95 protein-coding genes, 2 pseudogenes and 1 riboswitch (1 of these 98 cut by a window edge) are annotated in these 115,343 nt (G+C 59.9%); of the genes and pseudogenes, 41 read left to right on the plus strand and 56 right to left on the minus strand.

Annotated elements, in window-relative coordinates:
- Positions 1–269: 269 nt before the first annotated feature.
- Both AC1ROI_RS08115 and AC1ROI_RS08120 read left to right on the plus strand, forming a co-directional pair.
- A complete protein-coding gene (locus AC1ROI_RS08115; protein WP_102594717.1) occupies positions 270–1,589 on the plus strand; it encodes an MFS transporter in 1,320 nt (439 codons plus the stop codon).
- 153 nt (positions 1,590–1,742) lie between these two features.
- Positions 1,743–2,372, plus strand: a complete 630-nt coding sequence (locus AC1ROI_RS08120) for a flavin reductase family protein (protein ID WP_010457564.1) — start codon at positions 1,743–1,745, stop codon at positions 2,370–2,372.
- Here the strand turns inward: AC1ROI_RS08120 and AC1ROI_RS08125 are convergent, their stop codons facing one another.
- Both AC1ROI_RS08125 and AC1ROI_RS08130 read right to left on the minus strand, forming a co-directional pair.
- A complete protein-coding gene (locus AC1ROI_RS08125) occupies positions 2,373–2,606 on the minus strand; it encodes a hypothetical protein (RefSeq protein ID WP_010457565.1) in 234 nt (77 codons plus the stop codon). It abuts the gene before it with no gap.
- Positions 2,607–2,647: 41 nt separating this feature from the next.
- Entirely contained in the window at positions 2,648–3,001 is a 354-nt protein-coding gene (locus AC1ROI_RS08130) for a putative quinol monooxygenase (protein ID WP_010457568.1), read from the minus strand.
- A 335-nt stretch (positions 3,002–3,336) separates the two neighbouring features.
- Here AC1ROI_RS08130 and AC1ROI_RS08135 point away from each other — a divergent pair, with 335 nt between their 5' ends.
- The gene (locus tag AC1ROI_RS08135) at positions 3,337–4,266 is read left to right on the plus strand and encodes an AraC family transcriptional regulator (protein WP_010457570.1); all 930 of its coding nucleotides are present in this window, start codon (positions 3,337–3,339) and stop codon (positions 4,264–4,266) included.
- Positions 4,267–4,419: 153 nt separating this feature from the next.
- Here AC1ROI_RS08135 and AC1ROI_RS08140 read toward each other — a convergent pair whose 3' ends face one another.
- From AC1ROI_RS08140 to AC1ROI_RS08165, 6 genes are all read right to left on the minus strand, one after another.
- A complete protein-coding gene (locus tag AC1ROI_RS08140; RefSeq protein ID WP_010457573.1) occupies positions 4,420–5,475 on the minus strand; it encodes an ABC transporter ATP-binding protein in 1,056 nt (351 codons plus the stop codon).
- A gap of 15 nt (positions 5,476–5,490) precedes the next feature.
- Entirely contained in the window at positions 5,491–6,339 is an 849-nt protein-coding gene (locus AC1ROI_RS08145; protein WP_010457574.1) for an ABC transporter permease, read from the minus strand.
- Positions 6,336–7,244, minus strand: coding sequence for an ABC transporter permease (locus tag AC1ROI_RS08150; RefSeq protein ID WP_010457577.1), 909 nt, complete (start codon positions 7,242–7,244; stop codon positions 6,336–6,338). The genes AC1ROI_RS08145 and AC1ROI_RS08150 overlap by 4 nt, the downstream gene beginning before the upstream one ends.
- Positions 7,245–7,438: 194 nt before the next feature.
- Positions 7,439–8,542 carry an extracellular solute-binding protein gene (locus tag AC1ROI_RS08155; protein WP_010457579.1) on the minus strand — a complete coding sequence of 368 codons (1,104 nt, stop codon included), beginning with the start codon at positions 8,540–8,542 and terminating at the stop codon, positions 7,439–7,441.
- A gap of 217 nt (positions 8,543–8,759) precedes the next feature.
- The gene (locus AC1ROI_RS08160) at positions 8,760–10,208 is read right to left on the minus strand and encodes an aldehyde dehydrogenase family protein (protein ID WP_102594716.1); all 1,449 of its coding nucleotides are present in this window, start codon (positions 10,206–10,208) and stop codon (positions 8,760–8,762) included.
- A complete protein-coding gene (locus AC1ROI_RS08165) occupies positions 10,205–11,842 on the minus strand; it encodes a 5-guanidino-2-oxopentanoate decarboxylase (RefSeq protein ID WP_077750445.1) in 1,638 nt (545 codons plus the stop codon). The genes AC1ROI_RS08160 and AC1ROI_RS08165 overlap by 4 nt, the downstream gene beginning before the upstream one ends.
- A 159-nt stretch (positions 11,843–12,001) precedes the next feature.
- Here AC1ROI_RS08165 and AC1ROI_RS08170 point away from each other — a divergent pair, with 159 nt between their 5' ends.
- A complete protein-coding gene (locus AC1ROI_RS08170) occupies positions 12,002–12,883 on the plus strand; it encodes a LysR substrate-binding domain-containing protein (protein WP_010457585.1) in 882 nt (293 codons plus the stop codon).
- Positions 12,884–13,012: 129 nt separating this feature from the next.
- On the opposite strand, the gene AC1ROI_RS08175 is transcribed toward AC1ROI_RS08170, so the two are convergent.
- Together AC1ROI_RS08175 and AC1ROI_RS08180 are read right to left on the minus strand one after the other, a co-directional pair.
- Positions 13,013–13,627 carry an NAD(P)-dependent oxidoreductase gene (locus AC1ROI_RS08175; protein ID WP_102594715.1) on the minus strand — a complete coding sequence of 205 codons (615 nt, stop codon included), beginning with the start codon at positions 13,625–13,627 and terminating at the stop codon, positions 13,013–13,015.
- A 212-nt stretch (positions 13,628–13,839) separates the two neighbouring features.
- Positions 13,840–14,727 carry an MBL fold metallo-hydrolase gene (locus tag AC1ROI_RS08180; RefSeq protein WP_083375869.1) on the minus strand — a complete coding sequence of 296 codons (888 nt, stop codon included), beginning with the start codon at positions 14,725–14,727 and terminating at the stop codon, positions 13,840–13,842.
- 115 nt (positions 14,728–14,842) lie between these two features.
- On the opposite strand from AC1ROI_RS08180, the gene AC1ROI_RS08185 reads away from it, so the two are divergent.
- Together AC1ROI_RS08185 and AC1ROI_RS08190 are read left to right on the plus strand one after the other, a co-directional pair.
- Positions 14,843–15,748: a LysR family transcriptional regulator gene (locus AC1ROI_RS08185; protein ID WP_010457592.1), complete on the plus strand. Its 906-nt coding sequence runs from the start codon at positions 14,843–14,845 to the stop codon at positions 15,746–15,748.
- 354 nt (positions 15,749–16,102) lie between these two features.
- Positions 16,103–16,279 carry a hypothetical protein gene (locus tag AC1ROI_RS08190; RefSeq protein WP_010457594.1) on the plus strand — a complete coding sequence of 59 codons (177 nt, stop codon included), beginning with the start codon at positions 16,103–16,105 and terminating at the stop codon, positions 16,277–16,279.
- 9 nt (positions 16,280–16,288) lie between these two features.
- Here AC1ROI_RS08190 and AC1ROI_RS08195 read toward each other — a convergent pair whose 3' ends face one another.
- The gene (locus AC1ROI_RS08195) at positions 16,289–17,185 is read right to left on the minus strand and encodes a helix-turn-helix domain-containing protein (protein WP_102595894.1); all 897 of its coding nucleotides are present in this window, start codon (positions 17,183–17,185) and stop codon (positions 16,289–16,291) included.
- A 188-nt stretch (positions 17,186–17,373) separates the two neighbouring features.
- On the opposite strand from AC1ROI_RS08195, the gene pobA reads away from it, so the two are divergent.
- Both pobA and AC1ROI_RS08205 read left to right on the plus strand, forming a co-directional pair.
- Positions 17,374–18,558 (plus strand): 4-hydroxybenzoate 3-monooxygenase, encoded by a 1,185-nt coding sequence (gene pobA / locus AC1ROI_RS08200; RefSeq protein WP_172962138.1) that lies wholly within the window; start codon positions 17,374–17,376, stop codon positions 18,556–18,558.
- A 79-nt stretch (positions 18,559–18,637) separates the two neighbouring features.
- A complete protein-coding gene (locus tag AC1ROI_RS08205; RefSeq protein WP_102595893.1) occupies positions 18,638–20,155 on the plus strand; it encodes an MDR family MFS transporter in 1,518 nt (505 codons plus the stop codon).
- A gap of 107 nt (positions 20,156–20,262) precedes the next feature.
- Here AC1ROI_RS08205 and AC1ROI_RS08210 read toward each other — a convergent pair whose 3' ends face one another.
- The 4 genes from AC1ROI_RS08210 to AC1ROI_RS08225 all read right to left on the minus strand — a co-directional run bounded on the left by AC1ROI_RS08210 (position 20,263) and on the right by AC1ROI_RS08225 (position 24,190).
- Positions 20,263–21,111: a cache domain-containing protein gene (locus tag AC1ROI_RS08210; protein WP_077750482.1), complete on the minus strand. Its 849-nt coding sequence runs from the start codon at positions 21,109–21,111 to the stop codon at positions 20,263–20,265.
- A 93-nt stretch (positions 21,112–21,204) separates the two neighbouring features.
- Positions 21,205–22,080: an ATPase gene (locus AC1ROI_RS08215; RefSeq protein ID WP_010457604.1), complete on the minus strand. Its 876-nt coding sequence runs from the start codon at positions 22,078–22,080 to the stop codon at positions 21,205–21,207.
- A 121-nt stretch (positions 22,081–22,201) separates the two neighbouring features.
- A complete protein-coding gene (locus tag AC1ROI_RS08220) occupies positions 22,202–23,194 on the minus strand; it encodes an NAD-dependent epimerase/dehydratase family protein (RefSeq protein ID WP_010457606.1) in 993 nt (330 codons plus the stop codon).
- Between the two features lie 96 nt (positions 23,195–23,290).
- The gene (locus AC1ROI_RS08225; protein WP_083375865.1) at positions 23,291–24,190 is read right to left on the minus strand and encodes a LysR family transcriptional regulator ArgP; all 900 of its coding nucleotides are present in this window, start codon (positions 24,188–24,190) and stop codon (positions 23,291–23,293) included.
- Positions 24,191–24,285: 95 nt separating this feature from the next.
- On the opposite strand from AC1ROI_RS08225, the gene AC1ROI_RS08230 reads away from it, so the two are divergent.
- The 3 genes from AC1ROI_RS08230 (at position 24,286) to AC1ROI_RS08240 (ending at position 26,069) form a co-directional block, all read left to right on the plus strand.
- A complete protein-coding gene (locus AC1ROI_RS08230; protein WP_102595851.1) occupies positions 24,286–24,687 on the plus strand; it encodes an ACT domain-containing protein in 402 nt (133 codons plus the stop codon).
- Positions 24,688–24,693: 6 nt separating this feature from the next.
- The gene (locus AC1ROI_RS08235) at positions 24,694–25,296 is read left to right on the plus strand and encodes a LysE/ArgO family amino acid transporter (protein ID WP_010457612.1); all 603 of its coding nucleotides are present in this window, start codon (positions 24,694–24,696) and stop codon (positions 25,294–25,296) included.
- A gap of 176 nt (positions 25,297–25,472) precedes the next feature.
- On the plus strand, positions 25,473–26,069 hold the full coding sequence (locus AC1ROI_RS08240) for a superoxide dismutase (RefSeq protein WP_010457614.1): 597 nt from the start codon (positions 25,473–25,475) through the stop codon (positions 26,067–26,069).
- 216 nt (positions 26,070–26,285) lie between these two features.
- Here AC1ROI_RS08240 and AC1ROI_RS08245 read toward each other — a convergent pair whose 3' ends face one another.
- From AC1ROI_RS08245 to AC1ROI_RS08260, 4 genes are all read right to left on the minus strand, one after another.
- Positions 26,286–26,642 carry a DUF6124 family protein gene (locus tag AC1ROI_RS08245; RefSeq protein WP_010457616.1) on the minus strand — a complete coding sequence of 119 codons (357 nt, stop codon included), beginning with the start codon at positions 26,640–26,642 and terminating at the stop codon, positions 26,286–26,288.
- A gap of 1,003 nt (positions 26,643–27,645) precedes the next feature.
- Positions 27,646–28,461 carry a 3',5'-cyclic-AMP phosphodiesterase gene (gene cpdA, locus AC1ROI_RS08250; RefSeq protein WP_102593661.1) on the minus strand — a complete coding sequence of 272 codons (816 nt, stop codon included), beginning with the start codon at positions 28,459–28,461 and terminating at the stop codon, positions 27,646–27,648.
- 98 nt (positions 28,462–28,559) lie between these two features.
- Positions 28,560–29,012, minus strand: coding sequence for a DUF1249 domain-containing protein (locus AC1ROI_RS08255; RefSeq protein ID WP_008153350.1), 453 nt, complete (start codon positions 29,010–29,012; stop codon positions 28,560–28,562).
- A complete protein-coding gene (locus tag AC1ROI_RS08260; RefSeq protein WP_010464243.1) occupies positions 29,003–29,620 on the minus strand; it encodes an NUDIX domain-containing protein in 618 nt (205 codons plus the stop codon). Before AC1ROI_RS08260 ends, AC1ROI_RS08255 begins: the two co-directional genes overlap by 10 nt.
- A 215-nt stretch (positions 29,621–29,835) precedes the next feature.
- Here AC1ROI_RS08260 and AC1ROI_RS08265 point away from each other — a divergent pair, with 215 nt between their 5' ends.
- The gene (locus AC1ROI_RS08265; protein WP_010464245.1) at positions 29,836–30,582 is read left to right on the plus strand and encodes an RsiV family protein; all 747 of its coding nucleotides are present in this window, start codon (positions 29,836–29,838) and stop codon (positions 30,580–30,582) included.
- Here the strand turns inward: AC1ROI_RS08265 and cytX are convergent.
- On the minus strand, positions 30,551–31,843 hold the full coding sequence (gene cytX / locus AC1ROI_RS08270; protein WP_010464248.1) for a putative hydroxymethylpyrimidine transporter CytX: 1,293 nt from the start codon (positions 31,841–31,843) through the stop codon (positions 30,551–30,553). The two genes, AC1ROI_RS08265 and cytX, sit on opposite strands and share 32 nt — an antisense overlap.
- Positions 31,844–31,942: 99 nt before the next feature.
- On the minus strand, positions 31,943–33,832 hold the full coding sequence (gene thiC, locus AC1ROI_RS08275; RefSeq protein WP_010464250.1) for a phosphomethylpyrimidine synthase ThiC: 1,890 nt from the start codon (positions 33,830–33,832) through the stop codon (positions 31,943–31,945).
- A 168-nt stretch (positions 33,833–34,000) separates the two neighbouring features.
- Positions 34,001–34,106, minus strand: a riboswitch (TPP riboswitch).
- A 190-nt stretch (positions 34,107–34,296) separates the two neighbouring features.
- Here thiC and AC1ROI_RS08280 point away from each other — a divergent pair.
- Positions 34,297–35,736 carry a TolC family outer membrane protein gene (locus tag AC1ROI_RS08280; protein WP_083375188.1) on the plus strand — a complete coding sequence of 480 codons (1,440 nt, stop codon included), beginning with the start codon at positions 34,297–34,299 and terminating at the stop codon, positions 35,734–35,736.
- A gap of 147 nt (positions 35,737–35,883) precedes the next feature.
- On the opposite strand, the gene waaA is transcribed toward AC1ROI_RS08280, so the two are convergent.
- Entirely contained in the window at positions 35,884–37,164 is a 1,281-nt protein-coding gene (waaA, locus tag AC1ROI_RS08285) for a lipid IV(A) 3-deoxy-D-manno-octulosonic acid transferase (RefSeq protein ID WP_010464254.1), read from the minus strand.
- Entirely contained in the window at positions 37,157–38,077 is a 921-nt protein-coding gene (locus tag AC1ROI_RS08290) for a LysR family transcriptional regulator (RefSeq protein WP_102593660.1), read from the minus strand. Before AC1ROI_RS08290 ends, waaA begins: the two co-directional genes overlap by 8 nt.
- Positions 38,078–38,180: 103 nt before the next feature.
- Here AC1ROI_RS08290 and AC1ROI_RS08295 point away from each other — a divergent pair, with 103 nt between their 5' ends.
- From AC1ROI_RS08295 to AC1ROI_RS08310, 4 genes are all read left to right on the plus strand, one after another.
- Positions 38,181–38,513 carry a DMT family transporter gene (locus tag AC1ROI_RS08295; RefSeq protein ID WP_010464258.1) on the plus strand — a complete coding sequence of 111 codons (333 nt, stop codon included), beginning with the start codon at positions 38,181–38,183 and terminating at the stop codon, positions 38,511–38,513.
- 241 nt (positions 38,514–38,754) lie between these two features.
- On the plus strand, positions 38,755–39,930 hold the full coding sequence (locus tag AC1ROI_RS08300; RefSeq protein WP_102593659.1) for an NAD(P)/FAD-dependent oxidoreductase: 1,176 nt from the start codon (positions 38,755–38,757) through the stop codon (positions 39,928–39,930).
- Positions 39,927–40,739 (plus strand): aldo/keto reductase, encoded by an 813-nt coding sequence (locus tag AC1ROI_RS08305; RefSeq protein ID WP_083375189.1) that lies wholly within the window; start codon positions 39,927–39,929, stop codon positions 40,737–40,739. The genes AC1ROI_RS08300 and AC1ROI_RS08305 overlap by 4 nt, the downstream gene beginning before the upstream one ends.
- Positions 40,740–40,771: 32 nt before the next feature.
- Positions 40,772–41,737, plus strand: a complete 966-nt coding sequence (locus AC1ROI_RS08310) for a hypothetical protein (RefSeq protein WP_010464265.1) — start codon at positions 40,772–40,774, stop codon at positions 41,735–41,737.
- Positions 41,738–41,897: 160 nt separating this feature from the next.
- On the opposite strand, the gene hldE is transcribed toward AC1ROI_RS08310, so the two are convergent.
- The 3 genes from hldE to AC1ROI_RS08325 all read right to left on the minus strand — a co-directional run bounded on the left by hldE (position 41,898) and on the right by AC1ROI_RS08325 (position 45,577).
- The gene (hldE, locus tag AC1ROI_RS08315) at positions 41,898–43,319 is read right to left on the minus strand and encodes a bifunctional D-glycero-beta-D-manno-heptose-7-phosphate kinase/D-glycero-beta-D-manno-heptose 1-phosphate adenylyltransferase HldE (protein WP_102593658.1); all 1,422 of its coding nucleotides are present in this window, start codon (positions 43,317–43,319) and stop codon (positions 41,898–41,900) included.
- Between the two features lie 173 nt (positions 43,320–43,492).
- Complete coding sequence (gene msbA, locus AC1ROI_RS08320) at positions 43,493–45,295, minus strand: lipid A export permease/ATP-binding protein MsbA (RefSeq protein ID WP_102593657.1); 1,803 nt, start codon at positions 45,293–45,295, stop codon at positions 43,493–43,495.
- Positions 45,296–45,328: 33 nt separating this feature from the next.
- Complete coding sequence (locus AC1ROI_RS08325) at positions 45,329–45,577, minus strand: hypothetical protein (RefSeq protein ID WP_224795494.1); 249 nt, start codon at positions 45,575–45,577, stop codon at positions 45,329–45,331.
- Between the two features lie 51 nt (positions 45,578–45,628).
- Between AC1ROI_RS08325 and AC1ROI_RS08330 the strand changes: the two genes are divergently transcribed.
- The gene (locus tag AC1ROI_RS08330; RefSeq protein WP_256580098.1) at positions 45,629–47,311 is read left to right on the plus strand and encodes a bifunctional O-antigen ligase/aminoglycoside phosphotransferase family protein; all 1,683 of its coding nucleotides are present in this window, start codon (positions 45,629–45,631) and stop codon (positions 47,309–47,311) included.
- The gene (locus AC1ROI_RS08335; protein WP_102593655.1) at positions 47,311–48,528 is read left to right on the plus strand and encodes an acyltransferase family protein; all 1,218 of its coding nucleotides are present in this window, start codon (positions 47,311–47,313) and stop codon (positions 48,526–48,528) included. The genes AC1ROI_RS08330 and AC1ROI_RS08335 overlap by 1 nt, the downstream gene beginning before the upstream one ends.
- A gap of 101 nt (positions 48,529–48,629) precedes the next feature.
- On the opposite strand, the gene AC1ROI_RS08340 is transcribed toward AC1ROI_RS08335, so the two are convergent.
- The 17 genes from AC1ROI_RS08340 to AC1ROI_RS08420 all read right to left on the minus strand — a co-directional run bounded on the left by AC1ROI_RS08340 (position 48,630) and on the right by AC1ROI_RS08420 (position 68,024).
- Positions 48,630–49,514, minus strand: coding sequence for a glycosyltransferase (locus tag AC1ROI_RS08340; protein WP_010464275.1), 885 nt, complete (start codon positions 49,512–49,514; stop codon positions 48,630–48,632).
- Positions 49,511–50,665: a glycosyltransferase family 4 protein gene (locus tag AC1ROI_RS08345; protein WP_102593654.1), complete on the minus strand. Its 1,155-nt coding sequence runs from the start codon at positions 50,663–50,665 to the stop codon at positions 49,511–49,513. The genes AC1ROI_RS08340 and AC1ROI_RS08345 overlap by 4 nt, the downstream gene beginning before the upstream one ends.
- Positions 50,662–51,546, minus strand: a complete 885-nt coding sequence (locus AC1ROI_RS08350; protein ID WP_010464281.1) for a DUF6625 family protein — start codon at positions 51,544–51,546, stop codon at positions 50,662–50,664. The genes AC1ROI_RS08345 and AC1ROI_RS08350 overlap by 4 nt, the downstream gene beginning before the upstream one ends.
- Positions 51,547–51,599: 53 nt before the next feature.
- Positions 51,600–53,033 carry a PIG-L deacetylase family protein gene (locus AC1ROI_RS08355; RefSeq protein ID WP_102593653.1) on the minus strand — a complete coding sequence of 478 codons (1,434 nt, stop codon included), beginning with the start codon at positions 53,031–53,033 and terminating at the stop codon, positions 51,600–51,602.
- A gap of 8 nt (positions 53,034–53,041) precedes the next feature.
- Positions 53,042–53,938, minus strand: a complete 897-nt coding sequence (locus AC1ROI_RS08360; protein ID WP_083375195.1) for an antimicrobial resistance protein Mig-14 — start codon at positions 53,936–53,938, stop codon at positions 53,042–53,044.
- Positions 53,938–55,068, minus strand: coding sequence for a glycosyltransferase (locus AC1ROI_RS08365; RefSeq protein ID WP_077747654.1), 1,131 nt, complete (start codon positions 55,066–55,068; stop codon positions 53,938–53,940). Before AC1ROI_RS08365 ends, AC1ROI_RS08360 begins: the two co-directional genes overlap by 1 nt.
- A complete protein-coding gene (locus tag AC1ROI_RS08370; RefSeq protein ID WP_102593652.1) occupies positions 55,052–56,809 on the minus strand; it encodes a carbamoyltransferase family protein in 1,758 nt (585 codons plus the stop codon). The genes AC1ROI_RS08365 and AC1ROI_RS08370 overlap by 17 nt, the downstream gene beginning before the upstream one ends.
- Positions 56,810–57,122: 313 nt before the next feature.
- Entirely contained in the window at positions 57,123–57,458 is a 336-nt protein-coding gene (locus tag AC1ROI_RS08375; RefSeq protein WP_102593651.1) for a YceK/YidQ family lipoprotein, read from the minus strand.
- Positions 57,459–57,696: 238 nt separating this feature from the next.
- Positions 57,697–59,148 carry a lipopolysaccharide kinase InaA family protein gene (locus tag AC1ROI_RS08380; protein ID WP_102593650.1) on the minus strand — a complete coding sequence of 484 codons (1,452 nt, stop codon included), beginning with the start codon at positions 59,146–59,148 and terminating at the stop codon, positions 57,697–57,699.
- Positions 59,148–59,900, minus strand: a complete 753-nt coding sequence (locus AC1ROI_RS08385; RefSeq protein ID WP_102593649.1) for a lipopolysaccharide kinase InaA family protein — start codon at positions 59,898–59,900, stop codon at positions 59,148–59,150. Before AC1ROI_RS08385 ends, AC1ROI_RS08380 begins: the two co-directional genes overlap by 1 nt.
- Positions 59,897–60,631: a lipopolysaccharide kinase InaA family protein gene (locus AC1ROI_RS08390; protein WP_010464295.1), complete on the minus strand. Its 735-nt coding sequence runs from the start codon at positions 60,629–60,631 to the stop codon at positions 59,897–59,899. The genes AC1ROI_RS08385 and AC1ROI_RS08390 overlap by 4 nt, the downstream gene beginning before the upstream one ends.
- Positions 60,631–61,437: a lipopolysaccharide core heptose(I) kinase RfaP gene (gene rfaP / locus AC1ROI_RS08395; RefSeq protein WP_077747650.1), complete on the minus strand. Its 807-nt coding sequence runs from the start codon at positions 61,435–61,437 to the stop codon at positions 60,631–60,633. The genes AC1ROI_RS08390 and rfaP overlap by 1 nt, the downstream gene beginning before the upstream one ends.
- Entirely contained in the window at positions 61,437–62,558 is a 1,122-nt protein-coding gene (locus AC1ROI_RS08400; protein ID WP_077747649.1) for a glycosyltransferase family 4 protein, read from the minus strand. The genes rfaP and AC1ROI_RS08400 overlap by 1 nt, the downstream gene beginning before the upstream one ends.
- Positions 62,558–63,619 (minus strand): lipopolysaccharide heptosyltransferase I, encoded by a 1,062-nt coding sequence (waaC, locus tag AC1ROI_RS08405; protein WP_077747648.1) that lies wholly within the window; start codon positions 63,617–63,619, stop codon positions 62,558–62,560. The genes AC1ROI_RS08400 and waaC overlap by 1 nt, the downstream gene beginning before the upstream one ends.
- A 1-nt stretch (position 63,620) precedes the next feature.
- Positions 63,621–64,655, minus strand: a complete 1,035-nt coding sequence (waaF, locus tag AC1ROI_RS08410; protein ID WP_010464302.1) for a lipopolysaccharide heptosyltransferase II — start codon at positions 64,653–64,655, stop codon at positions 63,621–63,623.
- A 307-nt stretch (positions 64,656–64,962) separates the two neighbouring features.
- A complete protein-coding gene (gene glnE, locus AC1ROI_RS08415; protein ID WP_077747646.1) occupies positions 64,963–67,902 on the minus strand; it encodes a bifunctional [glutamate--ammonia ligase]-adenylyl-L-tyrosine phosphorylase/[glutamate--ammonia-ligase] adenylyltransferase in 2,940 nt (979 codons plus the stop codon).
- Entirely contained in the window at positions 67,899–68,024 is a 126-nt protein-coding gene (locus AC1ROI_RS08420) for a hypothetical protein (RefSeq protein WP_256580097.1), read from the minus strand. The genes glnE and AC1ROI_RS08420 overlap by 4 nt, the downstream gene beginning before the upstream one ends.
- Before the next feature lie 262 nt (positions 68,025–68,286).
- Here AC1ROI_RS08420 and aceE point away from each other — a divergent pair, with 262 nt between their 5' ends.
- The 5 genes from aceE to msrA all read left to right on the plus strand — a co-directional run bounded on the left by aceE (position 68,287) and on the right by msrA (position 78,316).
- The gene (aceE, locus tag AC1ROI_RS08425; RefSeq protein WP_010464306.1) at positions 68,287–70,932 is read left to right on the plus strand and encodes a pyruvate dehydrogenase (acetyl-transferring), homodimeric type; all 2,646 of its coding nucleotides are present in this window, start codon (positions 68,287–68,289) and stop codon (positions 70,930–70,932) included.
- A gap of 11 nt (positions 70,933–70,943) precedes the next feature.
- Complete coding sequence (aceF, locus tag AC1ROI_RS08430) at positions 70,944–72,908, plus strand: dihydrolipoyllysine-residue acetyltransferase (RefSeq protein WP_102593648.1); 1,965 nt, start codon at positions 70,944–70,946, stop codon at positions 72,906–72,908.
- Positions 72,909–73,178: 270 nt separating this feature from the next.
- The gene (locus tag AC1ROI_RS08435) at positions 73,179–74,573 is read left to right on the plus strand and encodes an alkaline phosphatase D family protein (protein ID WP_102593647.1); all 1,395 of its coding nucleotides are present in this window, start codon (positions 73,179–73,181) and stop codon (positions 74,571–74,573) included.
- A gap of 193 nt (positions 74,574–74,766) precedes the next feature.
- Positions 74,767–77,460, plus strand: coding sequence for a sensor domain-containing phosphodiesterase (locus tag AC1ROI_RS08440; RefSeq protein ID WP_010464311.1), 2,694 nt, complete (start codon positions 74,767–74,769; stop codon positions 77,458–77,460).
- Between the two features lie 208 nt (positions 77,461–77,668).
- Positions 77,669–78,316, plus strand: coding sequence for a peptide-methionine (S)-S-oxide reductase MsrA (msrA, locus tag AC1ROI_RS08445; RefSeq protein WP_077747678.1), 648 nt, complete (start codon positions 77,669–77,671; stop codon positions 78,314–78,316).
- A 149-nt stretch (positions 78,317–78,465) separates the two neighbouring features.
- Here msrA and AC1ROI_RS08450 read toward each other — a convergent pair whose 3' ends face one another.
- A complete protein-coding gene (locus AC1ROI_RS08450) occupies positions 78,466–79,305 on the minus strand; it encodes a 23S rRNA (adenine(2030)-N(6))-methyltransferase RlmJ (RefSeq protein ID WP_010464314.1) in 840 nt (279 codons plus the stop codon).
- Positions 79,306–79,556: 251 nt separating this feature from the next.
- Here AC1ROI_RS08450 and AC1ROI_RS08455 point away from each other — a divergent pair, with 251 nt between their 5' ends.
- Genes AC1ROI_RS08455 through AC1ROI_RS08465 form a run of 3 tightly spaced genes read left to right on the plus strand, consistent with a single transcriptional unit; the run spans position 79,557 to position 81,126 of the window.
- Positions 79,557–80,141: a PAAR domain-containing protein gene (locus AC1ROI_RS08455; protein WP_010464316.1), complete on the plus strand. Its 585-nt coding sequence runs from the start codon at positions 79,557–79,559 to the stop codon at positions 80,139–80,141.
- Positions 80,141–80,713, plus strand: a complete 573-nt coding sequence (locus AC1ROI_RS08460) for a type VI secretion system amidase effector protein Tae4 (RefSeq protein WP_010464318.1) — start codon at positions 80,141–80,143, stop codon at positions 80,711–80,713. Before AC1ROI_RS08455 ends, AC1ROI_RS08460 begins: the two co-directional genes overlap by 1 nt.
- Positions 80,710–81,126, plus strand: a complete 417-nt coding sequence (locus tag AC1ROI_RS08465) for a T6SS amidase immunity protein Tai4 family protein (RefSeq protein ID WP_102593645.1) — start codon at positions 80,710–80,712, stop codon at positions 81,124–81,126. Before AC1ROI_RS08460 ends, AC1ROI_RS08465 begins: the two co-directional genes overlap by 4 nt.
- A gap of 67 nt (positions 81,127–81,193) precedes the next feature.
- Here AC1ROI_RS08465 and AC1ROI_RS08470 read toward each other — a convergent pair whose 3' ends face one another.
- From AC1ROI_RS08470 to putP, 7 genes are all read right to left on the minus strand, one after another.
- Entirely contained in the window at positions 81,194–81,511 is a 318-nt protein-coding gene (locus AC1ROI_RS08470) for a hypothetical protein (RefSeq protein WP_102593644.1), read from the minus strand.
- Positions 81,512–81,954: 443 nt separating this feature from the next.
- The gene (locus AC1ROI_RS08475; RefSeq protein ID WP_186353629.1) at positions 81,955–82,374 is read right to left on the minus strand and encodes an SNARE-associated domain-containing protein; all 420 of its coding nucleotides are present in this window, start codon (positions 82,372–82,374) and stop codon (positions 81,955–81,957) included.
- A gap of 173 nt (positions 82,375–82,547) precedes the next feature.
- A complete protein-coding gene (locus AC1ROI_RS08480) occupies positions 82,548–82,967 on the minus strand; it encodes a hypothetical protein (RefSeq protein WP_049870740.1) in 420 nt (139 codons plus the stop codon).
- Complete coding sequence (locus AC1ROI_RS08485) at positions 82,964–87,757, minus strand: RHS repeat-associated core domain-containing protein (RefSeq protein ID WP_102593642.1); 4,794 nt, start codon at positions 87,755–87,757, stop codon at positions 82,964–82,966. Before AC1ROI_RS08485 ends, AC1ROI_RS08480 begins: the two co-directional genes overlap by 4 nt.
- Positions 87,757–88,494, minus strand: a complete 738-nt coding sequence (locus tag AC1ROI_RS08490; protein ID WP_102593641.1) for a DUF4123 domain-containing protein — start codon at positions 88,492–88,494, stop codon at positions 87,757–87,759. The genes AC1ROI_RS08485 and AC1ROI_RS08490 overlap by 1 nt, the downstream gene beginning before the upstream one ends.
- Positions 88,484–90,502, minus strand: a complete 2,019-nt coding sequence (locus tag AC1ROI_RS08495; RefSeq protein WP_102593640.1) for a type VI secretion system Vgr family protein — start codon at positions 90,500–90,502, stop codon at positions 88,484–88,486. The genes AC1ROI_RS08490 and AC1ROI_RS08495 overlap by 11 nt, the downstream gene beginning before the upstream one ends.
- A gap of 360 nt (positions 90,503–90,862) precedes the next feature.
- Positions 90,863–92,347, minus strand: coding sequence for a sodium/proline symporter PutP (gene putP / locus AC1ROI_RS08500; protein ID WP_010464334.1), 1,485 nt, complete (start codon positions 92,345–92,347; stop codon positions 90,863–90,865).
- Positions 92,348–92,809: 462 nt separating this feature from the next.
- On the opposite strand from putP, the gene putA reads away from it, so the two are divergent.
- Together putA and AC1ROI_RS08510 are read left to right on the plus strand one after the other, a co-directional pair.
- Positions 92,810–96,760: a trifunctional transcriptional regulator/proline dehydrogenase/L-glutamate gamma-semialdehyde dehydrogenase gene (gene putA / locus AC1ROI_RS08505; protein ID WP_010464336.1), complete on the plus strand. Its 3,951-nt coding sequence runs from the start codon at positions 92,810–92,812 to the stop codon at positions 96,758–96,760.
- 258 nt (positions 96,761–97,018) lie between these two features.
- Entirely contained in the window at positions 97,019–98,821 is a 1,803-nt protein-coding gene (locus AC1ROI_RS08510; protein WP_102593639.1) for an acyl-CoA dehydrogenase, read from the plus strand.
- A 125-nt stretch (positions 98,822–98,946) separates the two neighbouring features.
- Here AC1ROI_RS08510 and AC1ROI_RS08515 read toward each other — a convergent pair whose 3' ends face one another.
- The 4 genes and pseudogenes from AC1ROI_RS08515 to AC1ROI_RS08530 all read right to left on the minus strand — a co-directional run bounded on the left by AC1ROI_RS08515 (position 98,947) and on the right by AC1ROI_RS08530 (position 101,514).
- Positions 98,947–99,792, minus strand: coding sequence for a methyl-accepting chemotaxis protein (locus AC1ROI_RS08515; RefSeq protein WP_371857847.1), 846 nt, complete (start codon positions 99,790–99,792; stop codon positions 98,947–98,949).
- An 18-nt stretch (positions 99,793–99,810) separates the two neighbouring features.
- Positions 99,811–100,884 (minus strand): annotated as a pseudogene (locus AC1ROI_RS08520) (HAMP domain-containing protein); the annotation flags it as partial.
- 100 nt (positions 100,885–100,984) lie between these two features.
- A complete protein-coding gene (locus AC1ROI_RS08525) occupies positions 100,985–101,287 on the minus strand; it encodes a cell division protein ZapA (protein ID WP_010464343.1) in 303 nt (100 codons plus the stop codon).
- Positions 101,284–101,514 carry a hypothetical protein gene (locus AC1ROI_RS08530; protein WP_010464345.1) on the minus strand — a complete coding sequence of 77 codons (231 nt, stop codon included), beginning with the start codon at positions 101,512–101,514 and terminating at the stop codon, positions 101,284–101,286. Before AC1ROI_RS08530 ends, AC1ROI_RS08525 begins: the two co-directional genes overlap by 4 nt.
- A gap of 289 nt (positions 101,515–101,803) precedes the next feature.
- Here AC1ROI_RS08530 and AC1ROI_RS08535 point away from each other — a divergent pair.
- From AC1ROI_RS08535 to trxC, 6 genes and pseudogenes are all read left to right on the plus strand, one after another.
- Positions 101,804–102,295 (plus strand): annotated as a pseudogene (locus tag AC1ROI_RS08535) (MCP four helix bundle domain-containing protein); the annotation flags it as partial.
- A 63-nt stretch (positions 102,296–102,358) separates the two neighbouring features.
- Complete coding sequence (locus AC1ROI_RS08540; protein ID WP_425335202.1) at positions 102,359–103,414, plus strand: methyl-accepting chemotaxis protein; 1,056 nt, start codon at positions 102,359–102,361, stop codon at positions 103,412–103,414.
- A 286-nt stretch (positions 103,415–103,700) separates the two neighbouring features.
- Complete coding sequence (locus AC1ROI_RS08545) at positions 103,701–105,443, plus strand: potassium/proton antiporter (protein WP_010464348.1); 1,743 nt, start codon at positions 103,701–103,703, stop codon at positions 105,441–105,443.
- A 34-nt stretch (positions 105,444–105,477) separates the two neighbouring features.
- Positions 105,478–108,828 carry a mechanosensitive channel MscK gene (mscK, locus tag AC1ROI_RS08550; protein ID WP_077747633.1) on the plus strand — a complete coding sequence of 1,117 codons (3,351 nt, stop codon included), beginning with the start codon at positions 105,478–105,480 and terminating at the stop codon, positions 108,826–108,828.
- A 48-nt stretch (positions 108,829–108,876) separates the two neighbouring features.
- The gene (selO, locus tag AC1ROI_RS08555) at positions 108,877–110,340 is read left to right on the plus strand and encodes a protein adenylyltransferase SelO (protein ID WP_102593637.1); all 1,464 of its coding nucleotides are present in this window, start codon (positions 108,877–108,879) and stop codon (positions 110,338–110,340) included.
- Positions 110,341–110,610: 270 nt separating this feature from the next.
- Positions 110,611–111,045: a thioredoxin TrxC gene (gene trxC, locus AC1ROI_RS08560; RefSeq protein ID WP_010464355.1), complete on the plus strand. Its 435-nt coding sequence runs from the start codon at positions 110,611–110,613 to the stop codon at positions 111,043–111,045.
- Between the two features lie 126 nt (positions 111,046–111,171).
- On the opposite strand, the gene AC1ROI_RS08565 is transcribed toward trxC, so the two are convergent.
- Entirely contained in the window at positions 111,172–111,942 is a 771-nt protein-coding gene (locus AC1ROI_RS08565) for a ParA family protein (RefSeq protein WP_010464357.1), read from the minus strand.
- Positions 111,943–112,299: 357 nt separating this feature from the next.
- Here AC1ROI_RS08565 and AC1ROI_RS08570 point away from each other — a divergent pair, with 357 nt between their 5' ends.
- The 6 genes in view from AC1ROI_RS08570 to AC1ROI_RS08595 are tightly spaced (at most 9 nt apart) and all read left to right on the plus strand, a layout consistent with a single transcriptional unit that may run on beyond the window.
- A complete protein-coding gene (locus AC1ROI_RS08570; protein WP_077747631.1) occupies positions 112,300–113,025 on the plus strand; it encodes a beta-ketoacyl synthase chain length factor in 726 nt (241 codons plus the stop codon).
- The gene (locus AC1ROI_RS08575; RefSeq protein ID WP_010464361.1) at positions 113,001–113,810 is read left to right on the plus strand and encodes a lysophospholipid acyltransferase family protein; all 810 of its coding nucleotides are present in this window, start codon (positions 113,001–113,003) and stop codon (positions 113,808–113,810) included. Before AC1ROI_RS08570 ends, AC1ROI_RS08575 begins: the two co-directional genes overlap by 25 nt.
- Positions 113,791–114,051 carry a phosphopantetheine-binding protein gene (locus AC1ROI_RS08580; protein WP_008149626.1) on the plus strand — a complete coding sequence of 87 codons (261 nt, stop codon included), beginning with the start codon at positions 113,791–113,793 and terminating at the stop codon, positions 114,049–114,051. The genes AC1ROI_RS08575 and AC1ROI_RS08580 overlap by 20 nt, the downstream gene beginning before the upstream one ends.
- Positions 114,052–114,060: 9 nt before the next feature.
- Complete coding sequence (locus AC1ROI_RS08585; protein ID WP_007992314.1) at positions 114,061–114,315, plus strand: acyl carrier protein; 255 nt, start codon at positions 114,061–114,063, stop codon at positions 114,313–114,315.
- Complete coding sequence (locus AC1ROI_RS08590) at positions 114,312–114,857, plus strand: COG4648 family protein (RefSeq protein WP_083375213.1); 546 nt, start codon at positions 114,312–114,314, stop codon at positions 114,855–114,857. Before AC1ROI_RS08585 ends, AC1ROI_RS08590 begins: the two co-directional genes overlap by 4 nt.
- A protein-coding gene (locus AC1ROI_RS08595; RefSeq protein ID WP_102593636.1) for an acyl-CoA synthetase family protein crosses the window boundary here: on the plus strand, positions 114,854–115,343 show its beginning. It continues 1,193 nt past the right edge of the window; the window shows 490 of its 1,683 coding nt (coding positions 1–490); its start codon is at positions 114,854–114,856; the stop codon falls past the right edge of the window. The genes AC1ROI_RS08590 and AC1ROI_RS08595 overlap by 4 nt, the downstream gene beginning before the upstream one ends.

The following is a 115,343-nucleotide window of genomic DNA, read 5'->3' on the forward strand; positions in this document are numbered from 1 at the left end:
GGTTTGCGTCGTTTGCAATATTGTCGAGCGACACAAATACCGTAGGAGCGAGGCTTGCCCGCGAAGAGGCCAATGCAAACAACGCACATCCACGAGCCTGATAAGCAATTTTCCGCTCACGCCCAGCCCGGCATAAGCGGATTTCCGCTCACTCAATCCCCGCAACCCCTCTAAACCAGCCCTCCTTGATCTGGCACACCTCCTGCTATAGCCCATGCAGGCTGCGTTTCAACGCGCTCCACAAAAACAATTAAACGAAGGATCCTTCAATGGATAACTCCAACGCCCTGCCCCTTGGGTCGGCTGCCGTGCCCGCCAAAGAAAGAACCACCGCCAGTCGCATCAAGTCGATCTTCAGCGGCTCTGTCGGCAACATGGTCGAGTGGTACGACTGGTACGTCTACGCTGCCTTCTCCCTGTATTTCGCCAAGGCCTTTTTTCCCAAAGGCGACACCACCGCACAACTGCTCAACACCGCCGCGATCTTCGCCGTGGGCTTCCTGATGCGCCCGATCGGTGGGTGGCTGATGGGCCTGTACGCCGACAAGGCCGGTCGCAAGAAAGCATTGATGGCTTCGGTGTACCTGATGTGTTTCGGCTCGTTACTGATTGCCCTGAGCCCCGGATATGAAACCATCGGCATCGGCGCACCGATCCTGCTGATTTTCGCCCGCCTGCTGCAAGGCCTGTCGGTCGGTGGCGAGTACGGCACCTCGGCCACCTACCTCAGCGAGATGGCGACCAAGGATCGTCGCGGCTTCTACTCCAGCTTCCAGTACGTGACCCTGATTTCGGGTCAGCTCATCGCCTTGGCGGTGTTGATCGTGCTGCAACAAGTCCTGACCACCGAAGAGCTGTACGCCTGGGGCTGGCGCATCCCGTTCGCCATCGGCGCGCTGTGTGCCGTGGTCGCGCTGTACCTGCGTCGTGGCATGGAAGAAACCGAGTCGTTCACCAAGAAAGAAAAGGCCAAGGAAAGCGCAATGCGCACCTTGATGCGCCACCCCAAGGAACTGATGACCGTGGTCGGCCTGACCATGGGCGGCACCCTGGCGTTCTACACCTACACCACGTACATGCAGAAATACCTGGTGAACACCGTCGGCATGAGCATCTCCGACTCCACCACCATTTCCGCCGCCACGCTGTTCCTGTTCATGTGCCTGCAACCGATCATCGGCGGCTTGTCGGATAAGATCGGTCGTCGTCCGATCCTGATCGCCTTCGGCGTGCTCGGGACGTTGTTCACCGTGCCGATCCTGACCACCCTGCACACCATTCAATCCTGGTGGGGTGCGTTCTTCCTGATCATGGCGGCGCTGATCATCGTCAGCGGCTACACCTCGATCAACGCGGTGGTGAAGGCCGAACTGTTCCCGACCGAAATCCGTGCACTGGGCGTCGGCCTGCCGTATGCGCTGACCGTATCGATCTTCGGCGGCACCGCTGAATACATCGCACTGTGGTTCAAGAGCATCGGCATGGAAACCGGTTACTACTGGTACGTGACGGCGTGTATTGCCGTGTCGTTGCTGGTGTACATCACCATGAAAGACACCCGCAAGCATTCGCGGATCGAGACGGACTGAGTCAGCCCGCGCAATAAAAACAGGGGCAGACCTTAACGGGTCTGCCCCTTTTGTTTGCAACCGACACAAAACCCGTATTTGAATCTCATCGCTGGAAATTATCCGTTCGTCCTTGCACCATGACTGCCTCCCGAGCCTCCCGGAATATATGCCATGCCCGACGACATCCACTTCTACGAACCCGCCAACGGCCACGGCCTGCCGCATGACCCGTTCAACGCCATCGTCGGCCCGCGCCCTATCGGCTGGATTTCCTCCCAAGACGCCAACGGCCGCTTGAACCTGGCGCCTTACAGCTTCTTCAACGCCTTCAATTACATTCCGCCGATCATCGGGTTTTCCAGCGTCGGCCGTAAAGACAGCCTGAACAACATCGAGCAGACGGGCGAGTTCGCCTGGAACCTGGCCACCCGGCCACTGGCCGAGCAGATGAACCAGAGCTGCGCCATGGTCCCGCCCGAGGTCAACGAGTTCGAGCTGTCTGGCCTGACCCCGGTCGCCTCGAAAGTCATTCAAGTGCCACGGGTCGCCGAAAGCCCGGTGTCCTTCGAGTGCAAGGTCACGCAGATCATTCAGTTGCAGCGGGCGGACGGGAACGTGGTGCCGAGCTGGCTGATTCTGGGCGAAGTGGTCGCCGTGCATATCGCCAAGTGGCTGTTGAAAGACGGGGTGTACGACACCGCCGCGGCAGAACCGATTCTGCGCGGCGGCGGGCCAGCGGATTACTTTCAGCTGGGGCCAGAGGCATTGTTCAAAATGTGGCGCCCGGGGGCGGTCAAGTGATTACCAGAGCAGCCCGCCCTCTTCGTCGACGCCCTTGAGGTGAGTCAACTGCATCGCGGCGGCTTCGTCCGCCGAGGTAGCGGTGGTGAATGTCTGGTCTTCCAATAGTTTGTTGAAGCGCGGCGCACCGGAACCGCCGATGGCTTTGGTGGCTATCGCCGCGAAATAACCGCCACCCTCACGGGGCATTACAGCGGATACAGCTTCGAAGGTTTCAAAGGCTTTACGTGCCATGTCGCGGATCCTGGCTGATTGAGAATGCAGCCATTAAACCCTCAACCCGCCATTTTGTGTACCCACGACCCGGACTGCCCCCGCGCCTGGTCGGCCGACACGTCCTTGAAGGTATGAAAATCCAGGCTGTTGACCACCAACTCCTGCACCAGCTCGGCGAAAATCTCCATCGCCGGGGTGCCGAAATAGGCCGTCATCGCTTGCTGATTCGCCCAGAAACCGGACACCAGCCACAACTCCGGATCGCATTGCGAATGCTGCAGGGAAAAACTCAGGCAACCCGGCGCGCTGCGGGACGGCTCGATCAAGGCGCTCAGGCGCGCACCGAGTTCTGCCGAACGCCCGGCGCGGGCACGAACAAAAGCCATGTGACTGACGGGGATCTGCGTAGACATGTTCAACCCTCCCAGGGAGTCGAGTGGCAGCCGGGGGACGGGCTGCGACAGGATCAAAGGTTAAGCGCGCAGGGGGAAGCGCGGTTAGTCGATTCCTGCCGGCTTGTTGCACAATCCTGCGCGGCGTTTCGATAAACCTGTAACAACCTGTAAAAGCGTTCGTACCAACAAAACTCGGCTTTCAAGCAAGTTTCCCTGAGTTGCAGCAGCCATAGAGGCACCGCTGATCCACTCGATGCAGAATCAGGCAAGCTTGAGGCAGGATGTGTCTACCGCTCTGTCTTGCACAAACTTAAGCTGGCCTCATTACCAACGCCTCAACGAGGATGCCCGGCATGTCGTCGTTCGATCACTTTCAAGCCCCGCTGGATGCCGACATGGAGAAACAGCGCGCTGAACTGGCCACTATCATCCGGCGCAACACCACGGATGATGGCACTTATGCCACTGCCGTCGGCTCGCTGTTCATGTCCAAACACTGCAAGTCCCATGAATTTGCCCCAGTGCTGGCCCAACCCGCGCTGTGCATCATGGCGCAGGGGCGAAAAGAGGTCAGGCTGGCCGACGAATACTTTAATTACGACCCGCTGAATTACCTGGTGGTGTCGGTTTCGATGCCGTTGAGCGGGCGGGTGGTGAACGTTACGTCGCAAGAACCGATTCTCGCGGTGCGACTGGATATTGATCCGGCTGAAATCACCGCGCTGATTGCCGACGCGGGCCCTTTGGGCGTACCGACCCGTCCCACAGGACGCGGCTTATATGTCGAACGGATCGATACGGCGATGCTCGACGCGGTGTTGCGTCTGGCGCGTTTGCTCGATACCCCGAAAGACATCGCCATGCTCGCACCGCTGATTCGCCGGGAGATTCTTTATCGGTTGTTGCGCAGTCAGCAGGGCCATCGGCTGTATGAGATTGCGATTGCCAATAGCCAGAGCCACCGCATCAGCCAGGCGATCAAGTGGCTTAACGGCAACTATGAGCAACCACTGCGCATCGATGATCTGGCGAAGGAAGTGAACCTGAGCGTCTCGACGTTGCATCACCGGTTCAAGGCGATGACGGCGATGAGTCCGCTGCAGTATCAGAAGCAACTGCGCTTGCAGGAAGCGCGGCGGTTGATGCTGGCCGAAGGGCTTGAGGCTTCGGCGGCGGGGTATCGGGTGGGGTATGAAAGCCCGTCGCAATTCAGCCGGGAATATAGCCGGTTGTTTGGGGCACCGCCGTTAAGGGATCTGGCGCGGTTGCGGTTGTCGGTTTGATCTGATTTTTGTGCTGGTTTTGCCGGCCCTATCGCGAGCAGGCTCGCTCCCACATTTGATCTGGGGTGTTCACAAATTCTGTGTTCACAGGAGATCCACTGTAGGAGTGAGCCTGCTCGCGATGGGGCCAGTACAGCCAACCCAATTCTAGTGTCAGGCGCCGAGTACGCGGCACGCCTCAGCCGGCAAGGTCACCGACACCGGGTTGCCAATGCTCAAACCAAACCCCTGACACGGCGTGCTCAGCGCCGTAAATGAAACCCCGGAACACTCCACCGTCGTTTCAATCGTCGCGCCGATATCGCGCACGAACGTCACCGTACCGAGCAACCGATTTCCCGCCGTGGCCTGCGGGTGCGACAGTTGCAGGTCTTCAGGACGAATCAGCATCTTCACCTTCTCCCCCACCACAATGCTGCTGCAAATCGGCACTTCCAGCGCGGCGCCCCCCGGCAACCCGACCTTGCCGTTGCCCAGCGCCGTGGCGGGGAAGATGTTGCCCGAGCCGATAAAGTCGGCGACAAATTCGTTGGCCGGGTGCCGGTAGATTTCAATCGGCGACCCCACCTGCTGCACCCGATGCTCACCCAGCACCACCACGATATCGGCCATGGTCATGGCTTCACGCTGGTCGTGGGTCACCATGATCGTGGTGATGTTCAGGCGTTGCTGTAACTGACGAATTTCCACCTGCATCGATTCGCGCAGCTTGGCGTCGAGCGCCGACAGCGGTTCATCCAGCAGGAGGATTTTCGGGTGGTTGGCAATCGCCCGGGCAATCGCCACGCGCTGGCGTTGACCGCCGGAGAGTTTGGCCACCGGGCGATCAATCATCTCGCTCAGCTGAATTAATTCCAGCAACTCCACCACCCGCGCCTGCTGGTCAGCCTTGCTGACCCCGCGCAGTTTCAGCGGATAGGCGATGTTCTCCCCCACCGTCATGTGCGGGAACAGCGCCAGGGACTGGAACACCATGCCGAAGTTGCGCTGATGCGCCGGGGTGTGGCCGATGTCTTCACCGTCCAGGCGAATTTCGCCGCCGCTCAGGGTCTCAAGCCCGGCGATCATCCGCAGCAGGGTGGTTTTACCACAGCCCGACGGACCGAGGAAACACACCAGTTTGCCTTCCGGCAAATGCAGGTTTACATCCTTTACCGCGCAGGCCGAGCCGTAATGTTTCTCGACGTTTTCCAGAATCAGACCAGACATAAATCACCTCAAGAATCAGAACGAAACGCCACCTTCACCGACCAGCTTCTCCAGCGCCCAGATCAGGACGAAGTCGATCAGCACGATCAGCACGGCAAACGAAAATACGGTGGGGTCGAGCGACGACACGGTGCGGCTGTACATCCAGATCGGCACTGTCATCACATCGATGGTGTAGAGGAAATAGGTCACGGTGAATTCGTTGAACGAGACGATGAACGCCAGCAGCATGCCCGCCAGAATCCCCGACTTCATCAACGGCACCACCACATCGATAATCGCCCGCAGCGGTGAAGCTCCAAGCATTTGCGCGGCCTCTTCGACTTCGCTGCCGATGGAGAGCATCGCGGCGGTACAGTTCTTCACCACGAACGGCAGGGCCAGGATCACGTGGGCAATCACCAGCCGCGAGGTGGTCATCTGGAACGGCAGGCTGTCGAACACCAGCAGCAATGCCAGTCCAAGCACCACCATCGGAAACACCAGCGGCAGCGACATCAGTTGCAGCGCCACGGCCTTGCCACGGAACTCGCAACGGGTCAGCGCGTAAGCCGCCGGCACCGCCACAATGGTGGCGAAGACCATGGTCAGGCACGCCACCATCAGGCTGGTGGTCATGGCTTTGCCCAGGCTCAGCACATCGCTGGCATCGGGCGACACAAAGGTGTGCCAGGCCGCCTTGTACCATTGCAGGCTGTAACTGCTCGGCGGGAAGTCGAGGTTCGATGCGCCGCTGAACGACATGACGATCATGGTCAGGATCGGCAACACCGCCAGCAGCAGGATGAAGCCCGAGAGAATGCCGGCAAACTTGCCGGTCTCACCGGGCAGCAGCCCATAACGTTTCTTGGTCAACGTGCTCATTGGGAAGCCTCCAGCATGCGCCGACGACGGCCAGTGATGAATTCGGACAAGGTCATGATCGCCAGCGTGGTGACAATCAGCACCACACCGGCAGCGGACGCGGCGGGCCAGTTCATCAGCGGGGCGATCTGGTCATGCACCATCACCGCCAGCATCGGCACGCGCCGACCGCCGAGCAACAACGGCACCACAAAACTGCTGGCGTTGTAGGCAAACACCAACGTCGCGCCGGTGATGATCCCCGGCATGCTCATCGGCAGCACCACTTGGCGGAACACCTGGAAGCGACTTGCCCCCAGGGTGGCGGCGGCTTCTTCGTAAGTGCGGGCGACGCCGCGCATGGCGCTGGCAATCGGCAGCACGGCCAACGGGAACGCGGTTTGCACCAGGCCCATCAACACGCCGTTCTGGTTGTAGAGCAGCATGATCGGTCGCTTGATCAGGCCCAGGCCCATCAGTGCCTGATTGAGCATGCCGCCAGGGCCGAGAATCACCAGCCAGCCGTAGCTTTGCAGCAGCAGGTTGACCAGCAACGGCAGCAGCACCGCCGCGAGGAAGATCCGTCGCACGAATGGCGAGGTCAGGCGCGACATGGTGTAGGCCACCGGGATCGCCAGCAACACCGCGATCACCGCGCTGATCAGCGCCAGACGCAGGGTCAGCAGCAAGGATTTGAGGTAATAGGGTTCGAGCAATTGGGCATAACTGGCCAGGCTGAACCCGGTCCACTCTGCGCCTTTGGTGCCCACGCTCATGCGCAGTACCAGCAGGCTGGCGGCAATCAGCACGCCCAGAAACAGCATCGAGGGCGAGAGGAAAAACCACGCACGCGCCGTCGGCGAAACACCCCGATTGGCACGCACGGGAGCGGCGGCGACCGGATGAGTCAGAGGTTGGTGTTCCATAGCAAAGGTCTCGTCAATGGAAAGCAGCTGACAAACACAGCCCTCAAAACCACATCAGCCCCCTGTGGGAGCGAGCCTGCTCGCGAAAGCGATCCATCAGTCGACATCAATGGTGAATGTCAGACCGCATTCGCGAGCAGGCTCACTCCCACAGGGAATCTTCAGTGGTTGAAGATCTTGTGTTCGCCACTCAATCAGGAAGAAAAGATTTCCGTGTAACGACGAATCCATTGGTCATGCACGGAGGCCAGGAAGGCGTTGTCGTGCATGATCGCCTTCTCGGCAATCTGCTCCGGCGTGAGGATGTAAGGGCTCTTGCGCGCTTCGGCGGAGATGATCGCCTTGGCGTTGACCGGGCCGTTGTAGATGTCCTCGGCCATCTTGCCCTGCACCAGCGGGTCCAGAGAGTGGTTGATGAAGGCGTAGGTCAGGTCGGTATCGCCCGGACGGTTCTTCGGCATCACCGAGAGCATCAGGTCGGTGTAGAAACCTTCCTTCATCCCGAACGTAGCGCCCAGGCCATAGGCCGGATCGCGGATCTGTTTCGGGAAGAACGCCGGTGCGTACAGGCCGCCCATGTCCAGGGAACCGGTGCGGAACAATTCGGCGATCTGGTTCGGGTTTTCACCCAGGGTGACCACACGGTCTTTCAGCTCGGCGAGTTTCTTGAAGCCCGGCTCGATGTTGTGCTCGTCACCCCCGGCCAGTTTGGCGGCGATGATGATCAGGTCCATCGCTTCGGTCCAGTTCGGCGGCGGCAGGAAGATGTTCGGCGACAGCTCGGCGTCCCACAGGGCGGCGTAACTGTCCGGTGCTTCCTTGATGGTGCGGGTGCTGTAGACGAGGCTGTTGCACCACAGCAGGTAACCGATGCCGTGACCGTTAGCGCCGGTACGGTATTTCTCCGGTACGTCGACCAGGTTGGGAATGCGGTTGAGGTCTGGTTTTTCCAGCAGATTGGCTGCTGCCAGACCTTCGGCGCCGACGCCGGCCAGGGTGATGATGTCGTACTGCGGACGATCACCGGCGGCCTTGAGTTTGGCGACCATTTCCGAGGTGCTGCCGGTGCGGTCAGCGATGACCTTGCAACCATATTTGTCTTCGAAGGTGGCCGCGATGTTACGCAGTGCAGCCAGGCCGGTGTCGTCGGACCAGGTCAACAGGCGCAGGGTCTTGCCCTGGAAGCGCGTGTCGCTGGCATTGGCCTTGACGAAGGGCAAACTCATGGCCGCCGCGGCTACGGACGCCACGCCCACGGTTTTGATGAATTGACGTCTGTTCAGATCATGTTCGCCCATTACGGACTCCCTTTGTTTTTGTAGGTATAAGGCAGGTCGAAACTGTTGCATCCGCGCAGTCGGATCAGCGTTTTCCCTCGTATTTTCGGGGGTTTGGCTGAACCAGTGAGTTCATCCTGAGGTCGTGCAAAACACCTGACTATCGATAAAAACTCATCGAAGCCATGACACCAGTGCATGCCTCGATACGAGGCATGCACTCACCTGTTTCGTGCCTTCAGACGGCGCGAATCACGTGTTTGATTTCCTGGAAAGCCTGCAAGCCCCACGGCCCCAATTCACGGCCGATGCTGCTCTGTTTGTAGCCACCCCAAGCGGTCTGCGGGAAGATCACTTGCGGCGCGTTGATCCACACCAGTCCCGCCTGCAAGGCGTTGGCGACCCGATCCGCGGCTTCGTTGTCGCGAGTTACCACGCTGGCCACCAAACCAAACTGGCTGTCGTTGGCCAGGGCAATCGCTTCGGCTTCGGTGGCGAAACTGCGCACGCAGATCACCGGGCCGAAAATCTCTTCACACCACAACGCACTGCCCTGGGGCACTTCGGTGAAAATCGTCGGCTGCAAAAAATAGCCGCGGGGCAGGTCTGCAGGGCGATTACCGCCGCAAACCAGCTTGGCCCCGGCGCTCAAACCGCGATCGATGTGGCCCAGCACACGCTGGTATTGCGCCTGATTGACCAGCGCGCCCATTTCCACGTTCGGGTCGAACGGGTCGGCGACGCGAATGGCTTCGGCGCGGGCCTTCAATCGGATGAGGAACTCATCTGCCAATTCATCAGCGACCAGCACGCGGCTGGTGGCGGAGCACATTTGCCCGGCGTTGAAGAAACCGCCGCCACAAGCCACTTCAACCGCCAGTTCGATGTCGGCGTCAGCGAGCACCAGCAGCGAAGATTTGCCGCCCAGTTCCAGGCTCACGCCTTTGACGGTTTCCGCCGCACGTTGCATGACCTGCACACCGACCGCATTGCTGCCGGTGAAGGAAATTTTGGCGATGCGCGGGTCGGCCGACAGCGGCGCGCCGACGGCCAGGCCCGTGCCGCAGACCAGGTTGAACACGCCATCCGGCAAGCCGGCCTCAGCGACGATCGCCGCCAGTTCCAGCTCGGGCAACGGCGTGACTTCGGACGGTTTGAGCACCACGCAGCAACCGGCCGCCAGGGCTGGGGCGAGTTTCCAGGCCGTGGTGACCATCGGGAAATTCCACGGCACGATCAGGCCGACCACGCCGCACGGTTCACGGCGCACGCGAGCGCTGAAATCGTCGGTGGGCAGCTCGATGTTGCTGTCTTGTCTGGCATCGAGGCCTTCGGCAAGACCGGCGTAATACTCGAACGTCGCGATCACGTCATCGACGTCAATGGCGGCCTCGAACAGCGGCTTGCCGTTGTTGCTTGACTGCAACTTCATCAAGTGGTCGCGCCCGGCCTGCACGCCGGCGGCGATTCTGCGCAGGATCGCGCCGCGTTCGGCACCGGTGGTTTTCGACCATTCGCCGAACGCCTGGGTGGCGGCGGTGACCGCTTGATCGACGGCTTTTTCATCGCCGCCATTCACGGTGGTCAACAGGGCTTCGGTCGCCGGGTTGATCACACGCAGATGTTCGTTGCCAGCCGACCATTGGCCGTTGATGTACAGGCCGTCCAGAGTGGTAGGGAAACTCATTTCGACACCGCCTTCATCCACTGGGTCTGATCGATTTCAATCAGGGTCGGGCCCTGACGGTCGGCGGCGCTGCGCAAGGCGCTGCGCAGTTGTTCAACACCGTTGACCGCTTCCGCCGCACAGCCCAGCGCCTTGGCCACACCGATGAAGTCCGGGGTGTAGATGTCCACGCCCACCGGTTCGATGGCGCGGTTGACCATGTATTTCTTGATCTCTTCGTAGCCCTGGTTATTCCACAGCAGGACGATCACCGGGGTGCGCGCTTCAACGGCGCTGGCCAGTTCCGGCAGGGTGAATTGCAGGCCGCCGTCACCGATCAGGCATACCACCGGAGGACGCGCACCGTTTTCAAGGCTGCCACCGAGCCAGGCACCGATTGCCGCCGGCAAGGCGTAACCGAGGGTGCCGTAACCGGTGGACGAATTGAACCAGCGACGCGGGCGTTCCGGGTTGAAGGTCAGGTTGCCGGTGTACACCGGTTGGGTCGAATCGCCGACGAACACTGCGTCCGGCAATTCGTGCAACACGGTTTCGAGGAAGCGGGTCTGGGCCAGGGTCGGGGCGTCCCAGGTGGCGGCGAGGTCGTCACGCAGACGTGCCGCGCGGACTTGTCCCCAATCGTTGCGACGCTCGGCCAGCGAGTGCTTGGACAGTTCACTGAGCAAGGCTTGCGCGGCGTTACGCGAGTCCGCCACCAGAGCGACTTTCGGCGGGTAATTGCGCACGGTCTGGTCGGGGTCGATGTCCACGCGCAGCAGCACGCCGGGAATCTCGAAACCGCCGGCAAACGTGACGTCGTAATCGGTCTCGGCCAGTTCGGTGCCGATGGCCAGCACCACGTCGGCCTCGGCGACCAAGGCACGGGTCGCAACCAGGCTCTGGGTCGAACCGATCAGCAGCGGGTGACTGGATTCGAGCATGCCTTTGGCATTGATGGTCAGGGCCACGGGTGCGTCCAGCCGTTCGGCCAACTCGGTCAACTCGGCGGCGGCATCAATGGCACCGCCACCCGCGAGAATCAGTGGGCGCTTGGCGCCGGCCAGCAGCGCGGTCATGCGGCTGATGGCGCTTGGCGAGGCGCCAGCACGGTCGATGTTCACCGGGAGACTGGCGAGCAGGTCATCGGCTTCTTCGACCAGCACGTCCAGCGGAATTTCGATGTGAACCGGGCGTGGACGGCCGGCCTGGAACAGAGCAAAGGCGCGGGCCAATACGCCCGGCAATTCAGCTGCCGACATCAAGGTGTGGGAGAACGCCGCCACGCCGCCGACCAAGGCGCTCTGGTTCGGCAGCTCGTGGAGCTTGCCGCGACCACCGCCCAACTGGCTGCGCGATTGCACGCTGGAAATCACCAGCATCGGGATCGAATCGGCGTAGGCCTGGCCCATGGCGGTGGTGATGTTGGTCATGCCCGGGCCGGTAATGATGAAGCACACACCCGGTTTGCCACTGGTGCGCGCATAACCGTCGGCCATGAAACCGGCGCCCTGTTCGTGACGTGGCGTGACGTGGTTGATGCTCGAACGGGCCAGCCCGCGATACAGCTCCACGGTATGAACCCCGGGAATGCCGAACACCTGCTCGACCCCGTAATCTTCGAGTAACTTGACCAATACTTCGCCGCACGTCGCCATGTCTTTGCCCTTTTTGTTCGTTTGAGACGCCGGGCCTGCGCAGTGTTTATGATGCGTGGGCAGGTCCAGGGATGGCCTCATTGGAACGGGCGACACGTAGCCGCAACAATGGATAAAAAGTCATACTAGCCATGTCCTCACGTCATACCTTGGATCCAAATGAAACGATTGCCTCCCCTGCCGGCGCTGCACACTTTTCTGATTACCGCGCAGTGCTGCAACTTCACTCGGGCCGCCGAACAGCTCTACATCACCCAAGGCGCGGTGAGCCGGCAGATCGCCGGGCTGGAAGAACATCTGGGTTATGAGTTGTTTATCCGCCAGGCCCGGGGCTTGAGCCTGACCGCTGAAGGACGGGAGTGGCTGCCACGGGTGCAGCAGATTTTCGGCTTGATCGACGAGGCGGTGGAACAGATCGGCGAGAAGCGCGAAACCCTGCAACTCAAGGCCCCGACGTGCGTGATGCGCTGGCTGCTGCCGCGCCTGGTGCAGTGGCAAAGGGAGCGCCCGGATGTACCGGTCGAACTGACCACCACGGTGAAACACGGCGTGGATTTTCATCGCGAGCAGTTCGATGCGGCGGTGATCTATGGCGTACCGCCGGAGACATCACTGGCGTCCCATCGGCTGTTCGATGAGCAACTGACGCCAGTCTGCTCCCGGCCGTACCTCGAGGGGCCGGTGCCGTTGCAAGCGCCGGAGGATCTGGAACAACACATGCTATTGCACCCGACCCGCGATGAACGCGACTGGAAAGCCTGGCTGGCCAGCGCCGATATTCGCTTGAGCAATGTCGGCAAGGGCCAGCATTTCGAAACCCTGGACCTGGCGATGTCGATGGCGTCCCAAGGGACTGGCGTGGCGATTGGGGACTGGTCGTTGATTGGCGACGACCTGAGCGCTGGGCGACTGGTCATGCCGTTTGAATTGAAGGTGAAGACAGGGTTGGCGTATTACCTGGTGTTCCCGGAAAAACCCGGGCCTTCGCCGAAGTTGCGCGAGTTGTTGGGGTGGTTGGTGGAGCAGGCTCAGTCACGCTGAGCCCCGAAGACTTGGCGCATAACCCTGTGGGAGCGAGCCTGCTCGCGATAGCAGTGGGTCAGTCGGCATATTTGTTGAATGACCCACCGCTATCGCGAGCAGGCTCGCTCCCACAGGTTTTTCAGTGACTCAGTAACCGACGGTGAACCGCTGACGCGAATGCTTCGGCGCTTCCACTTCATCGATCAGCGCAATCGCGTAATCGGCGAACGAAATCCAGCTCCGCCCTTCGCTGCTCACCAGCAAATCATCCTTGCCCACCCGAAACGCCCCGGTGCGCTCACCTTCGACGAATTCCGCCGACGGGGACAGGAACGTCCAGTCCAGATCCTGTTCCTCACGCAGGTTTTCCAGAAACAAAGCCCCGGCGCTCGCCTCAGCCTTGTACTCCTCAGGAAAGCCCTTGCTGTCGATCACTCGAGTGCCGTCCGGCAGCAACAATGAACCTGCACCGCCCACCACCAGCAGGCGTTTCACCCCGGCCTTTTTCACCGGCCCGATCACCGCGCTGGCGGGAAGGGTCGCGAAGTGCGCCGCGCTGATGACCACGTCATGACCAGCGACGGCCGCCTGCAACGCTGGGGCATCAAGGGCATCGACGTTCCTGGTAACCACACCGGCACGCGGGCTGATCTTCGAGGTGTCGCGGGCAATGGCCGTGACGCTATGACCCCGACGCAGGGCTTCTTCCAGCAATTGGCTGCCGGCACGGCCGGTGGCACCGATGATTGCGATTTTGCTCATGACGTTCTCCAGTTGGCTTGAGTACATGCGTATTCGTTTGGCATCCAACATTGTGGCGAGGGAGCTTGCTCCCGTTCGGCTGCGCAGCAGTCGTAAAACCTGAGAGTGCGCTGTGGCTCAAACACTGCGGGCGAGCGCTTCGCACAGGAGCGCCAGCCCGGTCCAGCGGGAGCAAGCTCCCTCGCCACAGTTAATCCACTCGCCACATAAACTCATTCACCCCACTTCATCTCGCCCTTGGCGACTTTCGCGCTCAGCTCCAGCGAGCTGTCTTCGCCCAAAGTCGGGAAGCGTTTTTTCATGGCGGCGATCAGCGTAGCGGCGTCTTTGGCCTTTGGGGTTTCTTCGTCGAAGGCCTTGATGTAATCGGCAGTAAACTGCACGGCGGCCAGCGAACGGGCGCTCTCACCGAGGTAATGCCCCGGCACGATGGTTTTCGGTTTCAAGGTTTCGATGGCATGTAGCGTAGCCAACCAATCGGTGTGGGATTGCGCAGTCTGGGTGTCGGCCATCCACACGTGGATGTTTTCGGCGACGACCACGCCACCGACCACGGCCTTGATCGACGGGATCCACACAAAGGTCCGGTCCGGCTGCTTGCCGTCCAGGCCCACCACCTGCAACTTCTGCCCTTCAAGCATCAGGCTGTCACCCTTGAGTACGCCCGGCACGATGGTTTTGGCCGGCACGTCGGCGCCCATTTTCGGGCCCCAGAACGCCAGTTTGCCGTCGACGGTGTGCTTGATGTGATCCACGGTCGGCTGCGAGGCCAGCACTTTGGCGTTCGGGAAGGCGGCGGTCAGGGTGTCGAGGCCGAAGTAGTAATCCGGGTCACCGTGGCTGATGTAGATGGTGGTCAGTTGCTTGCCGCTGGCGCGGATTTTCTCGACCACCTGTTCGGCCTGGGACTTGCCGAATTGCGCGTCGACCAGAATCGCTTCTTTCTCACCGCTGACCAGAACCGAGGTCACCGGGAAGATTGCCTTGTCGCCCGGGTTGTACACGTCCAGGGTCAGGGTCGATGCCGCAGCCGCGTGGGCCGCGAAGCCGAGGGTGGCGGTGGCCAGCAAAAAGCGCTTGAGAGAGGTGAAGCCGATCATCTGTTGCTCCGTTGTCCAAATGCCGTGTCTGGCGATGGGGACAGAGCTTAGTTGCATGACTCAGTACAAAAAATGCGATGCTTGAACATAGTTTGTTTCTGAAAGCGGGCAAATCATGGATCGTCTACAAGCAATGCGAGTGTTCGTCTCAGTGGTCGACCTCGGCAGCCAGTCGGCCGCCGCCGATCATCTGGACCTGTCACGGCCGGTGGTATCGCGTTATCTGGCCGAGCTGGAAGACTGGGTCGGCGCGCGTTTGATGCACCGCACCACGCGCAAATTGAGCCTGACTGCCGCCGGCAGCGAGATTCTGCCCCGGTGTCGGCAGATGCTCGACCTGTCCACCGACATGCAAGCCGCTGTCAGCGAGCCGGACGAGGCGCCACGTGGCTTGCTGCGCATCAGCGTCAGCACCTCGTTCGGCCAGGCGCAATTGGCGGATGCCATGGCGGCTTACGTCAAAAGGTACCCCGGTGTCAGCATCGACATGCAGATGCTCGACCGCACGGTGAACCTGGTGGATGAACGCATCGACCTGGCGATCCGCACCAGCAACGACCTTGACCCGAACCTGATCGCCCGGCGGCTGACCGTCTGCCGCTCGGTGATCTGCGCCTCCCCTGCTTACCTGAGCGAACACCCGACACCGCAGCGGGTCGAGGACTTGAGCCAGCACAACTGCCTGACCCACTCCTACTTCGGCAAAAGCCTCTGGCATTTCGAGGAGAACGGCGAGCCGGTGTCGGTGCCCGTGGAGGGCAACATCAGCGCCAACGAAGCCAGCACATTGCTGCGCGCAACCATGGCCGGTGCGGGGGTGGCAATGCTGCCCAGTTATCAGGCGGGTGTGCATATCCACAGCGGCGAGCTGATCCGCCTGCTGCCACACGCCGAGCCCCGGCAGATGAACGTGTACGCGGTGTACGCCTCACGCAAGCACATGCCGGCGGCGCTACGCAGCATGCTGGATTTTCTGGTGCTCAGGTTTCCTGAAGAGCCGGCATGGGATATCGGTCTGTAATCGCATCCCCTTGTGGGAGCGAGCCTGCTCGCGATGACGGTCCGACAGTCAACATCTCTGTTGCCTGGCACTCCGCTATCGCGAGCAGGCTCGCTCCCACAGTTTGATTGGTGATACCGCAGCCTTTGCGCTCGACTCCACTCCCCTTGTGGGAGCGAGCCTGCTCGCGATGACGGTCTGACATCCAACATCTTTGTTGCCTGACACTCCGCTATCGCGAGCAGGCGCACTCCCACAGGGGGTATCAGTGTTCTGAATGTCGGGGTACATACAAAAGCCCTGTCACTGGCAACTCACTCCCGCTGACCTATGCTCAAAGTAATACCGGAGGGTATTCGTTCAGAGGTCAACGCCATGAACACCAAAACAAGAAGATACCTCGCCATTTTCGTCACCTGCGCGGCGACGCTGGCGCTGTATGGCACCGCCGCCTGGCGTGTCGAGCAGTTGCGACAACTGCCCCGCGACTACGCGAGTTGTAACTTCGAGCGCTGCATTCCCCACAACGCGACCCTCAACGCCCTTCGGTAACGAAGGCGGTCAGGCCTCGTTGTCCTGATCGGCCTTCAAGCGGTCGCGAAAAGCCTTGGGCGAGATCCCTACCCGACGCCGGAACAGGCGTGTGAAGTTGGTCGGATCGGAAAACCCCAACACGTCGGACATTTCGTAAATGGTCATGCTGGTGTAGGTCAGCAAGCGCTTGGCTTCCAGCAACTGTCGCTCGTGCATGATCTGCAACGCCGGTTGCCCCGCCAGCTCGCGACAGGTGCCGTTGAGGTGCGACACGGAGATCCCCAGCCGATGCGCCAGGTCCTCGACCTTGACGTGCTGACGGTAGGTCTCTTCCACCAGCTGGATAAAACCGTTGAGGTACTCCCGGGCACGGTGCGGACGCTGACTGGCAGCGCGGCGCGAAATCACCTGGCGGCTGACCCACACCATGATCACGCTGACCAGCGAATGCATGAGCATTTCACGCGCAGGCTGGTGCCCGGTGTATTCCTCTTGCAGCGCTGAAAACAGGCTGTTGAGGTAATCGCTGTCCTTGCCCGCCAGGTAACTTTCGGCTTGGGCCAACGCATTCACCGAGTTGCCCAGTTGCGCCTGAAGATGGGCAATCAATGGCGCGGCCAGGGTCACGACGAACCCTTCGACGTCCTCGGAAAACCGGTAACCATGCACCGATAACGGCGGCAGGATCAGGATCGCCGGTTCGGTCAGCTCCGTGTGTTTGCCTTCGATTTCAAGCTCTGCCTGACCTTTGAATACGAAGAGCAACTGGCACAAATCAGCGTGACGATGGGGTTTGATTTCCCATTGATGTTCGCGGCTGCGTTTGGAAATGGTTTCACAGTGCAGCAAGTCGGGGGTCGGCCAGTCCAGGCTTTCACCGTAGAGCTTGAACACTGGAATCGAAGGTAGGTCAGGCTTGTTCATCACTTCAATCCAGGTCTCAGAGGGTTACGGGCGATAATCGCACCGATTGGCAGAATGTACAGGTATCGGCTCAGTTTTCACCTTCAATTGACAGACCCGCAAGGGAAAAATGCAAGCACTCGATCCATAAAAATCATTCACCGGCCGTGGTCGCGTGAAGCTTGCGAGTCATAAAAACAATGAAAACGCTGAAAACCCAAATCGCCATCATTGGCGCCGGCCCCTCCGGTTTGCTGCTCGGCCAATTGCTGCATAACGCCGGAATCGACACCCTGATCCTTGAACGACAGACCCCCGACTATGTGCTCGGCCGAATCCGCGCCGGTGTCCTCGAACAAGGCATGGTAGAGCTTTTGCGTCAGGCCGGGGTGGGTCAGCGCATGGATGCCGAAGGGCTGGTCCATGGCGGTTTCGAGTTGGCCCTCGACGGACGCCGGGTACACATCGATCTGCAAGCCCTGACCGGTGGCAAAACCGTGATGATCTACGGTCAGACCGAAGTCACCCGGGACCTGATGGCCGCTCGTCGGGAGGCTGGCGCGCAGACGATTTACCAGGCCGGCAACGTCGTACCGCACGCAATGAAAACCGCAGAACCGTTCGTGACGTTTGAGAAGGATGGCGAGACCTGGCGCCTAGATTGCGACTACATCGCCGGGTGCGACGGTTTCCATGGCGTGGCGCGACAGTCGATTCCTGCCGAGTGCCTGAAGGTCTTCGAGCGGGTCTATCCATTCGGCTGGCTCGGGATTCTCGCTGATACGCCGCCGGTCCATGACGAACTGGTCTACGCCCGCCACGAACGCGGTTTTGCCTTGTGCAGCATGCGTTCGGCAACCCGCACGCGTTACTACCTTCAGGTGCCGGCCGACGAGAAGGTCGAGGCCTGGTCGGATGAGCGTTTTTGGGAGGAGCTCAAATCGCGCCTGCCTGCGGCGCTGGCCGATACTCTTGTGACCGGGCCGTCCATCGAAAAGAGCATCGCGCCGCTGCGCAGTTTTGTGGTCGAACCTATGCAGTACGGGCGGATGTTCCTGGTCGGCGACGCGGCGCACATCGTCCCGCCCACTGGCGCCAAAGGCCTGAACCTGGCAGCCAGCGACGTCAGCACCTTGTTCACCATTTTGCAAAAGGTGTACACCGAGGGACGCCTCGATCTGCTGGAGAAATACTCTGAGATCTGCCTGCGCCGGGTCTGGAAAGCCGAACGGTTTTCCTGGTGGATGACGTCGATGCTGCACCGCTTCGATGATCACGACGCCTTCAGCCAGCGCATCTGCGAGTCGGAATTGGATTACTTCGTACACTCCGAGGCCGGTCGAAAAACCATTGCAGAAAATTACGTCGGGCTTCCTTATGAGGCTATCGAATAGCCTCCTACCGACTTACACTGGCGAGCATCCCCGCTCGCCATTGCCTCGTGCGGGACACTCACTGCCCGCAGGTTCCACCGTGACCAATCTCAACCAGCCTGAAACGCCTAAACCGGCTATTCGCAGCGTGTTGATCGCCCTGATGCTGGCGATCTTTCTCGGCGCACTGGACCAGACCATCGTCGCCGTTTCCATGCCGGCCATCTCCGCGCAATTCAAGGACGTCAGCCTGCTGGCCTGGGTGATTTCCGGCTACATGGTGGCGATGACCGTGGCGGTGCCGATCTACGGCAAGCTCGGCGACCTGTACGGCCGACGCAAGTTAATGCTGTTCGGAATGGGGCTGTTCACCCTCGCCTCGCTGTTCTGCGGCATGGCCCAAAGCATGGAACAACTGGTGCTGGCGCGAATCATCCAGGGCATCGGTGCGGGCGGGATGATTTCGGTCAGCCAGGCGATCATCGGGGATATCGTCCCGCCCCGGGAGCGCGGTCGTTATCAGGGTTATTTCAGCAGCATGTACGCCGTGGCGAGTGTTGCCGGCCCGGTGCTCGGCGGTTACATGACCGAATACCTGTCGTGGCGCTGGGTATTTCTGATCAACCTGCCGCTGGGCATCGGGGCCTGGCTGGTGGCCAATCGCACACTGGTGGGTTTGCCCGTGCCACAACGCCAACCGATCATCGATTACCTCGGCACGTTGCTGATGATTATCGGTTTGACCGCCTTGCTGCTGGGCATCACGCAAGTCGGTCAGGGCCACTCATGGCGTAGCGCCGAAGTGCTGGGCCTGCTAGGGGGCGCGGTGCTGGTGCTGGCGCTGTTCGTCTGGCATGAGCGCCGGGCGCGGGAGCCGTTGCTGCCGATGCACCTGTTTGCCAACCGCAACGCGATCCTGTGCTGGTGCACGATTTTCTTCACCAGTTTCCAGGCCATCTCGCTGATCGTGCTGATGCCGCTGCGCTTCCAGAGCGTCACCGGCGCCGGGGCCGACAGCGCCGCGCTGCACCTGTTGCCGCTGGCCATGGGCTTGCCGATCGGGGCTTATTTCGCCGGACGCCGCACCTCGGTAACAGGGCGCTACAAACCGATGATCCTGGCAGGGGCGGTGCTGATGCCGATCTCGATTCTCGGCATGGCTTTCAGTCCGCCCCAGGCGTTCTTGCTCAGCAGTCTGTTTATGTTGCTCAGCGGCATTGCCAGCGGCATGCAATTCCCGACGTCATTGGTCGGCACGCAGAATTCGGTGGAACAGCGGGACATCGGCGTCGCCACCAGCACCACCAACCTGTTCCGCTCGCTGGGCGGCGCGGTGGGGGTGGCATTGATGTCGGCGCTGTTGCTGGCGCTGCTGCAGGATTCGAGCTTCGCCCACCTGGCCGGTTCGTCGATGATTGCCGAGGGCCGTTCAGGGAATGTGTTGCTGGACGGTTTGAACGCTGCACCGGGGGAGGCGCAGAACGCCTTGCGCGCCGAGTTGCTGCTGACGTTCAGGCATTTGCTGATGGTCAGTGCGGCGGTGTCGTTGCTGGGGTTGGCGGCGGCGGTTGCGATGCCGAACAGGGTGTTGCGGGGGCGGGAAGATAAGGTTCGGTGATAGACCGAGTCGCGGCCTTCGCGGGCAAGCCTCGCTCCTACAGGTGAAGCGCAATCCCTGCAGGAGCGAGGCTTGCTCGCGAAGGCGTCCTCACAGACACCGATGAATCAAGGGCTGTAATACCCGACCGCCACCAGAAAATGCCCAACCTTTTTCAGGTAAGCATGCTTGTCTTCAACCTTGCTGGTGACCGGGTTTTTCCAGCGGTATTCGTATTCGCCGTAATCCTGCTTGGCAATCAACGCCAGGATCGGCTCGCCCACCGGTTTGCCTTCCGGGTCCTTGATCTTGCCGAAGTCGGTATTGATCAACCGCAGGTTGGTGCCGTGGGCCACGTAACGCTGGGTGTTGAGGTCAACGACGAACACGTACAGGTCATCCTGCAAGTAGCCGCCCTTGAGGGAGTTGATCGCAGTCAGCGTGCCCTTCTCGTCTTTGGCCAGATCCGTCGCCGCTTTGTTCAGCAAGGCCATCGCCTGTTCCGCCGACGCCCGTGGCAGGTAGTAACCCACGGCCAGAATCCGCTGGCCAACGCGCTGATAGAACACATGCTTGCGCTCGACCTTGCCGTCGGACCAGTTCTGCCAGCGATATTCGGCCTGCTGAATCCCATTGCCCTCCGGCACTTTCAAGGCGTCCTTGAAGGCCTTCTGCAAATCCGGTCCCAGGGTTTCGGTCACATCACGCCCGATCAAGGCCGAAGACGGCCCGCCACTGGCAAGCATCACGCCCTTGGTATCGACCACGAAGACGTAACGATCCTTGTCGACAAACTCGCCCTGACGGCTGAACGCCGCGAACGCCTTGTCGCCGTTGTCGTGGTAGTAGGCCAGGGCTTTTTCCAGCAAGGCTTTGGCCGCCTGGCTGTCATCCTTTTCCGCCGTAGCCGCCTGAACCTGCCCCAGACACAACAACAGCATCCACCCCAGCACGGCCCACTTGTGCAGAACCCCCATAGCGCATCCCCTCGTTCTTGTCGGTGTTTCAAGAGCGTAGACGGCTATGGGATATGTACGAATTTTCAGGCCCCTGTAGCAGCTGCCGAAGGTTTACTGCCTTGCGCGGAGTTGCTGCTGCAGATTCTGGATCTGCGCCTGAAGGGTGTTGATGTTGCGGGTGGTCTGGCCGCGGAAGGCATCGAACTCGGCGGTATTGGTGACGCCTTGCGCTGCTGCCGGGCGGTTGTCCTGCTGGCTTTTGAGCACGATCATGTCTTGTTCCAGTCGCTCGATGGCGGCGCTCGGGTTGCCCTGTTTTTTCAGCGCGACGATGTCGGCGCCGAGGCTTTTGAGCTGGGCGTCGAACTTGCTGGTGTCGTCCGGGGCGCTTTTCAACGCCGCCAACTCGGTACTCAAGGCTTTGACCTGCGCCTGCAATTGCGTGTTGGCGGCCTGGTGTTCGGTGCTCTGGGCGGTCATCTGCGCCAGGCGCTTGTCCAGATCGGCGGTTTGTGCGGTCATTTGTGCAAGACGCTTGTCCAGGTCGCTGGTCTGACCGACCACACCTTGCTGCTGCTTGCTTTGGTCCTGCAACTGGTTTTCCAGCTGCTTGATTTGCAACTTCAGGGCTTCGCTGTCGCTGGTGACGTTGGTCTGGCTGGCGACCACCTTGCCGGAAATGTCCTGCAAGCGTCCCGCCGCATCCTCACTGATCCGCGCGAAACTTTCCTGGGTTGCGACCAATTGCTGTTCCATCAGCGAAATCTGCTGAAAGCTCCACCAGGCAAGGCCGGCGAATGCGAAGAACAAAGCGCCGACCAATGCCCACAGAGGCCCGGTGCTGGCGCTTTTGACTTTGACCACCGGCGCCGTGCGCGAATGCACGGAGGTGCGTTTCGAGGTCGGAAAATCATCGTCATCGGGGACGTCGGCGCGCAGGCTTGGAACATCATCGAAGTCGTCGTTGGCATCGTTACGCATGGACATTGAGTCAACCTTTTTGGAACGCGGTGATGGCTATAGGGGGCGAGTATAAACCCCACGGCCGCAGCGATTGACCCTCAACGCCAAACTCGGTTCAGTGCTGGCAGGTTTGTCACTGCAAAAGTCAGCGAATGTCCTGGGCTTTCCACCAGCCGCAGAATTCATCGAGGGCCGTCCAGAGACTGACTTTCGGATCGTAGTCCAGATAATGCCGGGCGCGGCTGATGTCCAGGGTGAAATTTTTGTTCATCACCTGCATGCCCAGCCGTGACAACGTCGGCTCGGGACGGCCCGGCCACAATTTGCACACCCCTTCGTTGAGCGCGGCAACGCTGTAGGCCAAGCCGTAGGAACGGTAACGCGTCACTTGTGGGACTTCCATCTTGCGCATGACGTAATTGACCACGTCCCACAACGGCACAGGCGTGCCGTTGCTGATGTTGTAGGCCTTGCCCAAGGCCGAGTCGCTGGCCAGCAAGCTGCTGAGCAATGCTTCATTGAGGTTTTGCACACTGGTGAAGTCGACCTTGTTCAGGCCGTTGCCGATGATCGCCAGGCGTCCCTTGCGCTGCATGTTCAGGAGCCGCGGGAAGATACTCATATCACCCGCCCCGGTGACGAAACGCGGGCGCAGGGCCAGGGTTTCGAGACCGAACTCCTGTGCGCCAAAGACCTTTTGCTCGGCGAGGAATTTGGTGGCGGCGTAGGGATGCTTGAAACGTTTAGGCACCTGTTCTTCGGTCAGCCCCAGATGATCACGGCCATCGAAGTAGATCGACGGTGACGACAAATGCACCAGGCGTCGGACCCGCTGTTTCAGGCAGGCCTCGACCACGTTTTCAGTGACCTGCACGTTGCCTTGATGAAAGTCCTGATAACGTCCCCACAAACCGACCGCGCCGGCGCAATGCACCACCGCTTCGACATCGGAACACAGCTCGCGCGCCAGTTCCGGGTCGCTCAAGTCGCCCGGGATAAACTCGGCGCCACGGCGCACCAGGTGTTCGACGCTTTCGGCCCGGCGACCATTGACCCGCACGTCCAGGCCCTGCTCCAGGGCGAAACGCGCAAAGCGTCCGCCAATGAAGCCGCTTGCGCCGGTAACCAGAATTTTCATGTAGAGCTCCAACAAATGCAGCGGTGAGCATCAAGCTACACGCAGCAAGTTAAAAACGGTCCGCAAGCGCTTCACTTGCGGCTTGCAGCTTGACGCTTATGGCTGCTTCCAGGGCACCAGCCATTGCTTCGACGAACGCACCAATTGATCGGTCAGCAACCCCAGCAGCTGACCGCCATTGCGCCAATGATGCCAGTACAGCGGCACATCGATGGGCTTATCTGGCAAAAGCTCCACCAATACACCGCGTTCCAGTTGCTCGCGCACCTGCAATTCGGGCACCAGGCCCCAGCCAAGCCCGGCTTCGGTCAGGCGGATAAAGCCTTCAGACGATGGGCATAAATGGTGTTCGAAACCGCCATCGACCCCGAGGGACGCGAGGTAGCGATGCTGCAGGAAATCGTCCGGGCCGAAGACCAGCGCCGGGGTTTTTGCCAGCAGGTCAGCACGCACGCCTTCAGGAAAATGCCGGGCGATAAACGCCGGGCTGGCCAACGCGCGATAACGCATGGCGCCCAATAACACGCTTCGTGCGCCAGCCACCGGGCGCTCGCTGGCGCAGATGCACGCGGCCACTTCGCCAGCGCGCATGCGTTTGAGGCCGACGGTCTGGTCTTCGACGACCAGGTCCAGCAGCAGGTGTTGCTCGGCGCAGAAATCACTGACGGCTGCGGCCCACCAAGTCGCCAGGCTGTCGGCGTTCAGGGCGATGCGCAGACGTTCCGGCAGACCTTCTTCGTCCAGCGCCGGTACCAGCGTCTGTAGATCCCGTTCCAGCAAACGCACCTGCTGGACATGGTTGAGCAGCCGCCGACCAATCTCGGTAGGCGCCGGCGGCGTGACCCGCACCAACACCGGCTGGCCGACCCGCGCTTCCAGGAGCTTGATGCGCTGGGAGATCGCCGATTGCGACAAGCCCAGCACCTGCGCCGCACGTTCAAACCCGGCCTGCTCGACCACGGCGGCCAGGGCGGACAGCAATTTATAGTCGAACATCAGTTTTCCTAATGAGCGATCAGCATGATTGGTTTTTCTTATACCGTGTTGCACCGGAGAATAGCCAGCAAGCACTCTTGAACAGGATCACCGACATGGCTGGCGAAACTTCATTGGCAACCCTGCTGCGCAGCATGAGCCCGCACCTCAACGAGGGTGAATATGTATTTTGCACCCTGCGCGACGGCCAATTGCCCGCCGGCCTCGCGATCGTCGGCAGCTTTCGCGAGCAGGAGGGGCTGACCGTCATTCTCGAACGCTCCCTCGCCGAGCAGGCCGGTTTCAGCTTCGACTACGTCGCAGCCTGGATCACCTTGAACGTGCACTCAGCCCTCGAAGCCGTCGGCCTCACCGCCGCCTTCGCCACGGCATTGGGTAAGGCTGGCATCAGTTGCAACGTGATTGCCGGTTACTACCACGACCATTTATTCGTCGGTCAGGCCGATGCTCAACGCGCAATGCACGTGTTGCGCAACCTGGCAGCCAACGCGGAGTAAACCCTTATGTGGCAAAGCTATGTGAATGGCCTGCTGGTGGCCGCCGGGCTGATCATGGCGATCGGCACTCAGAACGCGTTTGTGCTGGCGCAGAGCCTTCGACGTGAACATCACCTGCCGGTGGCGGCGCTGTGCGTCACCTGCGACGCCTTGCTGGTGGCCGCCGGGGTATTCGGGCTGGCGACGGTGCTGGCGCAAAACCCGACCTTGTTGGCGGTCGCCCGCTGGGGTGGCGCGGTATTTCTGATTTGGTATGGCAGTCAGGCGCTGCGTCGGGCGTGCTCGAAACAAAGCCTGCAACAAGGTGAAAACCAGACGGTGCGCTCGCTACGTGCGGTGATGCTCAGCGCGTTGGCCGTCACCTTGCTCAACCCGCACGTTTATCTGGATACCGTGTTGTTGATCGGCTCCCTCGGCGCGCAGCAAACCGAGCCCGGCGCTTATGTCGTGGGGGCGGCCAGTGCGTCGTTGTTGTGGTTTTTCACTCTGGCACTCGGCGCGGCATGGTTGGCACCCTGGCTGGCACGGCCCAGCACCTGGCGGATTCTTGATCTGTTGGTGGCGGTGATGATGTTTGCCGTGGCGTTTCAATTAATCGTCGCCAGCTGATTATTCCAAAAGGCTCTGGAACCTCTATCCCACACAGTTGTTGCGTGGTTATGCCGCACCCCCGGTGCTATGATCCGATCCGATGCGCCGCAAAGAGTACAAACTCCCCGGCGCTTGTCTGGCCGCCCGTGATCGGCCTTGCGCTCACCGCAACTGACCTGATTAGGAGAATCATCATGGCTTTCGAATTGCCGCCGCTGCCTTACGCACACGATGCCCTGCAGCCGCACATTTCCAAGGAAACTCTGGAATACCACCACGACAAGCACCACAACACCTACGTCGTGAACCTGAACAACCTGGTGCCAGGCACCGAGTTCGAAGGCAAGACCCTGGAAGAAATCGTCAAGTCTTCCTCGGGCGGCATCTTCAACAACGCCGCTCAAGTCTGGAACCACACTTTCTACTGGAACTGCCTGGCGCCAAACGCCGGCGGTCAACCAACCGGCGCACTGGCTGAAGCCATCAACGCTTCTTTCGGTTCGTTCGACAAGTTCAAAGAAGAATTCAGCAAAACCTCCATCGGCACCTTCGGTTCCGGTTGGGGCTGGCTGGTGAAAAAAGCTGACGGTTCCCTGGCCCTGGCCAGCACCATCGGCGCCGGCAACCCGCTGACCAGCGGCGACACCCCGCTGCTGACCTGCGACGTCTGGGAACACGCTTACTACATCGACTACCGCAACGTTCGTCCGAAATACGTCGAAGCGTTCTGGAACCTGGTCAACTGGAAATTCGTGGCTGAGCAATTTGAAGGCAAAACCTTCAAGGCTTAAGCTCGACGCCAGACAAGAAACCCGGCTTTTATGCCGGGTTTTTTTATGGGCTTTGGAAGTATTCACTGCCGTGTGTCGCTCTAAACATCGAATCAACTACCCGGCCGCCTTCGCGAGCAGGCTCGCTCCACAGTGAACACACCCTTTATAAAACCCGCTCGATCTCCTGTGGGAGCGAGCCTGCTCGCGAAGAACGATGACGCGGTCTCTGGAATGCTATGCCGGATCGACGTTATCAAGCGCCCGGTTCACGGCCAGTTCTGCCAGCATGATGATCTGCTGGATTGCCAGCACGGTGTTGCGCTGCGGGCCGATCAGGTTCGAGGCGAAATCGCTGGCCATGACGCTGGCCGAAGCCAAGGACTCGCAGGCTTGGGCCAGGAGGCTTTCAGTGTCCATGTCGGGGGCGATCATGAACATCGTGCTGGGGCGACGGGGTTTTTCGAGGTATTGGTTTGGCGGGTCGAGGTAGTAGTCGAGGGCGCGTTTTATGGCTTCGTGGTCTTTGAGGAGCGTTTCGGCTTCGGTGGTGGGAGCGATGTTGACGGGTGGGTCGGGGATTAATTTGTCCATTGAATTTCTCCAGCGTTGGAGCCTCCACTTGCCGCTTCTCACACGGCGAAGAGGTGGCAGCTATGTGCGAGGTGAGAAGACCGGTTATGGACACCCGGCCGGACCGAAGTCCGCCCGCACACAGCCGCCATAACGCAAATACTGGCAGCGGATAAGCTGGCGGCGATTATGCGTGTACAGACACTGGATGACCATAAGTTGCCGGGCTCTCACACCCGGTCGCTGAGTTTTCAGCGACAGCCAGAGGTTAGAGAACACGCTTCCTACCCGGCAACCTGAAAAATGCGTGGGAAAACGCTGAGTTTTTTACACATCGTTCAACACACAAAAATGGAACGCGGAGCGTCCCGGGCGACATTCCCACGCGGAGCATGGGAACGATCAATCGGGAGGCATCAGGAAGAGATTGGTTGGCTGTCAGGCTGCCTTCGCGGGCAAGCCTCGCTCCTACAGTGGAATGTGGGTACCTGCAAAGAGATTGGTCGGCTGTCAGGCCGTCTTCGCGGGCAAGCCTCGCTCCTACAGTGGAGTGTGGGTACCTGCAAGAGATTGGTCGGCTGTCAGGCCGCCTTCGCGGGCAAGCCTCGCTCCTACAAGGGGTTCGCTGTACACGCTTCGCTCTTCACCACTCATCAGGCCGAGCGTTAGCTCGCCTGCAGCTCTTGATCTTGATCCACCCGCCCCTTTCGGGAGGCTGAGTGGAGGTGTTCATCCGGGGAGTGGCGCGCAGCGCCGTTCGACGCAGTCGAACACGCTGCATGTAGGTCGTCGCGAAGCAGACCGGAGGGCAGTGTCCCCGGATGGATACCGGAGCGAAGGAACGCCGAGCCTTAGCGAGGGGCCGGACGCTTGGGGCGAGACTTTTTGGTTCCTTTTGTGGCGTTTGACAAAAGGGACTCGCCGTAAGGGCGAAACCGCCAGCCGCCGTTACCACAGGAATGGATATACACCCGGTCAACAGCAACATGGTCGGCTATCAGGCCGCCAAGTCCAAGATGAAAAGTCAGTACCCGTTCGACCCGAAATCAACCTGAAAATCAAACCCGGTGACCCGCTCAACACCCGTTTCAATCTGCCCATCCGGCAACAACCGCAACCAGCGATACCCCGGTGCCTGCTCCCCAACCTTGAAATCATCACTCCCAGGCTCAAACTGAATGCAAGTCGAAGGCGAAGCAATCAACCGCACCCCTTTGCGCACCTGATCAACCTCCTGATGCACATGCCCCCACAAAACAGCACGCACCTGCGGAAAGCGATCCAGCACCGCAAACAAGGCCTCAGGATTACGCAAGCCGATAGGCTCCATCCACAAACAGCCGATCAACACCGGATGATGGTGAAAGCAGACCAGATGATGCCGCTCCGGCGCCTCACTCAACGAACGCGCCAGCAACTGCAACTGCTCATCCTGCAAATAGCCCGGCACCGACCCCGGCACCGCCGAATCCAGCAGAGTCACCCGCCAGTTACCGACATCCACCACCGGCTCCAGCAACGCACTTTGCACCGCCGCCTCGGCCATGATCCGCGGTTCATCATGATTGCCAGGAATCCAGCGCGTCGGTGCATCGAGCTGCCGGGTCAGGTCGCGAAACAGCTGATAAGACTCCAGCGTCCCGTCCTGAGACAGATCACCGCTGGCAACGATCAGGTCAATCTGCGGCTGCTGCAGGCGCACCAGCTCAATGACCTTTTGCAGGCTGTCCCGGGTATTCATGCCCAGCAACTTCCCGTCCGCTTCGGCAAACAGATGACTGTCGGACAGTTGCACCAGCAACGCCGAATCGGCGGTGGTCAATGTGGATACGCTCGGCAAGGCGTTCTCCCAGGCTGAATCACGGGATTGGATGAGTGCCGCAATTATGCTGGGGGACGATCAAAAGAGGAAACCTGTGAATCTGACGCAGTTCACACTCAGCGCACAACGGCGTACTCATGCCCACACGCCAGACAATGGCTCAGCCATTCACCCAGGAACATATTCAACTGGGCCTTTTCATCCGGCTGATGCATTGAGGCATTCGGGTAAGGATAGATGCCGCGAAAGCGTCGTGCATGTTCGGCGCTGACCACTTCGGCCATGCACGCATCGTGGTAGACCTGCACTTCCAGTTGCGGCACCGGCAGCCACGGCAGGCTGTGTTCCTGGCGCACTTGCAGGGTCGTGGTGTACGGACAGACCTGCAGCACTTCGAGAGCCAGTACGCCGAGCATCTGGTCGCCGTGAGTCACGGCAATGCGCCGCGCCTCGGGTTCGTTGCGCATGTCCGGCAGCAGTCGCATGAGGCGCGCGTAGTTGGCCTCGCAGGAGGCTTGCAGCCCCACGAGGTCCACCCTGTAACGATCGCGCAGCTTGTTTACGACCATAGCCCCCTCACTTCAGCGCGGTTCAAGGCCAACCATTGCAAGGCAATGATGCTTGGCGCGTTGGCAATACGTCCGTCGCGGACGGCCTGCAAGGCATCTTCGAACGCCCAGACCGTAACGCGGATATCTTCTGCTTCTTCCTCCAGCCCATGCAGGCCGCCGACTCCGGTGCTGTCGCAACGCCCCAGGTACAAGTGCACAAATTCGTTGCTGCCGCCCGGCGATGGAAAGTATTTGGTCATCGGCCAGAGCGCCCCGAACACAAGCCCAGCTTCCTCCTGCGCCTCGCGGTGAGCAACTTCTTCCGGCACTTCATCCTTGTCGATCAGACCGGCGACCAGCTCGATCAGCCACGGGTTGTCGGTCTTGCCCATGGCGCCCACGCGAAACTGCTCGATCAGCACCACTTCATCGCGCTGCGGATCGTATGGCAACACGCACACGGCATCATGGCGAACAAACACTTCACGATTGATCTCGCGACTCATGCCACCGGCAAACAACTCATGGCGCAAGTGCACACGATCGAGCTTGTAGAAGCCCTCGTAGCACTTTTCGCGCCGAACGATATCAACGGCGGTCGGAATGGCGTTGGCAAAATCAGTCATGACAATCCTCGTTTACTGCAAATCCATGAAGAGGCTCCAACCTCGACTTCGCGCCATCCTAACGCGCCCGCGCCGTTTGATGCAGCCCCTTTCCCGTCAGCGAGATAGACGGTGAGGGCGAAACCAACTCTAATTAGCTTAGTGGCGAACTGACTGCTTCGTTGAGAGTCGAAGCGGATAACTTTTTGCCTTTCCCTGTTTTACGAAGGACGCCCATGTCGCTTTTTAAAATCGCCTCCGTGGCCGCAATCGCCCTGACCCTGGGTGCCTGCCAGAGTTTGTTCCAACCCAACTACCGAGCTCCGCTGGAAACTACCCGCGACGCCACCGAAACACTGAAACCGGGTTGCACGACGCCTGACTGCCCGCTAGTGAACATCGATACGCTGCGCTTCCCGGCCGAGCCTCAGCTTGACGGTATTGTCGAAAAGCGCCTGCTGCAAATGACCCGCACCTCGCCCGAAGCCCCTGCGGCACCGACGCTGGCGGCCTATCGCGATGAGTTTTTGCGCACCGCTGGCCCGCGTAACAGCAGCTACCTGCAAGCCAAGGTACGTGAGCAGCATGACGGCTTGGTGATCGTCGAATTTTCCAGCTACCTGGACACCGGCGGCGCACATGGCACACCAGGCCGCGGCTTCATCAACTATTCGCGCCAGCAGCATAAAGTGCTGACCTTGTCCGACATGTTGGTGCCGGGTCAGGAAGAGGCGTTCTGGAAAGCCGCGCAAGTGGCGCACAACAGCTGGCTGATCAGCACCAAGCTCGATCAGGAACCGGAGTTCGTGAAGCAGTGGCCGTTCCAGAAAACCCAGAATGTGGCGCTGACCTACGGCGGGGTGATCCTCAAGTACGAAGTGAGCACCATCGCGCCTTACGCGCTGGGCCACGTCGAACTGAAGATCCCCTACCCGCGCCTGAACGGCATTCTCAAGCCCGAGCTGTTTCCCGGCCGTAACTGAAGGCCCGGCCCAGCACTAGCTGGAGCAACCCTGCCAGAATCAACGACGGCAGGGTTGCGCCGATGTCCGGATACAGATTGGCCAACAAATGATAGGTGCTCACCCCGCCCAACCAGGCGAGCAGCGCCGGCCAGCGCAACGCGGCTGACGCCACCTGAGCACTGCGTTTGCGCAGAATGAAGTGATCCACCAGCACCACGCCGAACAGCGGCGCAAACACCGAACCGATCAACAGCAGGAAGTTCTGGTACTGCGCCAGTGGCGCCAGGCACGCGATCAGTGTGCAAATCACGCCGATGGCCAACGCCAGATGCTCGACTTTCAAGCGCAACAGAATCCCGCTGGAGACAGCCGCCGAGTGAATGTCGGCGAAGGCGTTTTCCGACTCATCCAGCAGAATCAGCAGCAACGGAATTCCCAGGCCGGCACCCGCCAGCGCCAGCAACAAGGCATTCACTTCACCGCTCGGCGCGAACGCCAGGGTGTAGGCCACGCCGAGGCTCATCAGCCAGAAGTTGCCGATAAAGAAGCCAATCGCTGTACCGCCGAACACATTTTTCGCACGCTTGCCGAAGCGTGAGTAGTCGGCAATCAGCGGCAGCCACGACAGCGGCATCGCAATGGCAATGTCGAAGCCCACGGCGAAGGGCATCGAACCGTCACCGGCCTGTGCCCACAACGCGGTCAGATCGGCCTTGGCAAACAGGTTCCAGGTCAGCCAGATGCACGCGGCCAGCAACAGCCAGATACCCCACTTGCGCAGGATTTGTCGCACGAACGTCAACGGACCGCTGACGGCCAGCAAGGTCGCCAAACCACCAAAAAATACGGTCCAGAGCAGTGGATTCGACAGCAGGCTGCCTTCGCTGAACGCCCGCGCACCCAGCAAACTGGCAGCGTCGCGCATCACGATGATTTCGAACGAACCCCAACCGATCAGTTGCAGCAGGTTCAGCACGGCCGGCAGGCTCGCGCCACGTTTGCCGAGGCTGAGCTTGAGCGCGGCCATCGACGACAGGCCAGTGTCGCTGCCGATCACGCCGACGGCGGCCAGCAGCAGAACGCCGACCAGCGTGCCGAGGAAGATCGCCAGCAACGAGCCGGACAGGCCCAGACCTGGCGCGAGCAAGGCGCCGGTCTGCAGCACCATCAGGCCGATGCCGAGGGAGAACCACAGGGAAAACAGATCGCGACCGCCAAAGACACGTTTGTCCATGGGCACCGCGATGTCGGGGGAATAAGTGCTGGGTTGAATGCTCAAGGGTGTTATCTCAATAAGAGCAGAGACAAGTTTCAAGCTGCAAGCTACAAGTTAGAAGCAAACCGCTTCTTCTTGCAGCTTGTCGCTTGTCGCTCGTGGCTAGATTTTCTTGTACAGCTGACTGCCTTCCTGCTTGAACCGCTCAGCCTGGTCCGCCAATCCCTGGGCGACTTCGGCGTCGACGGTTTCGATCCGTTGGTTAGCCGCGTATTCGCGGACTTCCTGGGTGATCTTCATCGAACAGAATTTCGGCCCGCACATGGAGCAGAAATGCGCGACCTTGGCCGAATCCTTCGGCAAGGTCTCATCGTGATACGAACGAGCGGTGTCGGGATCAAGGCCCAGGTTGAACTGGTCTTCCCAACGGAATTCAAAACGCGCCTTGCTCAAGGCATTGTCGCGGATCTGTGCGCCCGGATGCCCTTTGGCCAGATCGGCGGCATGCGCGGCGATCTTGTAGGTGATAATCCCGGTCTTCACGTCATCCTTGTTCGGCAGGCCCAAGTGCTCCTTCGGCGTCACGTAGCAAAGCATGGCGCAACCGAACCAGCCGATCATCGCCGCACCGATACCCGAGGTGATGTGGTCGTATCCCGGTGCGATGTCCGTGGTCAGCGGACCAAGGGTGTAGAACGGCGCCTCGTCACAGCACTCGAGCTGCTTGTCCATGTTTTCCTTGATCAACTGCATTGGCACGTGGCCAGGGCCTTCGATCATGCATTGCACATCGTGCTTCCAGGCGATCTTGGTCAGCTCGCCGAGGGTTTCCAGCTCACCGAATTGCGCGGCGTCGTTGGCGTCGGCAATCGAGCCCGGACGCAGGCCATCACCCAGCGAGAAGCTGACGTCATAGGCCTTCATGATTTCGCAGATGTCTTCGAAATGGGTGTAGAGGAAGTTCTCTTTGTGGTGTGCCAGGCACCACTTGGCCATGATCGAGCCGCCACGGGAAACGATCCCGGTGACGCGCTTGGCGGTCAGCGGCACGTAGCGCAGCAACACGCCGGCGTGGATGGTGAAGTAGTCGACGCCCTGCTCGGCCTGTTCGATCAGCGTGTCGCGGAACAGCTCCCAGGTCAGGTCTTCGGCGGCGCCGCCGACTTTTTCCAACGCTTGATAGATCGGCACGGTACCGATAGGCACCGGCGAGTTGCGGATGATCCACTCGCGGGTTTCGTGAATGTGCTTGCCGGTGGACAGGTCCATGACCGTGTCCGACCCCCAGCGAATGCCCCAGGTCAGTTTCGCCACTTCTTCTTCGATGGACGAACCCAAGGCGCTGTTGCCGATGTTGCCGTTGATCTTCACCAGGAAGTTACGGCCGATGATCATCGGTTCCAGTTCGGTGTGGTTGATGTTGGCCGGAATGATCGCGCGACCGCGGGCGATCTCGTCACGGACAAATTCAGGGGTGATGATTTTCGGCACGCTGGCACCGAAGCTGTGACCGGCGTGTTGCTGGTCCAGCAGCCCGGCGGCGCGAGCCACTTCGAGCTTCATGTTTTCGCGGATGGCGACGTATTCCATCTCGGCGGTAATGATGCCTTTGCGGGCGTAGTGCATCTGGCTGACGTTGGCCCCGGCCTTGGCGCGGCGCGGGTTGTTCACGTGGGCAAAACGCAGCTTGGTGAGTTCGGCGTCGGCGAGGCGTTCCTGGCCGAAGTTCGAGCTCAGGCCGGGCAGGCGCTCGGTGTCGCCACGGGATTCAATCCAAGGCGAGCGCACATCGGCCAGGCCTTTGCGCACGTCGATGATGACGTTGGGGTCGGTGTACGGGCCCGAGGTGTCGTACACAACGACAGGCGCGTTGATCTCGCCGCCGAAGTCGGTCGGGGTCACGTCGAGGCTGATTTCGCGCATCGGCACGAGGATGTCCGGGCGGGAACCCTGGACATAGATTTTTTGCGAGCGGGTAAACGGCTGAACCGATTGTTGATCGACTTGGGCCGAGTCACTCAGGTTCGTAGTGTTTTTTAGTTTTATCGTCATCACGGGCTCTCCAGACAGCATCCAGGCAGTGGAATTTTGTCGGAGCGAACCTGTAACGAATGGACGCGACCAATCAGCCATAACGAAGCCGTTGGTGCTGTGCTCAGTGCTCGAGGGGTGTTCGATTGTCGAACAACATCCCGGACGAAGCACAAGAGGACTCGCCGGGTGACGAGAAATCTTGTTCCCTACGCAGGCGCTAACCTGATCAGGTTCAACGGGATCCGAAATTATTCGATCTCAGCCTCATAGCAAGGCACCCCGACAAGAACCCGGCCAGTCTAGACATAACTGGCAAAGAACGCCAACACCGCGGTAAACACCATGATGAATGGCGCAATTACCGGATTGTTGCCGTTCTTGGCGACAATTACACTCGCCAAGCCATGCTGCGCCTTGACGCTGTATGGGCCGCGCCGTAGCCTTGGCGCTCAAATTATCAGCGTAATTTTAGGGATGGCCTCATGCTGCGCAACCTATCACTGGCCCTTGCCGTGTCTTGTGCGTCCAATGGAATGGCCTGGGCAGCAGAAGCGCCCTTATCGACCAAAACCGATCTGGTCAGCGTCTACCAGGAAGCGGTGGACAACAACGCCGACCTGGCTGCCGCCCGTGCCCAATACGGTGCCCAGAAAGAAGTGGTGCCCCAGGCCCGCGCCGGGCTGCTGCCCAATCTCTCGGGCGGCGCCGAGCTCGCCAACGTGCGCACCGCGATCGATCAGCCTTCGGCCACCGCCAACCGTAACGCTCATTCCTATCAAGCGACGTTGGCACAACCGCTGTTCCGTGCCGATCGCTGGTTCCAGTTCCAGGCCGCCAAGGACGTCAACGAACAGGCCGCGCTGCAACTCTCGGCAACTGAACAGAACCTGATCCTGCAGACAGCCGAAAGCTACTTCAACGTGCTGCGCACCCAGGACAACCTGGCCTCGACCAAGGCCGAGGAAGCCGCATTCAAACGCCAGCTCGACCAGTCCAACGAGCGCTTCGATGTCGGCCTGTCGGACAAGACCGACGTGCTGCAGTCGCAAGCCAGCTACGACACGGCACGGGCCAACCGGATCCTCGCCCAGCGCCAGGTGGATGATGCGTTCGAAGCGTTGATCACCCTGACCAACCGCCAATACAACTCGATCCAGGGCATTGTCCACACACTGCCGATCCTGCCGCCATCACCGAATGATGCCAAGGCCTGGGTCGATACCGCGGCGAAGCAGAACCTTAATTTGCTGGCCAGCAATTACGCCGTCAGTGCTGCCGAAGAAACACTCAAGCAGCGCAAGGCGGGTCATGCACCGACCCTCGATGCCGTGGCGAAGTACGAAAAAGGTGATAACGACGCCTTGGGCTTCGGCAACCCGAACGCCTTTGGCCAGCCGTATGGCGGCAACGTCGAACAAACGACGGTGGGCCTGCAAGTGAACATCCCGATCTACAGTGGCGGCCTGATCAACTCCCAGGTGCGCCAATCGTATGCGCAACTGGACCAGTCCGAGCAGCAACGTGAATCCCTGCGCCGGCAAATCGTGGAAAGCACCCGCAACCTGCACCGGGCGGTGAACACCGACGTCGAGCAGGTGCAGGCACGCAAACAGTCGATCATCTCCAACCAGAGTGCGGTGGAAGCGACTGAAATCGGTTATCAGGTCGGCACGCGAAATATCGTTGACGTGCTGGATGCCCAGCGTCAGCTGTACACCTCGGTTCGCAACTACAACAACACCCGCTACGACTACATCCTCGACAACCTGCGTTTGAAGCAGGCTGCCGGCACGTTGAACCCGGGGGATTTGCAGGACCTGGCGCGTTATCTCAAGGCCGACTACAACCCGGATAAGGACTTCCTGCCACCGGATCTGGCGAAGGCTGCGGCGGCGCAGTTGAAGGCAAATCCAACGCAGTGAAAACCGGTTCTGTGGCGAGGGAGCTTGCTCCCGCTGGGCTGCGAAGCGGCCCCAACTCCTGCAACTCGCAGTTTCCTGACACACCGAGAAAGCCGGACTGACGACTGCTTCGCAGCCGAACGGGAGCAAGCTCCCTCGCCACAGGTATCACGTCAAGTCGATCAACCGCCCCAACCCATCCAGTAGCCGCTGCAACGCGCCTTGATTGGTGCGCATCACTTTCAACCCAGCCTCCGCCATTCGCTGCGCATCGCGCGGCAATTCGAACAGCCGCTGCACCGCCAGCGCCAGGCCTTCGGCATCCTCCACTTCCTGCAACGCCCCGGCGCTACGCAATTGTGCGGCGATTTCGAGGAAGTTGAACAGGTGCGGGCCGCACAGCACCGGTTTGGCCAGCGCCGCCGGTTCCAGCAGGTTATGCCCGCCGTTCGGCACCAGGCTGCCGCCGACAAACGCGCTGTCCGCCAAGGCATAAAGAAACAGCAACTCACCCATGGTGTCGCCCAGCAACACCGACGTATTAGCCGTGACCGGCTCGCCGGAGGAGCGACGCACCGTGGCGAATCCCTGCTGCTGGCACAAGGCGAACACTGAGTTGAAACGCTCTGGATGACGCGGCACCAGAATCAGCAACGCATCGGGATGATTGGCCAGCAACTGACGATGGGCCGCCAGCACCACTTCGTCTTCACCTTCGTGAGTACTCGCGGCGATCCACACCGGGCGTTCCTGCGCCTGCCATTGCGCGCGCAATTCGGTGGCGCGCAGAAGCAATTGCGGATCGATGGTCAGGTCAAACTTGATCGAGCCGGTCACTTCGACAGTGTCCGCACGCGCACCCAGGTTAAGGAAGCGCTGAGCTTCGGCTTCGGTCTGCACCGCGAACAGGCTCATCTCGGCGAGCATCGGCTGGGTGAGTTTCCGGAAGCGGCCATAACCCTTGGCCGAACGTTCGGACAATCGCGCATTGGCCAACGCCACCGCAATCCCGCGCTTGGCGCACTGATGGATGTGGTTCGGCCAGAGTTCGGTCTCCATGATTACCGCCAGTTTCGGCTGGACCCGATCGAGAAACCGTGCTGCCGCGCACGGCAAGTCGTAAGGCAAATAGCAGTGCTGGATGCGCGGCTCGTTGGCAAACAGGGCATGGATGCGCTCCGAACCGGTCGGGGTCATGCAGGTCACGGTAATCGGCAGCTGTGGATAACGTTGCAGCAGGGCGCGAATCATCGGCGCTGCGGCAATGCTCTCGCCCACGGACACCGCGTGCACCCAGATGCCGCCCGGCTTCATCGTCGGCAGGCCGAGGGAGAAGCGTTCGCCAATGCGTTTGGCATACGCCGGCGCCTTGCGCGAACGCAGCCACAGCCGAATCGCTACCAATGGCAGCCCCAAGTAAAACAGCGCGGTGTAGAGAGTTCTATTCATGGCGGCGGAGTTTATCGGTTTTTTCGCCGATCGCCCGCAAATGCACGGCAAAACGTTCTGCCAGCCAACGAGCCGCCGGGCCGAGGGGTTCATCGCGGCGCCAGACCAGCTCAACAACCAGCGCCGGCGGGGTCCATTCGCTGTCCAGTTCGACCATCAGGTCCTGATACGCCGGGTACTGCACCACGTGCCGTGGCAGCCAGGCCCAGCCGAGGCCGCGCACCAGCCATTCGGCCATCACGTAGAAGCTGTCGGCCCGCCAGACCTGCGGGCTGGCCGGCTCACTGCCGGGATAGACGCTGGACTGGGTGGACATCAGCAGCTGGCGGTGCTGCGCCAGTTGCTGACAATCAACCTGCGCCTGTTTCGCCAATGGATGACCGACGCCGCATACGGTGAGCATTTCGACGCTGCCGAGCACCCGACGCTCAAGCGCTTCGGGGATCTGGTCGTGATAAAACAACAGTCCCAGATCGGCCCGACGCTCGACCAGTTTGCGCGCCACATCACCTTGAGCGGCACTGGTCAGCTGCACTTCAAGGCTGGGAAATTTGTCGGCCAGGGCTGCAAAGCTTTCGATGATCGGCTGATAGGGCATCGCCTCATCCTGAGCCACGCGCAAACGCGCTTCCTGTCCGCGCATCATCGCCAGCGCCCGACCGTTCAGGCGCTCGCACTGACGCAAGACTTCCCGCGCCTCCTCCAGCAAGGCATTGCCGGCCTCGGTGAGTTTCGGCTGCCGGCCGCTGCTGCGGTCGAACAGGCTGACGCCGAGGTCTTCCTCCAGCAGCGCAATCGAACTGCTGACCGCCGACTGCGCCTTGCGCTGAACCCGTGCTACGGCAGAAAACGAACGCTGCTCCGCTACGCTGACAAACAGGCGCAGCTGCTCCAGATTCCATTGCATGCTCATGAGTCAACCCATCTTCAGAACAGATAGGTAATGACTTTACCGCATCTGGAGAATCTCTAGAATGCCGAACTCAGACAGCAACACTTCACACGAGGATGCACCTATGACCGCTTACTACTACCTGGCCATTGCCATCTGCGCCGAAGTGATCGCGACCGTTTCAATGAAAGCCGTCAAAGGCTTCAGCACCCCGCTGCCGCTGATTCTGGTGATTGTCGGTTACGGCATTGCCTTCTGGATGCTGACCCTGGTGGTGCGCAGCGTTCCGGTGGGCGTCGCTTATGCGGTGTGGGCCGGTTTGGGCATCGTGATGGTCAGCATCGCGGCGCTTTTTATCTACGGGCAGAAACTGGATGTACCGGCGATGCTGGGGATGGCGTTGATCGTATTGGGCGTCGTCGTCATCCAGCTCTTCTCCAAAACCGCTGGCCACTGACTGTCACCCCAATCCCCTGTGGCGAGGGAGCTTGCTCCCGCTCGGCTGCGAAGCAGTCGTAAATAGCCTGATGCGGTTTATCTGAATAACCGCATCGTTAGATTTTGGGGCCGCTTCACGACCCAACCGGAGCAAGCTCCCTCGCCACAGGTCCTGCGTATAGCCTCTGTTGATCAGCAATAAAACCTCCAATCTTCGAGTCTGTATACTGCGCCCTCGTCTTGAACACTGAGGTCGCTGCATGCCATCCGTTATTTCCACCGACGTTCTGATTGTCGGCGCTGGTGTCGCCGGCCTCTGGCTGAATGCGCGTCTGCGCCGCCAGGGTTTTTCGACCGTGCTGGTGGAAAGCGCCAGCCTCGGCGGCGGGCAGAGTGTGAAGTCCCAGGGCATCATCCACGGCGGCGCCAAGTACGCGCTGCATGGCGCCCTGACCGGTGCCTCGGAAGCCATCGCCGACATGCCACGCCGCTGGCGTGAAGCCCTTGCCGGCGACGGCGAGCTGGATCTGACCGGCGTGCGCCTGCTGTCCGAAGCCCATTACCTCTGGTCCCCTGGCACCCTCGCTGGCAACCTCACCAGTTTCTTCGCCAGCAAAGCCGTGCGTGGCCGTGTCGATCAGGTCAAGGGCGACCAACTGCCGCCGGCCCTGCAAGACAAGCGCTTCAAGGGCAAGGTTTACCGATTGGCGGAACTGGTCATCGACGTGCCAAGCCTGATTCAGCGCCTGGCCGACTTGGCCGGTGATGGCCTGCTCGCCGGTCAGAGGATCGAACCGTTGCTGGAGGCCGGGGTTCTGGTGGGCCTGAAGGTCGACGGACGTGAGATCCGCGCCCAGCGCATCGTGCTCAGCGCCGGTGCCGGCACCGCGACGCTGCTCGACGCCCTGGGGCTGAGCCAGCCCGCCATGCAGCGCCGGCCGTTGCACATGATCATCGCCAAAGGCCCGAGCCTCAAACCGCTGTATGCCCACTGCCTGGGCGGCGGCACCAAACCGCGCCTGACCGTGACCACCCATCCTGCCGCCGATGGCCAATGGGTCTGGTACATGGGCGGCGATATCGCTGAAGCCGAAGGGGTTGCCCGTGAACCCGCCGAGCAAATCGCCACAGCGCAGAAAGAACTCGGCCAGTTGCTGCCATGGATCGACCTGAGCACCGCGCAATGGGCCACCTTGCGTGTGGATCGCGCCGAACCGCTGCAATCGGGACTGACGCGCCCGGACAATGCCTTCCTTGCCGAAGAAGGCCGGCTGCTGGTCGGTTGGCCGACCAAACTGGCACTGGCGCCGGACTTCGCCGACCGGGTCATCGCGTCCTTGCAGCGTGACGGCATCCAGCCAAGCCATACAGCGCCGCTGCCCGACTTGCCAAAACCACCGATTTGCGTTCCAGCCTGGGAGCAACTGCTGCCATGAGCATAAAGACCCTGCACGACCTGCACCGCCCCCTGGGCAGCACTGGCCTGATGGTTTCGCCCCTGGGCCTGGGCACGGTAAAACTGGGCCGCGACCAAGGCGTGAAATACCCCAACGGTTTCCAGATTCCCGGCGATGACGAAGCGCGCATGCTGCTCAAACTCGCGCGCGATATGGGCATCAACCTGATCGACACCGCCCCGGCTTATGGCTGCAGTGAAGAGCGCCTCGGCCCGCTGTTGCGTGGTCAGCGTGAGGACTGGGTAATCGTCAGCAAGGTCGGCGAAGAATTTGCCGACGGCCAGTCGAGTCACGACTTCAGCGCCGCCCATACTCGACGTTCAGTGGAGCGCAGCCTGCAACGCCTGGAAACAGATGTTATCGATCTGGTGCTGGTGCACTCCGACGGCAACGACCTGGCAATTCTCAATGACAGCGAGGTCTACGCGACCCTCGCCGCGCTCAAGGCCGAAGGCAAGATTCGCGGCTTCGGTTTTTCCGGCAAAACCGTCGAAGGGGGTTTGAAGGCTCTGGAACAGGGTGATTGCGCCATGGTCACCTACAATCTGAACGAACAGAGCGAGAAGCCGGTCATTGACTATGCTGCTGCTCACGGCAAAGCCATTCTGGTCAAAAAAGCCCTCGCCAGCGGTCACGTCTGCCTGAGTCCGGGCGTGGACCCGGTGCGCGCCAGCTTCGAGTTGTTGTTTGAACATCCGGGTGTTGCCAGTGCTATTGTCGGGACCATCAATCCGCTGCACCTCGCCCACAACGTCGCGACCGTTGCCCAGGTCCTACGTAGAAACTGATGCCGCCCACGCGGCCTTAAGCAGGAGCCGACATGCCGCGCACGCTCATAAGAAAGAACCCGAGCAACTTCAAGACCCTGCCGTTGTACGTCGAAGCGACTCCCGAAGGCTTGAGCTATCAGAGCGTCGGGATGCCGCTCAATTTCTCCCAGACCCTGCAACGTCGCCGCCCTGTGACGGTGCCCGACACTGAGCGCTTCTCGCTGGAACTGGCCAACCTTGGGGTCTCGGTGCGCCTGACCCTGCATTGGCAGAATCGCGATTACTGGGTCTTGGTGCGTCAACGCCGGCAAGACCGCGGCGATGTGGTGCTCAAGTTAATCTCCGGTTACGTGCCAGCCCACGAGCTGAACCTGCCACTGCATACGGCGATCCAGGAGATCGCCGAAGAGTGCCTGCTGGAAACCCCGGAAGGCTGGCTTGGCGGACGCTTCAATGACACCTGGCTGCCGGCGCCCTACTCCTCGGCGCTGCATTATCGCGAGGCATTACCCTTTCGCCTGACGCCGTTGTCCGGCTCCGCACGGCCTGTGCGTTGCGCCAAGATGCAGTTGATCGAACGTCCGCGGGCTTACGTGCATTTGCCGACGGCTTCGCTGCAATTGATTTATGACTTGCGCCTGGACGTACCCAAGGAAGCCAAGTCCCTGAGCCTGTTTCATGTCGATGAGCGACTGGAGGGCGATCAGCTGGTGGCCCGGCTCGATCGCAAGCGCCCCGATTTGTATTTGATGCCGCTGCAGGACGGCCAGCCGATGGCCGAGCTGTATACCTTGAAAAAGGATCAGCTGTACCCGGCGAGTACGCGCGGGCTGTACCTGGCAGAGAGTTTTGCCCAGCAGGAAGGCTGGCTGGTGCGCGATGAGCGGATTCGCTGGAAGGATTGGGTACGGCAGCAGGGATTGAGCCCGCCGGGGAAGGATTCGGGTCTGGCCCGGTTACGCGGGAAGGCGAAGCAATTGCTGAAGAAGATTGTGCCGCGTAAGGCAGTGCGATAGGAACAAGAGTGCTTGTGTGGCGAGGGAGCTTGCTCCCGCTCGGCTACGCAGTAGCCGCACCGGCTAACGAGTATTCCCTGAAATCACGCGGTGTATGGTTTTGGGGCCGCTTCGCAGCCCAGCGGGAGCAAGCTCCCTCACCACAGTGACCGCGTCGTCTTCAGTTATTGCGGATTTTTTCGACTATTGCGGTAGTCGAACTGTTTGCCACCAGCCCCAGCACTTTCACGGTTCCGCCGTAAGCGGTCACGATGTCCGCGCCGACCACCTGGTCGATCCCGTAATCCCCGCCCTTGACCAACACGTCCGGCTTGACCTCGCACAGCAGGTTTTCAGGGGTGCCTTCAGGGAAGCTGATCACCCAATCCACGGCGCCCAGACCGGCCAGTACGGCCATGCGACGGTCGACGCTATTGATCGGACGACCCGGCCCTTTCAGGCGGCTGACCGAGGCATCGTCGTTGACCGCAACGATCAGACGATCGCCTTGGGCGCGTGCCTGCTCGAGGTAGGTCACGTGGCCGGCGTGCAGGATGTCGAAGCAGCCGTTGGTGAAAACAATCTTCTCTTTATGTGCTCGCGCATCGTCGACCGCCAGCAGCAACTGCTCAAGGCCCAGCACACCGCGCTCGGAACCTTCTTCGCGCTGGATGGCACGACGCAGTTCCGGGGCACTGATCGCCGCCGTACCGAGCTTGCCGACGACGATGCCCGCCGCCAGATTGGCCAGGGCCACCGCATGTGGCAGCTCTTCGCCTGCAGCAATCGCGGCCGCCAGCGTGGAAATCACCGTGTCGCCGGCACCGGTCACGTCGAACACTTCACGCGCACGAGCCGGCAGGTGCAGCGCCGGATGGTCCGGGCGCAACAAGGTCATGCCGTGCTCGCCACGGGTCACCAGCAACGCGCCGAGGTCCAGGTCGTGCATCAACTGCGCGCCCTTGCTGACCAGCTCGTGCTCATCGGCGCAACCGCCGACGATGGTTTCGAATTCGCTGAGGTTCGGCGTGATCAAACTCGCGCCACGGTAGATCGAGAAGTCCTTGCCCTTGGGATCGGCCAACACCGGAATGCCACGGGCCCGGGCGGCCTGGATCAGCACCTGATGGTTTTTCAGTGCGCCTTTGCCGTAGTCGGACAGCACCAGCACCTTGATGCCTTCGAGCAGTTCGTCGACCTGCTCGCCCAGCGCCAGGGCGTCGGTGGCGAAGGGTTCTTCGAAGTCGATACGCAGCAATTGCTGGTGACGGCTCATGACCCGCAGCTTGACGATGGTCGGCTGGTGCGCAATGCGCTGGAATAACGCCCGCACGCCAGCGCCCTTGAGGCTATTGGCCAGGCTGTCGGCAGCTTCATCGTCGCCGGTCACGCCGACCAGAGAGGCCGGTGCGCCGAGGGCGGCAATGTTCAACGCAACGTTGGCGGCACCGCCCGGGCGGTCCTCGATTTGCTCGACCTTGACTACCGGCACCGGCGCCTCAGGGGAAATCCGTGAGGTACCACCATGCCAGTAACGGTCGAGCATGACATCGCCGACCACCAAGACAGGGGCTTGATCGAATCGCGGCATGGACAACTTCATGGAGCAACCCACATACAAAATGAACAGGGGCGCGATATTACCACAGGGTTGGCACTGGCTTGCGCGACGGCTGCAACGGGATGATTCGACAGGTAAATCTGATCAATTATTGAGCAGAAATACTGATAACTGATACAAATCACCGGGCGCATTGCACGCCCGGTGAACAAGGGTCAGGCGATGTCTTCCGCCGGGGCGTCGAGGCCCATGGCATTCAGTCGGGCGTAGTAGCCATTGTGCGCCAGGAGTTCGGCATGGGTGCCGCGCTCGACGATCCGGCCTTGGTCCATGACCAGAATCAGGTCCGCCTTCTCGATGGTCGACAACCGGTGAGCGATCACCAGAGTGGTCCGGCCTTTCATGACCTGGTCCAGCGCCGCCTGAATATGCCGTTCGGACTCGGTATCGAGGGCCGAAGTGGCTTCGTCGAGAATCAGCAACGGAGCGTTCTTCAACAACGCACGGGCAATCGCCAGGCGCTGGCGCTGACCGCCGGACAGCAACACGCCGTTCTCGCCGACCTGAGTGTCCAGGCCTTCGGGCAACTGCGCGATAAAGTCCATCGCATAGGCGTCTCTTGCCGCTTTTTCGATGTCTTCACGGGGCGCCCCCGCCAGATCGCCATAGGCAATGTTGTTGGCCACGGTGTCGCTGAACAGGGTCACGTGCTGGGTCACCTGGGCGATGTGCTTGCGCAGGTTCAGCAATTTGTACTGCTCCACTTCAACGCCATCGATCAGGATCTCGCCTTTGTCGTGGTGATAGAAACGCGGAATCAGGTTGGCCAGGGTCGACTTGCCGCTGCCCGAACGCCCGACCAGTGCCACCATTTGCCCCGGCTCGACCGAGAAACTGATGTCGTCGAGTACCTGACGATCGGTGTCCGGGTAAGTGAAGCTCAAGTGGCGCACGTCCAGACGACCGCTGACGGCATCACGCTCGACCGTGCCGGTATCGATTTCCGGCGCGACGTCCAGCTGCTCGAAGATGCTCTCGGCACCAGCCACACCTTTCTGGATGGTCGAGCTGACTTCGGACAATTGACGGATCGGCTTGGGAAGCAGGCCGGCCAGGGTGATGTAGGCGACCATGTCACCGGCCGACGCATCGCCGCGCAGGTACAGCACCAGGAACATCAGCACCGCCATGGCGCTGTAGATCACCAGTTGCAGCAACGGCGTATAGATGGCGCCGGTACGGGTCATGCGCAGTTGTTTGTCAGTATTGCCCTGGCTGGCCTCGTAAAAGCGCTTTTCTTCGTAGACTTCGCCGCCGAAGCTGCGCACCACGCGATAGCCCTGGATGGTTTCCGAAGCCACGTGCGTCACGTCGCCCATGGCCAACTGGATTTTCTTGCTTTGCTTGCGGAATTTCTTGCTCGCGGTGCGTACCATCAGGGCGATCAACGGCAGGATCGCAACCATCACCAGCGTCAGCTTCCAGTTCATGAACAGCAGCGAGGCGAACAGGAAGATGACCGTCATGCCTTCTCGGATTACGACCTTGATCGCATCTGTGGCCGCCCCGGTGACCATCGTCACGTTGAAGGTGATACGTGAAATCAGATGACCCGAGTTATGCTTGTCGAAATACCGATTGGGCAAAACCAGCAGGTTATTAAACAACTGCACACGTAAATCATGGACCAGCCCGAGGGAAACCTTGGCCAGAAAGTAGTTGCCCAGATAAGATCCCAGCCCCTGCCATGCGGCGATCAGGATGATCAGCAACGGCACCGCCTGCAGCAGTTGCAGGTCTCGCAGGTAAGGCACGGTTGGAAACAGCACTGCCTCGGGGTTGGACAGGCCGTCGACGAAGTACTTGAGGATGTAGCCGAGCATTGGCTGCGTCGAAGCGAAAATCAGAAAACCGACGATGCTGATCAGAAACAGGCTGATATACGGCCGGACATAGCCGAGCAGGCGGAAGTAGATTTTCAAGCTCGAAGGGCTTGCGGAGAGACTGGAGTCGGTCATATCACGCGAATGTCGATAAAAAGGACGCTGACTTTAGCACAGCTTCCTCAGGGTTCTGGCAATCGCATAAAGGCTGTTATTGTTACGCGTCAGATTAAGCATCAAATAGCCATCGCTCCAAAATGGCCGATCAACTTCAGGATTGAATCTCTCAGCATGCAACTCAGCGGTTTCAATAGCGTATCCAATCGAGTCTTCGATTTCATTTGCCTCTGGATTCTTCCGGTCGGCTACTTTTTGCTTTTGTGCGCGCTGTTTTTCCTGCCGGGACGAAGTCTGCATCACAAGCTTTTTTATGGCCTGTTCAGCATTCCAGCGCTGATTGCCCTTTGCTTGCGGCCCCGTGAATTCAAGGAATTGCTGCGCGAACCGATCTTCGTCGCAGTGCTGGTGTTCGCAGCCTGGGCGCTGGTGAGTTTGTGCTGGGGTCCTGAAAACAAAAGCATCGGTCAGTTCAAGCCGCCACTGCATACATTGTTGTTGTTTGCAGGCTGTTACTTGCTGGTGCGTTATCGCAGTGAAATCGTTCAGCCGCTGTTGTTCAGCGCCTCGATGGTCGCCCTGATCGGCACGGCTTACTACTTATGCCTCTTTGCTCGAGTCTACGAGCCCGGGCTGCGGCTGATAGGTGGCGGCGCGTTCGACAATCCTTTGCTCAGTTCTCACATCTTCGGCTTTTTTTGCGCGTACTGGCTGAGTTTGAGCATGACCTGCAAGCGCCAGAAAGTGCTCTGGCTGAGCATCCCGGCGATGGCCATCATGTTCGCTGCGGTGCTTGAAACGGGGTCAAGAACGCCTCTGGTTGCACTGACGTTGGCGTCACTGTGGCTGAGTTTCATTTGTTGGGGTCGCAGGTCCGTGGTCTTGCTCGGCGCGCTGCTCATCAGTGGGGCAACGGTGACCGTACTGTTCTCGCAGATGATCATCGAACGCGGCGACTCCTATCGCTTTGAAATCTGGCAGTTGGCCCTGAACAAAATTGCTGATCACCCGTGGATCGGTCATGGCTATAACGCGGACCTGGCCATCGACCCTGGGGTTGGTACGAATTTTCAGGAGCCTCACAGCTTTGTATTGGGCGTGCTCTATTACGTCGGCATTCTCGGCCTTCTGCCGTGGTTGTTCTTTCAAGCCTGGGGTTTGCTGAACAGCTGGCGCCATCGCGTGCAACCGCTGTTCATCATTGCGTCCACCTGGCTGGTATTCGGCATCGGCGCGGGTTTGACCGAAGGTGGCGGGATCATTTCCCGACCGAAGGAACACTGGTTCCTGCTGTGGATTCCGCTGGCGCTGATCGCTGCGCTGAGCATTAACCAGCGCGCCAAACGTTTATTGGCGATGCCGGTCAAGTCACTGAAATCGACCGTCATGCATACGATGACTGCCAATGCGCAGGTGATTGAAGAAGATGGTCTGGGCCCCAAAGTGCTGCGTCTGGTCGATGGCAGCTTCCTCAAGCTGTTCCGCCGCCGCCGCTGGTACACCTCGGGTAGCTTCAACCCCTATTCCGAACGCTTTGCGGTCAACAGTGAGCAATTGCGCAACCTCGGCATTCCCACCCCGCAAATCCTTGACCTGTATCGGCTCGACGATGGCAGCAGCGCCGTGCACTACTCGCCACTGCCGGGCAATACGTTGCGTCAGGTGCTGCAAGGCATTACCGCACCGGCGGTACGCCAGGCGCTGGTGGAGCGGTTCGGCAAGTTCATGGCGCAACTGCATGAACAGGGCGTCTATTTCCGCTCGCTGCATCTGGGTAACGTGCTGGTGTTGGAAGATGGCGAGTTCGGCCTGATCGATGTCGCCGACATGCGCATCTATCCTTCGTCGCTGAGCCTGTCCCTGCGTCAGCGTAATCTGCGCCATATGCAGCGCTACACGGTGGATAAGCGCTGGTTGTTCGAAGACCATTTCGAAGCACTGCTCCAGGGATACGCCATGATGGCGTCGAAATCCGCTGTCGACAACCTGCACAGGCAAGTGCTGGCCGGGAGTTCCCCGGCTCGGACTCATTGATGACTGAAACCAATCCGTTCATTGCGCTGGCAGCCTACCTGCTGGCCATCGTGACCGCCGCCCTGTTGTTGCGCGCCGTTCCGAAAATCACCCGTCACCTGGAGCATTCCGGCGAAAGCCGCTATGCCAGCATTGACGGACTACGCGGCTATCTGGCGTTTGGTGTGTTCGTGCACCATTCGGTCATCACCTGGATCTTCCTGCGCACCGGCGTTATCGAATTTCCGCCAAGCAACTTCTACTCGCAGCTGGGCCAGGGAAGCGTCGCGCTGTTTTTCATGATCACCGGTTTTCTGTTCTGGAACCGATTGCTCACTCAGGGACGTCAACACGACTGGCTGGCCTTCGCAGTCTCTCGGGTGTTTCGCCTCTACCCGTTGTACCTGCCGTTGATGCTGATTGTATTTGTCACGGTGTTCTATCTGCAGAACTGGGAACTCAAGGACCCCGGCATCCGACTGGCCGGGCAGATACTGGCCTGGCTGACGTTCGACCGGCCGGACGTCAACCAGTACCACCAAACCGGCATGCTGATCTCCAACGTCACCTGGACCCTGGGCTACGAGGTGTTTTTCTATCTGGCGCTGCCATTGGCCGGCATGGTCTTCATTTATCGCGGCAGCTGGCTGCAAGTGGTGCTGTGCCTGATCGGCATTTACGCTCTGTACCAATTGGTCGGGTGGGAGCACTCACTGAAGAAGCACTTTCTGGCGAGTTTCCTGGGCGGCATTGGTGCGGCGTACTGGATACGCCGCCCACACTTGATGGCCTGGGGTCAGACGCGACAGGCGGGGATTATCGCGTTGCTGGCGCTGGCGATTGCCTTTACGGCATTCAACCGCGCGTTCAACCTGCTGCCACTGCTGCTGCTTTCCCTGTTTTTTGTCATCGTGGCCTCTGGAAACACACTGTTCGGCGCTCTCAAGCCGCGCAGCATCCGCTGGCTCGGGGAAATCAGCTACAGCACCTATTTGCTGCACGGGTTCGTGCTTTGGGTGATGGTGCAACGCCTGCCGCTGGTGATGGATCTGGACGCTCGTGACACCTGGACCTATCTGTCGCTGCTGGCCGTATGCACGTGCCTGCTGATTGTCATCAGTAGCCTGACGTTCTTGTACATAGAAAAGCCAGGCATGTCGGCCGGCCGCAAACTCTTGCAGTGGCTGCGCCAAGGCAAAAAGGCCGAAAAGAGCCTAACGGAGAAGGTCGCTCGCTGAAGCGATCAGCCCCCTTTCCAAAGCTGATAACGCATCCTCTGTAGCAGCTGGCACAACCGAACGCAGGTTTCGCCAGCTGCTGCACAGATCGCGATACGACCTTAGTCTTTTTCCAACGGCGAGAAATACAACCGCCCCAGACCGCGCCAGGTCTTCTTGTTCCAGGCCCTGAACGGGATCTGCGCCAGCAGCTCGCGGGCGAGCTTGCGGTCACGGTTGGCGGTCTTGAGGAACATAGAACTGAGGAACTTGTAACGCACCTCGTCGTACAGCGGATGATCGCTGAACAGCGCGTAGGAGCGCAGGATGTTGTCGACCATGAAGCGGTGGTTCTTGTAGGAGTTGGTGGCGTGCTTGCGATAGCGCGCCATCAGCACATTCAGGCCATCGATAAAGTAACCGGCACGGGTCACCTTCAGCTCGATCAGCAAGTCTTCCAGTCGGATGTTCGGATCGAACCCACCCACCTTGTCCAGCGCTTCCCGGCGGATCATCAGGGTTGGCGCGGGCGGATAGGGTTTGCGCTCCAGGAACATGTCATCGAAATCCAGACGACGGAACGGCACATCACGGCGCTGACGCTTCTCGGGATACAGATTGCCGTCGGCGTCGATCAGCTCGATGTTGCCGGCGCAGATACCGACCTCGGGCTTGCCATCCATGTACGCCACCTGAGTCGCGATGCGCTCCGGCAGCATGATGTCGTCGGAACCGAATGGCACGATCAGGCTGCCCTTTGAACGGGCAATGGCGCCATTGAGCGTGTTGGTCAGCCCCTGGTTCTGCTGAACCTGGAAATCGAAACCGTACTGCGCCTGCAACACCTTGATCCGCTCGACGCTGTCATCCTTGGAGCCGTCGTCGACCACCAGCAGCTCGATGTTCTTATAGGTCTGGTTGAGGACGCTGAGAATGCTTTCCTCGATGTAGCGAGCGTGGTTGTACGACGCGATGATGACGGTTACGAGAGGTTGCGCGTCGCTCATGGTTGTTCCTTGCGGGCCTGTTCCAGGCCGGAGTCGATCAGGTTCAGGTATTCCTGGCGGAACACCTCGATGTCATGTTGTTCCTGGAGATAACGGAAGGACTGCTCGCCCTTGACCTTGAGCTCGTCATCCGACAGCCCGAGGTAGTTATCCAGTGCCGTGATCAGGCTCGGCACGTCTTTTGGCGTAATCGCCAACCCGCCGGCACCTTCGATCAACGGCAGCATGGCCGGCACGTTGGAGGCGATCACCGGCAGATGCCCGCTCATGCCTTCGAGCAGCGCCAGTCCCAAGCCTTCAGCCAGGGACGGCATGGTCCAAATGTCGAACGCGCGAATGTACTGCAAGGCGATTTCCTTGAAGCCCAGCAGGTGCGCGCGACCGGTCAGGCCCAGGCTTTCGATTTCGGATTTCAGGCGCGACTCTTCGCGGCCGGCACCGATGATCGCCAACTGGGTATTGGGGTATTTGTCTTTGAGCGCAGCAAACGCCTGCAACAGATAGGTGTGACCCTTGACCGGCACCAGACGACCCAGCGCCCCGATCAAGCGCACCGACGGATCGATGCCCAGCAGTTCACGGGCACGCTCGCGGGTGTGCTGCAAGCCTTCGGCCTGCTCGATGTCGATGGCGTTGGTAATGGCGTAGGTATTCTGGTCGGTGAAACCGCAGTCACAGTCCAACAGGTACTGCTTGACCGCCGGCGACACACCGACGAAACGCCAGTGACGATCGATCAGGCGCTGGGTCTGGCGACGCCGGTAAAACCGGTCGTACTCGCCAAATCCGTGGGAAATGCCGATGCACAGCGGGACCTTCAACCAGCGGTTGAGCGTCAGCATCATGTTTACCGGCTTGAAGCGGTTACAAATCACCACGTCGAATTTTTCTGCGCGGCAAAACTTGTACAGCTGCCACATCGCCCGCAGGCGCATGCCCTTGAGGGACTTGTCGGAAAACTCGAAGTACACCGAACGGTCGGCCCGGCTCACAGCCTCGCCCGGCCCGGGTTTGCCACGCAGGAATGCCGCCGTGACTTCATAGCGATCACTCGGCAGCGCCTTGACGATCTGCTCCGCGAGGTCGGCAAAATCATGGGCTTTGACGTTGTAGTCAGGCTGCAATTGCAGAACCTTTGACCGTTGACTCATAACTCTCCCCGGTGAAAACCTGTCGCATCGATGACCCAGGCCGGTTCGGCGGCAATACGCCTGACCTCGGCTGGATCGGGTGGAGGTAACCGTGACCACTCGTTGCGTTTCCAGCAAACAAAATGGAAGTACGGAAACCGGCGATCGCCATCGCGATCATTACTCAAACAGCCATTACGCCAATACCAGCGTTGCGGAAAATCATCCGTGCCGTCGTGCCACTTGATACAGCCACCCGGCGTGCTGAACGCCTCGGTGAATTCGCTGCGCCGACGCCACGGATTGAACTTGCCCACCAAAGTGAACAAAGGCTCGGGGAAATTCTTGCGCCAGAGAAAGATCCGACTGAATGCGCCCTCGTCCAGCGCATGATGCTCCTGATCGGTGAAGCGCTTTCGCCAGTCCTTCATCTGCATGAACAACTCACGTTTGCGGGCGTTGTTGCGCATCAGGCAGAGATGCCCTGCTACCCGCCGCTCGTGAGTCGAGAACAGGTCATAACCGGCCAGACGATCAGGGGTGAAGTAACTTCGCAGGTCACCATACACCAGATCAATATCGCCGAACCCCCAGAAATCATAGCCTTGCAAGCGGTCGGCATGAATATGCCCCAGCGCCGGCTTGATGTCGCAAAGCTTGTAAGCTGTATCCGGTGCAAAATCGATGCCCAGCCGTTTTGACACCAACCCGCAGTATTCGCTGAACGTCATGAACTCGACGGTGACGTTGGGTGGCAGGTTATCGGGCGTGCCGCAATCGCTGAACAGCAACCAGTCGATATCGGCATTGCGACGACAACTTTCCAGGAAAAACGGCATCCAGAACGGCCATTGGCCGAAATACGGAATCAGAAAAACAATGCGCGGGCGTGGGTTGATCACAGAAGAATCACTGCAGTGGTTTAAGACGCGGCCATGCTAGACAGCGAAGTGCTTCATTTCTGCTGTCGAGATGTTTCATCATGATTCAAAAGCCATAACAATTCATGACGTCTGACCGCCTTGCGAAAAAATTCGTTTTCGCCATAAAGGGGCGGCACTCTAAGGGCCAGCAGACGCTGTATCAACCGACGCAAACGTCGCTTGAACGGCATGGGCGGTTGCAGGTCATGCATCATGCCCAGTGCCATGGCTTTATCACGCTGAAGGTCCAGCGACAGCGGCAGGCAGCAAGGCTGCATCGGTGTGGTCGAGTCGAAGGCCGGCGGCAGCGCGATGCCATGCCCCGCATCGCCCATCGGCCAGCGATCGTTATCGTGCAGATGATTGGCGTAGCCGAGCAAGGTGGTCGGCTGCCATTCCAGGCCTCGCAAGGCTTCAAGGACCGCTTGCTGGGCACAGAGATGATCGGGATGCGGGTCGAGCGCCGGGTGCGGCAGCACGATCACTTCAGGGCGCGCGCGCAGTATCAGTTCACGCAGATCGGCCAGCAGGTTGTTCCAGGTCGGAGCACCGTCGACGTCGCCCGGCAGGGCAAATGGATTCAACTGGCGATACACGCGGGTGTCGCTCAATTCGGCTTCACGGGAACCCATCGGCTTCGCCGGTGCGGCCTGCATCGCAGCCAGTTGCAGGCAGAAATAACCCAGCTGCACGCAATGCGCTTCAGGCACGCCAGCCCAACGCGGCACAGCGATGCTGTCCCAGGCGCGCAAACGGCCCTTGAGCCGCGCCGCCTCGACCTTGTTCAGGCCGATCTGCTGATAATGCTCGGCTTCGATTTCACCGGCGGTGAGGGTCACGATCCAGGCTTCATCGGCCTGGCTGTATAAACCATAGGCGGCCAGTTCGGCGTCATCGGCATGAGGGGCGATCACCATTACGCGCTGGCGGCGGTAATCCGGTTGTTCCAGCGCCCACAGCACAGGCTCACCGAGCAAGCGGCAGAAGCGTCCGTGCAGGCGCAACTCGCCCCGCGACAATACTTGCGCCTGACCACTGAGGTTCAGGTAACGCAGGCCATTCACACCGCGCTCAAAGGTTTGCCGGTCCGGATTGTCGCCACCCAACAACTCGACCACCGGGTCGATAAAGCGCCCCAGCCACGTGCTTTTTACCCGCAGCGCCAACACCAGCGTTGCGTAGTCGACCAGCATCACGCCTTCGTCCAGGCGTAACCGCTCACCGTCCAGATGCACCTTGGGCTGCGGGGTGTAGGGCGGGAAGCTGTATTGGTAATCGTCTTTGGGCGAATAGAACAAATGGTCGGCGAACCATGCCTCGTGGGCAATCCAGCCCAGCACCGCGAGTACCAGCGGCAACCACCACGCCACCAGCACGCCGATGGCAATCAACAGCACCAGCGCGATCAACAGGCCGATGCGTTTGTTGCGCCGATGGCGCTTGAGCAGTTGCTGTTTGCGGCTCATGGGTTCACTCACACGGTGAAGACCGGCACGGGATTGCACCAGCGGTCCTTGTATTCCCGGTCGGCGCGGCCGAAGGAGAACCGCAAGGGTTTACCCAGGGCGCGGGCGTGTTCCCAGGCACTTTGGGTATTGAGAAAACTCAGCACGCTGCCGGGGCTGAACTCGCGCGTTTCGGGATCGACACCGCCATTGATGTACTCGACGCTGATCCACTCCGGCGCCTCGACGCGGTACACCAGTTGAATCGCAATCGGCGCATCGTTGAGGAAAATCACCGAGCCGATCAGCAAGTCCCGCAGCAGCTCGATCACCTCGCCCATGCGCTCGGCGCCGGTGGCCGGGAAGCCCCAGCGACGCTGGAACAGGTCGCAATAGATCGCGCCCAGCTCAGCGCTGGAAAACTCGGCGACCGGCCGCACCACCCCGCCCGCCTCTTCCAGCAGACGCAATTCACGGCGCTGGTTGTAGCGAAACTTCTTCGACAACTCCTCGGGCGTGCGGGCCATCGCCAGTTGCTCAGTCTGCAGCTTGATGCCGGTGAAACGGCCTTCGTTGAGCGCCGACAAATAACGTCCGCGATGGCGCAGCGGCGCCTGCGCATCAGCGGCGGCCGGCAGGATCAACTCGGCATTGCCGAGGTCGAACAGGCCTTTTTTACCACGGCGCTTGAGTACGTCTTTGGACAGCGCCAGGTCACGGCCCCAGGTCGGGATAGCGGCTTTAACTTCACCGTTTTTTTCCCAGGCCAGGTAACGCACCGGGATCCCGGCCAACTGTGCCAGACGTTCAACTACCAGAGGATGGGTCGCGACGCTGCCGCCAAAACGTTGCCAGGCCTGTGCATAAGTCGAGGCGTCGACCACCGCCCAGCCCCGTTCGCGCCAGCCTTGAAATCGGTTAAGCATCAGCCCCTCGGTGCCAGTTCAGTGACGTGCGGCAAATGCCAGAAAGCATCGCGTACCGCGCGGTCGGAGAAACGCTCACGCAGGCGATCGAGCATCAGCTCGGCACACTGGTGACGTTGCTGGTCGTCCATCGCGGCCAGGTGTTGCAGCCCTTGGGCCAGGTGTTCGGCATCGCCCAACGGGAACAGAATGCCGACGCCTTCGACGACTTCCTTGGCCCCACCGCACGCGGTGGCGAGCAACGGTACACCGGCGGCCATGGCTTCGAGCAGCACCATGCCGAACGGTTCGTGATCAGAACTCAGGGCAAACACATCGAAGGCACGGAAGTAACGACGGGCATCCGGCACCTGGCCGAGGAACAGCACGCGGTCGCCGATACCCAGCTCCCGGGCCAGGGCCTTGAGGTCCTCCTCCAGGCGACCACTGCCGAGGATCACCAGTTGACTGTTGCCCGGCAAGCCCGGCAATGCCTCGGCAAATCCGTGCAGCAGCGTGGTCTGGTCTTTGTCTGGGTGCAGCCGTCCGACGTTGCCGACAATCCAGGCATCCGCCGACAGGCCGAGGGTTTCCCGGGCCTCGCGCACCGACACCTGGCTGGTTTGCAACGCCGGCACATCGACACGGTTATACAGCGTCTGAATCCGCCCGGCCGGCCATTTCGGCAGACAACGGCGCATGTCGTCACGCACCGCATCGGAGACCCCGAGCAGGCTCAGGCGCTTGCGGAAAATATGCGCGAACAGTTTGCGGGTGCCGCGTTTGTAATCGCCAAACGCGTGATGCACACCAATCACCGGCAGCGAGGTGCCGAGCAAGGCGATGTAGATCGGCTTGAAGCGGTGAGCAATGCAGAAACTGAAATTGCGCGAGGCGGCGATCTTGCGCAGATCGCTGATGGCGCCCAGCTTCAGGCCACGAATGGCCTTGGAGCTGTATTCCATGAACAGCACTTCATCGGAAGCGCAGTTCGCGGCGACTTCGCTATCGGCGGCCCCGGTCAAAAAGACCGTGGTCACCCGATAACCGGTCCCCGCGAACAGGCTGGCGTACTGCCGGGCGCAGTCCAGGAACGGCCCGTCATAGCCGTGGCAGAACTGCAACACATGGCGTTCAGCCGAGCGTGTCATAAGCGTTGGCGCCCTCTTTGACCACCAGGATGTCTTCCATGATCAGATACTGTAGATCGGAACCGAAGAACATGTTCAGCGCGTCGGTCGGCGAGCAGATCATCGGCTCGCCACGACGGTTGAGCGAGGTGTTCAGCGACACGCCGTTGCCGGTCAGCACTTCCAGCGCCTTCATCATGTCGTAATAACGCGGGTTGTATTCGCGCTTGAGCACCTGGGCCCGGGAAGTGCCGTCTTCGTGGACGACTTCCGGCACGCGGGTCTTCCATTCTTCAGCCACTTCGAAAGTGAAGGTCATGAACGGCGCCGGGTGATCGATCTTGATCATCTGCGGGGCCACGGTGTCGAGCATCGACGGGCAGAAAGGCCTCCAGCGCTCGCGGAACTTGATCTGGTGGTTGATGCGGTCAGCCACGCCGACAGCGCTCGGGCAACCGATGATCGAACGACCGCCCAAGGCCCGCGGACCGAACTCCATGCGGCCCTGGAACCAGGCTACCGGGTTACCGTCGACCATGATTTTGGCGATGTTTTCCGGCATGTTTTCGAGTTTGCGCCAGACCGGCGTGCTCGGATGACGGGCGCACGCGGCGACCACGTCTTCGTTGCTGTACGACGGGCCGAGGTAGACGTGTTCCATCTTCTCGACCGGCACGCCACGGGCATTGGACACGTAGGCTGCTGCGCCGACTGCGGTGCCGGCATCGCCGGAAGCAGGCTGTACGAACAGCTCCTTGACGTCGTCACGGGCGATGATTTTCTGGTTGAGCTTGACGTTCAACGCACAGCCACCGGCGTAGGCCAGTTTGCCGGTTTCCTTGAGCACGTCGCCCAGGTAGTAGTCGATCATCTGCAGCGCAATTTTTTCGAACAGCGCCTGAATGCTGGCGGCGTAGTGGATGTACGGCTCGTCGGCGATGTCGCCTTCGCGCTTCGGCCCCAGCCACTCGATCAGCTTCGGCGAGAAGTAGTAACCCTTGCCCTTCTCTTTATAACGGCGCAGGCCGATCACGTTGGCGTAGTCGGTGTTGATCACCAGTTCGCCGTTCTCGAACGAGGCCAGACGCGAGAAATCGTATTTGCTGGCATCGCCGTACGGCGCCATGCCCATGACCTTGAACTCACCGTCCAGCATGTCGAAACCGAGGAACTCGGTGATCGCGCCGTACAGGCCGCCGAGGGAGTCCGGATCAAAGAATTCCTTGATCTTGTGGATCTTGCCGTTTTCGCCATAACCGAAGAAGGTCGTGGCGTACTCGCCCTTGCCGTCGATGCCGAGGATCGCGGTTTTCTCTTTGAAACCCGAGCAGTGATAAGCGCTGGAAGCGTGGGCCAGGTGGTGTTCAACCGGCTCGATCTTGATTTTCTTCGGATCGAAGCCCAGTTGCTCCAGGCACCAGACGATCTTGTTGCGATAGCGCTTGTAGCGACGGTTGCCCATCAGGATCGCGTCGAGTGCGCGGTCCGGGGCGTACCAGTAACGCTTGGCGTACTGCCAGCGAGCCTTGCCGAAAATGCTGATCGGGGCGAACGGAATCGCGACCACGTCAACGTCGGACGGCTTGATGCCTGCCTGCTCCAGGCAGAACTTCGCCGATTCGTAAGGCATGCGGTTCTTTGCATGTTTATCGCGTACGAAGCGCTCTTCCTCAGCCGCCGCGACCAGCTTGCCGTCGATGTACAAGGCTGCTGAAGGATCATGGCTAAGGGCGCCGGACAGGCCAAGAATCGTCAATGCCACAGGGGTCTAGCCTCTTTAGTCTGCATGCAGGCGACAAGCGCCTCAAAAATTGATGTGCCCCTCGCAAGGGGCGAGAGACAGCTAAAGGGCGGGATTATAGCTTAAAAGCGACGGCAAGCCTCTAGCGGGAAGTGGCAAGCAGCAAGCTCACGCGTTGACAGCAGAAAGACGTCGACATAGGCTCCTGCTCAAATGGACTGGGAGATCCCGGTCGGCGCTATAGCCTCGGTGAGTTCATCGGGGCTTTTCGCTTTCTGAAACAGGGAAAACCTGTTTCAGGACTAGACACATCACCCGCCGGATTACAAAAGCGCTACCCGCGGCCTGCTCGCCAGTAAATACTCAGATTGCCGTCGATAGCCTGGCGGTAAATCGCATAGGGCAAGGAAACGGTGTCCATGACCCCTGACAGGGTCAGGTCCAGCAACACAAAGGGGACGAGGAAGCCGGTGGGATCTGGCGGGGCATTCAGGATGCAGAAGTCGTAGGCCAGGCCGCTGTAGATGCGGGGAATGGACTGGCAGTAGGTTTTTTGTTTTCGCAGGCCGCGAGCGGCGTCTTCGTCATCTTGCAGCACCGTCAGCGCGGTCCCGCATCCCGATAAAGCCAGTGAGAATGTAGCGATTGCAACAGCCGTTTTTATGGTCAAGGTTTGCCCTCCGTGAACGTCAGGCGAAACTAGCATCGCGGCTCTTCAGCGCACAGTTCACGGGGTCTGGGGATCATGTAGGACGGTTCACAAGAACTTGTCCTCTTAATCCCGGGTGTCTGTTCTGGCCCCATCGCGAGCAGGCTCGCTCCTACATTTGATCTGCGGTGAACACAGAGCCCCTGTGGGAGCGAGCCGGCTCCGGGCGGCGTTCCGACGATAGCGTCGAAGACCCGATTCAGGCCGCGCCAGAGATGTCTTTGGGCAGACGCTGGTCAATGACCTGATACAGCGCACTGCTCTCGGGCCAGTTACGCATGAACCGCGCCCGGTCCCGCGCATACGCCGGGGCAAAGCTGCTTGTCGAGCCATGCTGACACATCGAATCCAGATCGATCAGCGCCCAGCGATCCTGCTGCCAGAACAGGTTGTGCCCCTTGAAATCACCATGGCTGATGCGCTCGCGGATCAGCTCGGCAAACAAATGATCCAGCGCCACCAATTCAGCCTCGGGCGCATCACCCTTTTCAACGTACGGCGCAAAGCGCTCGATGATGTCCGGCCCCGGCAGATACTCAGTGATCAAGTACGCCCGGCTGCGCAGCCAGAGAAAACGCTTCTCCAGCAACGCCAGCGGTTTGGGCGTGGCGATGCCGAGGAACGCGAGGCGATTGCCTTCGCGCCACGAGTGCCAGGCACGGCTCGGACGCCAGAAGCGTTTGAGCCAGTGGGCAAAGCCTTTGATGTTGTAGCGCTTGATCACCAGCGTCCGACCACCAACCTCGACTTTTCCTACACTCGCTGCACCGCCAGTCTTGTACAGATGGCCCTGATCGAGCAAGGCATCGGCCTGTTCCAGCACCGGCAGCATCGCCGCCTCTTCTTCACGACGAATAGCCCGCAAGCCAAAAGGCCCGCGCTGGACGCTGAACAACGAACATTCGCGCCCCACCTTGATCAGGTAGTCCTTCAAGCGCCAGCTGCGAACCTTGTCGATCTGCTTCTGCAACGCTTCCATCGGCAAGGCGTGTTCGCCGTTACTCAGCAGGTAATACACCAGCAATTCTTCGGTGAACGGTTCCAAAGACTTGGGCAACTGGGCGAAGAACACGCCGAGGTTTTCCAGGACTTTCTGCCGTGACAGCGGCTGGCCCGGGGTCTCAGCACAGACTCCGCCGCCATCGATCAGGTACAGCCGACCGCGCTGACGCAGGAGGTTGTCCAGATGAAGGTCTTCCTGCCAGAGCCCCTTGCGATGCATTTGGCCGATAGCGCCTAACGCCTCGGCCAACACGGCCCCTTGCATATCAGCCAGCACCGGCAAGTGTTCGACTTTTTTCCAGGTATCCCCCAGGCTCTCGGCGCCTTCGAGGAAATCGAACAGTAGCCAGCCGCCCTCGCCCTCTTTCAGGCCGTCCACCAGCAACTGCGGAGTGGTCAGCCCTTGATCGGCGAGCAAACGCACGCCGTCCAGTTCACGCTGAAAATGCCGCGCCGCCTTGCCGCCGACCAACAACTTGGCCAGCACCGGCCGGCCGCGCCACACGCCGGCGCCGACATAACGCTGCCCCGGCAATACGCGCAACAAGCTCAGCAACTGCAACTCGGCGGGACCGGCAGCATCGGCCAGTGAAATGCTCATCGGCAGGCTCGGGCTGCGGCCCGCGCCTTTCAATTCGGACAAACGCATCAGCGCGCCTCCTTGTGACTGCGTCGCGCGGTGAGGCGCGAAACCCAACTGTCCACCAGCGAACTGTCCCGTGGCTGATCCACATAAACCGCCAGCAATTCGCGCAACTGCGCTTCGGTCCACTCCGGCGCGCGGCGCAGCAACGGTTCCAGGTCCTTGACCCGGTCACGCTGGCCGAACAGCAACGGCCGGGTTTTTTCCAGGTCGATCAACTGCGCCTGATAACCCTCACCCGTGGCCTGGAGGAAAATGTGCTTGGGGTAGAAACAGCCGTGAAGCTGGCGCACGCCGTGCAGGCGCCGCGCCAGCTCGCCACAGGCTTTCATGATGGCCGTGTGTTGCGCTTCGCTCAGGTCCGACCAGCGCTGCAACAGCGAATCCAGGTCATCCCAACCGTCCAGCGCCCGGGTCAGAAGAACCGCCCGCACTTCCCCATCGACTTTGCGCTCACCAAAAAACGCCGCTTTCAGCGCCGGAATACCCAGCTTCTGATAACGACTGATGTTACGAAACTCGCGGGCAAAACTCGGTTCGCCGAACGGCGCATGGAAGGTGCGCGTCAGGTAGTTGCTCTGGCGCTTGAGGTAGTAGCCATGACCTTCCAGATCCAGCCGAAACACGCTGCTCCAGCCGCCACCGACGGTGTTGGGCTCATCCACCGCCTCGAGCTGCTTGGCCCACAGTGCGTCAAAAGTGCCGAGGCCATGGCGCTCAAGCAGCGCACGGTCTTCAGCGGCCAGGAAATCAGTCATTCGCGCCCCTCGAAAAATCTCACCACGTGCCGGATGCGTTTTTTGTCGTCGGCATTCAGCCGGTCACGCTGGCGGTATTGCAGGTAAAAGCGCAGGCGCTGGGTGGCCGACAGGTGATATTTCGCCACCTTGTCGAGGCAGGCCAGGTCTTTGGTGATCCGGTATTTGAGCCAGAAGCCGCGCCAGAAATCGCCGTTGGGGCAATCGATCAGGAACAGCTTGGCCTCATCGTCGATCAGCAGATTGCGCCACTTCAAATCGTTATGGGTGAAACGGTTGTCGTGCATGGTCCGGGTGTAACCGGCCAACTGACGGCTGACGGAATCGACCCAGGCGCGGTCCGCCAGCTTGGGATCGTGGCGGTCGGCGAGGGCCGACAAGTCTTCGGTGTTGGGCAGTTCGCGGGTGATCATCGCGCCACGAGCATACGCCGCGCCTCGCCGTTCCAGCCCCCAGGCAACCACTTCAGCGGTCGGAATGCCCCACTTGGCGAAGCGCTTGAGGTTCTGCCATTCGGCCTTGACCCGGGGTTTGCCCAGGTAGCGGCGCAGGCCTTTGCCGGCACCCACGTAGCGCTTGACGTAATAATTGACGCCGTTGCGATTGACGCGGATGACCTCGGACAACGGGTCGCGGGTCAGGCGTTCACCCTGAAGCGCAAACACTGCTTCCAGGCTGCCAAAATCTTCCGTCAGATCGCTGTAAGCAGGTTCCAGCTTCCAACCGGGCATCAGAGCGCATCCCCGTATCGCTGTTTACGGTCGTAAAGTTTGTTGGCTTTGCCTTCAAGCCAGGCGAGCAGCGGCGCTTCTTCAGCCAGAATCTGGCGCAATGGCTGCTGGAAGTAGCCTTTGAGGAATCGCAGTTTGTCGCGTTGGGTCAGACCGATGTCCAGGGCCGAAAAGTACAACGCCGCCAGATCCTTGTTGCGCCAGCGCTGAGTAATGGCCGGGCGGGTCTGGGCGCGGTGCAGGTCGATCACCGAGAGCTTGAAATCTTCAGCCGTCACCGGTTTATCGGTGTGCAGCAGGAAGTGGCAGATGTAGCAGTCGCGGTGGTTGACCCCGGCGCGGTGCATCATGCCGGTCATGCGCGCGACTTCGGCGATCAGCGCGCGCTTGAGTCTGGGCTCGGGCGGGTTCTTTATCCAGTCGATGCTGAAGTCTTCGAGGCTGACGGTGGGCGCCAGTTCTTCGGTGACGATAAACGAGTGTTGATCCGCCGGGTTGCTGCCCTTTTCGCCATAAGCGACGGCGGTCATAGTCGGTACGCCGACTTCTTTGAGGCGCTGAATGGCCTTCCACTCCTGACCCGCGCCGAGCACCGGCAGCTTGGCCGTCAGCAGGTTCTTGAAGATCTCGCCCCAGCCGATGCCACGGTGGATCTTCACGAAAAAGCCATTGCCGTTTACTTCAGTGCGCAAGGTCCGGCGCGCTTCCAGTTCACGGTAAACCTCGCCCTGCAAGCCTTCCACTTCGGTGAACGCATCGCGTCCGGCCCAAAGGCTCTTGAACGGTTCAGCCAGCATCAACTTCATTAAGCGTGCTCCGCCAGAATCACATCGGCCGCGTGCTGCGGCATGCTGTAGAGGTCGGCCGTCTCAGCGAACGCCAGACCGTTGCGGCTCCAGGCCGCCCGTGCTTGAGCGTCGTTCAACATGCCGGTCAGGTACTGGGTCAGCTGCGCCTGATCGAACGGTTCGTCCAACACCAGGCCGGCGTCGGCCTCGGCGATGTAATGGGCGTAACCACAGACCGCGCTCACCAATACCGGCAACCCGGCCACCAGGGCTTCGAGCAACACGGTCCCGGTGTTTTCGTTATACGCCGGATGAATCAGCAGGTCGGCACCCAGCAGGAAACGTGGGATATCGCTGCGCCCCTTGAGGAACGTCACGTTGTCGCCGAGCCCCAAAGTGGCGCTCTGCATCTGGAATAATTTGGGGTCATCCTGGCCAATTACAAACAGCCGGGTGCGTTTCTTCAGATCAGCGGGCAACGCGGCCAGCGCCTTGAGGCTGCGATCCACACCCTTGGTCTTGAACCCGGAGCCGATCTGCACCAGCAGCAGCTCATCGTCCTTGAGGTTGAATTCGCGACGGAAATCGGCTCGGATTTCGGCGGCATTGGCGGGTGCGCGACGGTCCTGGGAGATCCCCGGCGGCAGCAAATGGAAGCGTTCCAGAGGTGTGTCGTAATGCTTGATGAACAGCGGCTGCTGGACTTCGGAAATCATCAGCACTTCCGTCTTGGCGTCCTTGGCGAACACCGCGCGCTCGTACTCGGCGAAGTGCCGGTAGCGGCCCCAACGACGGTACAGCGAGTTGCGCAGGTTCTGCGCCTTGTCTTCAAAGCAACCATCGGCGGCGTAGTAAACGTCCAGGCCCGGCATCTTGTTGAAGCCGATCAGACGGTCCACAGGACGCTTGGCCAGGTCCGCCTCCATCCACTCGCTGAGCTTTTCATTACGGCGATGATTGAAGAACGCCTTGACCGGCGCCACCAGCACTTCGAAACCCGGCGGGACATCGCCTTCCCAGATCAGCGTGTAGACGCGAATCTGATGGCCGCGCTGTTGGCACTCGAGGGCGATGCGCATGAAATCGCGCTGCAACCCCCCGAACGGAAAGTACTTGTACAAGACGAATGCCAATTGCATCAGCGCAGCTCCTCAGCCAGTAACAACGTGCTCAGTCGGGTCGCGACACGCTCGGGATTCAGACGCGTGAAGCACAGGGGCCACTCGCGTTTCAGGTCGAACTGACGGGCATCTTCGGCCGTCGGTTGATACGTACATTTCTTTTGCAGGCACGGCGCGCAGGGGAAATCGCTGGCGATGTGAATCTGCGCCTTGCCGTAGGCGCCGGTCAGGCCCGGGTTGGTCGGACCGAACAGCGACAGGGTCGGTACGTCGAGCGCGGCGGCCAGATGACCGAGGCCGGTGTCCACGGCCACGCAGGCTTGAGCACCAGCCAACACTTTGCCGACACCGGCCAGGTTCAGTTTGGGCAGCACTTCGACATGCCGGAACCCGGCGGCGATGCGTTCGGCCCGGGCCTTCTCGACCGGATTGCCCCACGGCAGCTTCACGGCAACACCGAGATAGCCAACGCGCTCGGCCAGTTCGCGCCAATAGGCTTCCGGCCAGTGCTTGGTGTCCCACGTGGTGCCGTGCAGGAACAGCACATAGGGGTTCTTGCGCGGCAGTTCCACCAGGCGCTCGACGTTCAAGCCGTAATCGCCCAGGCCTTTGGGCAGGTCGTAGCCCAAGGCCAGAGCGAACAATTGACGTACCCGCTCTACCGCGTGTTGTCCACGGCCCACGGCCAGACGACGGGAATAGAAACGTGCGGCGATGGGCTCGCGCGCCGAGTCCTTGTCGAGCCCGGCGACCGGCGCTTTGACATAGCGCGTCAACCAGGCGCTTTTGAGCAGGCCCTGGGCATCAATCACCAGATCGTATCGGGTGGCGCGAACGCTTTGTTTGAAGCGCTTCCACTCGCCACTCTTGAGGGTTTGCCAGAGGTTCTTGCGCCAGCGACGGATCGCCACCGGGATCACCTTGCCCACGGCCGGGTGCCAGGTCGGGATCTCGGCGAAGCCTTCTTCCACCACCCAGTCGAACGTGATGCCGGGGATCGCCCGCGCCGCGTCGGTCAACGCGGGCAACGCGTGAATCACGTCGCCCAGCGAAGATGTCTTGATCAACAGAACGCGCAAGCTATTTGACCTCGACCACAGTGCCCTGCAACCGCTGCAAGGCTTCGTTCACCGCTTGCGGCATGAGCTGGCGCAGGCAGTTGTAATGACCGAAGCGGCAGGTGCGATCGAAGCACGGGCTGCATTCGAGGCCCAGGCGCACAATCTCGACGTGCTCGGCCAAGGGTGGCGTGAAGCCCGGCGATGTCGAACCGTAGACGGCCACCAGCGGGCGGTTGAGCGCAGCGGCGACGTGCATCAGGCCGGAGTCGTTGGACACCACCGAATCGGCGCAGGACATCAGGTCGATGGCTTCGGCCAGGGAGGTGCCGCCGCTGAGGTTGACCGACTCTTCGCGCAGGCCGGGAATCAGCCGTGCGCGGATGTCTTCGCCGACCGCGTGATCGTTTTTCGAACCGAACAGCCAGACTTGCCAGCCTTCGCGGATCTTCGCTTCGGCGACCTTGGCGTAATGCTCGGACGGCCAGCGCTTGGATTCGCCGAACTCTGCACCTGGGCACAGGGCCAACACCGGGCGGTCGAGGGTCAGGCCGAACTTGGCCAGCGCCGCCTCGCGGGTGACCGGGTCGATCTGCAAGCTTGGCCGTGGATACGGTGTCGGCAGTTCGGCACCGCGCTCAAATGCCAGCGCCATGAAGCGCTCGATCATCAGCGGATAACGTTCTTTATCCAGCGTGCGTACGTCATTAAGCAGGCCGTAGCGGAACTCGCCGCGCCAGCCGGTGCGTTTCGGGATGCCGGCGAAGAACGGCACCAGCGCCGACTTCAAGGAGTTTGGCAGCAGGATCGCCTGATCGTACTGGCCGGCCAGGGATTTGCCGATGCGCCGACGCGTCGCCAGCTCCAAGGCGCCATGGCCGAGCGGAAAGCTCAAGGCCTGACGGACTTCGGGCATGCGCTCCAGGATCGGCCGGCTCCATTCGGGGGCCAGGACGTCGATTTCGCATTGCGGGTGGCGTTGCTTGAGACACTGAAACAGTGTCTGCGCCATCACCATGTCACCGACCCAACTGGGCCCAACGATCAGAATTTTCATGTGGTTTCCATAAACGAACCGGGGAGGCATACGCCTCCCCGCCTCGAGAATCACTGCGGGAGCCTGTCGGCTTGCGATGGGTCATCACCTTCAACATTGCTGTCGACTGTCACTCCGCTATCGCGAGCAGGCTCGCTCCCACATTGGGATTTGGTGTGCATCGTTCTGCGATACAAAGCAGATCTACTGTGGGAGCGAGCCTGCTCGCGAAGGGGCCGTCACATCCAGCATCGATGGCGACTGACACCCCGCCTTCGCGAGCAGGCTCGCTCCCACATTTGAATCTTGTTGCTTCAACTCGCGCGTTTCAGCTTAACCCTAGTTCACGCCAGATCCGCAATACCTGCCGACGCTCATCGACAAACTGGTCACCCGGTATCACCCCGGGGTCCTTCTGCAAGGCCTGCCGGTGGGCGGCGGAACGGTAGGCCTTGTAGGCCTCGCGTAGCAGGCTGGCGTCTTCGGCAGGCATCAGCCCTTCGTGTTCCAGCTCTTCCAGAATGCGGATGTTATCCGTCCAGCGCAGCAATGGCGGGTGTGTTTCGGACCACGCCAGGGCCGCGTATTGCACCATAAATTCAATATCGACGATACCTCCGGCGTCCTGCTTGAGATCGAATGGCGCCGTGGCCTCGAAGGCATTTGCCGCCGTGCCGGCTGCGGTGCTCTTGCTACCGAGGTTATCGCGCATCTTGGCGCGCATCTCGCTCACCTCCTGACGCAAGGTCGCCAGGTCCCGGTGTTTGCCCAATATCGTCGCGCGCACCTTCTCGAATGCCTGGCCGACATCCTGGCTGCCCACCAGCACCCGGGCCCGCACCAGTGCCTGATGTTCCCAGGTCCAGGCTTCGTTTTCCTGGTAGCGGGCAAACGCCCCGACCGAACTCACCAGCAACCCCGAGGCGCCGGAAGGTCGCAGGCGCATATCGACTTCATACAGCTGGCCGGAGTTGGTCTGGGTGGTAATCAAATGAATGATCCGCTGCCCCAACCGGGTGAAAAACTGCGCGCCGTCGATAGGTTTCGCTCCGTCGGTTTCCGCCTGCGGATCACCGTCATGGATGAACACCAGGTCAAGGTCCGAACCATGCCCCAATTCCAGTCCGCCGACTTTCCCATAACCGACAATAATGAAGCCCGGATCGCACAACGTGCCGTCGGTGCGCAGTGGCGTGCCATATTTGGCCACGGTCTGGCGCCAGGCCAGGGCTAGTACTTGTGCGAGGATCGCTTCAGCCAGCCAGGTCAGGTAATCGCTGACTTTCATCAACGGCAGGCTGCCGGCGATTTCCGAAGCGGCGACCCGCAAGCGGTGCGCCAGTTTGAAATGGCGCAGGGCTTCCATTTGCTGTTCGAGGTCGTCTTCGGGAATCCGCGTCAGGCGCTCGCGCAACTCGGCGGCCAGTTCCGGCGCCAGGGGGGGCTTGAACAATCGACCTTCATTGAGCAATTCGTCGAGCAGCAGCGGGAAGCGGGTGATCTGCTCGGCGATCCATGGGCTTGCCGCGCACAAGGTCAGCAAACGTCGCAGGGCGCCGGGGTTCTCGGTCAGCAGCACCAGATACGCCGAGCGACGGGCCACCGCTTCAACCAGCGGCAGCACGCGCTCAAGTACCAGATCCGGATTGGCATGCTCGACCGCCTGAGCCAGCAAACGCGGAATAAATGCATCGAGGCGTTCGCGCCCCAGACGCTGCATCGCGCGCAACTGCGGGCTGCTGCGCAAACCGGCCAACGCTTTCAGTGCCTTGGTGGCATCGGCAAAACCGCCCTCTTCCAACTGACGGCAGGCGGCTTCTTCATCCTGGGCCTCTTCCCACAGCGGCAGCCATTCACCGCCGACCACCACTTCGCTTTCGGTGCCTTCCTCTTCATCGGGATCGGCGATCACTTGTCCAAAGTGCCAGGCCACGCGGCCTCGCCAATACATAAGCTGCGCATGGAAAGCCTCCCAGTCAGCGAAGCCCAACATAAAGGCAATGCGCGCCTGATCCTGCGCACCGTCCGGCAGCATCTGGGTCTGGCGGTCGGCAATCGCCTGGATCGCGTGCTCGGTGTACCGCAGGAATTCATAGCCTTCGCGCAGCTCGCTGATCACCGCCGGCGGCAGGTAACCCTGACCTTCCAGGGTGCTCAGTACTTTTAATAGAGGGCGTTGCTGCAGGCTCAGGTCGCGACCGCCGTGGATCAGCTGGAACGCCTGGGCGATAAACTCCACTTCGCGGATGCCGCCCGAGCCAAGCTTGATGTTGTCGGCCATGCCTTTGCGCCGCACTTCCTGCTGGATCAGCTGCTTCATGGTGCGCAGCGCTTCGATCGCCGAGAAGTCGAGGTAACGCCGGTAAACGAACGGGCGCAGCATCTCTTGCAGTTGCGCGCCGGCCACTTGATCGCCAGCCACCACCCGCGACTTGATCATCGCGTAGCGTTCCCAGTCGCGGCCCTGGTCCTGGTAATACTGCTCCAGCGCGTTGAAGCTCAACACCAGGGCACCGGCCGAGCCGTAAGGCCGCAGACGCATGTCGACCCGGAATACAAAACCGTCGACGGTCATCGGGTCCAGCGCCTTGATCAGGCGCTGGCCGAGACGAATGAAGAATTCCTGGTTATCCAGCGAGCGTTTCACGCCGACGGTTTCGCCGCCCTCGGGGTAGGCGAAGATCAGGTCGATGTCCGATGACAGGTTGAGCTCCACTGCGCCGAGCTTGCCCATACCGAGGATGACCATCTGCTGCGGCTCGCCGCTGCGCCGGCCGGTGGGCACGCCGAACTGCTGGCAATGCCGCGAGTACAACCACTGATAGGCCTGATCGATGCTCGCATCGGCCATGTCCGAGAGGTCGCGGCAGGTCTGGACCAGATCAGCCTGACGAGTCAGGTCGCGCCAGATGATCCGCACTTGCTGACGGGTGCGCTGACGGCGCAAGGCGCGACCGAGCTCGTCATCGGTTTCGGCCGCATTCACCGCTGCCGCTATCTGCCCGCACAACTCGCCCGGTGCGAAGCTGCGGTCCAGTTCGCCGGACTGCACCAGCGCCAGCAACATCAAGGGGTCACGCACACTCTGTTCGGTCACGAAATCGCTGGCGGCGGTGACGCGGGCGAATTGCGCCCAGCGCTCAGCTGTCCAGGCAGACAGGCCATGGTCATCTTCCAACTCGGCAACGGCGGTACGGAACGACTGCTCGGCGCGGGTGACAAACGGCAGGAGAATGCCGGGCAGTTCGGCAAGCGGTGGGAGGCTCATGGTCTATCCTTGATCGGCGTGTAGAGGGCGGCATGTAGTGATTTTTCAAAACGCACTACGTGATCGACTGTCGAACAAAGGTTAGAAATAGCTGAAATTTCTTTATTTTTGGCAGGCAGCATCAAGCTTTCACCTTTTTCGGTTGGCAAAAGACCAACCTTAACGATTATTCTCACAACGCAGCCGGAGGCCACAAGCCGCTCATCTGTAGTTTTACTACTCGTATATACATCCAGATAGCTGAAATGCCCGATGATTTGTAGTAAAACTACACGCCGCCGGAACCTACCACTCGGCAATCCAAGAATTTATATCGTCTGCCCACAAGGCCAGTCGCAAACTCAGGCAACCGATTCTGGAAGCCTTTCCGCCCTGGAGCAAGCCATGCAAGACCTCGATCCCGTCGAAACCCAGGAATGGCTGGACGCCCTGGAATCGGTTCTCGACAAAGAAGGCGAAGACCGCGCTCACTATCTGATGACCCGTATGGGCGAACTCGCAACCCGCAGCGGTTCGCAGTTGCCTTACGCCATCACCACGCCATACCGCAACACCATTCCCGTTACCCACGAAGCACGCATGCCTGGCGACCTGTTCATGGAACGCCGCATTCGCTCGCTGGTACGCTGGAACGCGATGGCCATGGTGATGCGCACGAACCTGAAAGATTCGGACCTGGGCGGTCACATCTCCAGCTTCGCCTCCAGCGCCACCCTGTATGACATCGGCTTCAACTATTTCTTCCAGGCCCCGACCGATGAACACGGCGGCGACCTGATCTACTTCCAGGGCCACACCTCGCCAGGCGTTTACGCCCGTGCGTTCATGGAAGGCCGCATCACCGAAGACCAGATGAACAACTTCCGCCAGGAAGTCGATGGTCAAGGCCTGTCTTCCTACCCGCACCCTTGGCTGATGCCTGATTTCTGGCAGTTCCCGACCGTATCCATGGGTCTGGGCCCGATCCAGGCGATCTACCAGGCACGTTTCATGAAGTACCTGGAAGCCCGTGGTTTCATCCCTGAAGGCAAGCAGAAAGTCTGGTGCTTCCTGGGCGACGGCGAGTGCGACGAGCCAGAATCCCTGGGCGCGATCTCGCTGGCTGGCCGCGAGAAGCTCGACAACCTGATCTTCGTCATCAACTGCAACCTGCAGCGCCTCGACGGCCCGGTTCGCGGCAACGGCAAGATCATCCAGGAACTCGAAGGCGTGTTCCGCGGTGCTCAGTGGAACGTGACCAAGGTCATCTGGGGCCGTTTCTGGGACCCACTGCTGGCCAAAGACGTCGACGGTATCCTGCAACGTCGCATGGACGAAGTCATCGACGGCGAGTACCAGAACTACAAAGCCAAAGACGGCGCGTTCGTGCGTGAACACTTCTTCAACTCGCCAGAACTCAAGGCGATGGTTGCTGATCTGTCCGACGACGAGATCTGGAAACTCAACCGTGGCGGCCACGACCCGTACAAGGTCTACGCGGCGTACCACGAAGCGGTCAACCACAAAGAACAACCGACCGTCATCCTCGCCAAGACCATCAAGGGTTATGGCACCGGTGCTGGCGAAGCGAAAAACACCGCGCACAACACCAAGAAGGTTGATGTTGAAAGCCTGAAGCTGTTCCGCGATCGTTTCGACATTCCGGTTCGCGACGAAGAGCTGGAAAACCTGCCGTTCTTCAAGCCAGAGCCAAACAGCGCCGAAGCCCGCTACCTGAGCGAGCGCCGCACTGCACTGGGCGGTTTCGTGCCACAGCGCCGCGCGCAAAGCTTCAGCGTGCCGACGCCGTCACTCGATACCCTCAAGGCGATTCTTGATGGTTCGGGCGACCGTGAAATCTCCACCACCATGGCCTTCGTGCGGATCCTCGCGCAGCTGGTCAAGGACAAGGAAATCGGCCCGCGCATCGTCCCGATCATCCCGGACGAAGCCCGTACCTTCGGTATGGAAGGCATGTTCCGTCAGTTGGGCATCTACTCGTCCGTCGGCCAGCTCTACGAGCCAGTCGATAAAGACCAGGTGATGTTCTACAAGGAAGACAAGAAGGGCCAGATCCTCGAAGAAGGCATCAACGAAGCGGGCGCCATGAGCTCCTTCATTGCAGCCGGTACTTCGTACTCCAGCCACAACCAGCCAATGCTGCCGTTCTACATCTTCTATTCGATGTTCGGCTTCCAGCGCATCGGCGACCTGGCTTGGGCTGCAGGCGACAGCCGTACCCGTGGCTTCCTGATCGGCGGCACCGCCGGCCGGACCACGCTGAACGGCGAAGGCCTGCAACACGAAGACGGTCACAGCCACATCCTGGCTGCCACCATCCCGAACTGCCGCACCTTTGATCCAACCTACGGCTACGAGCTGGCGGTGATCATCCAGGACGGCATGAAGAAGATGACCGAAGAGCAGCAGGACGTTTTCTACTACATCACCGTGATGAACGAGTCCTATCAGCAGCCAGCCATGCCGGCCGGTGTCGAGGAAGGCATCATCAAGGGCATGTACCTGCTCGAAGAAGACACCCGCGAAGCGGCGCACCACGTTCAGCTGATGGGCTCCGGCACCATCCTGCGTGAAGTCCGTGAAGCGGCGAAGATTCTGCGTGAAGAGTTCAACGTTGCCGCCGACGTCTGGAGCGTTACCAGCTTCAACGAACTGCGTCGCGATGGCCTGGCCGTCGAGCGCACCAACCGTCTGCACCCGGGCCAGAAGCCTAAACTGAGCTATGTCGAAGAGTGCCTGAACGGCCGTAAAGGTCCGGTCATCGCGTCTACCGACTACATGAAGCTGTTCGCTGAGCAAATTCGTCAGTGGGTCCCGTCCAAGGAATTCAAAGTCCTGGGCACCGACGGTTTCGGCCGCAGTGACAGCCGCAAGAAGCTGCGTCACTTCTTCGAAGTCGACCGTCATTTCGTGGTGTTGGCAGCCCTGGAAGCCTTGGCTGACCGTGGTGACATCGAACCTAAAGTGGTGGCCGAGGCCATCGCCAAGTTCGGGATCAACCCGGAAAAACGCAACCCACTGGACTGCTGAGGAGACACTCTGTGAGCGAACTCATTCGCGTACCTGACATCGGCAGCGGTGAAGGTGAAGTAATTGAACTGTTTGTGAAGGTCGGCGACCGTATCGAAGCCGAACAGAGCATCCTGACGCTGGAATCGGACAAGGCGAGCATGGAAGTCCCTGCTCCCAAGGCCGGCATCGTCAAAAGTTTGAAAGTGAAGCTGGGCGATCGCCTGAAAGAAGGCGACGAACTGCTGGAGCTGGAAGTCGAAGGTGCCGCTGCTGCGGCCCCTGCGGCTGCCGCTGCGCCGGCTGCAAAAGCTGAAGAGAAACCGGCTGCTGCGCCTGCCGCCGCCGCTGCTCCAGCGCCAGCAGCCGCGCCTGCTGCCGCTTCGGTTCAGCAAGTGCACGTGCCGGATATCGGTTCGGCGGGCAAGGCCCAGATCATCGAGATCCAGGTCAAGGTCGGCGACACCGTCGAGGCTGATCAGTCGCTGATCACCCTGGAATCCGACAAGGCCAGCATGGAAATCCCATCGCCTGCCGCTGGCGTGGTCAAGGCCATCAGCGTCAAGCTCAACGACGAAGTCGGTACGGGTGACCTGATTCTGGATCTGGAAGTGGCGGGTGCTGCGGCCCCTGCTGCTGCCGCGCCAGCCCAGGCTGCTGCGCCTGCTGCCGCTGCTCCGGCGCCAGCCGCTGCAGCCCCGGCCGCACCGGTTGCCGATAGCGTCCAGGACATTCATGTCCCGGACATCGGTTCGTCGGGCAAGGCCAAGATCATCGAAGTACTGGTCAAGGCCGGCGACACCGTCACCGCCGACCAGTCGCTGATCACACTGGAATCCGACAAGGCGAGCATGGAAATTCCATCGCCTGCCGCTGGCGTGGTGGAAAGCGTTTCCATCAAGCTGGATGACGAAGTCGGTACTGGCGACCTGATTCTGAAGCTGAAAGTCAAAGGCGCTGCGCCGGCCGCTGCTCCGGCTCCAGCCGCTGCTGCACCGAGCGCTCCTGCTCCGGCCGCCGCAGCACCTGCTGCTCCGGCACCTGCCGCACCCGCGGCTGCACCGGCCAAGCCGGGCGCCAAGGTTCACGCTGGCCCGGCTGTACGCCAACTGGCCCGTGAATTCGGCGTCGAGCTGAACGCCGTCGGCGCCAGTGGCCCGCACGGTCGCATCCTCAAAGAAGACGTGCAGGTTTACGTCAAAGCGATGATGCAGAAGGCCAAGGAAGCGCCGGCCGCTGCTGCCGGCGCAACTGGCGGCGCGGGCATCCCGCCGATTCCGGTCGTGGACTTCAGCCGCTTCGGTGAAACCGAAGAAGTGCCGATGACTCGCCTGATGCAAATCGGCGCGTCGAGCCTGCATCGCAGCTGGCTGAACATTCCGCACGTGACTCAGTTCGATTCGGCTGATATCACCGACCTGGAAGCGTTCCGCATCGCTCAGAAAGCCGTCGCAGAGAAGGCCGGCGTCAAGCTGACCATCCTGCCGCTGCTGCTCAAGTCGTGCGCGCACCTGCTCAAGGAGCTGCCGGACTTCAACAGTTCGCTGGCGCCAAGCGGCAAGGCGATCATCCGCAAGAAGTATGTGAACATCGGCTTCGCCGTCGACACCCCTGAAGGCCTGCTGGTACCGGTCATCAAGAACGTCGACCAGAAGAGCCTGTTGCAACTGGCAGCCGAAGCCGCTGCGCTGGCCGCCAAAGCCCGCGACAAAAAGCTCACCGCTGACGACATGCAAGGCGCCTGCTTCACCATTTCCAGCCTCGGCCACATTGGCGGCACCGGCTTCACGCCGATCGTCAACGCGCCGGAAGTGGCGATCCTCGGTGTTTCCAAGGCAACCATCCAGCCAGTCTGGGACGGCAAAGCCTTCCAGCCGAAACTGATGCTGCCACTGTCGCTGTCCTACGATCACCGTGTGATCAACGGCGCTGCTGCTGCACGCTTCACCCAGCGTCTGAGCAGCCTGCTGGCGGACATCCGTACCATCCTGCTGTAACACCGGCCGGCCCTCCTTCATCGGAGGGCCCGTCGCGTTCCATGTTTTCCGAGCGCCACGCTCGTACCTCAACCCCGCCAATTTGGCGGGGCTTTTTTTGCCTTGAACAAAGTAATTTCCTACAGCCGTGGCTTACACCGCCCACAACTCATGGCGGCTTTCGCTCGATATTTTTTGCCGTTTAATAACTAGGCTTAGTTCGACAGCATTTTCTTTTAAATACTGAAAACCTCATTTGCTTAGTTAACGTTATTTCGAACGGATTCGAACATGTTTAAACCAACTGTCGGCCCTATTATTGGCCACACTACAACTAACCACGTACGTATTTTTTTGCGCGGAGAACGTCAAGACAACTCGCTGGTATTTGCCGGCATTCGTTATCGGCGCGCGGGGGAAGAGCGTTGGTCGCAAGGTGTCTTTGCCAAACTGTCGATCTTGCGCGATATGTCCGATGTGATTGCACTCAACAACCTCGCCACCGATACCGACTATGAATACCAGTCCGGATGGTTCAGCCCCATGAGCCCGGTGCACACCGTGGAGACCGTTCAGGAACTGCCGCTGCAATGGCCACGGGAGATTTATCGATTTCGCACCCTGTCCAGCAAGGCCAACACACCGAGGGCGTACATCGTCGGCTCATGCCGCTACCTGCGCATGACCGCAGGCATCCCTTCGGCACCTCATCTGGGCGACCGTATTTTTGCCTCGATCACCGAACTTGCGCAGCAGGCCGAGCCGCCCATCAGCGCGATGTTAATGACGGGTGATCAAATTTACGTCGATGATCTGAACGTTATTGCTCCCGACCGGGAATACAAGGAAATACTCAGCAAATATCGCGCGGCGTTTTCCCAACCGAACATCGCCCGATTAATGTCCAACACCTCGACTTATATGATCCTCGACGATCATGAAATAGAAGACAACTGGCCCGCCAACGAAAGCAAGGCCGATGCCTATTTATATAAGAACGCCATGGCAGCCTATGAGATATACCAAGCCAGCCACAGTCCGGCGCATGACTTATTACCCAACGGTCAAGTAAGCCGAAAGTTGGAACAGTATTGGTATCAGTTCGCCGAAGGCGATATTGAATGGTTTGTCACCGACAGCCGAACCCGTCGTAACTTGTCGCCCAATGATCGACGCATCCTCGACGATGAGCAGGAACAGGCGCTGTGCAAATGGCTGATCCACAGCCCGGCCCGGGTCAAGTTCGTGGTCACCAGCGTGATGTTCTACCCCGACCGCAAACTCAACGGCGATGACGCCTGGAAAGCCTTCCCGGAACAACGCCTGCGGTTGCTGGAGACGATTCGCACGCATCGCATCAAGAACGTCATCTTCGTTTCCGGCGATGTCCACGGCTCACTGACCAGCCGCCTGACCCACAGCGAGGATCCGGACTTCGACGTGCACACCATCGTCTCGTCCCCGCTGTGCAACAGCAAATTGCTGCCCTATGCCTCCGAGTCCACCTTCATTCTGAACCAGGCGCTGGCACGTACCGCAGCGGGAGATTATCGACATGAACTGACCAGCAAGGTGGTCAGCGAAGACAACTTTGCTCATCTGGTGGTGGATCGGGAGCAGATTCAGGTCAGTTACCACGACCGGAACGGCCGGCGCCTGCAATCGATCAACATCCCGCTGCACTAAGGAAAATGAAGGCCAAATGCATTAGTTTTCGGCCCTGGCTGGAGAAATCCTCGCCCCTGCCGACATATTCTTATAGCACTTGGCCTTCATGTCTCTTGTCAGTCAGTGTCGCAATGATGCAACCTTGCCGCAGGCAACAGTAAAGAGGGCGAGAGCCCGGCGCGATCAGCACATTCGAAGCGAGTTTCCCTCAATGAAAAGCCAACCTGATGCCGCCAGCCGTATGGTGGCCGAGGTAGTGACGCAATTGCCTGTGCCCTCGCGGCTCGGCATGCTGCGTTTCGAACGGCTGAATGAAGCTAGCTGGGCACTCCTGTTTCTCGATCCCAATTGCGAACGACAATTTGGTCTGCCGGCCGTGGAGCTTTGTGCCTTGGTCGACTCGCCTTATGCCAGCCTGATGGAGCCTGAAGCGCGCTATCAACTGCACGACGCGATTCAGCAGCAACTCAGAGAGAGCCCGCATTACCTGATCCGCTACAACCTGCACACCGCCAAAGGCTCCTTGAGCCTGCTCGAACTGGGCGAAGCCTACCGACAACACAATCGACACCTGCTGCGCGGTTACCTGATGGTCGTGGACGGCTTGTTCGAAGGGGAACCGCTGCTGCCGTCGCTGGACCTGGAAACCCAGAACTCGCGCCTGCAAATCGCCCTGGAACTCAATCAACGCGCCCAGTTGGAACAACTGCAGCATCTGGATCGGGTCCGCGCCCAGCAAGACTTGATCCTGCTGCTGACCCGCCAGCGCTACAGCACCAACAATTCCCTGCAAGAAGCCGCCGAACTGATTACCCGCAGCGCTTGCGACATCTATGAAATCGACTGCGCCAGCCTGTGGAACCTCGAAGGCTCGCTGCTGGTGCCGATCTCGGCCTATCACCGCACCTCCGGGGAATATCAGCTGCCGGAACCGATCGACGTCAGCGGCTTCCCGGATTACCTCGACGCCTTGCACGGCAGCCGCGCCATCGATGCGCACAACGCCATTCGCGATCCGCGTACCCGGGAAATGGCCGAACACCTGCGCCCGCGCGATGTGAACGCCATGCTCGACGCCAGCATTCGCGTCGACGGCCAAGTGGTCGGCGTGCTGTGCCTGGAACAGACTGGCGCGACCCGTGCCTGGCAGTCGGATGAAATCGCCTTCGCCGGCGAGCTGGCCGATCAGTTCGCCCAAGTCATCAACAACCACAACCGCCGCACCGCCACGAGTGCCTTGCACTTGTTCCAGCGGGCGGTCGAGCAAAGCGCCAACGCCTTTTTGCTGGTCAATTGCGATGGCGTGGTGGAATACGTCAACCCGAGCTTCACGGCGATCACCCAGTACAGCACCGAAGAAGTCCACGGCCAGCGGCTGTCGGAACTGCCGGCCCTGGAAAACCTCAGCGAGCTGCTGTTCGACGCGCCCTCGGCGCTGGCCAAGAGCAACAGCTGGCAGGGCGAGTTCAAAAGCCGCCGTAAAAACCTCGAACCCTACTGGGGCCAGTTGTCGATTTCCAAGGTCTATGGCGACAACCGCGAGCTGACGCATTACATCGGCATCTACGAAGACATCACCCAGACCAAGCTCGCCCAGCAGCGCATCGAGCGCCTGGCCTACACCGACAACCTGACCAACCTTGGCAACCGCCCGGCGTTCATCCGCAACCTCGACGAACGCTTCGCCCGGGACAGCGATACGCCGATCAGCCTGCTGCTGGTGGACATCGACAACTTCAAGCGCATCAACGACAGCCTCGGCCACCAGACCGGCGACAAACTGCTGATCAGCCTGGCCCGGCGCCTGCGCAACAGCCTGAGCCCGAGCGGCAGCCTGGCGCGATTCGCCAGTAACGAATTCGCCGTGCTGCTGGACAACACAGACCTCGCAATGGGCCAGCACGTCGCCAACCAATTGCTGGCGACCCTCGACAAGCCGATGTTCGTCGACAACCAGTTGATCAGCGTCACCGGCTCCGTGGGCCTGGCCTGCGCGCCGCTGCACGGTCGCGATCCACAGACATTGATGCGCAACGCCGGCCTGGCGCTGCACAAGGCCAAGGCTAACGGCAAACACCAGGTCCAGGTGTTCACCGAAGCACTGAACGCCGAGGCCAGCTACAAGCTGTTCGTGGAAAACAACCTGCGCCGCGCCCTGACCCAGAATGAGCTGGACGTGTTCTATCAGCCCAAACTGTGCCTGCGCAGTGGTCGCCTGCTGGGCATGGAAGCGCTGCTGCGCTGGAACCATCCAGAAAAAGGCATGATCCGCCCGGACCAGTTCATCAGCGTTGCCGAAGAAACCGGCCTGATCATCCCGATCGGCAAATGGATCGCCCGCCAGGCCTGCCGCATGAGCAAAGACCTGACCGCCGCCGGCCTGGGCAATCTTCAAGTGGCGATCAACTTGTCGCCCAAGCAGTTCTCCGACCCGGACCTGGTGGCGTCCATCGCCAACATCCTCAAGGAAGAAGCGCTGCCGGGGAACCTGCTGGAGCTGGAACTGACCGAAGGCCTGCTGCTGGAAGCCACCGAAGACACCCACTTGCAGCTCGATCAACTCAAGCGCCTGGGCCTGACCCTGGCCATGGACGATTTCGGCACCGGTTACTCGTCGCTCAGCTACCTGAAAAAATTCCCGATCGACATCATTAAGATCGACCGAAGCTTCATCCACGAAATCCCTGACAACCAGGACGACATGGAAATCACCTCCGCGGTGATCGCCATGGCCCACAACCTGAAACTCAAGGTCGTGGCGGAAGGGATCGAGACGGCCGAGCAGCTTGCGTTCTTGCGTCGCCACCGCTGCGATGTCGGCCAGGGCTACCTGTTCGACCGCCCCATCCCCGGCGCCGAGCTGATCGAAAAGCTCAAGCGCTACCCACGCGGGCCGCTCGTCTGACAGCACACCGCAAAATCCCTGTGGAACACCGTAATCCCCGGTGGGAGCGAGCCTGCTCGCGATAGCGGTGTGTCAGTCGTCATCAATGTTTAATGTCCCGCCGCTATCGCAAGCAGGCACGCTCGCACAGGGGTAGTGCGTAACCGGCCGGCATTGGGCAAACTGCGTGTCTGACAATTTAAATTCAACCTGACTGAGGGGACTGATGATGGTCTTGCGCTCGGAAATCCTGGTGAACAAAAACGTGCTCCCTACCAAAGAACAAGCTCTGCCCGGCCGTGAAACCCCGATGACCGTGCCGGAAAAACACTTCGTCCACGACGCCCCACTGCTGGGCCCGTTCGCGATGGACGTGGATTTCGCGATCTTCGGCCTGGGCTGCTTCTGGGGCGCGGAACGCAAGTTCTGGCAACGTGAAGGCGTGGTCAGCACGGCGGTGGGTTATGCCGGCGGTTTTACCCCGAACCCGACCTATGAAGAAGTTTGTTCGGGCCTGACCGGCCACAGCGAAGTGGTGCTGGTGGTCTACGAACCGGCCAAAGTCAGCTACGAAGAACTGCTGAAAATGTTCTGGGAATTGCACAACCCGACGCAAGGCATGCGTCAGGGCAACGACATCGGCACTCAGTACCGCTCGGTGATCTATGCGACCAACCCGACGCAACTGGCCGCCGCCAAGCACAGCAAGGACGTGTTCCAGGCTGAGTTGACCAAGGCCGGGAAAGGCGAAATCACCACTGAAATCGATGAAGCGCCGACGTTCTACTTCGCCGAGGCGTATCACCAGCAGTACCTGGCGAAGAACCCTGAAGGGTATTGCGGGATTGGTGGTACGGGCGTTACCTGCCCGATCTAACTCTCGGGCCCTGAAAAGCTTCGCGGGCAAGCCTCGCTCCTACAGGGATTTATGTCGATCACAAAATTGTGCTGATATCGATCCCTGTAGGAGCGAGGCTTGCCCGCGAAGGCGTCCGATCAGACGCCATCAATCCATCTGATCAGCCATCAACTCTCAGCAATCAACCAATCCATCTGCCACCCGCCCTGGGTCTGCCCAAGCTTCTTGGACAACCACGGCAGCAACTCACGCAATTCCTCTTCCAGGCCCCACGGCGGATTCGCAATTGCCAATCCAGAGCCATTCAAACTGTTCGGCGTATCCAGCGGATGCACCAGCAACTCCACACGCAACAACTTTGGTGCGCCCGTGCCCGCCAGATCCTGATAAAAACGTCGCAACATGCGCTGATCCTTCACCGGGTACCAGATCGCTGCCACCGTCTGCCGCATCCGGCCAATCGCCTCTTTCAGCGACGCCGCGCAACGCTGCATCTCATCGAGCTGCTCGAACGGCGGATCAATCAACATCACCGCCCGCTTCTCCTGCACCGGCAACATCGCACGCGGCACATGCCAGCCTTCGCCCAGATGTACCTTCACCCGACGATCACCGGCCATGTTGTCCTTGAGCAGCAAACCGTCTTCGGGGTGCTTCTCGTTGAGCATCACCCGATCCTGCGGCCGCGTCAGACGCCGCGCCAGCTCCGGCGACCCCGGGTAATAGCGCAACTGGCCATCCGGGTTCATGTCGTGCAGCACTTTCATGTAGTCGGCGGTCAGCGCTGGCAGATCCGGCTGATCCCACAGACGCGCAATACCTTCCAGGTACTCACCGGTACGGCTCGCCTGATCACCCTGCAGGTCATACAGACCAATGCCGGCGTGAGTGTCGAGATAGGCAAACGGCTGCTCCTTGCGCGACATCAGGGCGATGATGCGGGTCAGAGTCAGGTGTTTGAACACATCGGCGTGATTGCCGGCATGGAAGGCGTGACGATAATTCATGATTGCTCCTGCGAAGGCCGGGAAGTTTACCTTGTACCGAGGCGAACGTCAGGGGTTCGCGGCTGAGCGGGCGTTTGGTCCTGCAATCGCAATCATCCCTGCGCGTCGAAGCCCCAAAGGTTGCGATGTTCTGATCTTGCTCATGTGGCGGGCAACATCAAGTCACACTTTGCCAAAGACCTGCCATCGTGGAGCTTACACATGAGTGCGAAGATCGGACCGACCTAGCGCCCGTAAAAATGGAGATTTACATGGGACGGAAAATGATTGGTATCGGTGCGCCTACCTCAACCGGCGGCTCGGTACTGGAAGGGAATGTCGGTATCAACATCGATAGCGCTGTAAGTACCTCTTCCATTGGACACTTGGCAAGTTGCCCAGCCTGCAGCAAAGGAAAAGGCCCCATCATCGCGGTCGGGCCCAGAACCATCACGTTACCGGCCGGATTGGTTGCCCTGGAAGGTGACTACGTTGCCTGCGGCTGCCCTCCACAATCCAACAAGGTGATGTCCGCTCAGTCATCTGTATATGGTGGAGCAGAGCACAACAAAGCAGATTTTTCAGGTATCACTGCCGTGCTCAATCGTCCCAAGTCCATCACCGATATTTCTTTGTCCTATGGCGATGAGCAGATTCCTGTTAAGTCAGTTTCCCGGTTTTACACCGACTTGAATATTCATGTGACAACCTCGGGTTATTTGCCCGGCGAGACGGTTACCGTCAACATTAGCGGCCCCACCGAAAAAGCGCTGACAGGGATAGTCGGGGTCAAGGGCGTAGCCATCATCCCAAATGCATTCGCAAGCGAAATCATTGACATGGAAGGGGAAGCATAATGGCTCAAGTGGTTATCAACGCCGGCGGAGTGTCTTCCAGCATCTCAGTTAAAAGGCCTCGTTTCAGCACGCTATGGAACGCATATGCAGAAGTAGGTAATAAAGGCTCAGTCGAGGTTTACGGACTTGTCGGAGGCGGAGTCGAAGCGGCAAGAGCGGAAAAACCTGATGCTTATGCGAATGCCTGCGCACTGAGGATAAGCAGAGCTTTTAATTACGGCGGATATAAAATCCCCAAAGGCACGATCATACAAAACCAGCCCATCTATCGACTGAGTGGAGCGGACCAGCTTCCCTACATAATGAAGGTGGTCGATTTCCTCGCTTTTCTTAGGCATAACTGGGGCGAGCCCGACCACACGCTGACGCAAACCAATTCAAATTTTATAAATGGAAAAAAGGGCGTCATTGTCATGGAAATCAACGGATGGAGCGACGCGTCAGGCCACGCAACCCTTTGGAACGGGAGCGTTACCGGTGACGACAGTGACTACCACAGGCAAGACAGCCATACCTATGACAATCCAAGGGTAAAGCTGGAAAAAATAAACTTCTGGGAGTTGAAAGGATGACAAGCTCGCGGCTAGTTGTGCTGGCACTGCTACTCGTTTCAGGGCAAGCCTTATCTGCAGAAATCAATATCGATAAGGCGCGAGAAACGCTTAAAGATTATGGATTGGCCAACTGTATTTCCAGCCAGTTCAAGAACGAGTCAGACATCAAATCTGACATTGGACTTGCGATTGGCGCCTACTCGTCGATGGGCAAAGGTCAGCATCTAATCATTCAAAACGAGGACACCCTCGAGGTCACACACGACCCTTACGCAGAAACCGAGAAGTACATGCGTAATGCCTATGCAAAGACCTCGTCCCTCAGCAAGCATTCTGATAAAAAAATGGTTTTTTATGGTTGCCTAGATGTTTACAACTCCAAGGAGTTCGATGCATTCATTCAGTCTCAGGATCAATACCTGCCAAAGTAGATCATCAAAATGAGTAAGGACGATCCTTCCTGCAATCAAACAGGAAGGATCACTCTTTATTCAGATGCTACGGCAGAGCCCGCAACCGCCGCCCAATCACATCCAGGACATCACACCCATCCCGCAACGGAATGGCACACAGCAGCGCAAAATCACTGAGAATGAACGACTCACACTCAACCGAACCGCGCATCGACATGTTCTCCAGCACCTGCGTGACGGCGCGAATTCGGTAGTTGGCGGCGTCGTATAGAACATCGAGCGGCGCGTGGGTATCAACGAATAGCGTGGGCATGTCGGTGCAGTTGCTGGTGAGGGCCATGAAGCGGTTTTTGGGGTGGGGGATTGGTTTTTCGTAGGGTGGATCTGGCGTTAGCGTTGTCATTTGTAAATTCCATGAGTATGAAAATTAGCTGCCAAACGCACCCTCCTACAGGTTTGGGTGGCAGCCATGCGCAGGAGTAGGAGTACCGAGCACTCATGAACCTCGGTCACGCCGAAGCGTGTCCCGCACACAGCCGCCGCGAACGATCATATGGACACGAGTTAAGTGCCGCAATCAGACGACAGAGCTGTTGCATCATGAGAGAGGGCTCCTACACCCTGCCACCACTTGCGCGGTGACAGCCAAAGACTATCCCTGCAACCCATCGCCCACCAGTTCATGGAAGCCGTCACAACTTGAAGGAAACTTCCGATGAGCTTGCCCGGAAAATTCGTAAGAATTACGAGATCTTTAAACAAGACGTAAACATTCCGTAGTGCTGGCAATCGGTATTGAGAATGCCGACGCGTGGGATTCGAGACTGATAGGCGCTACCTTCTCCATCACCAGCTGGACTGATCTTCAAGACTTGCTTTATAAAGATCATCTTTCCACTCCAAGCTTGCCAACGCGTATATATCCTCAAAAAAACCGCGAGAATCTACTATCTCCGTCTCATCCCACGCGATAGTAATGCATTCATCGTAGTCGCTTTCAAACTGTGTAGAAAAATCAAACTCCCTATCGGCCAACGCCCCCTCAAGAACTTTAAATAGAGCAAACCGGTGTCTGTAACTTAGGTAGCCCAAACCACGCAGCACGAACGTTCTAATTAATTCACATCGTTCCCGACGAAGATTAGGATTATATTTCCCAAGGACCTCTCCTAATCCCTCCTCCCGATCATAAATCTCAAGCCCCCCTAAAACATAAGAAAGTCGAGGTTCCCAAGGTAGGCTTACATTTTCAAATGGAGATTTCAAAATCTGTTACTCGCTTTTATCTCGGAAAAGCCGTAAATACGCGCCTAGTATTATTTTTATCAAACCTCGTTTCCACCTCATTCATAACCTAAGCATAAAGGGGACGAATTTATTTATTACTCTTGAGAATCCCGACGCGTGGGAGCCCAGACTGACAGGCACCACCTTATCCATCACCAACTGTCCCGATCTTCAAGACTCGCCAAAAGAAGATCTTCCTTCCATGCCTCCTGAGCCAACATATAGACATCTTGAAGAAATCCACGGGGATCCTCCAATGCATACCACTCACCACGCGGCCAACTACCTGCATCTTCTTCATCTATATCAAACAAACTCTGAAAATCATAAGACGCATCGCTTAACTTTTCCGCTAGAAAACCCATGAGCACGAACTTATGTCTATAGGACAGATAACCTAGATTCAAGCTGTATCTTTTGATCAGCTCCGCTCTGTCAAAGCGATCATTAGGATCAAACACTTCCAGTTCCGCGCCCCGAGTTTCCTCACGATCATAAACATCAAAGACGCCAATAAACCACATCAAATCGGGTTGAAACTCTTCATTTAAAAATGGATCTCGCAACATCATTTTCTCTCCGAAGGAAAACCAGTAAAAGGCCGTAGCACATTATCCTTATCGAACTTAACTTCAAACCAATTCAGATCTTCATTTAGTGTTGGGTTACGAGCGTCTTTCTTGTTCGGTTTATAACCACGCCCGGCCCCAGGAAGCTCCATCCTTACGATCGGATTCTTATGTTGGTCCTTCCCTGTATGCGGGCTCAAACCTAACGCTTCCCTTGTCATAGCTTTATTCAATGCCCCCAAATGCATACGCCAGTTTCTGAATTGAGAGCTCGAGTTCCCTCTAGCGCCTTTCGGAACTTCACCGGTATGAGGGTCGGCCCCATTATCTGCTCGTTGTTTGAGCGCTTGGTCCGGTATTTCTGAACTGTGTTTTTTAACCGTGTGCATGTCATATTTTTTTTCCATTTCCTCAACACGCCGCTTCGCATTCGCCTCCGCAAGGTCATCAATCCGCGCCCTCCGCTGATCACCTGTCAGCTTCGGCAGCGCCGGCTCACCCTCATCAACCCTAACGCCAGCCGTATCATCCGGCGCCCCACACCCAGGCTTATTCGGCGGCGGGCAATTCCCGCTCAACCCCAACGGATCAACCCACCCCGTCGGATTCGGCGTGTACTGATACTGGTTCAGCCCACCCGCCAACTTGACCGGGTCCGGCGTCAGGTACCGTCCAACCTCCGGATCATAGTACCGATGCCGGTTGTAGTGCAGACCGCTCTCCGCATCAAAGTACTGCCCCTGAAACCGCAACGGCTGTTCAAGTTGCTCGCCCCCGCCGAACGTCTGGCGAGTGACTTTGCCGTAGGCGTTGTACTTCGCTGACCAGACGATCTCGCCACCAAAATCGGTCAGTTCCTGCGGTGTGCCGAGGTGGTCGAGTTGGTAGTAGAACGGGCAGGCTTTGCGTGGGCCTTTGCCGTCGAGCATCGCCAGCGGGCGGAAGCTGCCGGGTTCGTAGACGTAGCTGCGGTAGTGTTCGCGGCTGCTTTCGGCGATGAGGTTGTCGCCTTGCCAGAAGAGCTCGGTGGTTTTGCCGTCGACGGTTTTGGCGATGCGGCGGCCGAAGGCGTCGTAGCGGTAACTGGCGGTGCGACCGTCCGGGGTGGTGACGCCGAGCAATCGGTGCTGGCAGTCGTAGCGGTATTCGGTGACGAGTTTTTGCGCTGTGCCGCGACGTTCACGAACCAGGTTGCCGAAGGCGTCGTAGTCGTAATGGCGGTCGCCCTGCATCAGCAGGCGATTGCCTTTAACGGTCGCCAAGCCAGGCCGATCCTGCATCAGCAGGTTGCCGGCCGGGTCGTGGGCGAAGCTTTCCGCCGGGTCGTCGCGGGTGTGGCGCACGCGGGTCAGGCGGTTGAGCGGGTCGTATTGGTAGTTGCGCTGGCCGTGACGGGTGTCGGCGATACTGTCGAGATTGCCGTTGGCGCTGTAGGCATAGTCGCGGCGATAGAGCGGTTGTTGCTGTTGGCTGACAGCGTGGGCCTTCAAGCGGCCTTGATCGTCGTAGGCATATTCGCTGAGCAGTTGGCCTTGCTGACGTTGCTGCTCGCGACCAAACGCAAATTGGTGGCTGGAAAGCCTTGCGCCGTTGAGATCGATGGCGGTCAGTGCGCCGCCCTTGGCGTGGTGATAATCGAGTTTGCTGCCGTCCGGCAGACGCAGGCGGTTGAGTTGGCCGCAGGCGTCGTAGCCATAACGCAGCGTGCCCCAACCCTGATGCTCGGTGATCAGCCGATCCTGTTGGTCGTACTCGAATTCCAGCGGATGGTCGTGGCCATCGTCGACGCCAATCAGTCGGCCGAGGCTGTCGTAGCGGTATTCGACCTTGACGCCGTCGGGCAGCGTTTTGACCAGCAAGCGCCCTGCCGAGTCTCGTTCATAGGCGGTGGCGAGCTGCGAACCATCGTCGCCAAACTCGGTTTTCTCCAGCAGATGGCCGTTGAGGTCGTAGGCATACGCCGTGCGTCGGCCGTCGAAGCCGGTTTCCTGTCGGATCAATCCGCCGGGGGTGTAGGCCAACTGATATTTTTCGCCGGATTCGTTTTCGATTTCCGTGAGCAACAGCTGCGCGTTGTCGTAGCGATACTTCAGCTGGGTACCGTCGGCATTGAGCCGGCGGCTGACCAGGTGAAGGTCGTCGAGGTATTCGTAGCGGGTAACGCGGCCGAGTTCGTCGCGTTCGGCGGTGATTTTTCCGTAGGCGTTGTAGCTGTAAGCGCGACTGACACCGGTAGGAAGAATCGTCTGGATCAGTCGGCCAATGGCGTCCCATTGCGACTTCGTGACCGCGCCGTTTTCGTCCTGACGGGTAATCTGCCGCCCGAGCGCATCGTAGGAAAACCGCCGTACGCCACCGTCCGGCAGCGTCTCTTCGACCAGTTGCCCCAAGCCATTCCAGACGAACACATGCCGGCTGGTGTCCGGGTAGCGGATCGACAGCAACTGACCTTTTTCGTCGTAGTGATAGTGGGTGACATGGCCATCGGGATCGGTCGCTTCGGTGACATCCCCCTGCGCATTGCGCTGATACTTCCACACCGCTTTGCCGCGATAGCGTGCGTGCAGGAAACCGTTGCGATATTCGTAGGCCGTAGGCTCATCTTCTGGCGGAATCAGCGCCACCAAGCGTCCGACTTCGTCGTAGCGATATTCGGTGACCGCGCCGAGCGGGTCCTGCTCGGCAATCAGCCGCCCCTGGTCGTCGTAGGCCTTGAGGTGTTCACCGCCATCCAGTTCGACCTTGCGCACCAGCCGCGCCCGGTCGTCGTGGACGTAAACCTCTTCGCTGCCGTCGATGTTGTGAACGGTGACGCTGCCCTGGTCATCCCAGGTATATTGCGCGTCCATCTGCGCAAACGACGCCCAGTGGCGGATGCATCGGGCGGCCTTGCCGGACCTTTCCCACTCCCAGAAGAAACTCGCCCCACCGGCCAATTGCCGCTGGAGAATGACGTGCTGATCGTCGTAGTCGTATCGCTCGCTTTCGCCGGCGGCGTTGGTGGCCTCGATGAGTCGACCGCGTTCGTCGTAGCGGTAACCGACCAGGGTCTGCTCGGTCTGCCAGGCTTCGTCCAGGGTTTGGGCCGGGGCGAAAACCTGATAATCGACGGCAACCAAGTGACTGCATTCATAACGCAATAACAAGGCGCGGCCGGCACCGTTGTCGAGGCGCCGAATGCGGCCCTGACGATCGCGGGTTATGCGCAGGCGGTTGTCGTATCGGTCGCTGATCGCTGTGAGAAAACCATTACGAAAATGGTAGAAACGTGACTCGTCGCCGGCGACGGCGAGGATCAATTCTTCGGGTTCATTGCCAACGTAAATCGCGGCGCGCGACAGGCTGTTATGAATCGCCGGGCGTTCAGCGGACGGCAGCGGGAACGTGGTGCGACGGTTCTCGTGGTCGATCCAGATGACGGTGTCGCCGTCGATCTCCAGTCGATGGGAGAGCGAGTGGCTCCAGCCGAAGCCCAAGCCGCAATCAATCTCGGCGGCACTAGTGCGATAGAGCCGGACAAAGTCGAACGGCAGAATGCCGTCCAGCGAACCGTCGATGAGGGTCAGCAGTTCTTCGCCGGTAACCATCGACACCGGGCATTTGTTGGTGGCGGTTTTATCGACGGAATCGGCACTGTCGCCGTTGGGGTTTTTCGCCTGATCCGGGACGTTGTCGTGGTGTTCGTTTTGTTTGAGTGTGGTGTTGCGTTTGGCGTCCCAGCGCAGTTGCATGCGACCTTTTTTCAGGCCTGCCGCTACACCGCGTGCGGCCACTTTTTTGTAGCGGTCAACGTAGGTAATGAAGCTGTTGGTGATGTTGAAGATGGCTTTGACGAAGCCCACAACAGCGTCGACGATTCGGGCGCCGTAGTTGGCAAGGCGCATCCCCAAATAGGCAACGCCTGCGCCCGCAAAAGTCAGAACAACCCCGATCAGAATATCGATGAGCAGTTGCACCACCACGGTTGAAAGCGCTTCGGCAGTTTTGCCGGCGATTTCACTGGGGGGCAGCATCTCCAGCCAGAGGCTTGCCGTGCGCAGCAACAGACAAAGGGCCGCTTCATCGCTGAACAGCAGCTGGACCTTTTCCATTGTTGCCGGGAGTTTCTCTGCCAGTTCGGCAAGCTTGTCGGCCCCATCGCCCAAGCGGCCAACGAACTTTCGGGGATCCTGGAGAATGTCCGAGAGCAGGCTGATGCTGTCCCAGACACCGGTAATCGCCGCCCAACTTCCCGCGAGTATTCCATTACCGGCGGCCGCAAATGTCGACTGCGACCATTGCGGCTTGAACCCTTCCCACTCGTTGCGCAGCCAACTGTCCAGCTCTTGGGTCAGGCCATCGTAAGAGGAGAACAGGTCTTCGATTTGATCCGATGAAACGTCACTCTGGACATGAACGCGATAGAACTTGCCAGGCGTGCCTTCGAACTGTCCCTTGCCATTTTTGTCGAGCGGGACCGCGGTGCTCTCCCCCCCGTCCATGGCGATCACATCGACCTGAATATTCCCCAGCGGGATGTCATAAACCGATTCAAACTTGCTCTCGATCTCCAGAATTCCGTTCGCAGGACACTGTGCCAAACCCGAGAGAAAATCATCGTCGCGACTGCTCACCGCTGTCGTCGAATCGCCAAGCTTTATCAGCCGCTCCATACCCATCAGCGAAGGCATGTCCATCGACCGGCTGATCTTGTCCGCATTCCGACTCAAGAAACTGCCGAGCTGCTCTCGATACACAACCAACGTGTCTTTAAAACCGTCGAGCTCCTGCTCGATCCGCACAATCTGGTCCATCAGTTCCGCTCCGCCATCAGGTAATCCGCCAAGGCTTGTTTCGGTGCTTGAGGCAGGTCCGGCGTCTTCAGAAAGGTCGCGACCTTGTGCCGCAATACACGCGCCGAAAACGCCTCAAAAAGATCAGGACGGTCTTCGCTCAACCACTTCATCAAGTTGTTGATCCGGGTTGTCGCGGACTCGGCGGCGAGGTCGTCGAGCAGCGATTCGGACACTTCCCACCATGGAAAAACCCTGGAGACTTTCAATGCGCTACCGCCGATATCGAGCGGCTGCCCATTGATCAAACAGCGGTCAAGCACAGGCATTAACTGCGTTGGGTTAACGTCGGCAGACTGAAGAATCGGCAGCAAATAGCGCCCATCCCAGAACCGAAAAAACACCGCCCTGCCGTTGGGTAAAAGCACTTGTGTAAGGCTGCGCAGATGTTCGACCAGCGCTTCCTGAGACGCAGAAGAAACCGCCAGCCAACCCCAATCACGGGACTCTGTCGTGGCGACCCACTGCAGAAACTCACTGCTTGCGGGAACGATTCCTACATAGGGCATCACCGGTTCCCACTCGGCATAGGTGGTGTCGGCCCAGATCGGGCTCGGTGCTTGGGCCGGGGTCGAGAGCTGCCAGGCTTTCATCGGCTGCGACGCACTGGCGTTGCCGAAAATCGCGAACAACTGCTGTCCGGGTTTGAGCGGTTGGCGTTCCAGCCAGGCGTGGGGTGACATGCGATCAGGCGGCACAGACACCGTCCTTGCAGCGCTCGCATTCTTCGCAGAACGGCGCGTCGCTTTGCAGGCTCATGATCTGTGCGGCGCTCAGCAGGGCGGCCGGGGCGGCGACGAGTTTCAACGGCGTATTTGGCGACACGGGAGTAGCGGCCATAGACGGCATCAACGCGCCCCCGACCTGAATCGGAACGCTGCTGAAAATCCCGCCAGGACCGATGTTGATCCACTGCCCGCCCGCCTGAATCGTCGCGCTGGCACCGCCGTCGATCACCACTTGCTGACCGGCGCTGACGTGAAATTGCTGACTGGCGTTGAGCGCCTGACTGGACACGCGGATGTGCCGGTCGCCCATCACCAGCAAGTGATCGTCGAGCTTCACTTCGGCCTGGCGCTGGCCGTGGGTGATGCGTTGCTCGTCAGCCTTAAGCTCATGGCGAGCGGTCCCCGTGACGACGATGCTGCGCTGGTTATCGACCTGCACCTGCTGATCATTCAACACGTGCTGGGTCCAGTTTCGCTGGGCGCGCAGGTAGATTTCCTCGGCGCCTTTGCGATCCTCGATGCGCAATTCGTTGTAACCGCCGCCGCCCGGACTACTTTGGCTGCGGAAAATGCTGCGGGTCTTCTCGGCGGGCAAATCCAGCGGCACCGGTGTTGCGGCGTTGGGCAGGCACCCCATCACCAGCGGTTTGTCGGCATCGGCGTCGATGAAACCCACCAGCACTTCCATGCCCACTCGTGGGATCAGCACGCTGCCGTAATGGTCGTGGGCCCAGCCCGTGGCGACCCGCAACCAGCAACTGGAATGCTCATTGAGTTGACCGTCGCGGTCCCAAGCGAGCTGGACCTTTACCCGGCCGAACTCATCGCAATGGATTTCGCTGTCGACAGGACCGGTGACCACGGCAGGTTGGTAACCGAGCATCCGTGGTTTTTCCGGCCCCAGGGATGGACGAAACGAAACATCCCACGGCGTCGCCAGAAAGGTATTGCGATAACCCTGGAAATCATCCGGGTCATCACTGGTGGCCGACTCCTCCAGCACTTGCGGCTGTCGGCCACGGTGTTCGATTTCAGTGATCAGCCACAGGTCGTTCCACGCCTGACGCGGGTGCTCAGCGAGGTGCAGGAAATGTCCGCTGACCAAGGCAGAATCGTCGCCACGACCTTCGGCCTGACGGAAGTCTGCGTTGTGCCGTTCCAGCGCTCGCTGTGTCAGCTGTTTGCCATGCTCGCGGTCAGTGAATTGGCCGGGAAAGTGGTAATCCTCCAGCACCGGACGCTGTTCGCTGTCGACCCGGTTTTCCAGGGAGAGACGCGGTTTCTGGAAGTCGTAATCGCGACGGGTGACCGCCGTGGTGCGGGTCTCCAGACGCACGTTGAAACGCTTGATGGCCGGCGCGTCCGCCGCCATGCCACTGCCCGGCAAGTACAGCGTCGGCTCAGGCAGGCGCGGGAATACTGTCTGATCATCGCCAAACACCAGCAGATGTCCGTCGGGGCTGTGCTGGAAGTGGTAATGAATGCCGATCTCGGCACACAGGCGCTGGATAAACGCGAGGTCGCTTTCGGCGTATTGCACGCAGTATTCGCGCGGTGAGTAGTCGCTGCCGAGCCGGAACTCGAAGGCATCGCGCTGGATGCCATGGTCCTTGAGGACCTGCGCGATGATCGCTGGCACGCTTTGGTGCTGGAAGATCCGCTGGTTGATGCGCTGACCGAGGTAGGCCAATCGCGGTACGAGACTGATTTGATAGCCCGTCAGACGTTTCCCGGAATCGCTTTGACCGACGCGAAAGATCTGACCGTGTACGCCAGAACCTTGTGCATCGAAACTCAGAAACGCCTGACGATGCAGCAGGTTTTCGAGCTCGATGTCTGGCCGGTCGCTGACCAGTTCCAGATCGAAGCGGTAGGGTTGGCTGATGGCTTCCGTGCCCGAGAACTCAAGCACCTTGAGCTCAATCTGGACGCCGTCGATCGTCAACGTGAAACGCGGTTGATTGGCAGGAGCGAACATCCGATGTGTCTCTGCAGAATGAGGGCGGGCGATTCTGCATGAGCGACAAGGGGTGTTGAGGAAGGGGCAGGAAAATCAGATTTGCCCTACTTTTTTAGGGATTTTTCCTTCAATAATTGGAATGTTTGGCTACAGACATTCTCTGCAAAGTAGTGTGTTGCATCTGATGACCTCTTCGCGGGCAAGCCTCGCTCCTACAGTCTTGTGGCGAATCGCCAACCCTGCAGGAGCGAGGCTTGCCCGCGAAAGGGCCATAAAAAACACCCAATCTTTTCCCGCAGACAAAAAAACGGCCCGCCTCCAAAAGGAAGCGGGCCGTTTTCATGTTCGGCGAAAGCTCAGAGCCTTAGCTCATCCCTATCACTTGTTCAGGCGGAAATCAGCCTCGGCAGCGGCGAAACGCTGAAGCATGCCCTGAGTCGGCGCGCCCAGCTTGCTGACGATGTAGATGGCCAGGCTGGCGAAGATGAAGCCCGGGATGATTTCGTACAGGCCCAGCAGTTCGAAGTGCTTCCAGACGATCACGGTGATCGCGCCGACCAGGATGCCGGCCAGTGCGCCGTTGCGGGTCATGTCTTTCCAGATCACGGAGATCAGGACCACCGGACCGAACGCAGCACCGAAACCGGCCCAGGCGTAGCTGACCAGACCCAATACGCGGTTTTCCGGGTTAGCGGCCAACGCGATGGCGATCAGGGCAACCAGCAGCACCATGGCGCGGCCGACCCAGACCAGTTCAACCTGGGAAGCGGTTTTACGCAGAAAAGTTTTGTAGAAGTCTTCGGTCAGGGCGCTCGAGCACACCAACAGTTGGCAGCTCAAGGTGCTCATGACCGCAGCCAGGATGGCCGACAGCAGGACACCGGCAACCCATGGGTTGAAGAGGATTTTGGCCAGTTCGATGAACACGCGCTCTGGGTTTTCGGTCACAGGGCCGGCCAGCTCGGGGTGTGCCGAGAAGTAAGCGATACCGAAGAAACCTACAGCGACGGTGCCGCCCAGGCACAGGATCATCCAGGCCATGGAAATGCGACGTGCCTTGGCGATCGACTTGACCGAATCCGCCGCCATGAAACGCGCGAGGATGTGCGGCTGGCCGAAGTAGCCCAGACCCCAGCCCATCAGCGAGATGATGCCGATGAAGGTGGTGTTTTTCAGCATGTCGAAGTTGCTTGGATCCTGCGCTTCGATGGCCAGGAACGTGGTGTCGACGCCGCCGGTGGCCAGCAGCACGATGATCGGCGTCAGCAACAGGGCGAAGATCATCAGCGTGGCTTGTACGGTGTCCGTCCAGCTCACGGCCAGGAAACCGCCGACGAAGGTGTAGGCAATCGTCGCCGCAGCACCGGCCCACAGCGCGGTCTCGTAGGACATGCCGAAGGTGCTTTCGAACAGACGGGCGCCGGCCACAATGCCGGAAGCGCAGTAGATGGTGAAGAACACCAGGATCACGACGGCGGAGATGATCCGCAGCAGGCCGCTTTTGTCTTCGAAACGGCTGGAGAAGTAATCCGGCAGGGTCAGTGCATCGCCGTTGTGCTCAGTCTGCACGCGCAGACGACCGGCGACGAACAGCCAGTTCAGGTAAGCACCGATGATCAGGCCGATGGCGATCCAGCTTTCGGACAGACCGGACATGTAGATGGCGCCCGGCAGGCCCATCAACAACCAGCCGCTCATGTCGGAGGCGCCAGCGGACAATGCCGTCACGACGCTGCCCAGGCTACGACCGCCCAGAATGTAGTCAGAAAGGTTGTTGGTGGAGCGATAGGCCATGAAGCCGATCAGCACCATTGCTGCGATGTAGATCACGAACGTGATCAGAGTTGGATTGCTAACGCTCATTAAGTTTCGCCCTGGCTTTGTTTTTATGTAGCGGCGGCTGGTGAACCGCGCGCAAACGACGACGTTTGACAGACGATTTCAGGTCCCGCGCATTTATGACTGATGTTTCCCCAGGAAAGCCATCAGCCGGTACACCAGTCTTTTATGACCGGTTGCACCTTGGCCGCGAATGCTATTCAACAAAGCAAATAAGGTGCAACCCATTTTTCGAGAATAAGTTGCACCTAGTCGGATTTACCTGAAAAACCCCTGTTTTTGCTCCCTTTTAGGGCAGTCCTGACGGTTTACTAGAATGAAAAGCACCAAGTCAGCGCGGTACGTTCGTTCCGGAATTTATTTCCTGACGAGCTGCTTATTATTCCGACAAAAAAAGGGTTGCACCCGGTTGCACCTCAAAGGTTGCCCAGCTAATCTTGCGGCCAGCTGATGCCACGCGGTCGTGGCAAACATGAGGATAAAAATATGGCTACCACCACCCTTGGGGTCAAACTTGACGACCCGACCCGCGAGCGCCTCAAGGCGGCCGCGACCTCGATTGATCGCACGCCGCACTGGCTGATCAAGCAGGCAATTTTCAATTACCTGGAAAAACTCGAGGGTGGTGCAACCCTGACCGAGCTGAGCGGTTTGACCAAGGATTCCGACGAAGCCGTCGATGCGCCTCTGGATCACGCCCACCAGTGCTTCCTCGAATTTGCCGAAAGCATCCTGCCGCAATCGGTGCTGCGCGCCTCGATCACTGCCGCTTACCGTCGCCCGGAACCTGAAGTGGTGCCGATGCTGATCGAGCAGGCGCGTCTGCCGGCGGCGATGGCCGAAGCCACTAACAAGCTCGCCTCCTCGATCGCCGAAAAACTGCGCAATCAAAAGAGCGCCGGCGGCCGTGCCGGAATTGTTCAGGGTCTGTTGCAGGAATTTTCCCTGTCGTCCCAGGAAGGCGTCGCGCTGATGTGCCTCGCCGAAGCGCTGCTGCGCATCCCGGACAAAGGCACCCGTGACGCGCTGATCCGCGACAAGATCAGCACCGGCAACTGGCACCCGCACTTGGGCAACAGCCCGTCGCTGTTCGTCAACGCCGCGACCTGGGGCTTGTTGCTGACCGGCAAACTGGTCGCCACCCACAATGAAGCGGGCCTGACTTCCTCCTTGAGCCGCATCATCGGCAAGAGCGGCGAGCCGATGATCCGCAAGGGCGTCGACATGGCCATGCGCCTGATGGGCGAGCAGTTCGTCACCGGCGAAACCATCGCCGAAGCCCTGGCCAATGCGAGCAAGTTCGAAGCCAAGGGTTTCCGCTATTCCTACGACATGCTGGGTGAAGCCGCACTCACCGAGCACGATGCCCAGAAATACCTGGCCTCGTACGAACAAGCCATCCACTCGATCGGCAAAGCCTCTCACGGTCGTGGGATTTATGAAGGTCCTGGCATTTCCATCAAGCTCTCGGCACTGCACCCGCGTTACAGCCGTGCGCAGTACGAGCGCGTGATGGACGAGCTGTACCCGCGCCTGCTGTCGCTGACCCTGCTGGCCAAGCAATACGACATCGGCCTGAACATCGACGCCGAAGAAGCCGACCGCCTCGAACTGTCGCTGGATCTGCTGGAGCGCCTGTGCTTCGAGCCACAACTGACCGGCTGGAACGGCATCGGATTCGTGATCCAGGCTTATCAGAAGCGTTGCCCGTATGTGATCGACTACGTGATCGACCTGGCTCGTCGCAGCCGTCATCGCCTGATGATCCGCCTGGTAAAAGGCGCGTACTGGGACAGCGAAATCAAGCGCGCCCAGGTCGAAGGCCTGGAAGGCTATCCGGTCTACACCCGCAAGGTGTACACCGACGTTTCCTACATCGCTTGCGCACGCAAGCTGCTGTCGGTGCCGGAAGTCATCTACCCGCAGTTCGCCACGCACAACGCCCACACCCTGTCGGCCATTTACCACATCGCCGGTCAGAACTATTACCCGGGTCAGTACGAGTTCCAGTGCCTGCACGGCATGGGTGAACCGCTGTACGAACAGGTTGTAGGCAAAGTTTCCGAAGGCAAGTTGAATCGTCCGTGCCGCGTGTACGCCCCGGTCGGTACTCACGAAACGCTGTTGGCGTATCTGGTGCGTCGTCTGCTGGAAAACGGCGCGAACACTTCGTTCGTCAACCGCATCGCCGACCAATCCATTTCGATTCAGGAGCTGGTGGCCGATCCAGTGGCCAGCATCGAGCAGATGGCGACGCTGGAAGGCGGCTTCGGCCTGCCGCACCCGCGTATCCCGCTGCCGCGTGATCTTTATGGTGCCGAGCGCGCCAACTCCAGCGGCATCGACATGGCCAACGAACATCGTCTGGCTTCGCTGTCCTGTGCTTTGCTGGCCACCGCTCACAATCACTGGAAAGCCGCGCCGATGCTCGGTTGCGCGTCCAGCACTGAAACCCCGGCTCCGGTGCTGAACCCGTCGGATCTGCGTGACGTCGTCGGCCACGTACAGGAAGCAACCGTCGAAGACGTCGACAACGCGATCCAGTGCGCCCTGAAGGCTGCACCGATCTGGCAGGCCACTCCGCCCGCCGAACGCGCTGCGATTCTGGAACGTGCCGCCGATTTGATGGAAGGCGAGATCCAGCCGCTGATGGGCCTGCTGGCTCGCGAAGCCGGCAAGACCTTCGCCAACGCCATCGCCGAAGTGCGTGAAGCCGTGGACTTCCTGCGTTATTACGCGGTGCAGGCGCGTAACGATTTCACCAACGACGCCCACCGCCCATTGGGTCCGGTGGTGTGCATCAGCCCGTGGAACTTCCCGCTGGCAATCTTCAGTGGCCAGGTAGCTGCTGCACTGGCCGCAGGCAACCCGGTATTGGCCAAGCCTGCGGAACAAACCCCGCTGGTAGCGGCTCAAGCCGTGCGCTTGCTGCTCGAAGCCGGGATTCCGGAAGGTGTGCTGCAACTGCTGCCGGGCCGTGGCGAAACCGTCGGCGCCCGCCTGGTCGGCGACGATCGGGTCAAAGGCGTGATGTTCACCGGCTCCACCGAAGTCGCTCGTTTGCTGCAACGCAATGTCGCCGGTCGCCTGGATGCACAGGGTCGTCCGATTCCGCTGATCGCCGAAACCGGTGGCCAGAACGCGATGATCGTCGACTCTTCGGCACTGACCGAACAGGTGGTGATCGATGTGGTGTCGTCGGCTTTCGACAGCGCCGGTCAACGTTGCTCGGCCCTGCGCGTGCTGTGCCTGCAGGAAGATTCCGCTGACCGTGTGATCGAAATGCTCAAGGGCGCCATGGCTGAATGCCGTCTCGGCAACCCTGAGCGCCTGTCCGTGGACATCGGCCCGGTGATCGACGCCGAAGCCAAGGCCGGCATCGAGAAGCACATCCAGGCCATGCGCGACAAAGGTCGCAACGTGTATCAGGTGGCGATCGCCAACAGCGAGGAAGTAAAACGCGGCACCTTCGTGATGCCGACCCTGATCGAACTGGAAAGCTTCGATGAGCTGCAACGTGAGATCTTCGGCCCGGTGCTGCACGTGGTTCGCTACAAGCGCAAAGACATCGATCAACTGATCGGTCAAATCAACGCTTCGGGTTATGGCCTGACATTGGGTGTGCACACCCGGATCGACGAGACCATCGCCAAGGTGATCGACAACGTCAACGCCGGTAACGTCTACGTAAACCGCAACATCGTGGGTGCTGTGGTTGGCGTACAGCCGTTCGGTGGCGAAGGCTTGTCGGGCACCGGCCCGAAGGCCGGTGGTCCGCTGTACCTGTACCGTTTGCTGTCGACGCGTCCTACCGATGCCATCGAACAATCCTTCGCTCGCGGCGACGCCATCGCAGCACCGGATGTCCGTTTGCGTGATGCCATGAGCAAACCACTGACCGCCCTGAAGGCGTGGGCCGACAGCAACACGTTTGCAGACCTGAGCACGCTGTGTGTGCAGTTCGCGGCGCAGTCGCAAAGCGGCATCACCCGTGTCCTCGCTGGCCCGACTGGCGAGCGCAACAGCTACGCCATCCTGCCGCGCGAACACGTGCTGTGCCTGGCGGAAGTCGAAGGCGATCTGCTGACGCAGCTGGCGGCGGTATTGGCTGTCGGCGGTTCGGCGGTGTGGCCGGAAGCTGAATTGACCAAAGCGGTGTTCGCACGTCTGCCGAAGGAAGTTCAGGCGCGAATCAAGCTTGTTTCCGACTGGAGCAAGGACGAAGTGGTGTTTGATGCGGTTCTGCATCATGGCCATTCCGACCAGCTGCGTGCGGTGTGCCAGCAAGTGGCCAAGCGTGCCGGGGCGATTGTCGGGGTTCATGGTCTGTCGCAGGGCGAGACCAGCATTGCGCTGGAGCGTCTGGTGATTGAGCGGGCGTTGAGCGTCAACACCGCTGCGGCGGGTGGTAACGCCAGCTTGATGACCATCGGCTAAACCGCAACAAAACCGGGCAACCGCAATGGCTGCCCGGTATGCAAAATCCTGTAGGAGTGAGCCTGCTCGCGATAGCGCTCTGTCATCCGACCTATTTATTGGATGACACACCGCTATCGCGAGCAGGCTCACTCCTACAGTTGTTTTGGGGTGTCTGGTAAGTCGGTGCTCTGATCTACCATCACGCTCATCAATCATCCTGTTCAGCTTTTATTCTCACGCCTAGACTCGGTCCATTCCAAAAAAAGGTAGGCCGCCATGTCCGAGACGCTGCTCAGTTCCCGCAATCTGGCTTTCGAGCTGTACGAAGTCCTCGATGCCGAGGGCCTGACCCAGCGTGAGCGTTTTGCCGAGCACAACCGCGAAACCTTCGATGCCGCCATCGGCACGGCCCGAAACATCGCCGAGAAGTTCTTCGCGCCACACAACCGCAAGAACGACGAGAACGAGCCGCGCTACGAGAACGGGCAGGCGATTCTGATTCCGGAAGTGAAACCGGCAGTGGATGCGTTTCTTGAAGCCGGTTTCCTCAACGCCGCGCGCAGCTTCGACGCCGGCGGCATGCAACTGCCTACGCTGCTGTCCCAGGCCTGCTTCGCGCATTTCCAATCCGCCAACGCGGCATCGACCTCGTACCCGTTCCTGACCATGGGCGCGGCGAACCTGATTGAAAGCTTCGGCAGCGATGAGCAGAAGCAGCGTTTCCTGCAACCGATGATTGACGGTCGCTTCTTCGGCACCATGGCCCTGACCGAACCGCATGCAGGTTCTTCGCTGTCGGATATTCGTACACGCGCCGAGCCTGCGTCTGACGGCACCTATCGACTCAAGGGCAACAAGATTTTCATCTCTGGTGGCGATCACCCGCTCTCGGAGAACATCGTGCACATGGTCCTGGCGAAACTGCCGGATGCACCGGCCGGGGTGAAAGGGATTTCGCTGTTTATCGTGCCCAAGTTCCTGGTCAACGATGACGGCAGCCTCGGCAAGCGCAACGACGTCTTGCTGGCAGGCCTGTTTCACAAGATGGGCTGGCGCGGCACCACCTCCACCGCGCTGAACTTCGGCGATAACGGTGAGTGCGTCGGCTACCTGGTGGGCAAGCCGCATCACGGTTTGAGCTACATGTTCCAGATGATGAACGAGGCGCGGATCGGCGTCGGCATGGGCGCGGTGATGCTCGGTTATGCCGGGTATCTGTATTCCCTGGAATACGCCCGCGAACGTCCGCAAGGTCGCGTGCCGGACAGCAAGGATCCGAATACCGCGCCAGTGGCGATCATTCAGCACGCCGACGTCAAGCGCATGCTGCTGACGCAGAAAGCCTATGTCGAAGGCTCGTTCGACCTTGGGTTGTATGCGGCGCGACTGTTCGATGACACCACGACGCTGGAGACCGAAGACCAGCGCAAACAGGCGCACGAACTGTTGGATTTGCTGACACCCATCGTCAAATCCTGGCCCTCGGAGTTTTGCCTGAAGGCCAACGAACTGGCGATCCAGATTCTCGGCGGCCACGGCTACACCCGCGAATACCCGGTGGAGCAGTATTACCGCGACAACCGTTTGAACCCGATCCACGAAGGCACCCACGGTATTCAGTCGCTGGATTTGCTGGGACGCAAACTGGCGCAGAACGGTGGTGCGGGGCTCAAGCAGCTGATCCGCTTGATTGCCAACACTGCCGAACGCTCGCAGGCGCATGAGTCGTTGACTGCGTTGCGTGAACCGCTGGAGAAGCTGGTCGCGCGCCTGCAAACGGTGACCATCGGTTTGCTGATGGATCTGGGCCAAGGCAAGGTCAACAGCAGTCTGGCGAACTCGGCGCTGTACCTGAAAGTGTTCGGGCACACGGTGATCGGCTGGCGCTGGCTGGAACAGGCGATTCGCGCCGAGGAAGGGTTGGCGAAGGGGAATGCGGCGGATGTGAGCTTCTATAAAGGCAAGCTGCAGGCGGCGCGGTATTTCCTGACCTGGGAAGTGCCGGGTTGCCACCATGAGCTGGCGATTCTTGAGGCTCGGGATGATGTTTGCCTGACGATGCAGGATGAGTGGTTCTGATCAGAATTTTTTGCTGCTGCTGAAATCCAATCGCGAGCAGGCTCGCTCCCACAGGGTCAAGTGTTCACAGATCCAATGTGGGAGCGAGCCTGCTCGCGATGACGTCAGCACAAACAACATATTTATCAGCTCAGCTTGAACCCACCCATCTGCCGCGCCAGATCATCCGCCAGGCGCTGCAATGTCTGACAGTCTTCGCGACAAGCCCTGACTTCCCCCGCCGTCGCCCGGGCCAAATCGGAAATGCCCTGCACATTGCGGTTGATCTCCTCCGTCACTGCCGACTGCTCTTCCGTGGCCGTCGCCACTTGATGGTTCATGTCGCTGATGCGCTCGACCTGACCGGTAATCGCCGTCAACGACGCACCAGTGCGCTGGCTCGATTCGACGCCGGTGCCTGTTGCTGCCTGCCCGGAGTGCATGGATGAAACGGCATTCTCCGCGCCCTGCTTGAGGCTGCCGATCATCTGCTGGATCTCATCGGTCGACGACTGCGTGCGCCGCGCCAACGTGCGCACTTCATCCGCCACGACCGCAAATCCACGGCCCATGTCTCCGGCCCGTGCGGCTTCGATGGCCGCGTTCAGTGCCAGTAAATTGGTTTGCTCGGAGATCCCGCGAATCACTGCCAGCACCTGATCGATGGATGCGACCTGATCGGCCAATTCGCCGACGGCACTGGCGGCGATGCCGATTTCGTCGGACATGCTTTCTATATGCCGGATCGACCCACCGACCACTTCCCGCGCCTGCATCGCTTCATCGCGAGCGTTCTGTGAAGCGACCGCGGCGTTACCCGCGTTCTGGGCGATTTCCTGCACGGTCAGGCCCATCTCATGAACAGCGGTGGCGACCATATCGGTCATTTCCTGCTGACGACCGGAGCGCTCGGCGGTGTTGTCCACGACCTTCGCCACTTGGCTGACCGCCGTGCGCAAACGCTCGCTGGTGGTCAGCACTTCACCGATCATCTCGCGCTGACTGTCGAGGAATCGATTAAAGCCTCGCGCCAGGTCACCCAGTTCATCGGCGCGGCTGGAATCTAACCGGTGGGTCAAATCTCCACCACCGCTACCAATGGCCACCAGCGCCGCTGTTACCTGACGGATCGGTCGCACCAGGCCACGGGCCAGTAATACCACCAGCAACAGACACACCAGCGCCACCGCCAGACCAATGCCGCTGCTCATCCACATGGCGCGACGGGCTTCGGCGTAGATCTGCGACTGTGGCACTTCGGCCACCAGGGTCCAGCCCAGATCCCGCAACGGCAGGCTCAACGCCAGATAATCTTCGCCATCGCGGACAAAGCTGCTGTTGGTGGCAACTTTTTGACCCATGACCGATTGTGCGGAGGGTGCGCCGATTTGCTCGGCCAGCGTGCGCTTGCCGCTGAACTGCGCTTCAGGGTGAACCTGGATCAAACCGTCGGAACGCACGAGATAGACCTTGCCGCGCTCACCGAAGTTGAAATTGTGAATCAGCTCCGACAGCTCTTTCATGCTCAACCCAAGTCCGGCAACGCCCACGACTTTACCGGCCTGCTCGACCTTGAGGTCGATGAACAGCGCCAATTCTCCGGTCGCGGTGTCATTGTCGATATTGAGGGTGCGTGGCTGGTTACTGTCGAGGAACGCGTAGAACCAGGCGTCCTTGGGGTTGGTACGACTGAGGGTCCGGTCCAAGCCTTTTTCAGTGAAGTAATGGTTTGAAGCCGTGCCGACGATCAGCGCGGTAAAGGCTTTGTGTTCGGCCCGGATGCCTTCCAGATACTGGACGAACGCGGCGGTCTGGGCACTGTTTTCACCCCCGGCCAACCAGTCGCGCACCATGCTGTTGCTGGCGATGTCCTTGGCGGCGGTGAGCGGTTGAACGAGGATTCGTTCGATGTCGTTGCGCATCGCTTCGATACTGGACGGCAGCGCCTGTTCGACCAGATAGCTCTGGGCGAGACGGTTGACCACGAGGGTATAAATGCCAACCACGATCAGGATGCTGACCAGCAGGGCGGTGCCCATGCTGAGGATCAACTGCCATTGAATACTGCGTCGCCAGAACTGCATGGAGCACCCCCAAAGAATAAGAGGCTGAAACACTGCAACAGCCGTGCCGATTGTATACAACTAAACCGACAATCTATTCTTTGGTTGTGCGCAAAGCCGATCAGGCCTGATTGATCGTCTTGGAGATCACTTCAACCGTGGCGCTGACTTGCTCTTGGTAACGGTCGAGTTCCTGCTTGTGCTGCTTTTGCATTTCGATCTGCTGGGAACACAGATTCATCGCAGCCAATACCAGCAGTCGGTCACCGATCAGCGTCGGGTACTTCCTTTTGGTGTCAGCCAAGGCAGCTTTCAACATCATCGCGGCGTCCAGCAGGGTTTGCTCTTCCCCGGCCGGCGCCTTGATCGAATAGTCCTCCCCCAGGATCGAGACGACTTTTACCCCTGCGGCGCCGTGATTCATGCGCTGACCGGGCCGGCGCTGACGCGCTCAACCAGGGCCTGGATGCGTGCAGCGGTGGCGCCTTGTTTCTCTTCCTGTTCCATCAGGTTCAGTTGCAGACTTTCGTTTTCATCCTTGGCCTGGGCCAGTTCTGTGCTCAGGGTCTGGTTGGTGGCGAGCAGGGTCTGGTTCTGTTGCACCAGGTCGCTGACCAGCTGTTCCAATTGACTAAGGGATGCTTCCAACATTTTGATTTTCCAAGCATTTCAAAGGGCGCGTACGATAAAGAAAAGTCACCACCGATGCCAGGGTTATTGGGACGCAAGGCCTTGATTTTCCTGGCGGGCGACCTTCCTCGCGAGCTTTAAAGACTGTGATTGGCGGATCTGGTTCCTGCACTTCGTCGCCGGAGCGGTTGTGCGACAAAAACGCGCAGGCCCTCAAGACTTTAGTCGTATGACCGATAAGTCACCCATACGTCAGCTTCAGCGCCGCACGGGTGCGCTCACTTTGGTAAACACCATGTCCCTTCGTAATATGAATATCGCACCGCGGGCGTTCCTCGGTTTCGCCCTGATTGGCGGTTTGATGCTGGTTCTGGGGGTGTTTGCCTTGAACCAGATGAGCAAGATTCGCGGCGCCGGCGAAGACATTGCCTCCATGAGCGTGCCGAGCATCAAAAGCCTGGACGAATTCACTCAACTGACCCTGCGCCTGCGGGTGCTGTCCTACCGCTTGCTGGTGAACCGCGAACCAGACGTGCAGCAGAAAACCTTCGAGCTGTTCGATCTGCGTAATCAGCAGATTCGTGACGCGCAGAAAGTCTACGAACCGCTGATCGAGGGCCCGCAAGAGCGTGCCGCCTACGATCAGTACGTGCAGTTGCTGGCGCAATACCGCCAACTTGAAGACCGCATGAAGACCCTCTCGCGCAACAATCAGGTCGATGAACTGCGCACAATGCTCAATAGCGAATTGCTCTCCAACTCCGAGGCCGTCAACGCGGCACTGGCCAAGTTGCTCGAAATCAATACGCAACAGATCGAAGTCACCGACACCCGGGCCGGCGAACAGTATTCAACGTCGCTCAACCTGGTCATCACCTTGTTGGTCATTGCCAGCGGCCTGACCTTGCTGTTCGCCTGGCTCCTGACCAACAGCATCACCAAACCGATTGCCAACGCCTTGAGCGCGGCCGAAGAAATCGCCGAAGGCAACCTGACTCGCCCGATTCATGTCGATGGCGATGACGAAGCCGGCCGCTTGCTGCTGGCCATGTCGAAGATGCAGGAAAAGCTGCGCGACACCCTGCAGCGGATTTCCGGCTCGGCCACGCAACTGGCGTCCGCCGCTGAAGAACTGAACAGCGTCACCGACGAAAGCGCCCGTGGCCTGACCCAGCAGAACAACGAAATCGAACAGGCCGCCACCGCTGTCAATGAAATGACCAGCGCCGTGGAAGAAGTCGCGCGCAACGCCGTGAGCACGTCCGAAGCCTCGAAGAACGCCACCACCTCGGCCGGTGACGGCCGCGACCTGGTGCAGGAAACCGTCAGCGCCATCGAACGCATGAGTGCCGATGTGCAGAGCACCGCGACCTTGATTGGTGATCTGGCCAACGAGTCCCGTGACATCGGCAAGGTGCTGGACGTGATCCGCGGCCTGGCTGACCAGACCAACCTGCTGGCGTTGAACGCAGCGATTGAAGCCGCGCGTGCCGGTGAAGCCGGACGTGGCTTCGCAGTGGTGGCGGATGAGGTGCGTGCACTGGCGCATCGCACTCAGCAGTCGACCAGCGAGATCGAACGCATGATCGGCAGCATTCAGAGCGGCACCGAACATGCGGTGAACTCGATGCGCAACAGCACCGAACGTGCTGAATCGACCTTGAACATCGCCCGCGGTGCAGGTCTTTCGCTGGATACGATCAACAGTGCCATTGTCGAGATCAACGAGCGCAACCTGGTAATTGCCAGCGCGGCCGAAGAACAGGCGCAGGTCGCCCGTGAAGTGGATCGCAACCTGGTGAATATCCGTGATTTGTCGGTGCAATCGGCGACCGGGGCGAATCAGACAAGTGCGGCGAGCAATGAGTTGTCGCGATTGGCGCTGGACCTGAACAACATGGTTGGGCGGTTTAGCCTCTAACCGCCGACACCTTCTCTGTGGCGAGGGAGCTTGCTCCCGTTCGGCTGCGAAGCAGTCGCCAATCGGCCTGCGCATTGAATCTGATTCACCGCGCCGCCTCTTCGGGGTCGCTGCGCGATCCAACGGGAGCAAGCTCCCTCGCCACAGGGATCAAGCTCAATCCGGGTGACGTTGTCGCTGCTGCAAAAGCTTTTTGACAGCATCACATTTCAACAGGTTAGAATCGCTGGCACGCAGACTGCATGGTCAGTTTGTGCCCGCCTTTCAGCTTTCTGGAGTACTGCCTTTGAATGCGACGACCATCAACAGCCTGTTCTTGATCGGCGCGTTGCTGGTAGGTGCGAGCATTCTGGTGAGCTCACTTTCCTCGCGCCTCGGCATCCCGATTCTGGTGATCATCCTCGCCGTGGGCATGGCCGCCGGCGTCGACGGCGGTGGCATTATCTTTGATAACTACCCCACGGCTTATCTGGTCGGCAACCTCGCCCTCGCGGTGATCCTGCTCGATGGTGGCTTGCGCACCCGCGTATCCAGCTTTCGCGTGGCGTTGTGGCCGGCGTTGTCGCTGGCCACGGTCGGGGTGTTGATCACCACCGCGCTGACCGGCATGGCCGCCGCCTGGCTGTTCAACCTGAACATGATCCAGGGTTTGCTGATCGGTGCCATCGTCGGCTCGACCGACGCCGCGGCAGTGTTCTCGCTGCTGGGCGGTAAAGGCCTGAACGAACGGGTGACTGCCAGCCTCGAAATCGAATCCGGCAGCAACGACCCGATGGCGGTGTTTCTCACCGTCACCCTGATCGACATGCTCGCCAGCGGCCAGACGGGCCTGCATTGGAGCCTGCTCGGGCATTTCGTGCGTGAATTCGGCATCGGGGCCGTGATTGGCCTCGGCGGTGGCTGGGTCATGCTGCAATTGGTCAACCGGATCAACCTCGCCAACGGCCTCTACCCGATTCTGGTGATTGCCGGCGGCCTGGCCGTCTTCGCCCTGACCAACGCCCTGCACGGCAGTGGCTTCCTGGCGGTTTACCTCTGCGGCCTGGTGATCGGCAATCGTCCGGTGCGCAGCCGCCACGGCATTCTCCACATGCTCGATGGCATGGCCTGGTTGGCACAGATCGGCATGTTCCTGGTGCTGGGGCTGCTGGTGACGCCGCATGACCTGTTGCCGATCGCCCTGCCCGCGCTGGGTCTGGCGCTGTGGATGATTCTGTTTGCACGGCCGCTGTCGGTGCTGGTCGGCCTGCTGCCGTTCAAGGCGTTCCATGGCCGCGAGAAGGCGTTTATTTCCTGGGTCGGCCTACGCGGCGCGGTCCCGATCATTCTGGCGGTGTTCCCGCTGATGGCCGGCCTACCGGATGCCCAGCTCTACTTCAACCTTGCCTTCTTTATCGTGCTGGTGTCGCTGCTGGTGCAGGGCACGAGCCTGCCGTGGGTGGCGAAACTTTTGAAAGTGACCGTTCCGCCGGAGCCGGCACCGATCTCGCGCGCAGCGCTGGAAGTGCACGTTACCAGCGAGTGGGAGTTGTTCGTTTATCGCCTCGGCGCCGAGAAATGGTGCATCGGTTCGCCCCTTCGCGAGCTGAAAATGCCCGACGGCACGCGTATCGCCGCTCTGTTTCGTGGTCAGCAACTGCTCCATCCGTCGGGTAGTACGGTGCTCGAAGTCGATGATTTGCTGTGCGTTATCGGCCATGAGCACAACCTTCCAGCCCTCGGAAAGCTCTTCAGTCAGGCACCGCAGCGCGGCCTCGATTTGCGCTTCTTCGGCGACTTCGTGCTCGAAGGAGACGCCCAGCTGGCCGCGGTTGCGGCGCTGTACGGGTTGAAAGTCGAAGGCATTGATCCAGACATGTCCCTGGGCCGATTCATTGCCCAGAAAGTCGGCGGTGCTCCCGTCGTCGGTGACCAGGTGGAGTGGAACAACACCATCTGGACCGTTGCGGTCATGGAAGGGAACAAGATCGGCAAAGTGGGCGTCAGATTCCCCGAAGGAAGTCGCCCCGGCCCGGGCTTGTTCCTCTAAACTCCAACCTTCGTCTCGTTTTCGATCGGTCTCTATGCCAACCCTGCGCACTTTTTTCATCATGGCCCTGTTGGGCTTGAGTCTTTCTGTCGGTACGTTGCAAGCGGCTGGACCGCCGACCAGCGAAGCCGTGCAGGCGAGTCTGGACAAGATCGCCGATCGCAAACTGCCGGAAGCGGATCAAAAAGCGTTGCAGGGTATCCTGCAAAACACGCTGACTCAGCTCAATAACAAGCGCGATTACGATCAGAAATTGATCGATCTGAAGCAGCAACTGGCCACCGCTCCCAAGCAGAACATCGAGAACCAGCGGGAATTGGCGCGGCTGAAAGCCAGCAAGGCACAGCCAGTTGCGCAGCGCTACGCCAACCAGTCGGTCCAGCAGCTCGAGCAAGTGCTCACCGAGCGCTCGACCCAGCAAAGCGATCTGCAGAAAGCACTGGCCGACGCCAACAGTCTGGTGATTACCGCCCAGACACGACCCGAGCGCGCCCAGGCTGAAATTTCCACCAGCCAGACGCGCATCCAGCAGATCAACAACATTCTCAAGGCCGGCAAAGACAACGGCAAAGCCTTGAGCGGCGAACAGCGTGACCAGCTCAACGCCGAGCTTGCGGCACTGAATGCCTTGATCCCGCTGCGCCGCGAGGAACTGGCCGGTAACAGCCAGTTGCAGGACCTGGGCAACAGCCAGCATGATTTGCTCACGGAAAAAACCGATCGCCTGGATCAGGAAATCCAGGAGTTGCAGACCCTGATCAACCAGAAGCGCCTGGCCCACTCCCAAGAGGCCGTCACCCAACAATCCATCGAAGCGCAGAAATCCGGCAGCAGCAGCTTGCTGGCCACCGAAAGCGCGGCGAACCTGAAACTCTCTGACTACCTGCTCAAAAACACCGACCGCCTCAACGCAATCACCCAGCAAAACCTGCAAACCAAGCAGCAACTGGACAGCGTGACCCAAAGCGATTCGGCCCTGGACGAGCAGATCAGCGTACTCAAGGGCAGCCTGCTGCTCTCCAAGATTCTCTACAAACAGAAGGCGGCCCTGCCGCGCCTCAAGCTCGACCGCGACCTCGCTGACCAGATCGCCGACATTCGCCTGTTTCAATTTGAAGTCAGCCAGCAACGGGAGCTGCTCAACAACCCGGCAACCTACGTTGACAATCTGTTGGCGACCCAACCGCCGGAGCAAGTCACCCCGCAGCTGCGCAAGAGCCTGCTGGAGCTGGCCACCACCCGCGCAGACCTGCTGGAGCGCCTCAACCGCGAACTGAGCGCGGTGCTCAACCAATCCATCACCCTGCAACTCAACCAGAAGCAACTGCTCAGTACCACGCAAAGCCTGCGGGCGACGCTCGATGAGCAGATGTTCTGGATCCCCAGCAACAAGCCGCTGGATCTGGAATGGATGCACGGCGTACCGGAGCGTTTGCAACGGCAGGTCACCACGCTGCCGTGGGCTTCCAGCCTGAGCGAATTGAGCGATGGCCTGATCCAGCGGCCGTTGTTGTTCCTGCCACTGGTGTTGCTGATCGGCGCCCTGCTGTGGCGGCGTAAAAGCCTGTACGCCCGACTGAGCAAAGTTCACCAGGACATCGGCCACTTCAAGCGTGACAGCCAATGGCACACGCCGCAGGCCATCTTGATCAATATTCTGTTGGCGATGCCGGTCTCGCTGGGCCTGGCCTTGTGCGGCCTGGCCCTGCAGATCGACGCCCGCGGGCAGAACGCCAACATGGGCGCGGCGCTGCTGCAAATGGCCCAGGCCTGGCTGGTGTTCTACACCGCTTACCGGATTCTCGCGCCAGGCGGCGTGGCTGAACTGCATTTCCGCTGGGAAAAGCCCCAGGTCGAATTCCTTCAGGGCTGGGTCCGCCGACTCGGGTTGGTGGTGATGGCATTGGTCGCCGTGGTGGCGGTTGCCGAACTGCAACCCTCGACGCTGGCGGATGACGTGCTCGGCATGCCCGTGGTGCTGACCTGCTACGCCTTGATGGCCTGGCTGCTCAGCCGCCTGCTGGTCAGCAGCCCGACGCACCAGAACGCTTCGCTGTTCCGCAAAGCAGTCGGGGTCCTGTTTACCATCCTGCCCGTGGCATTGTTCGTGGCGGTGTGCTTCGGCTACTACTACACCGCGCTGAAGCTCAGCGACCGGTTGATCAACACCCTTTACCTGCTGATGTTCTGGCTGGTGATCGAAGCCACGTTCGTTCGTGGCCTCAGCGTGGCGGCACGACGCCTGGCCTACCAACGCGCCCTGGCCAAACGCCAGGCGGCGAAAGAGGCCGGCGACGGCGAAGCGGTGATCGAAGAGCCGACGCTGGACATCGAGAAGGTCAACGAACAGTCCCTGCGCCTGATTCGCCTGGCACTGCTGGGCGGTTTCATCGCGGCGCTGTATTGGGTCTGGTCCGATCTGATCTCGGTGTTTTCGTACCTGGACAACGTCACCCTCTACGAATACACCAGCGGCACCGGCGCCAATATGAGTATGGTGCCGATCAGCATCGGCGACATGCTCGGCGCGGTGATCATCATCGGCATCACATTCGCTCTGGCGCGCAACTTGCCGGGGCTGCTGGAAGTGCTGGTGCTGTCGAAGTTGAACCTGGCGCAGGGCAGCGCCTATGCCACGACCACGTTGCTCTCCTATGCGATCGCCGGCATCGGTTTCGTCTCGACCCTGTCCACCCTCGGCGTGAGCTGGGACAAGTTGCAATGGCTAGTGGCGGCGTTGTCGGTCGGCCTCGGCTTTGGCATGCAGGAGATCTTCGCCAACTTCATCTCCGGCATCATGATTCTGTTCGAACGCCCGGTGCGGATCGGCGACACCATCACCATCGGCAACCTGTCGGGCACGGTCAGCAAGATCCGTATCCGCGCCACAACCATCACCGACTTCGACCGCAAGGACATCATTGTCCCGAACAAGACGTTCATCACCGGGCAACTGATCAACTGGTCCCTGACCGACACCATTACCCGGGTGACCCTCAAGCTCGGCGTCGATTACGGTTCAGACCTGGACTTGGTGAAAGAGCTGCTGCTCAAAGCCGCGCGCGATAACCCGCGGGTCCTGAAAGACCCGGAACCCCACGTGTACTTCCTGAATTTCGGCGAAAGCACCCTCGACCACGAGTTGCGCATGCACGTGCGTGACCTCGGTGACCGCAACCCGGTGCTGGACGAGGTCAACCGCTTCATCAATCGCGAGTTCAAGAAGCAGCACATCAACATCTCGTTCCGGCAGATGGAGGTTTACCTCAAGAACCTTCAAGGCCAGGAATACAAAATGGTGCCGATCGATCCCGAGTCCAAAACCATCGCGCCGCTGGTGGATAGCAAGGCGCCGCAAGAGCCGCCGCCCACCAAACTCGACTAACGGCCCTATCCCTAGCAGAATGCTCGGACATTCTGCTGGAGATGGCCGTTGAAACCTCTCGACGAACTGACCTTCGATAATCGCTTCGCCCGCCTGGGCGATACGTTTTCCGCCCATGTGCTGCCCGAGCCCATCGACAACCCGCGCCTGGTGGTGGCCAGCCCAGCAGCCATGGCGTTGCTCGACCTCGACCCGGCCGTGGCCGACACCCGGGAGTTCGCCGAGCTGTTCAGCGGCCACAAGCTCTGGGCCGACGCGGTGCCTCGAGCGATGGTTTATTCCGGGCATCAGTTCGGTTCCTACAACCCGCAGCTGGGCGACGGTCGCGGTTTGTTGCTGGGCGAGGTCTACAACGAGGCCGGCGAACACTGGGACCTGCACCTCAAGGGCGCCGGTCAGACACCCTTTTCGCGCATGGGCGATGGACGCGCGGTACTGCGCTCGTCGATCCGCGAGTTTCTCGCCTCCGAAGCACTGAATGCACTGAGCATCCCGACTACCCGCGCCCTGTGCGTGATCGGCTCCGACACCCCGGTGTGGCGCGAGAAGCAGGAACGCGCGGCCATGGTCCTGCGCCTGGCGCCGAGCCATGTGCGCTTCGGGCATTTCGAATATTTCTACTACACCAAACGCCCCGAGAAGCAGAAAGAACTCGGCGAGCACGTATTGGCCATGCATTTCCCCGAGTGCCTGGAACAACCGGAACCGTATCTGGCGATGTTCCGCGAAATCGTCGAACGCAATGCCGAGCTGATCGCCAAATGGCAGGCGTATGGCTTCTGCCACGGCGTGATGAACACCGACAACATGTCGATCCTTGGCATCACCTTCGACTTCGGACCGTTCGCCTTTCTCGACGACTTCGACGCCCATTTCATCTGCAATCACTCGGATGATCAGGGCCGGTATTCCTTCAGCAACCAGGTGCCGATCGGCCAGTGGAACCTCAGCGCCCTCGCCCAGGCACTGACGCCGTTCATCAGCGTCGACGCCCTGCGCGAAACCCTTGGCCTGTACCTGCCGCTGTACCAGGCCCACTACCTGGACCTGATGCGCCGCCGCCTCGGCCTCACCACCGCTGAAGACGATGACCAGAAACTGCTGGAACACCTGCTGCAACTGATGCAGAACAGCGGCGTCGATTACACCTTGTTCTTCCGTCGCCTGGGGGATGAATCACCGGAACTTTCCGTCGCCCGCTTGCGCGATGACTTCGTCGACATCAAAGGCTTCGATGCCTGGGCCGAGCTGTATGTCGCCCGGGTTGCCCGCGAAGGCGAGATAGATCAGGAGCAGCGGCGCAAGCGGATGCACGCGGTCAATCCGTTGTACATCCTGCGCAACTATCTGGCGCAGAAAGCCATCGATGCGGCAGAGAGCGGCGACTATTCAGAGGTTCGGCGACTGCATACGGTGCTGAGTAATCCGTTCGACGAGCAAGCGGGGATGGAAAGCTATGCCGAACGGCCGCCGGAGTGGGGGAAGCATTTGGAGATCAGTTGTTCGTCGTGATGTTGGTCAGTCCAGGGGATCAATGGCACTGACGACGCGAGCAACGATGTCTGCCATCGTAACGTCATCAAGTCGCGCAATGAACCTGGCTGAGCCGTCGCGCACACGCTGCTCAATATCAAAACTACGTACCTGATTACAAACCGCGACACCGTTTGTTTCTCCCGAATATGTGAGCATCACCGTGCCTGCCCGGTTGTGTTGTCTTGATAAACGTAGCGTGCGACTCCAAATCAGTTTTAGACAGCCCAGACATTCAGAGCTCCGACCATGACCGACCCACTCCTCATCCCCTGCCCCCACTGCAACGGCCTCAACCGCATCCCCGCCGAACGCCTCAACGACCATCCAAAGTGCGGCCGCTGCAAGGCCCAGGTCCTGCTGAGCAAGCCGTTCGAATTGAAGCAAGGCGATTACGCCAGTCAGATCAAGGGTGATCTGCCGCTGCTGGTGGACGTGTGGGCGCAGTGGTGTGGGCCGTGCAAGTCGTTTGCGCCGGTGTTCGAGCAGGCGGCAGGGCAATTGGCGGGTAAGTGTCGGCTGGCCAAGCTGGACAGCGAGGCGAATCAGCAATTGTCGGCGCAGTTGGGGATTCGCTCGATTCCGAGTCTGATCCTGTTCAAGAACGGCCGGGAAGTGGCGCGTCAGAGCGGGGCGTTTCCGTTACCGCAGTTGATGAGCTGGTTGCGTAGCCAAGGGATCTGAACGAGACCTCGTCATCACCCCGCAACTGTAGGAGCGAGGCTTGCCCGCGAAGACGATCTGGCAGTCAACTGTAGTGTTGAATGTTATGTCCTCTTCGCGGGCAAGCCTCGCTCCTACAGGGGACTGTCAGGCGTTTTCGAGCAGGTTGTGCAGCTCGACGAATTGCTGCGTCAACTTGTGCCGTGGGTCGAGGTGAATCAGCGGCGTATTGGCCTGGTGGGATTCGCGCATGCGCACCGAGCTGGTCAGGTACACCGGCAGCACCGGCAATCCTTCGGCGATCAGCTCGTCGAGAATTTGCTGCGGCAGGCTGGCACGGGCCTGGAACTGATTGACCACGATGCCTTCAACCTCCAGGCCTTCGTTGTGGTCGTCCTTCAACTCTTCGATTTCCGCCAGCAGACCGTACAGCGCCTGGCGCGAGAAGCTGTCGCAATCGAAGGGGATCAGCACCCGGTCAGCGGCGATCAATGCCGATACCGCATAGAAGTTCAGCGCAGGCGGGGTATCAAGGTAGATGCGGTCGTAATCTTCCCCCAGTTCCTCAAGCAGTTTGCGCAGCTTGTTAATCTTGTGTTTGGCCTCAAGTTTGGGCTGCAGGTCAGCCAACTCGGCGGTCGCGGTAATGACATGGAGGTTTTCGAACGGCGTTTCGTAGATGTCGACCTTGTTTTTCTTCGAGAACGGTCCAGAGGACAGGGTCTGCTTGAAGAAGTCGGCGATGCCCATCGGGATGTCATCCCCGGTAAGGCCTGTCAGGTACTGAGTGGAGTTGGCCTGGGCATCGAGATCCACCAACAGGGTGCGATAACCCTCGCTGGCACTGACCGCCGCCAGATTGCAGGCAATGCTGGATTTGCCCACGCCACCTTTCTGATTGAACACCACGCGCCGCATGTCAAAAACCTCCGTGTATCAAAGAATGACCGAGTGTAGTAGTCCACGACACTGCTTAGCTACCTCGCCGGCATGGGGACTACACAGTCAGCGGCAATCTCTTATAAAAAAAGCCGCCAACCCCGCCACTGATTACCGACAGTGCTGACAGACATGCCCACCCCGATGTGGATAATGGCCAAACGACAGCTTTTTCACGGACCAACCAGTACGTTTCACTGAGCAAAATGTAACCATCATTTGCTACACGCCCGTCGCAACGGGATAATGCGCGCCACTCGGCGCTAAGCGCCACGTATGGCCGTTCGCTTTTTTTTGCGATTCGCCGTGTCAAGAAAGCCCGCAGGGGCGGGATGAATGGCTGTGATCAATTTCAACATCGCCCAATGGCGCGCGTGGGCCCCTGGGCTCGAAAGCGTGGACGATTGGCAGGCCTGGAGCCGACAACCGGTCGTGCTTCAGAGCAGCGATGCCGCCCCCGACGTGTCTTTTCTGCCCGCTATGCAGCGCCGACGGCTCAGTCGCCTGGCGCGGATGGCGTTCAGCGTCGGCTGGCCCCTGGCCGATGGTCGCCAAGACCTACCGCTGGTCTTTATTTCCCGTCATGGCGAAACACCCCGTACCTTCGAGATCCTGAGTGATCTGGCAGCCGGGCAACCCTTGTCGCCAACTCAATTCAGCTTGTCGGTGCACAACGCGGTCATTGGCCTGTGGTCGATCATGCGCGGTGAAACCAGCGAGATGACCGCCCTTGCCGCCGCGGGTGACGGCCTTGAAAACGGCATGCTAGAGGCCGCGGCGCTACTTTCCGAAGGCGCGCCTGCCGTGCTGCTGATCGTCACTGAAGAAATACCGCCCGAAGCCTACTCGGCCTGGATCGACGACGTGCCGTTCCCCTATGCAGTTGGCCTATTGCTGACACCGGGTACCGACTGGCAGCTGTCCCTGAACAGCACTTCAGATACGTTGTCCAACGCCCACTGGCCCCATGCCCTGAATCTCTTGCGTACCCTACTCGGCCAGCAGACTACCTGCCAACATGCCTGGAAAAATCGTGTATGGACCTGGCAACGCAACCTGTAAGCGAAAAAAACCGCGACGCCTATTACTGGCGTCTGCTGGCGACTGCCGCAAGCTTCACCCTGTTCGGGTTGGGCGGGCTGTGCCTGCGGCTGGTGGTGTTCCCGTTGCTGGGCTGCCTGCCCGGCGATGCGCAGACCCATCGGTTACGGGCACGGCAAACCGTCAGTCGCTGCTTTTGGTTTTTCGTCCGGTTCATGGCCCGTACCGGGGTACTGACTTACGACATCCAGGGCGCGGAAAAACTCGGTCGCCCGGGCCAGATGATCATGGCCAATCACCCGTCGCTGATCGACGTGGTATTTCTGATCGGCCTGGTGCGTCACGCCAACTGCGTGGTCAAAAACAGCCTCTGGGAGAACCCGTTCACCCGCGGCCCGCTACGCCGTACCGACTACATCAGCAACGACGGCAGCATGGACATGCTCGACGCCGCGGCTGACGCACTGAAAAGCGGTCAGACGCTGATCATCTTTCCCGAAGGCACACGCACCCAGCCGGGCGAACCGCCAGCCTTTCATCGGGGGGGCGCGGCAATCGCCCTGCGCGGTGCGAGAATCCTGACCCCGGTGATTATTAAGGTCAGTCCGACCACATTGACCAAGGCCGAACCCTGGTATCGCATCCCGAAACGTCGCGTGCACTTCAGTTTCCGTGTCGGGGCCGATATAGACCCACAAGCCTTTGCTTCATGTGGCCCTGCACCTCAGGCTTCGCGCAAGCTCAACGATTATTTGCACTCTTACTTTATTAAGGAGCTCGCCGAAGATGAGCGATCTACACCGTGAAATCAAAGAACTGATCATCGACGCCCTGGGCCTTGAAGACATCAGCGCACAAGACATCGGCGATGACCAGACGCTGTTCGGCGAAGGCCTGGGCCTGGATTCGGTAGACGCCCTGGAACTCGGCCTGGCCATCCAGAAAAAGTACGGCATCAAAATCGACGCCGACGCCAAGGACACCCGCAATCACTTCAGCAACGTGGCGAGCCTTGCGGCGTTCGTCACCGCAAAACAGGCAGCTTGAGACCGGACCATGCAAACTCGTGATGACATTTTCAACACCCTGCGCGATGCCTTGGTAGAACTCTTCGAGCTGGACCCTGAGCGCGTGAGCCTCGAATCCAACCTGTATCAGGATCTGGAAATCGACAGCATCGACGCCGTCGACCTGATTGATCACATCAAGCGTCAGACCGGCAAGAAAATCGCCGCCGAAGAATTCAAATCGGTGCGCACCGTCAGTGACGTGGTCGAGGCGGTCTACCGTCTGGTTCAACCGGCCGCATGAGTCGACTGATCGGCCTTGGCCTGCTGCTGGCGGGCCTGTTGTACCCCTTTGCGGTGTATTTCGGCATGGAACACTTTGCTCCGTGGCAGTTCGGTCTGCTGCTGGGCAGCCTGTGGCTGGCGCGGGCACTGCTGGGTCCCCGTCGCCCCGGCAGCCTGTGGATGGCGCTCACTGCGATCGGCTTTTGCCTGTTGCTGGCGCTGTTCGACAGCCCGTTGTTGCTGCGTTGGTATCCGGTGCTGATCAGCGCTTTCATGCTGGGGCTGTTTGGCCTGAGCCTGAAAATCGGGCCGCCGATGGTTGAGCGCCTGGCGCGCCTGCGTGAGCCGCACTTGCCGGCCAAGGCGATTGTTTACACCCGCCAGGTGACCGTCGTCTGGTGTGTGTTTTTCCTCTGTAACGGTTTGCTTGCCGCCGCCCTGACCCTGTGGGCGCCGCTGAGTTGGTGGATGTTGTACACCGGCCTGATTTCCTATGGATTGATGGGCCTGCTGTTTGCCATTGAATGGCTCATACGACAACGGGTACGAGGCCACCCATGAATTGGATATCACTTGAGCAGCTGTTGCTCAAGGCACAGCCGGAGCGTGCCGTTACGGCAGAACCGGCGTTGAATCACGCACAGCTGTGCGAACAGGCGCTAAGCCTGGCAGCCGGCCTGCAATCCCAAGGCGTGCAGCGCATCGCCGTGCACCTTGAAGATGCCGCTGACCTGGCGATTGCCCTGCTCGGCGCCTGGCGTGCCGGGGTCAGTGTGCTGCTGCCTGCCGACCTGCAACCGCAGACTCGCCAACGCTGGTCGAGCGAAGTCGATCTGTGGCTGACCGACCTGGCCGATGACGCGCACCTCACCGACTATCGGCAACCGCCCCTGCCCCACGCCGCACTGGATCTGGACGCCTGTCGCCTGAGCCTGTGCACGTCCGGTTCCAGCGGCGAACCCAAGCGCATCGACAAGACCCTGCGCCAGATAGCCAATGAAGTGCAGGCGCTGGAGCAGCTCTGGGGTGCCGATCTGGGCCAGGCGT

It is taken from the genome of Pseudomonas sp. GW823-FHT02C02, from assembly GCF_058797635.1.

What these genes read in the sequence shown, in the direction of transcription:
- AC1ROI_RS08115 (WP_102594717.1), top strand. Translation starts at nt 270, where the DNA reads ATGGATAACTCCAACGCCCTGCCCCTTGGGTCGGCTGCCGTGCCCGCC.
- AC1ROI_RS08120 (WP_010457564.1), top strand. Translation starts at nt 1,743, where the DNA reads ATGCCCGACGACATCCACTTCTACGAACCCGCCAACGGCCACGGCCTG.
- AC1ROI_RS08125 (WP_010457565.1), bottom strand. Translation starts at nt 2,606, where the DNA reads ATGGCACGTAAAGCCTTTGAAACCTTCGAAGCTGTATCCGCTGTAATG.
- AC1ROI_RS08130 (WP_010457568.1), bottom strand. Translation starts at nt 3,001, where the DNA reads ATGTCTACGCAGATCCCCGTCAGTCACATGGCTTTTGTTCGTGCCCGC.
- AC1ROI_RS08135 (WP_010457570.1), top strand. Translation starts at nt 3,337, where the DNA reads ATGTCGTCGTTCGATCACTTTCAAGCCCCGCTGGATGCCGACATGGAG.
- AC1ROI_RS08140 (WP_010457573.1), bottom strand. Translation starts at nt 5,475, where the DNA reads ATGTCTGGTCTGATTCTGGAAAACGTCGAGAAACATTACGGCTCGGCC.
- AC1ROI_RS08145 (WP_010457574.1), bottom strand. Translation starts at nt 6,339, where the DNA reads ATGAGCACGTTGACCAAGAAACGTTATGGGCTGCTGCCCGGTGAGACC.
- AC1ROI_RS08150 (WP_010457577.1), bottom strand. Translation starts at nt 7,244, where the DNA reads ATGGAACACCAACCTCTGACTCATCCGGTCGCCGCCGCTCCCGTGCGT.
- AC1ROI_RS08155 (WP_010457579.1), bottom strand. Translation starts at nt 8,542, where the DNA reads ATGGGCGAACATGATCTGAACAGACGTCAATTCATCAAAACCGTGGGC.
- AC1ROI_RS08160 (WP_102594716.1), bottom strand. Translation starts at nt 10,208, where the DNA reads ATGAGTTTCCCTACCACTCTGGACGGCCTGTACATCAACGGCCAATGG.
- AC1ROI_RS08165 (WP_077750445.1), bottom strand. Translation starts at nt 11,842, where the DNA reads ATGGCGACGTGCGGCGAAGTATTGGTCAAGTTACTCGAAGATTACGGG.
- AC1ROI_RS08170 (WP_010457585.1), top strand. Translation starts at nt 12,002, where the DNA reads ATGAAACGATTGCCTCCCCTGCCGGCGCTGCACACTTTTCTGATTACC.
- AC1ROI_RS08175 (WP_102594715.1), bottom strand. Translation starts at nt 13,627, where the DNA reads ATGAGCAAAATCGCAATCATCGGTGCCACCGGCCGTGCCGGCAGCCAA.
- AC1ROI_RS08180 (WP_083375869.1), bottom strand. Translation starts at nt 14,727, where the DNA reads ATGATCGGCTTCACCTCTCTCAAGCGCTTTTTGCTGGCCACCGCCACC.
- AC1ROI_RS08185 (WP_010457592.1), top strand. Translation starts at nt 14,843, where the DNA reads ATGGATCGTCTACAAGCAATGCGAGTGTTCGTCTCAGTGGTCGACCTC.
- AC1ROI_RS08190 (WP_010457594.1), top strand. Translation starts at nt 16,103, where the DNA reads ATGAACACCAAAACAAGAAGATACCTCGCCATTTTCGTCACCTGCGCG.
- AC1ROI_RS08195 (WP_102595894.1), bottom strand. Translation starts at nt 17,185, where the DNA reads ATGAACAAGCCTGACCTACCTTCGATTCCAGTGTTCAAGCTCTACGGT.
- AC1ROI_RS08210 (WP_077750482.1), bottom strand. Translation starts at nt 21,111, where the DNA reads ATGGGGGTTCTGCACAAGTGGGCCGTGCTGGGGTGGATGCTGTTGTTG.
- AC1ROI_RS08215 (WP_010457604.1), bottom strand. Translation starts at nt 22,080, where the DNA reads ATGTCCATGCGTAACGATGCCAACGACGACTTCGATGATGTTCCAAGC.
- AC1ROI_RS08220 (WP_010457606.1), bottom strand. Translation starts at nt 23,194, where the DNA reads ATGAAAATTCTGGTTACCGGCGCAAGCGGCTTCATTGGCGGACGCTTT.
- AC1ROI_RS08225 (WP_083375865.1), bottom strand. Translation starts at nt 24,190, where the DNA reads ATGTTCGACTATAAATTGCTGTCCGCCCTGGCCGCCGTGGTCGAGCAG.
- AC1ROI_RS08230 (WP_102595851.1), top strand. Translation starts at nt 24,286, where the DNA reads ATGGCTGGCGAAACTTCATTGGCAACCCTGCTGCGCAGCATGAGCCCG.
- AC1ROI_RS08235 (WP_010457612.1), top strand. Translation starts at nt 24,694, where the DNA reads ATGTGGCAAAGCTATGTGAATGGCCTGCTGGTGGCCGCCGGGCTGATC.
- AC1ROI_RS08240 (WP_010457614.1), top strand. Translation starts at nt 25,473, where the DNA reads ATGGCTTTCGAATTGCCGCCGCTGCCTTACGCACACGATGCCCTGCAG.
- AC1ROI_RS08245 (WP_010457616.1), bottom strand. Translation starts at nt 26,642, where the DNA reads ATGGACAAATTAATCCCCGACCCACCCGTCAACATCGCTCCCACCACC.
- AC1ROI_RS08255 (WP_008153350.1), bottom strand. Translation starts at nt 29,012, where the DNA reads ATGGTCGTAAACAAGCTGCGCGATCGTTACAGGGTGGACCTCGTGGGG.
- AC1ROI_RS08260 (WP_010464243.1), bottom strand. Translation starts at nt 29,620, where the DNA reads ATGACTGATTTTGCCAACGCCATTCCGACCGCCGTTGATATCGTTCGG.
- AC1ROI_RS08265 (WP_010464245.1), top strand. Translation starts at nt 29,836, where the DNA reads ATGTCGCTTTTTAAAATCGCCTCCGTGGCCGCAATCGCCCTGACCCTG.
- thiC (WP_010464250.1), bottom strand. Translation starts at nt 33,832, where the DNA reads ATGACGATAAAACTAAAAAACACTACGAACCTGAGTGACTCGGCCCAA.
- AC1ROI_RS08280 (WP_083375188.1), top strand. Translation starts at nt 34,297, where the DNA reads ATGCTGCGCAACCTATCACTGGCCCTTGCCGTGTCTTGTGCGTCCAAT.
- waaA (WP_010464254.1), bottom strand. Translation starts at nt 37,164, where the DNA reads ATGAATAGAACTCTCTACACCGCGCTGTTTTACTTGGGGCTGCCATTG.
- AC1ROI_RS08290 (WP_102593660.1), bottom strand. Translation starts at nt 38,077, where the DNA reads ATGAGCATGCAATGGAATCTGGAGCAGCTGCGCCTGTTTGTCAGCGTA.
- AC1ROI_RS08295 (WP_010464258.1), top strand. Translation starts at nt 38,181, where the DNA reads ATGACCGCTTACTACTACCTGGCCATTGCCATCTGCGCCGAAGTGATC.
- AC1ROI_RS08300 (WP_102593659.1), top strand. Translation starts at nt 38,755, where the DNA reads ATGCCATCCGTTATTTCCACCGACGTTCTGATTGTCGGCGCTGGTGTC.
- AC1ROI_RS08305 (WP_083375189.1), top strand. Translation starts at nt 39,927, where the DNA reads ATGAGCATAAAGACCCTGCACGACCTGCACCGCCCCCTGGGCAGCACT.
- AC1ROI_RS08310 (WP_010464265.1), top strand. Translation starts at nt 40,772, where the DNA reads ATGCCGCGCACGCTCATAAGAAAGAACCCGAGCAACTTCAAGACCCTG.
- hldE (WP_102593658.1), bottom strand. Translation starts at nt 43,319, where the DNA reads ATGAAGTTGTCCATGCCGCGATTCGATCAAGCCCCTGTCTTGGTGGTC.
- msbA (WP_102593657.1), bottom strand. Translation starts at nt 45,295, where the DNA reads ATGACCGACTCCAGTCTCTCCGCAAGCCCTTCGAGCTTGAAAATCTAC.
- AC1ROI_RS08325 (WP_224795494.1), bottom strand. Translation starts at nt 45,577, where the DNA reads ATGCAGACTTCGTCCCGGCAGGAAAAACAGCGCGCACAAAAGCAAAAA.
- AC1ROI_RS08335 (WP_102593655.1), top strand. Translation starts at nt 47,311, where the DNA reads ATGACTGAAACCAATCCGTTCATTGCGCTGGCAGCCTACCTGCTGGCC.
- AC1ROI_RS08340 (WP_010464275.1), bottom strand. Translation starts at nt 49,514, where the DNA reads ATGAGCGACGCGCAACCTCTCGTAACCGTCATCATCGCGTCGTACAAC.
- AC1ROI_RS08345 (WP_102593654.1), bottom strand. Translation starts at nt 50,665, where the DNA reads ATGAGTCAACGGTCAAAGGTTCTGCAATTGCAGCCTGACTACAACGTC.
- AC1ROI_RS08355 (WP_102593653.1), bottom strand. Translation starts at nt 53,033, where the DNA reads ATGAGCCGCAAACAGCAACTGCTCAAGCGCCATCGGCGCAACAAACGC.
- AC1ROI_RS08360 (WP_083375195.1), bottom strand. Translation starts at nt 53,938, where the DNA reads ATGCTTAACCGATTTCAAGGCTGGCGCGAACGGGGCTGGGCGGTGGTC.
- AC1ROI_RS08365 (WP_077747654.1), bottom strand. Translation starts at nt 55,068, where the DNA reads ATGACACGCTCGGCTGAACGCCATGTGTTGCAGTTCTGCCACGGCTAT.
- AC1ROI_RS08380 (WP_102593650.1), bottom strand. Translation starts at nt 59,148, where the DNA reads ATGCGTTTGTCCGAATTGAAAGGCGCGGGCCGCAGCCCGAGCCTGCCG.
- AC1ROI_RS08385 (WP_102593649.1), bottom strand. Translation starts at nt 59,900, where the DNA reads ATGACTGATTTCCTGGCCGCTGAAGACCGTGCGCTGCTTGAGCGCCAT.
- AC1ROI_RS08390 (WP_010464295.1), bottom strand. Translation starts at nt 60,631, where the DNA reads ATGCCCGGTTGGAAGCTGGAACCTGCTTACAGCGATCTGACGGAAGAT.
- rfaP (WP_077747650.1), bottom strand. Translation starts at nt 61,437, where the DNA reads ATGAAGTTGATGCTGGCTGAACCGTTCAAGAGCCTTTGGGCCGGACGC.
- AC1ROI_RS08400 (WP_077747649.1), bottom strand. Translation starts at nt 62,558, where the DNA reads ATGCAATTGGCATTCGTCTTGTACAAGTACTTTCCGTTCGGGGGGTTG.
- waaF (WP_010464302.1), bottom strand. Translation starts at nt 64,655, where the DNA reads ATGAAAATTCTGATCGTTGGGCCCAGTTGGGTCGGTGACATGGTGATG.
- glnE (WP_077747646.1), bottom strand. Translation starts at nt 67,902, where the DNA reads ATGAGCCTCCCACCGCTTGCCGAACTGCCCGGCATTCTCCTGCCGTTT.
- AC1ROI_RS08420 (WP_256580097.1), bottom strand. Translation starts at nt 68,024, where the DNA reads ATGCTGCCTGCCAAAAATAAAGAAATTTCAGCTATTTCTAACCTTTGT.
- aceE (WP_010464306.1), top strand. Translation starts at nt 68,287, where the DNA reads ATGCAAGACCTCGATCCCGTCGAAACCCAGGAATGGCTGGACGCCCTG.
- AC1ROI_RS08435 (WP_102593647.1), top strand. Translation starts at nt 73,179, where the DNA reads ATGTTTAAACCAACTGTCGGCCCTATTATTGGCCACACTACAACTAAC.
- AC1ROI_RS08440 (WP_010464311.1), top strand. Translation starts at nt 74,767, where the DNA reads ATGAAAAGCCAACCTGATGCCGCCAGCCGTATGGTGGCCGAGGTAGTG.
- msrA (WP_077747678.1), top strand. Translation starts at nt 77,669, where the DNA reads ATGGTCTTGCGCTCGGAAATCCTGGTGAACAAAAACGTGCTCCCTACC.
- AC1ROI_RS08450 (WP_010464314.1), bottom strand. Translation starts at nt 79,305, where the DNA reads ATGAATTATCGTCACGCCTTCCATGCCGGCAATCACGCCGATGTGTTC.
- AC1ROI_RS08455 (WP_010464316.1), top strand. Translation starts at nt 79,557, where the DNA reads ATGGGACGGAAAATGATTGGTATCGGTGCGCCTACCTCAACCGGCGGC.
- AC1ROI_RS08460 (WP_010464318.1), top strand. Translation starts at nt 80,141, where the DNA reads ATGGCTCAAGTGGTTATCAACGCCGGCGGAGTGTCTTCCAGCATCTCA.
- AC1ROI_RS08465 (WP_102593645.1), top strand. Translation starts at nt 80,710, where the DNA reads ATGACAAGCTCGCGGCTAGTTGTGCTGGCACTGCTACTCGTTTCAGGG.
- AC1ROI_RS08470 (WP_102593644.1), bottom strand. Translation starts at nt 81,511, where the DNA reads ATGACAACGCTAACGCCAGATCCACCCTACGAAAAACCAATCCCCCAC.
- AC1ROI_RS08480 (WP_049870740.1), bottom strand. Translation starts at nt 82,967, where the DNA reads ATGATGTTGCGAGATCCATTTTTAAATGAAGAGTTTCAACCCGATTTG.
- AC1ROI_RS08485 (WP_102593642.1), bottom strand. Translation starts at nt 87,757, where the DNA reads ATGGACCAGATTGTGCGGATCGAGCAGGAGCTCGACGGTTTTAAAGAC.
- AC1ROI_RS08495 (WP_102593640.1), bottom strand. Translation starts at nt 90,502, where the DNA reads ATGTTCGCTCCTGCCAATCAACCGCGTTTCACGTTGACGATCGACGGC.
- putP (WP_010464334.1), bottom strand. Translation starts at nt 92,347, where the DNA reads ATGAGCGTTAGCAATCCAACTCTGATCACGTTCGTGATCTACATCGCA.
- putA (WP_010464336.1), top strand. Translation starts at nt 92,810, where the DNA reads ATGGCTACCACCACCCTTGGGGTCAAACTTGACGACCCGACCCGCGAG.
- AC1ROI_RS08510 (WP_102593639.1), top strand. Translation starts at nt 97,019, where the DNA reads ATGTCCGAGACGCTGCTCAGTTCCCGCAATCTGGCTTTCGAGCTGTAC.
- AC1ROI_RS08515 (WP_371857847.1), bottom strand. Translation starts at nt 99,792, where the DNA reads ATGATCGGTGAAGTGCTGACCACCAGCGAGCGTTTGCGCACGGCGGTC.
- AC1ROI_RS08525 (WP_010464343.1), bottom strand. Translation starts at nt 101,287, where the DNA reads ATGAATCACGGCGCCGCAGGGGTAAAAGTCGTCTCGATCCTGGGGGAG.
- AC1ROI_RS08530 (WP_010464345.1), bottom strand. Translation starts at nt 101,514, where the DNA reads ATGTTGGAAGCATCCCTTAGTCAATTGGAACAGCTGGTCAGCGACCTG.
- mscK (WP_077747633.1), top strand. Translation starts at nt 105,478, where the DNA reads ATGCCAACCCTGCGCACTTTTTTCATCATGGCCCTGTTGGGCTTGAGT.
- trxC (WP_010464355.1), top strand. Translation starts at nt 110,611, where the DNA reads ATGACCGACCCACTCCTCATCCCCTGCCCCCACTGCAACGGCCTCAAC.
- AC1ROI_RS08565 (WP_010464357.1), bottom strand. Translation starts at nt 111,942, where the DNA reads ATGCGGCGCGTGGTGTTCAATCAGAAAGGTGGCGTGGGCAAATCCAGC.
- AC1ROI_RS08570 (WP_077747631.1), top strand. Translation starts at nt 112,300, where the DNA reads ATGGCTGTGATCAATTTCAACATCGCCCAATGGCGCGCGTGGGCCCCT.
- AC1ROI_RS08575 (WP_010464361.1), top strand. Translation starts at nt 113,001, where the DNA reads ATGGACCTGGCAACGCAACCTGTAAGCGAAAAAAACCGCGACGCCTAT.
- AC1ROI_RS08580 (WP_008149626.1), top strand. Translation starts at nt 113,791, where the DNA reads ATGAGCGATCTACACCGTGAAATCAAAGAACTGATCATCGACGCCCTG.
- AC1ROI_RS08585 (WP_007992314.1), top strand. Translation starts at nt 114,061, where the DNA reads ATGCAAACTCGTGATGACATTTTCAACACCCTGCGCGATGCCTTGGTA.
- AC1ROI_RS08590 (WP_083375213.1), top strand. Translation starts at nt 114,312, where the DNA reads ATGAGTCGACTGATCGGCCTTGGCCTGCTGCTGGCGGGCCTGTTGTAC.